This is a genomic window from Nocardiopsis sp. JB363 (assembly GCF_900143625.1).
GTDB lineage: Bacteria > Actinomycetota > Actinomycetes > Streptosporangiales > Streptosporangiaceae > Nocardiopsis.
On the sequence record NZ_FRFF01000009.1, the window covers coordinates 1 to 86,827 of the forward strand.

78 protein-coding genes are annotated in these 86,827 nt (G+C 68.8%); 37 read left to right on the top strand and 41 right to left on the bottom strand.

Annotated features, from left to right (window positions below):
• Window positions 1-219: 219 nt before the first annotated feature.
• The 5 genes from BQ8420_RS02415 (at window position 220) to BQ8420_RS32180 (ending at window position 3,048) form a co-directional block, all read left to right on the top strand.
• Window positions 220-618 (top strand): DUF3054 domain-containing protein, encoded by a 399-nt coding sequence (locus BQ8420_RS02415; RefSeq protein ID WP_087096147.1) that lies wholly within the window; start codon window positions 220-222, stop codon window positions 616-618.
• 66 nt (window positions 619-684) lie between these two features.
• Window positions 685-1,389, top strand: coding sequence for a TrmH family RNA methyltransferase (locus BQ8420_RS02420; RefSeq protein WP_087096148.1), 705 nt, complete (start codon window positions 685-687; stop codon window positions 1,387-1,389).
• A gap of 152 nt (window positions 1,390-1,541) precedes the next feature.
• Window positions 1,542-2,114: a hypothetical protein gene (locus tag BQ8420_RS32550; protein ID WP_235005880.1), complete on the top strand. Its 573-nt coding sequence runs from the start codon at window positions 1,542-1,544 to the stop codon at window positions 2,112-2,114.
• 27 nt (window positions 2,115-2,141) lie between these two features.
• Complete coding sequence (locus BQ8420_RS02430) at window positions 2,142-2,777, top strand: GNAT family N-acetyltransferase (RefSeq protein WP_087096149.1); 636 nt, start codon at window positions 2,142-2,144, stop codon at window positions 2,775-2,777.
• A gap of 70 nt (window positions 2,778-2,847) precedes the next feature.
• A complete protein-coding gene (locus tag BQ8420_RS32180) occupies window positions 2,848-3,048 on the top strand; it encodes an AAA family ATPase (RefSeq protein ID WP_087096150.1) in 201 nt (66 codons plus the stop codon).
• Window positions 3,049-3,106: 58 nt separating this feature from the next.
• On the opposite strand, the gene BQ8420_RS02440 is transcribed toward BQ8420_RS32180, so the two are convergent.
• The 3 genes from BQ8420_RS02440 to BQ8420_RS02450 are packed head-to-tail and all read right to left on the bottom strand — an operon-like array spanning window position 3,107 to window position 6,453.
• On the bottom strand, window positions 3,107-3,853 hold the full coding sequence (locus tag BQ8420_RS02440) for a succinate dehydrogenase/fumarate reductase iron-sulfur subunit (RefSeq protein WP_087096151.1): 747 nt from the start codon (window positions 3,851-3,853) through the stop codon (window positions 3,107-3,109).
• A complete protein-coding gene (locus tag BQ8420_RS02445; RefSeq protein WP_087096152.1) occupies window positions 3,850-5,796 on the bottom strand; it encodes a fumarate reductase/succinate dehydrogenase flavoprotein subunit in 1,947 nt (648 codons plus the stop codon). Before BQ8420_RS02445 ends, BQ8420_RS02440 begins: the two co-directional genes overlap by 4 nt.
• Window positions 5,797-6,453: a succinate dehydrogenase cytochrome b subunit gene (locus tag BQ8420_RS02450; protein ID WP_087096153.1), complete on the bottom strand. Its 657-nt coding sequence runs from the start codon at window positions 6,451-6,453 to the stop codon at window positions 5,797-5,799.
• 131 nt (window positions 6,454-6,584) lie between these two features.
• Between BQ8420_RS02450 and BQ8420_RS02455 the strand changes: the two genes are divergently transcribed.
• The 5 genes from BQ8420_RS02455 to BQ8420_RS02475 all read left to right on the top strand — a co-directional run bounded on the left by BQ8420_RS02455 (window position 6,585) and on the right by BQ8420_RS02475 (window position 12,964).
• Window positions 6,585-7,586: a LysR family transcriptional regulator gene (locus BQ8420_RS02455; protein ID WP_087096154.1), complete on the top strand. Its 1,002-nt coding sequence runs from the start codon at window positions 6,585-6,587 to the stop codon at window positions 7,584-7,586.
• Window positions 7,587-7,955: 369 nt separating this feature from the next.
• Window positions 7,956-8,765: a hypothetical protein gene (locus tag BQ8420_RS02460; RefSeq protein WP_200815763.1), complete on the top strand. Its 810-nt coding sequence runs from the start codon at window positions 7,956-7,958 to the stop codon at window positions 8,763-8,765.
• 21 nt (window positions 8,766-8,786) lie between these two features.
• On the top strand, window positions 8,787-10,787 hold the full coding sequence (locus BQ8420_RS02465; protein WP_235005881.1) for a fumarate reductase/succinate dehydrogenase flavoprotein subunit: 2,001 nt from the start codon (window positions 8,787-8,789) through the stop codon (window positions 10,785-10,787).
• Window positions 10,784-11,578 (top strand): succinate dehydrogenase/fumarate reductase iron-sulfur subunit, encoded by a 795-nt coding sequence (locus tag BQ8420_RS02470; protein ID WP_087096156.1) that lies wholly within the window; start codon window positions 10,784-10,786, stop codon window positions 11,576-11,578. The genes BQ8420_RS02465 and BQ8420_RS02470 overlap by 4 nt, the downstream gene beginning before the upstream one ends.
• Before the next feature lie 264 nt (window positions 11,579-11,842).
• A complete protein-coding gene (locus BQ8420_RS02475) occupies window positions 11,843-12,964 on the top strand; it encodes a DNA alkylation repair protein (RefSeq protein WP_087096157.1) in 1,122 nt (373 codons plus the stop codon).
• 155 nt (window positions 12,965-13,119) lie between these two features.
• On the opposite strand, the gene BQ8420_RS02480 is transcribed toward BQ8420_RS02475, so the two are convergent.
• From BQ8420_RS02480 to BQ8420_RS02495, 4 genes are all read right to left on the bottom strand, one after another.
• Window positions 13,120-13,755: an MBL fold metallo-hydrolase gene (locus BQ8420_RS02480; RefSeq protein ID WP_087096158.1), complete on the bottom strand. Its 636-nt coding sequence runs from the start codon at window positions 13,753-13,755 to the stop codon at window positions 13,120-13,122.
• A gap of 95 nt (window positions 13,756-13,850) precedes the next feature.
• Window positions 13,851-14,846: an adenylate/guanylate cyclase domain-containing protein gene (locus BQ8420_RS02485; protein ID WP_087096159.1), complete on the bottom strand. Its 996-nt coding sequence runs from the start codon at window positions 14,844-14,846 to the stop codon at window positions 13,851-13,853.
• 132 nt (window positions 14,847-14,978) lie between these two features.
• Window positions 14,979-15,500, bottom strand: a complete 522-nt coding sequence (locus BQ8420_RS02490) for a PH domain-containing protein (protein WP_087096160.1) — start codon at window positions 15,498-15,500, stop codon at window positions 14,979-14,981.
• A 72-nt stretch (window positions 15,501-15,572) separates the two neighbouring features.
• Entirely contained in the window at window positions 15,573-16,415 is an 843-nt protein-coding gene (locus BQ8420_RS02495) for a biotin--[acetyl-CoA-carboxylase] ligase (RefSeq protein WP_087096161.1), read from the bottom strand.
• A gap of 129 nt (window positions 16,416-16,544) precedes the next feature.
• Here BQ8420_RS02495 and BQ8420_RS02500 point away from each other — a divergent pair, with 129 nt between their 5' ends.
• The gene (locus BQ8420_RS02500) at window positions 16,545-17,159 is read left to right on the top strand and encodes a Uma2 family endonuclease (protein ID WP_087096162.1); all 615 of its coding nucleotides are present in this window, start codon (window positions 16,545-16,547) and stop codon (window positions 17,157-17,159) included.
• A 59-nt stretch (window positions 17,160-17,218) separates the two neighbouring features.
• Here BQ8420_RS02500 and BQ8420_RS02505 read toward each other — a convergent pair whose 3' ends face one another.
• Window positions 17,219-19,864 (bottom strand): phosphoenolpyruvate carboxylase, encoded by a 2,646-nt coding sequence (locus BQ8420_RS02505; RefSeq protein ID WP_255404788.1) that lies wholly within the window; start codon window positions 19,862-19,864, stop codon window positions 17,219-17,221.
• 274 nt (window positions 19,865-20,138) lie between these two features.
• Here BQ8420_RS02505 and BQ8420_RS02510 point away from each other — a divergent pair, with 274 nt between their 5' ends.
• From BQ8420_RS02510 to BQ8420_RS02520, 3 genes are all read left to right on the top strand, one after another.
• Window positions 20,139-21,749, top strand: a complete 1,611-nt coding sequence (locus BQ8420_RS02510) for an acyl-CoA carboxylase subunit beta (protein WP_087096163.1) — start codon at window positions 20,139-20,141, stop codon at window positions 21,747-21,749.
• Window positions 21,746-21,985 (top strand): acyl-CoA carboxylase subunit epsilon, encoded by a 240-nt coding sequence (locus tag BQ8420_RS02515; protein ID WP_087096164.1) that lies wholly within the window; start codon window positions 21,746-21,748, stop codon window positions 21,983-21,985. Before BQ8420_RS02510 ends, BQ8420_RS02515 begins: the two co-directional genes overlap by 4 nt.
• An 88-nt stretch (window positions 21,986-22,073) precedes the next feature.
• The gene (locus BQ8420_RS02520; protein ID WP_087096165.1) at window positions 22,074-23,831 is read left to right on the top strand and encodes a biotin carboxylase N-terminal domain-containing protein; all 1,758 of its coding nucleotides are present in this window, start codon (window positions 22,074-22,076) and stop codon (window positions 23,829-23,831) included.
• A gap of 82 nt (window positions 23,832-23,913) precedes the next feature.
• On the opposite strand, the gene BQ8420_RS02525 is transcribed toward BQ8420_RS02520, so the two are convergent.
• Entirely contained in the window at window positions 23,914-24,525 is a 612-nt protein-coding gene (locus BQ8420_RS02525) for a Uma2 family endonuclease (protein ID WP_087096212.1), read from the bottom strand.
• Between the two features lie 502 nt (window positions 24,526-25,027).
• Between BQ8420_RS02525 and BQ8420_RS02530 the strand changes: the two genes are divergently transcribed.
• Window positions 25,028-26,482, top strand: coding sequence for a dicarboxylate/amino acid:cation symporter (locus tag BQ8420_RS02530; RefSeq protein WP_087096166.1), 1,455 nt, complete (start codon window positions 25,028-25,030; stop codon window positions 26,480-26,482).
• A gap of 191 nt (window positions 26,483-26,673) precedes the next feature.
• Window positions 26,674-27,918, top strand: coding sequence for a chemotaxis protein CheA (locus BQ8420_RS02535; RefSeq protein ID WP_087096167.1), 1,245 nt, complete (start codon window positions 26,674-26,676; stop codon window positions 27,916-27,918).
• A gap of 70 nt (window positions 27,919-27,988) precedes the next feature.
• Here BQ8420_RS02535 and BQ8420_RS02540 read toward each other — a convergent pair whose 3' ends face one another.
• The 3 genes from BQ8420_RS02540 to BQ8420_RS02550 form a co-directional block, all read right to left on the bottom strand.
• Complete coding sequence (locus BQ8420_RS02540; protein WP_087096168.1) at window positions 27,989-28,633, bottom strand: AAA family ATPase; 645 nt, start codon at window positions 28,631-28,633, stop codon at window positions 27,989-27,991.
• A 19-nt stretch (window positions 28,634-28,652) separates the two neighbouring features.
• The gene (locus tag BQ8420_RS02545) at window positions 28,653-28,991 is read right to left on the bottom strand and encodes a zf-TFIIB domain-containing protein (RefSeq protein ID WP_087096169.1); all 339 of its coding nucleotides are present in this window, start codon (window positions 28,989-28,991) and stop codon (window positions 28,653-28,655) included.
• 99 nt (window positions 28,992-29,090) lie between these two features.
• Window positions 29,091-30,473, bottom strand: coding sequence for an NAD(P)H-quinone dehydrogenase (locus BQ8420_RS02550; RefSeq protein ID WP_087096170.1), 1,383 nt, complete (start codon window positions 30,471-30,473; stop codon window positions 29,091-29,093).
• A gap of 353 nt (window positions 30,474-30,826) precedes the next feature.
• Here BQ8420_RS02550 and BQ8420_RS02555 point away from each other — a divergent pair, with 353 nt between their 5' ends.
• On the top strand, window positions 30,827-31,645 hold the full coding sequence (locus BQ8420_RS02555) for a purine-nucleoside phosphorylase (RefSeq protein ID WP_087096171.1): 819 nt from the start codon (window positions 30,827-30,829) through the stop codon (window positions 31,643-31,645).
• A 470-nt stretch (window positions 31,646-32,115) separates the two neighbouring features.
• On the opposite strand, the gene BQ8420_RS02560 is transcribed toward BQ8420_RS02555, so the two are convergent.
• The 5 genes from BQ8420_RS02560 to BQ8420_RS02580 all read right to left on the bottom strand — a co-directional run bounded on the left by BQ8420_RS02560 (window position 32,116) and on the right by BQ8420_RS02580 (window position 37,659).
• Complete coding sequence (locus BQ8420_RS02560) at window positions 32,116-32,763, bottom strand: PH domain-containing protein (RefSeq protein ID WP_087096213.1); 648 nt, start codon at window positions 32,761-32,763, stop codon at window positions 32,116-32,118.
• Window positions 32,763-33,860 (bottom strand): adenosine deaminase, encoded by a 1,098-nt coding sequence (locus tag BQ8420_RS02565; protein WP_087096172.1) that lies wholly within the window; start codon window positions 33,858-33,860, stop codon window positions 32,763-32,765. The genes BQ8420_RS02560 and BQ8420_RS02565 overlap by 1 nt, the downstream gene beginning before the upstream one ends.
• Before the next feature lie 91 nt (window positions 33,861-33,951).
• A complete protein-coding gene (locus tag BQ8420_RS02570) occupies window positions 33,952-35,187 on the bottom strand; it encodes a M20 family metallopeptidase (protein WP_087096173.1) in 1,236 nt (411 codons plus the stop codon).
• A gap of 30 nt (window positions 35,188-35,217) precedes the next feature.
• The gene (locus tag BQ8420_RS02575; protein WP_087096174.1) at window positions 35,218-36,390 is read right to left on the bottom strand and encodes a glutamate--cysteine ligase; all 1,173 of its coding nucleotides are present in this window, start codon (window positions 36,388-36,390) and stop codon (window positions 35,218-35,220) included.
• A 135-nt stretch (window positions 36,391-36,525) separates the two neighbouring features.
• Window positions 36,526-37,659 carry a YihY/virulence factor BrkB family protein gene (locus BQ8420_RS02580; protein ID WP_087096175.1) on the bottom strand — a complete coding sequence of 378 codons (1,134 nt, stop codon included), beginning with the start codon at window positions 37,657-37,659 and terminating at the stop codon, window positions 36,526-36,528.
• Between the two features lie 153 nt (window positions 37,660-37,812).
• On the opposite strand from BQ8420_RS02580, the gene BQ8420_RS02585 reads away from it, so the two are divergent.
• Both BQ8420_RS02585 and BQ8420_RS02590 read left to right on the top strand, forming a co-directional pair.
• Complete coding sequence (locus BQ8420_RS02585; protein WP_087096176.1) at window positions 37,813-38,934, top strand: galactokinase family protein; 1,122 nt, start codon at window positions 37,813-37,815, stop codon at window positions 38,932-38,934.
• A 138-nt stretch (window positions 38,935-39,072) separates the two neighbouring features.
• Window positions 39,073-40,329, top strand: coding sequence for an LCP family protein (locus BQ8420_RS02590; RefSeq protein ID WP_087096177.1), 1,257 nt, complete (start codon window positions 39,073-39,075; stop codon window positions 40,327-40,329).
• 792 nt (window positions 40,330-41,121) lie between these two features.
• Here BQ8420_RS02590 and BQ8420_RS02595 read toward each other — a convergent pair.
• The gene (locus tag BQ8420_RS02595; RefSeq protein WP_087096178.1) at window positions 41,122-42,339 is read right to left on the bottom strand and encodes an NADP-dependent isocitrate dehydrogenase; all 1,218 of its coding nucleotides are present in this window, start codon (window positions 42,337-42,339) and stop codon (window positions 41,122-41,124) included.
• A 187-nt stretch (window positions 42,340-42,526) separates the two neighbouring features.
• Complete coding sequence (locus BQ8420_RS02600; RefSeq protein WP_087096179.1) at window positions 42,527-42,880, bottom strand: DUF3017 domain-containing protein; 354 nt, start codon at window positions 42,878-42,880, stop codon at window positions 42,527-42,529.
• A 524-nt stretch (window positions 42,881-43,404) separates the two neighbouring features.
• On the opposite strand from BQ8420_RS02600, the gene BQ8420_RS02605 reads away from it, so the two are divergent.
• Window positions 43,405-44,007, top strand: coding sequence for an FHA domain-containing protein (locus tag BQ8420_RS02605; RefSeq protein WP_087096180.1), 603 nt, complete (start codon window positions 43,405-43,407; stop codon window positions 44,005-44,007).
• A 57-nt stretch (window positions 44,008-44,064) separates the two neighbouring features.
• Here the strand turns inward: BQ8420_RS02605 and BQ8420_RS02610 are convergent, their stop codons facing one another.
• From BQ8420_RS02610 to purN, 3 genes are read right to left on the bottom strand one after another with little or no spacing between them, the layout of a single operon-like run.
• Window positions 44,065-44,925 carry a bifunctional methylenetetrahydrofolate dehydrogenase/methenyltetrahydrofolate cyclohydrolase gene (locus BQ8420_RS02610; protein ID WP_087096181.1) on the bottom strand — a complete coding sequence of 287 codons (861 nt, stop codon included), beginning with the start codon at window positions 44,923-44,925 and terminating at the stop codon, window positions 44,065-44,067.
• A 9-nt stretch (window positions 44,926-44,934) separates the two neighbouring features.
• Window positions 44,935-46,500: a bifunctional phosphoribosylaminoimidazolecarboxamide formyltransferase/IMP cyclohydrolase gene (gene purH / locus BQ8420_RS02615; protein ID WP_087096182.1), complete on the bottom strand. Its 1,566-nt coding sequence runs from the start codon at window positions 46,498-46,500 to the stop codon at window positions 44,935-44,937.
• On the bottom strand, window positions 46,497-47,108 hold the full coding sequence (gene purN / locus BQ8420_RS02620; RefSeq protein WP_087096183.1) for a phosphoribosylglycinamide formyltransferase: 612 nt from the start codon (window positions 47,106-47,108) through the stop codon (window positions 46,497-46,499). The genes purH and purN overlap by 4 nt, the downstream gene beginning before the upstream one ends.
• A gap of 297 nt (window positions 47,109-47,405) precedes the next feature.
• On the opposite strand from purN, the gene BQ8420_RS02625 reads away from it, so the two are divergent.
• From BQ8420_RS02625 to BQ8420_RS02665, 9 genes are all read left to right on the top strand, one after another.
• Window positions 47,406-47,798, top strand: a complete 393-nt coding sequence (locus BQ8420_RS02625) for a hypothetical protein (protein ID WP_087096184.1) — start codon at window positions 47,406-47,408, stop codon at window positions 47,796-47,798.
• Between the two features lie 248 nt (window positions 47,799-48,046).
• Entirely contained in the window at window positions 48,047-49,741 is a 1,695-nt protein-coding gene (locus BQ8420_RS02630; protein WP_087096185.1) for a Wzz/FepE/Etk N-terminal domain-containing protein, read from the top strand.
• A complete protein-coding gene (locus BQ8420_RS02635; protein ID WP_369825464.1) occupies window positions 49,738-51,144 on the top strand; it encodes an O-antigen ligase family protein in 1,407 nt (468 codons plus the stop codon). The genes BQ8420_RS02630 and BQ8420_RS02635 overlap by 4 nt, the downstream gene beginning before the upstream one ends.
• The gene (locus BQ8420_RS02640) at window positions 51,141-52,364 is read left to right on the top strand and encodes a phosphotransferase (protein WP_087096186.1); all 1,224 of its coding nucleotides are present in this window, start codon (window positions 51,141-51,143) and stop codon (window positions 52,362-52,364) included. Before BQ8420_RS02635 ends, BQ8420_RS02640 begins: the two co-directional genes overlap by 4 nt.
• 64 nt (window positions 52,365-52,428) lie before the next feature.
• Complete coding sequence (locus tag BQ8420_RS02645; protein ID WP_087096215.1) at window positions 52,429-53,304, top strand: sulfotransferase; 876 nt, start codon at window positions 52,429-52,431, stop codon at window positions 53,302-53,304.
• A complete protein-coding gene (locus BQ8420_RS02650; protein ID WP_087096187.1) occupies window positions 53,274-54,821 on the top strand; it encodes a lipopolysaccharide biosynthesis protein in 1,548 nt (515 codons plus the stop codon). Before BQ8420_RS02645 ends, BQ8420_RS02650 begins: the two co-directional genes overlap by 31 nt.
• Before the next feature lie 67 nt (window positions 54,822-54,888).
• Entirely contained in the window at window positions 54,889-55,347 is a 459-nt protein-coding gene (locus BQ8420_RS02655) for a UDP-N-acetylglucosamine--LPS N-acetylglucosamine transferase (RefSeq protein ID WP_087096188.1), read from the top strand.
• Window positions 55,344-56,846 carry a glycosyltransferase gene (locus BQ8420_RS02660; RefSeq protein WP_087096189.1) on the top strand — a complete coding sequence of 501 codons (1,503 nt, stop codon included), beginning with the start codon at window positions 55,344-55,346 and terminating at the stop codon, window positions 56,844-56,846. The genes BQ8420_RS02655 and BQ8420_RS02660 overlap by 4 nt, the downstream gene beginning before the upstream one ends.
• A 126-nt stretch (window positions 56,847-56,972) precedes the next feature.
• Window positions 56,973-57,557, top strand: a complete 585-nt coding sequence (locus BQ8420_RS02665) for a GNAT family N-acetyltransferase (protein ID WP_087096190.1) — start codon at window positions 56,973-56,975, stop codon at window positions 57,555-57,557.
• Here BQ8420_RS02665 and BQ8420_RS02670 read toward each other — a convergent pair whose 3' ends face one another.
• The 8 genes from BQ8420_RS02670 to BQ8420_RS02700 all read right to left on the bottom strand — a co-directional run bounded on the left by BQ8420_RS02670 (window position 57,558) and on the right by BQ8420_RS02700 (window position 67,664).
• A complete protein-coding gene (locus BQ8420_RS02670; RefSeq protein WP_200815764.1) occupies window positions 57,558-58,676 on the bottom strand; it encodes a glycoside hydrolase family 26 protein in 1,119 nt (372 codons plus the stop codon).
• 129 nt (window positions 58,677-58,805) lie between these two features.
• Complete coding sequence (locus tag BQ8420_RS02675) at window positions 58,806-59,699, bottom strand: sulfotransferase (protein WP_087096216.1); 894 nt, start codon at window positions 59,697-59,699, stop codon at window positions 58,806-58,808.
• 213 nt (window positions 59,700-59,912) lie between these two features.
• Window positions 59,913-61,073, bottom strand: coding sequence for a S8 family peptidase (locus BQ8420_RS02680; protein ID WP_087096192.1), 1,161 nt, complete (start codon window positions 61,071-61,073; stop codon window positions 59,913-59,915).
• 465 nt (window positions 61,074-61,538) lie between these two features.
• Window positions 61,539-62,807, bottom strand: coding sequence for a sulfate adenylyltransferase subunit CysN (cysN, locus tag BQ8420_RS02685; protein WP_087096193.1), 1,269 nt, complete (start codon window positions 62,805-62,807; stop codon window positions 61,539-61,541).
• Between the two features lie 46 nt (window positions 62,808-62,853).
• The gene (gene cysD, locus BQ8420_RS02690) at window positions 62,854-63,786 is read right to left on the bottom strand and encodes a sulfate adenylyltransferase subunit CysD (RefSeq protein WP_087096194.1); all 933 of its coding nucleotides are present in this window, start codon (window positions 63,784-63,786) and stop codon (window positions 62,854-62,856) included.
• A 59-nt stretch (window positions 63,787-63,845) separates the two neighbouring features.
• Complete coding sequence (locus BQ8420_RS32185; protein WP_200815765.1) at window positions 63,846-64,637, bottom strand: 3'(2'),5'-bisphosphate nucleotidase CysQ; 792 nt, start codon at window positions 64,635-64,637, stop codon at window positions 63,846-63,848.
• Between the two features lie 3 nt (window positions 64,638-64,640).
• Complete coding sequence (locus BQ8420_RS32190) at window positions 64,641-66,200, bottom strand: sugar transferase (RefSeq protein WP_200815766.1); 1,560 nt, start codon at window positions 66,198-66,200, stop codon at window positions 64,641-64,643.
• 489 nt (window positions 66,201-66,689) lie between these two features.
• A complete protein-coding gene (locus BQ8420_RS02700) occupies window positions 66,690-67,664 on the bottom strand; it encodes a DsbA family protein (protein ID WP_087096195.1) in 975 nt (324 codons plus the stop codon).
• Between the two features lie 59 nt (window positions 67,665-67,723).
• Between BQ8420_RS02700 and BQ8420_RS02705 the strand changes: the two genes are divergently transcribed.
• A complete protein-coding gene (locus BQ8420_RS02705; protein ID WP_235005884.1) occupies window positions 67,724-68,275 on the top strand; it encodes a TetR/AcrR family transcriptional regulator in 552 nt (183 codons plus the stop codon).
• A 37-nt stretch (window positions 68,276-68,312) separates the two neighbouring features.
• On the opposite strand, the gene BQ8420_RS02710 is transcribed toward BQ8420_RS02705, so the two are convergent.
• Window positions 68,313-69,332: a LacI family DNA-binding transcriptional regulator gene (locus BQ8420_RS02710; RefSeq protein ID WP_087096197.1), complete on the bottom strand. Its 1,020-nt coding sequence runs from the start codon at window positions 69,330-69,332 to the stop codon at window positions 68,313-68,315.
• Between the two features lie 174 nt (window positions 69,333-69,506).
• Here BQ8420_RS02710 and BQ8420_RS02715 point away from each other — a divergent pair, with 174 nt between their 5' ends.
• Window positions 69,507-70,640, top strand: coding sequence for an endo-1,4-beta-xylanase (locus tag BQ8420_RS02715; RefSeq protein WP_087096198.1), 1,134 nt, complete (start codon window positions 69,507-69,509; stop codon window positions 70,638-70,640).
• Window positions 70,641-70,717: 77 nt separating this feature from the next.
• Here BQ8420_RS02715 and pth read toward each other — a convergent pair whose 3' ends face one another.
• The 4 genes from pth to glmU all read right to left on the bottom strand — a co-directional run bounded on the left by pth (window position 70,718) and on the right by glmU (window position 74,914).
• Complete coding sequence (gene pth / locus BQ8420_RS02720) at window positions 70,718-71,353, bottom strand: aminoacyl-tRNA hydrolase (protein ID WP_087096199.1); 636 nt, start codon at window positions 71,351-71,353, stop codon at window positions 70,718-70,720.
• A 108-nt stretch (window positions 71,354-71,461) separates the two neighbouring features.
• The gene (locus BQ8420_RS02725; RefSeq protein ID WP_087096200.1) at window positions 71,462-72,055 is read right to left on the bottom strand and encodes a 50S ribosomal protein L25/general stress protein Ctc; all 594 of its coding nucleotides are present in this window, start codon (window positions 72,053-72,055) and stop codon (window positions 71,462-71,464) included.
• 406 nt (window positions 72,056-72,461) lie between these two features.
• Window positions 72,462-73,430 carry a ribose-phosphate diphosphokinase gene (locus BQ8420_RS02730; protein ID WP_087096217.1) on the bottom strand — a complete coding sequence of 323 codons (969 nt, stop codon included), beginning with the start codon at window positions 73,428-73,430 and terminating at the stop codon, window positions 72,462-72,464.
• Window positions 73,431-73,447: 17 nt separating this feature from the next.
• On the bottom strand, window positions 73,448-74,914 hold the full coding sequence (gene glmU, locus BQ8420_RS02735) for a bifunctional UDP-N-acetylglucosamine diphosphorylase/glucosamine-1-phosphate N-acetyltransferase GlmU (RefSeq protein WP_087096201.1): 1,467 nt from the start codon (window positions 74,912-74,914) through the stop codon (window positions 73,448-73,450).
• Between the two features lie 581 nt (window positions 74,915-75,495).
• Between glmU and BQ8420_RS02740 the strand changes: the two genes are divergently transcribed.
• The 4 genes from BQ8420_RS02740 to BQ8420_RS02755 all read left to right on the top strand — a co-directional run bounded on the left by BQ8420_RS02740 (window position 75,496) and on the right by BQ8420_RS02755 (window position 78,791).
• Window positions 75,496-76,476 carry an acyl-CoA desaturase gene (locus BQ8420_RS02740; protein ID WP_087096202.1) on the top strand — a complete coding sequence of 327 codons (981 nt, stop codon included), beginning with the start codon at window positions 75,496-75,498 and terminating at the stop codon, window positions 76,474-76,476.
• Window positions 76,477-76,490: 14 nt separating this feature from the next.
• On the top strand, window positions 76,491-77,147 hold the full coding sequence (locus BQ8420_RS02745) for a TetR/AcrR family transcriptional regulator (protein WP_200815767.1): 657 nt from the start codon (window positions 76,491-76,493) through the stop codon (window positions 77,145-77,147).
• Between the two features lie 77 nt (window positions 77,148-77,224).
• Complete coding sequence (locus BQ8420_RS02750) at window positions 77,225-77,734, top strand: MarR family winged helix-turn-helix transcriptional regulator (RefSeq protein ID WP_087096219.1); 510 nt, start codon at window positions 77,225-77,227, stop codon at window positions 77,732-77,734.
• A 73-nt stretch (window positions 77,735-77,807) separates the two neighbouring features.
• Entirely contained in the window at window positions 77,808-78,791 is a 984-nt protein-coding gene (locus BQ8420_RS02755) for a GDSL-type esterase/lipase family protein (RefSeq protein ID WP_200815768.1), read from the top strand.
• An 18-nt stretch (window positions 78,792-78,809) separates the two neighbouring features.
• Here BQ8420_RS02755 and BQ8420_RS02760 read toward each other — a convergent pair whose 3' ends face one another.
• Complete coding sequence (locus BQ8420_RS02760; RefSeq protein ID WP_087096204.1) at window positions 78,810-79,292, bottom strand: MarR family winged helix-turn-helix transcriptional regulator; 483 nt, start codon at window positions 79,290-79,292, stop codon at window positions 78,810-78,812.
• Between the two features lie 111 nt (window positions 79,293-79,403).
• Between BQ8420_RS02760 and BQ8420_RS02765 the strand changes: the two genes are divergently transcribed.
• On the top strand, window positions 79,404-80,345 hold the full coding sequence (locus BQ8420_RS02765; protein WP_087096205.1) for an aldo/keto reductase: 942 nt from the start codon (window positions 79,404-79,406) through the stop codon (window positions 80,343-80,345).
• On the opposite strand, the gene BQ8420_RS02770 is transcribed toward BQ8420_RS02765, so the two are convergent.
• From BQ8420_RS02770 to BQ8420_RS02790, 5 genes are all read right to left on the bottom strand, one after another.
• On the bottom strand, window positions 80,346-80,831 hold the full coding sequence (locus BQ8420_RS02770) for a glutathione peroxidase (protein ID WP_087096206.1): 486 nt from the start codon (window positions 80,829-80,831) through the stop codon (window positions 80,346-80,348).
• Window positions 80,832-80,845: 14 nt separating this feature from the next.
• Complete coding sequence (locus BQ8420_RS02775; protein WP_087096207.1) at window positions 80,846-82,633, bottom strand: ABC-F family ATP-binding cassette domain-containing protein; 1,788 nt, start codon at window positions 82,631-82,633, stop codon at window positions 80,846-80,848.
• A 122-nt stretch (window positions 82,634-82,755) separates the two neighbouring features.
• Window positions 82,756-83,655: a transketolase family protein gene (locus BQ8420_RS02780; protein WP_087096208.1), complete on the bottom strand. Its 900-nt coding sequence runs from the start codon at window positions 83,653-83,655 to the stop codon at window positions 82,756-82,758.
• Between the two features lie 17 nt (window positions 83,656-83,672).
• A complete protein-coding gene (locus tag BQ8420_RS02785) occupies window positions 83,673-84,377 on the bottom strand; it encodes a thiamine pyrophosphate-dependent enzyme (protein ID WP_087096209.1) in 705 nt (234 codons plus the stop codon).
• Between the two features lie 83 nt (window positions 84,378-84,460).
• A complete protein-coding gene (locus tag BQ8420_RS02790) occupies window positions 84,461-85,408 on the bottom strand; it encodes a 4-(cytidine 5'-diphospho)-2-C-methyl-D-erythritol kinase (RefSeq protein ID WP_087096210.1) in 948 nt (315 codons plus the stop codon).
• Window positions 85,409-85,670: 262 nt separating this feature from the next.
• On the opposite strand from BQ8420_RS02790, the gene BQ8420_RS02795 reads away from it, so the two are divergent.
• The coding region (locus tag BQ8420_RS02795) for a serine/threonine-protein kinase (RefSeq protein ID WP_235005886.1) at window positions 85,671-86,827 on the top strand (1,157 nt) is incomplete at its 3' end.

Below are 86,827 nucleotides of genomic sequence, written 5' to 3' on the forward strand. Positions count from 1 at the left end.
GCCGGGGGATCGAGTCATGGAAGTGTTCCGGGGGATCGAGGCGGGCGGACGGGGGCACGGAGGAGACGCTCCGGTGGCTCTGATGCCACGTTGTCACGGCGGGTTCGCCTCGGCACCGTCCGCTTCCGGCCACGCCTCGCGCGGCGACCCGGATCTTCGAAGCCGTCCCTGAACGACGGCCCGACGCGGAGGCGCCGAGGGCGGCACTAGCCTGGGAGTATGCGTTCGTACACCCCGCTTCTGGCCCTGGTGGCCGACCTGGTCTGCGTGCTCGTCTTCGTCGTGGTGGGCAAGACCGACCACGCGACCGGGCTGACCCCGGCCGCGATCGCCGGGACCGCGTGGCCGTTCGTGGCCGCGTTGGTCGCCGGCTGGATCGCCACCCTGGCGTGGCGCTCCCCCGCCCGGATCTGGCCGACCGGAGTGTTCGTGTGGGCGGTGACCGTGGTGGGCGCGATGCCGTTGCGTCTACTCACCGGGGAGGGCGCGCCCCTCTCCTTCGTGCTGGTGACGTCGCTGTTCCTGGCCGCGACCATGCTCGGCTGGCGGGTCGTGGCGCTGCTGGTCTCCCGGAGGAGGGGCCGGTCCTCGGACCGAACGGTGAGCCCGAAGGCGTGAGGCGGCCCCGGCCACGGGGACCTTCGCCGGGGCGACCCGGTACGGGCCGTTCGTAAGCTGGTGGTGATGAACGAACAACCGACCCCCGAGGCCGTCTCAGATACCACCCCCGTCACGGGCGGTGAGGACGAGGCGCGCGAGGTCGGGGTCGGGCCCTGGCCCGGTCCCTGGCCGGAGGGCGAGCACTACGACCCCGAGCTGCTCGCCAACGGCGACCGGCGCAACGTGGTCGACCACTACCGGTACTGGCGCCGCGAAGCGGTCGTGGCCGACCTGGACATGGTCCGCCACGACTTCCACGTGGCCGTGGAGAACTGGTCGCACGACTTCAACATCGGGTCGGTCGTGCGCACCGCCAACGCGTTCGGCTGCGCGGCCGTGCACATCGTGGGCAAGCGCCGATGGAACCGGCGGGGCGCCATGGTCACCGACCGATACCAGCACGTGCACCACCACCCCGACACCACTGCGCTGGTGGACTGGGCCGCCGAACACGACCTCGTGTTGATCGGTGTGGACAACCTGCCGGGCGCCGTGCCGTTGGAGACCTACCCGTTGCCGCGCAACGCCGTGCTGGTGTTCGGGCAGGAAGGGCCGGGGCTGTCCGAGGAGGTCCGGCAGGTGTGCGCGGCGGTGCTGTCCATCGCCCAGTTCGGTTCGACCCGGTCGATCAACGCGGGTGCGGCCGCGGCGATCGCCATGCACGCCTGGGTCCGGGCGCACGTGTTCGCTCAGCCCGTTTCCGACACCGCGAGCACATCCGCTCCGTGATTCGTCCGTGATCTAAGCTGAACGCATCATCGCCCCGAGTAGGAAGTAGCAAGGGTGAAGGGATCCCGGCCCTGTTGGACCGGGCTTTCAGTCCTTAGGGTTGAGAGCCGTCTTTACCAGCACCAGCCATCGCCTATGAGGAGGTGACCTCGATGGCTACGTTCCGCACAGGACAGAAGACCCACCAGGCCGTGCTTCCTCAGCGGCCTGCTCTGGAACCGGAGTCGGTGGACACGCCCCGGATCGGGCACGAAACGGGACTCCGACACCACCCCAGGGTGGTATCCGGTGCGGACCATGTGCGAGGGGAGACCACCCACATCCCACCTGATGTCGGTGGCGTCACCACCCAGCCTCTGGCTGGGGAGAGGCCGCGTGAGCGGCACCCATCCGTCTTCGTCCTGGACAAGAACCAGGTCCCCCTTCAGCCCTGTCACCCGGCCACCGATACACCGCTGAACCTGGCCCACGTCCATCCCCGCTCCCGTAGCGGGCTGGAACAACGACCGCCCACTCATGTCGGTTCGGGTCGTCGGACCAGGTGGAACCGGACCCGCGACCACCTACCGAAAACCCACACCCTGGACGCCCTGGCCGTGGGCAAGGTCGACACCACCACCCACGGCACCGTCCAAGGCATCGGACACAAGTACATGCGTCTGCTCCAAAGAGCGGACGGCTACGGCTACACCTGGAAGGGAGAGGGCGTTTCCTCCCGGCTCTGAAGCCGGGTAACCACGCCCAACAAACCGATGAGCCCGATCGTCACGTCCGTCGCTCGCGCCGCCACCCTGGACGACGTCCCCGACCTCGCCCGTGTCCTCAGCCGTTCGCTGCACGACGACCCGCTCTTCCGTTGGCTCTTTCCCGACGCCGAGTCCCGCATGGCCCAGGTGCGCCGCTTCTTCGCGCTGACCACCGGCTTCGGCTACGTCCCCGCCGGGGACACCCGTCTGACCGCCATCGCCGACGCCGAGGGCGCCGCCCCGACCACCCGAGGCGCGGCGCTGTGGGCACCGCCCACCACCAACCCCGAGGGGCCGCTGGCCTCTCCGCGCACCTGGCCGCACTGGGTATCCCTGCTCGGACGCGGCCGGGTGGCCGGCTTCGTCCGGGTCTTCGCCGAGTGGAAGATGGCGGCCCCGCAGGAACCCCACCTGTACCTGGCCGCCCTCGGGGTCGATCCGAGCGTGGCCGGCACCGGTGTCGGGGGCGGGCTGCTCGCCGCCGGGCTGGACGAGGCCGACTCCCAGGGGCTGCCGGTGTTCACCCAGACGCTCGACGACAAGAGCGTCGGTTTCTACGAACGGTTCGGGTTCCGGGTCGTCCACGAGATCCCGCACGAGGACGTCGGGACCGGCTACTTCCTGCTGCGCCAGCCGTCCTGACCGTTCCCGGCGGTGACGCCCCCGCCTTCGAGATCGAGGAGGACGGGTGCCGCGTGGAAGGGTGACGGCCATGTTGATCGTGTTCGCCGGGTCGCCCGGCTCCGGTAAGAGCACCCTCGCCCGCGCCCTCGGACGTGTCCTGCCCGCGCCGGCGTTGTCCGTGGACCCGGTCGAGGTCGCGCTGGAGCATCTGCGCACCGCCCGCGTGCGAACGATAGCGCGGAGGATCGCCGTGGAGGACGCCGAACTCTTGCGGCGCTTGGGCGAGTGAACGCGAAGGGGCCGTCTCCCGGTGGGAGACGGCCCCTTGCCACGACCGGGGATCGGAACTAGCCGATGCCCTTGCCGAGGGAACCCAGCAGGTCGCGGTTGAGCTGGGAAATGGTGTCCAGCGGGATGCCCTTCGGGCAGACCGCGGCGCACTCACCGATGTTGGTGCAGCCGCCGAAGTCCTCTTCGTCCTGCTGGTTGATCATGTTCACCACGCGGGAGGCCCGCTCGGGCTGTCCCTGCGGGAGCAGGCCCAGGTGCGTGACCTTCGCGGCGGTGAACAGCATGCTGGACGCGTTGGGGCAGGCCGCCACGCAAGCGCCACAACCGATGCAGGTCGCGGCGTCGAACGCGCGGTCGGCGTCCGGCTTCGGGATCGGGTTGGCGTGGGCGTCCGGGGCGGTACCGGTGGGCGCGCTGATGAAACCGCCGGACTGGATGATGCGGTCGAACGCACCACGGTCGACGACGAGGTCCTTCACGACCGGGAACGCCTTGGCTCGCCAAGGCTCGACCGTGATGGTGTCGCCGTCCTTGAAGCTGCGCATGTGCAGCTGGCAGGTGGTGGTCCGCTCGGGACCGTGCGCCTCTCCATCGATCACGACACCACAGGCACCGCAGATGCCCTCACGGCAGTCGTGGTCGAAGGCGACCGGGTCCTCGTCCTCAAGCGTGAGCTTCTCGTTGAGAACGTCGAGCATCTCCAGGAAGGACATGTCCTCCGAGACGTCCGTGAGCTTGTACGTGACCATCCGGCCTTCGTCGTCACGGCCCTTCTGGCGCCAAACGCGCAGGGTGATGTTCACTTGTAACTCCGCTGCTTCATCTCGACGTACTCGTACTCCAGGGCTTCCTTGTGGAGTACGGGCTTGCTGTCAACGCCGGCGAACTCCCAGGCGGCGACGTAGGCGAACTCGTCGTCGTGACGCAGCGCCTCACCGTCCTCGGTCTGGCTCTCCGCTCGGAAGTGACCACCGCAGGACTCGCGGCGGTGCAGGGCGTCGATGCACATGAGCTCACCGAGCTCCAGGAAGTCGGCCACGCGGTTGGCCTTCTCCAGAGCCTGGTTGAACTCCTCGTTGACACCGAGCACCTTGACGTCGCGCCAGAACTCGGCGCGCAGCTCACGGATGAGGTCGATGGCCTTGCGCAGACCCTCTTCGCTGCGCTCCATGCCGCAGTAGTCCCACATGATGTGGCCGAGCTCCTTGTGGAAGGAGTCGACGGTGCGGGAACCGTTGATGGAGAGGAGCTTGTCGATCCGGTTGCTGACGAGGTCCTTGGCCGCGACGGCCTCGGGGTGCTTCTCGTCGACCGCCTCGAACGGGCCGTCCGCCAGGTAGTCGTTGATGGTGTTCGGCAGGACGAAGTAACCGTCCGCCAGACCCTGCATCAGCGCGCTGGCGCCCAGGCGGTTGGCGCCGTGGTCGGAGAAGTTGGCCTCACCGGTCACGAACAGGCCCGGGATGCTGCTCTGCAGGTCGTAGTCGACCCACAGACCACCCATGGTGTAGTGCACCGCCGGGTAGATGCGCATCGGCAGCTCGTACGGGTTCTCGCCGGTGATGCGCTGGTACATGTCGAACAGGTTGCCGTACTTGGCCTCGACGGCATCCCGACCCATGCGCTCGATGGCGGCCGTGAAGTCCAGGTACACACCCAGACCGCCGGGACCGACGCCACGACCCTCGTCGCAGACGTTCTTCGCGGCGCGAGAGGCGATGTCACGCGGCACCAGGTTGCCGAAGGCCGGGTAGATGCGCTCCAGGTAGTAGTCGCGCTCGTCCTCGGGGATCTGACGCGGGTCGCGCTCGTCGCCGCCCTCCTTGGGCACCCAGATCCGACCGTCGTTACGGAGCGACTCGCTCATCAGGGTCAGCTTGGACTGGTAGTCGCCGCTGACCGGGATGCAGGTCGGGTGGATCTGCGTGTAGCAGGGGTTGGCGAAGTAGGCGCCCTTGCGGTGCGCGCGCCAGGCGGCGGTGACGTTCGAGCCCATCGCGTTGGTGGACAGGAAGAACACGTTGCCGTAACCACCGGTGGCCAGGACCACGGCGTCGGCGAAGTGGGTCTCGATCTCACCGGTGACCATGTCGCGGGCGATGATGCCGCGCGCCTTGCCGTCCACGATGACCAGTTCGAGCATCTCGTGCCTGGTGTGCATCTCGACGGTGCCGGCGGCGATCTGCCGCTCCTGGGCCTGGTAGGCGCCGATCAGCAGCTGCTGACCCGTCTGACCACGGGCGTAGAAGGTACGGGAGACCTGCACGCCACCGAAGGAACGGTTGTCGAGGAGACCGCCGTACTCGCGGGCGAAGGGCACGCCCTGGGCGACGCACTGGTCGATGATCTCGACACTGGCCTGCGCGAGGCGGTAGACGTTCGACTCGCGGGAGCGGAAGTCACCGCCCTTGACCGTGTCGTAGAACAGTCGGTGGATGCTGTCGCCGTCGTTGCGGTAGTTCTTCGCGGCGTTGATGCCACCCTGCGCGGCGATGGAGTGCGCGCGCCGGGGGCTGTCCTGGTAGCAGAACGAGGAGACGTTGTAGCCCGCCTCGCCCAGGGTCGCCGCCGCGGAGGCGCCGGCCAGGCCGGTACCGACGATGATGACGGAGAGCTTGCGCCGGTTCGCGGGGTTGACCAGCTTGGCCGAGAAACGGCGCTTGTCCCAGCGCTCGTTGATCGGCCCCTCGGGGGCCTTCTCGTCCCGGATCGAGGAGCCCTCTGTGTAAAGGTCCATGTCAGACAATTAACTCACCAGTCCAAAGGTGACCGCCAAGGGCGGAAGCACGAATCCGACGGTCACGACCAGAGCGATCACCGTGGCGATCGAGTTCAGCACGGGCTGCCGACGCGCCTGGTTGACGCCGAGCGTGGCCAGACCGCTCCAGATGCCGTGCCGCAGGTGGAAGCCCAAAGCGATGACGGCGGCGATGTAGAACAGGGTCACGTACCAGAACTCGGGCTGGAACCCGTTCACGAGCCGCTCGTAGGGGCTCTCGGACTTGCCACCCGGCGCGATGACGTTCACCGTCAAGTGCAGGATGTGGAAGATCACGAAGAGCGCGATGAGCACTCCGCCCCAGCGCATGGTGTAGGAGGCGTAGGTGCGGTGCACCCGCTTCTTCACCTGGTAGCGCTGGGAGGCCGGGCGAGCCCTGCGGGCACGGACCCACAGCGCCACGGCCGCGTAGATGTGGATCAGGACGCTCGCGAGGAGAACGATCCGGAAGACCCACAGGAATCCGCTCTCGGGCAGCAGCGGGTAGCCCAGCTCACGGAGACTGTGGGCATAACCGTCGAAGGCCTCTTGGCCCGAGAAAACTTTCAGGTTGCCGTACATGTGCGCGATCAAATACAGCACAAGGATCGCACCGGAGGTCGCCATTGCCGCTTTGAGCGCCACCGTGGATCCGTAGGCCGTAGACCGCTTCTTGGTCAAGGTACTGTTCGCCACAGCCTGTCACTTTAAGTTCGAGTTAAGTCCGACGTCCAAGTCATCGCGACCCTGGTGTCCATAGCCTTAGGCTATGAACCATGCAGTTCCAGCAGCTCGCCTACTTCGTGGCTGTGGCCCGCACACGCCATTTCACCCGTGCAGCCGAGCTTTCTCGCGTCGCCCAGCCGAGTTTGAGCAAACAGATCCGCAGCCTTGAGAAGGAGTTGGGCGCGCCGTTATTCAGTCGTGCCAGGGGAAACATCACACTCACCCCGGCGGGCGAGGCGCTGCTTCCGCTCGCCCAGCGCATCCTCACCGACCTGGAGACGGCCCGCCGTGAGGTGGCGGAACTGGCCGGCGTGCGGCGCGGCCGTGTGCGACTGGGAGCGACCCCGTCCCTGTGCGCGGGGCTGCTGGCCGACGTTCTCGCCGACTTCCATACCCGCTTCCCCGGAATCGAACTCCACGTGGAGGAGAGCGGTTCGCGCGACCTCGTCCGCAACCTGGGCCGCGGCGAACTGGACATGGCCCTGATCATCCTTCCGCTGCACAGCAGCGACCCGGACTTCTCGACCACCCCGATCCTGCGGGAGAACCTGGTGGTGGCCAGCCCCACTTCGGAACCCTCGCCGAACGGACGCGCCTCGATCCGCATCACGGAACTGCAAGGGCGCCCCCTGGTCATGTTCCGACGGGGCTACGACGTTCGCGAGGCGACGCTCCGTGCCTGCCGCGCCGCCGGTTTCGAGCCGCAGCTGGCCGTGGAGGGCGGTGAGATGGACGCGGTGCTGCGGTTCGTGGAGGCGGGCCTGGGTCTGGCGGTGGTGCCCAGCATGGTGCTGCGCAACCGGCCGGGCCTGCGCGGTACCCCGTTGTCCCGACCCCGCCTGCTGCGCACCATAGCCCTGGCCCGACGCAAGGACGTGGAACCCTCGCATTCCGCGGACGCGTTCCGCCGGCACCTGAACGCGTATCTACTGGCGATGAGCCCGGAGGATCTGGGGCCCGACCTGGAGGTCCTCATCTCCGCGGCGGACGCCGGAAGTTCCCTGAACCGTCACGGTGAGACGCCGGACGACGGACTCTCCTCCTCCGGGTGAAGCACCCCTCTTCCGTTCGGCGGAAGGGAACGGCGCGGGTCGCGACCACGATCGCCTGAGCCCCTGTATCAACACTGACCACTTGTGCACCAGTGGCATCAAAAAACGCATGTCGGACGAAAGCCCTGGTAGTTCGACATTCACCACAAATTGCGCCCCAAGAGTGGCGCACATCACACCCCTTTCTTGAGGTTTCCCCGGACTCGGAACGTGACCGTGATCACAGAGACCTAGCGTTGCGTAGCAGACCGGTTCCCTACTGCTTCCCCCGGCCGTCCAGAACCAGGGGCGGTCACGGCCACCGGAAGGGGCGCGGGCCCGCACCCGTCTCCCCCGCCGGGTCGCTCTCCACAGGAGGTGGAGTCCACGGTGACCTCGACACAAGACGCACACTCCGCAGGGCGGGCGCGCATCCCAGGGCGCACGCTCAGAACCGACCGATGGTGGCTGGGCCCGACACTGACGACGTTGGGCCTGGCCACCTTTCTCGTCTACGGGGCCGCGCGGGTGTTCCAGCAGGACCACTACTGGGTCCAGGAACACCACTACCTGACGCCCTTCTACTCCCCTTGCCTCGCCCAGCAGTGCGTCCCCGACGCCTCGCTCTTGGGCCGGGTCCCCTGGGAGTTCCCGCCCTTCCTCCCGTACGCCCTGCTCAGCCTGCCGATCCTGCTGCTGTTCCGGGTGACCTGCTACTACTACCGCAAGGCCTACTACCGCTCGGTCTGGCAGGCGCCGACCGCCTGCGCGGTCCGCGAACCGCACCGGAGCTACACCGGTGAGACCCGGCCGCTCATGCTCCCGCAGAACGGGCACCGCTACTTCTTCTACGCCGCGGGCGCCATCGTCCTGATCAACACCTGGGACATGCTCGTCCCCTTCTTCCACGGTGTGGACGGCGGTTTCGGCATCGGGGTCGGCAACCTGATCATGCTCGCGAACGTACTGCTGTTGTGGGCCTACACCTTCGGATGTCACTCGTGCCGGCACATCATGGGCGGCCGGCTGCGCAGCTTCGGCCGCAGTCCCGTTCGGTACTGGCTGTGGTCCCGGGTCTCCACGCTGAACAACCGGCACATGTTGTACGGCTGGCTCAGCATCGCCTCACTGATGATCACCGACGCCTACGTCGCACTGGTCTCCAGTGGAACCATCACCGACCTGCGCATCCTCAACTGAGCGGGAAGGAAGAAGCACCGCATGCCCCCCAATACAGAGGCCGGGGTCACCCGGTACAGCTACGACGTCGTGGTGATCGGCGCGGGCGGCGCGGGTCTACGCGCCGCGATCGCCGCCCGTGAACAGGGAAAACGCACCGCCATCATCTCCAAGTCGCTCTTCGGTAAGGCGCACACCGTGATGGCCGAGGGTGGAGCCGCGGCGGCCCTGGGCAACACCAACGCCGACGACACCTGGTCCGTGCACTTCCGCGACACCTTGCGCGGCGGCAAGTTCCTCAACGATCCGCGCATGGCCGAACTCCACGCGAAGGAGTCCCCCGACCGGATCCTGGAGTTGGAGTACTGGGGCGCCCTGTTCGACCGCACGGCCGACGGGCGCATCAGCCAACGCAACTTCGGCGGGCACGAGTACCCGCGTCTGGCGCACGTGGGCGACCGCACCGGGCTGGAACTGATCCGCACGCTCCAACAGCGGATCGTGGCGCTCCAACAGGCCGACGCCGCCGAGTACGGCGACCCCGACGCCCGGTTGCGGGTGTTCGCCGAGACAGCGGTCACCAACCTGCTCCGCGAACCCGGCGAGGACGGCCGGATGGTCGGCGCGTTCGGCTACCGGCGCGTGGACGGCGGCTTCGTGCTGTTCGAGGCGCCCACCGTGGTGCTGGCCACCGGCGGGATCGGCAAGGCCTTCCGCACCACCTCCAACTCCTGGGAGTACACCGGGGACGGGCACGCGCTGGCCCTGCGCGCCGGTGCGTCCCTGATCAACATGGAGTTCGTCCAGTTCCACCCCACCGGGATGGTCTGGCCGCCCTCGGTGAAGGGCATCCTCGTCACCGAGTCGGTTCGCGGCGACGGCGGGGTGCTGCGCAACTCCAAGGGCGAGCGGTTCATGTTCGACTACGTGCCCGACGTATTCCGCTCCCAGTACGCCGAGAGCGAGGCGGAGGCCGACGGCTGGTACGACGACCCGGCGAACAACCGCAGGCCACCGGAGCTGCTGCCTCGCGATGAGGTGGCTCGGGCCATCAACAACGAGGTGAAGGAGGGACGCGGGTCCCCGCACGGCGGCGTGTTCCTGGACGTGTCCACCCGGCTGCCCGCCGAGGAGATCCGGCGCCGGCTACCGTCCATGCACCACCAGTTCAAGGAGCTGGCGGACGTGGACATCACCGCCGAACCCATGGAGGTCGGTCCCACCTGCCACTACGTCATGGGCGGGGTGCGGGTGGACGCCGACACCGCCGCCTCCGACGTTCCCGGGCTGTTCGCCGCCGGTGAGGTGGCGGGCGGGATGCACGGCTCCAACCGGTTGGGCGGCAATTCGCTGTCGGACCTGCTGGTGTTCGGGCGCCGGGCCGGGATGGGGGCGGCCGCCTACATCGACTCTTCGGCGGAGACGGATGCCTCCCCCGGTGTAGTGGATCAGGCGGTGGCGGAGTCGATCCGGTCCTCGTTGGCCCCGCTCAAACAGGGTGCCGGCGAGAACCCCTACACGCTGCACTCCGAGCTCCAGGACACCATGAACGACCTGGTGGGCATCATCCGCAAGGGCTCGGAGATGGAGAAGGCCCTGGAACGACTGTCCGAGCTCACCGAGCGCGTGCAGGTGCTCAGCGCCCCGGGCGACCGCGTGTACAACCCGGGCTGGCACCTGGCGTTGGCGCTGCCGAACATGCTCCTGGTGTCGGAGGCCGTCACCAAGGCCGCCCTGGAACGCACCGAGTCGCGGGGCGGGCACACCCGCGACGACTTCCCCGACATGTCGGCCGAGTGGCGACGGGTGAACCTGGCCGCCCGCGCGGTCGACGGGCGGGTGGAACTGACCCGGCGTCCGCTCGCCGACGTCCCCGCCGAACTGTTGCGCCTGTTCGAGCGGGAGGAGTTGGCGAAGTACCTCACCGAGGACGAGCTGCCCGAGGCGGTGTCGCCCGAGAAGGGGCCGGTTGAGAAGGGTCCGCGCACCGATACGGACGAGGACGCGGAGAGGACGGACACGACCGAGGAGGGCACGTCATGACCGAGCGGACGTTCCGGGTGTGGCGAGGATCGGACGACGGCCAACTCACCGAGTACGAGGTCGAGGTGAACGAGGGCGAGGTGGTGCTGGACGTACTGCACCGCCTCCAGGCCACCCAGACACCCGACATGGCCGTGCGGTGGAACTGCAAGGCCGGTAAATGCGGTTCCTGTTCGGTCGAGATCAACGGGATGCCGCGGTTGTCCTGCATGACCCGGATGAGCGTTTTCGAGGAGGACGAGGTGGTGACGGTGACGCCCATGCGCACCTTCCCGATCGTCCGGGACCTGGTGTGCGACGTGTCGTACAACTACGAGAAGGCGCGCGAGATCCCGTCGTTCACCCCGGACCCGAACACCTCGCCGGGCGACTTCCGGATGCGGCAGGTGGACGTGGAACGGCCCCAGGAGTTCCGCAAGTGCATCGAGTGCTTCCTGTGCAACAACGTGTGCCACGTGATCCGTGACCACGAGGAGAACAAGGAGCACTTCTCCGGGCCGCGTTTCCTGATGCGGGTGGCCGAACTGGAGATGCACCCGGAGGACACCGCGGACCGTCGGAAGATCGCCCAGGACGAGTTCGGGATGGGCTATTGCAACATCACCAAGTGCTGTACGGAGGTGTGCCCCGAGGGGATCCGCATCACCGACAACGCACTGATCCCGCTCAAGGAACGAGTGGTGGACCGTAAGTACGACCCGCTGGTGTGGCTGGGTTCGAAGATCGGGATGCGCCCCAAGGACACACCGATCGTGCCGAACGTCCGTGGCGTCGAGCCTCGGGAGGAGTGAGGCGGGGTCGGGCCCGCTCGACCGGGGCGGCGGGGGATCACCCTCCGCCCCGGTGTCGTGTCGGTCGGATCGGAGGCCGAACGGGACACCGATCACCGCTGGGAAATACCGGTGAACGGCGGCCGTTGTCGAGCGGGGAATTCTGCCGGGACTTCCAGAAAAGCTACGGGAATCCCCTTTGTCATGGCTTCGGGGAATTCTCGACTTCGTCGTAGGAGCGGGATAGCTTTACCCTCCCCTGGTCGACGGCAGGAGTAAGCGGGCATGTCCGGTGAATACAGCCTCAAGAAGCACTTCGACGGCGCGGCGGCGCGAATGCTCGGTGAATCCATCCGTGCGGTGCGTCCCGAGTTCGACGTGGAATCCTACGCCGCGGAGGTCGATCGCAGGGTCGGCCCCCTGGAACTCAAGGACCGGGTGCTGGTGATGGCACAGGGGCTTCGGGACCGGCTGCCCGAGCACTACCCCGAGGCCGCCGCCGTACTGGTCGCCTCGCTCAAGGACCCCTTGGTCGAGGGCGACGGCATGTTCAACGAGGGGTTCCACCTGATGGCCGTGGCCCGGTTCGTGGAGGAGTACGGGCTGGACCACCCCGATTCCTCACTGCCCGCCCTGGTGGAGATCACCAAACGGCACACCGGAGAGTTCGCGGTCCGGCCGTTCGTGCAGAGGCACTACGAACCGACCATGGCGCTGATCCGCGCCTGCGCGGTCGACCCCGACCCCAACGTGCGCCGCTTCGCCAGTGAGGGCATCCGGCCCCGTCTGCCGTGGGCACGCCGGCTCCCCGAGTTCGTCGCCGACCCCCTACCGGTGCTGGAGGTGTTGGAGACGCTGCGCAGCGACCCCTCCAAGTACGTGCGCACCTCGGTGGCCAACAACCTCAACGACATCGCCCGCGAACACCCCGACCTGGTCCTGGACCTGGCCGAACGGTGGACACGGGAGAGCCCCACCCCCGAGACCGCGTGGACCGTTCGGCACGCCCTGCGCACCCTGGTCAAGGAGGGCGATCAGCGGGCCTTGGCATTGCTCGGCGCCACCGGCGGCGAACACGTCCTCGTCCACGGGCCCACCCTGTCCCCGGGCGTACTGGACCTGGGCGGGACCCTGAGGATCAGGGTCGAGCTGGAGAACACCGATACCCGCCCGCACACGGTGGTGATCGACTACGTGGTGCACCACGTGCGCGCCGACGGCTCCCGGGGGCGCAAGGTGTTCAAGTGGACCAGGGTGGAGTTGTGCTCCGGGGAACGTCGAGCCCTGGAGAAGAAGCACCCGGTGCGCCCGATCAGCACCCGCACCTACCACTCGGGGGAACACCTGGTGGAGGTACAGGTCAACGGACTGGTCAAGGCGTCCGCCGCCTTCGACCTCCACGTCTGAGCCGCGCCGAGACCAACGGACGCCCTCACCACCGATCGCATGCGCGACCGGCCCACTCGTGCGGCCGACCGTCCGGTTCAGGTCCCGGGCTCGCCCCGGAGCAGCGCCTCGGAGCGCCAGGCACCCATGGGGCCGGCGGGGCCGGTGACCTTCGGTCAGAAGCCGCGCTGGGCCCAACCCTCCAGGTGCGCGGCGGCCTCGGCGATCGTGGTGGACTCGCCATGGCCGGGGTGCACCACGGTGTCACCCGGCAGAACCGCCAACTGTTCACGGATGGCCGCGATGATGGTCGGGAAGTCCGACGCCGGTTGGCCGGTGGCGCCGGGACCGTCCGGGAAGAGCGTGTCCCCGCTGAAGACCACCCCGATCTCCGGGGCGTACAGGGACACCCCGCCGGGGGTGTGCCCCGGGGTGTGCAGGATCGTCAGTTCGATCCCGCCCACGGTCAGCACCTCACCGTGCAGCAACGGGGCGTCGGGTTCCCGGTAGGGATACACCTGCTGCCACAGCTCCGCGTCTTCGGGGTGCAGCAGGATCGGGGAGTCGGTGAGGTCGGCCAGGGCCACCGCTGCGTCGATGTGATCGTTGTGCCCATGGGTGCACACGATCGCCATGAGTTCGCGGTCGCCCAGACCTCGGGCGATGCGTTCGTGGTCGTGGGCGGCGTCGATCACCACCGCGGTGTCGTCGTCACCGACGATCCACACGTTGTTCTCGACATGGGACTCGGAACCTTCCAAACTGAAGATTCCCGAGGTACGTAGCCGCTGGACGGGCGACTGGGAACTCACAGGCTCACCACCTGAACGTCTCACGGGGCAGGAACTTCGAGCCTATCGGGCGCGGACGCCTCGCACACGCTGAACGCGTCGGCTTCGCCGGTGTGTCAAGGGTTCGGGGCGTCGAAATCGCGGCGCAGGGTGTAGGGCTGGATCAGGCCGAGGCCGTGCGCGTGCCGGGCCCGGACCTGGACCACCTGGAGCCCTTCCTCCCCTTCGAGGTTCTCGGCGAGCGCCTCGTCGATGAGGACGGTCCCTGGTCGGGCGAAGGAGGTGAGCCTGCTGGAACGATTGACCGTGGTGCCGAAGACGTCGCCGTGCAGGGTCAGCACCGGACCGTAGGCCACCCCCACCCGCACGTCGGGGACCTCTACGTGGGTCTTGACCCCCGAGGCCAGGCGCAGCGCGATGTCGGCGGCCTGGCTGGGCGAGTCGGCGACGAAGAGCACCTCGTCGCCGAGGGTCTTGACCACCCGGCCGCCCCCGGAGGCGACGAGGTCGGCGGCGGTCGCCTCGAAGCCCTCCACCACTCCGGCGAGTTCCATCTCGTCGAGCTCGCGGCTGAGCGTGGTGAAGGAGACCAAGTCGGCGAAGCCCACGATCAGCGGATAGTAGTTCGGGATGGTGTCGTTGCCGTTGGACATCACGGTGAGCGTGCGCGCGGTGGACGCGGCCAGCTGCCGACGCCAGATGTGCAGCAGCAGACGTTCGACGTCCGGCAGCAGCTCCTTGACCCGGTTCATCAGCGGGCTGTTGACCAGATCCTCGCCACCGTCCTTGAAGATGAGGGTGCTGAGGATGCTGGTCTGCCAGTCGGCCAGGCGGGCCATGGTCTGCCCCATCGCGCGGGCGAAGCGGACCACGCCCTCCTCATCGAGGACGCCCTCCTCCAACAGGGAATTGGCGATGCGCAGGGCCTCGACGTCACTCTCAGCGAAGATGATCGAGTCGTCGCCGAGGGTGGGGAAGCCCAGGGCACGCCAGACACGGCCGGCGAGTTCGGGATCGGCTCCGGAGAGCTCGATCGCCTGTTCCCTGGTGTAGACCGCTTCACCACCGAGCAGGGCGGACTCGATCGCTTTCGGGTCAGGACGCGACGGCATACGTTCTCTTTCACGGGACCTTCCCCGCCGGGCGGGGAGCAATCTCTATGGCACCGGCCCGGGGGGCACGGCCTTGGCTCCGGCTCCAGCCTACTCCCACACCCCATGGGGCCCGGGTGACGAAACCGCTGGTCAGCCCTGTGATCCGGCTGGGTAGTCCGGCCGCTGGGCCGAGTTGACCTGGCGGTAGATCTCCGACTGGAACCACTGGGGTTTGGGCACCCTCTGGAGGACCATGCCCTCCTGTTCGGACGCCGACTGAATGGACAACGTTCCGTACCGCATGATCCGTTCCCACAGGGAGATGTTGAACGAGACGTCGTTCACCCTGGTGAGCGGCATGTCGCGGCCCTGCTTGGAAATGATGCCATCGCGCATCATGAGCCGCCGGTTGGTGAGGATGTAGACGGTGGTCGACCACTTGAGCATGGGGACGAACCAGAAGGCCAGTGCCGCGACCACCCCGACCGCCGCCACGACACCCCCGGCGATGAGACTCCAGTCCTCGTTCCAAGGGATGAAGAACAGCGCGGTACCGACGACCGCGATGATGACGAACAGCATCACGAACTCACCCGCGAGGACGGTCCAGTGTTGTCGTGCGACGTAGACGAGTTCCTCGTCGTCGGAGAGATAACGGTCCGCGATAGCCATACCGGTGATAATGACACAAGCTTCTCCGCCGCGGGAGACGAGGAATCATCCCTGTGGACAACTCTCCGTGCACTAATCCCCGGGGCGCACGTGGACCACGTCGCCCACGTTCAGCGCCTTCTCCCCCGTCGGGCCGGCCACCACCAGCCTGGCCTGGTCGTCCACCCGGGCCGCGGCGCCCTCCAACAGGCGGTCTCCGGGCAGGTGGATCCGGACCCGGCGACCGAGGGTGACGCACACGCGGCGGTACTCGTCGGCCAGGCCACTGACCTCCGCGTTCCCCGAGGCGGCGACCCAGGCGGTGTAGCGCTCCTCGAACGCGGCCAGGACGGCCCGCAGTAGTTCGTCGCGCCCCACCCCACCCGCGCCCTCGGCCCGCAGCGAGGTGGCGGTCTCCACGGGCAGCTCGGCCCGCCCCTGGGAGACGTTGAGACCCATGCCCACCACCACCCCCACCCGGTCGGGGTCGGAGAAGTCGGCCTCGGCGAGGATCCCGGCGAGCTTGCCGTCCCGTTCCTCCCCCGGAACCAGGACGTCGTTGGGCCACTTCAGCGCGGCCGGCACCCCGGTCCACTCGCGTACGGCGGCCACGGCGGCCACCCCCATCAGCGGGGACACCCATCCCAGACGCTCCGAGGGAACGACCGGGCGGACCAGCAGGGAGAAGGTGAGGGCCACCCGCTCCGGGGTGGTGAACCCGCGCCCCAGCCGGCCCTTCCCGGCGGTCTGGTGCTCGGTCACCAGCACGGTCCCCTCGGGAGCCCCGTCCTTGGAGCGGATGGCCAGGTCGGTGTTGGTGGACCCGGCCTCGGGCACCACTTCCACACTCCGCCAGAGCCCCCCAGGACGCACAATGGCGTCGGTGAGAGCAGTCTGGTCCAGAACGGGGATCTCGTCGCTGTGTTCACCGGTCATAGCCCCATTACAGCAGCGCCGAAACCCTCTGTGGACAACCCCCTCCGATCCGGATTCCCCCGGTTAAGCTGAATCCAACACATCGGTGATCGTGCACCGCTACGTTCGGCTACTGGAGGTGTCGCGACGATGACCATCGCGGAAGCGGAATCGGAGAGCTCGGTCGACATGCCGTCTCACTGGGAAGTCGTGTTGCGCGCCTGGGAAGAGCTGGACCTGCCCGAGGGTTGGCGGGCCGAGATCATCGAAGGCGCGATCAGCATCATGACTCCCCCCAAGGACGAGCACGCACGCATCATCGCCTTGATCAACAAATGGATCATCAAGGAGACCCTTCGTGAGGGCGGTGCTCTCGGTGAAGCCGAGGTACACCAGAACATCGATGTCCGAGTACCGATGCGCAGTGGTCTCTACATTCCCGATCTGGTCGTACTCCCCGGTTCCATCATGATGCGGAGCTCCGAGCACTCGGCCGAGGACGCACTGCTACTGGTCGAGGTGACCTCCCAGAGCACGGCGAAGATGGATCGCAAGTCCAAGCTCTGGGGCTACGCGCATGCCGGGGTACCCCTGTACCTCCTGGTGGATCGCTGGGATCCGGACAGTGGTGGCGGCGAGGCCACGATCTTCTCCGATCCGGAGAACGGCCGCTACACGAGCATCACCAAAGTGCCCTTCGGCAAGGAACTCCTTCTTCCCGCCCCCTTCGATCTGGTGCTGGACACGGGCGAGTTCCCCCTCTGACACGGCCCGGGCCCCGCACCTTCGGACGGGTGCGGGGCCCGAGGGCGTTCAGGTGCCGGTCAGCCGGTGTTCTGGAGGCCGGCGGCCACACCGTTGACGGACAGCAGGAGCAGCCGCTCCAGGTGCTGGCCGTCCTGTTCGGACAGGGAGTCCGCCTCCTCACCGCGCAGCGCCTCCAGGGCCCGCAGCTGTAGGTGGCTGAGCGCGTCCACGTACGGGTTGCGCAGGTCCACGGCGCGGGACAGGATCGCGCGGTTCTCCAGTAGACGGCTGTGCCCGGTCACTCGCAGGACGAGGCTTCGGGTCAGGTCGTACTCGTTCAGCACCTTCTCGGTGAGCTCGGGACGGCCGCCCAGCGCCAGGTACCGCTCGGCGATGGTGCGGTCGGTCTTGGCCAGACTCATCTCCGCGTTGTCCAGCAACGACGCGAACATCGGCCACTCCCGGTAGGCGGCCTGGAGGGTGGGCAGGTCGTCGATGGCGGCCAGACCGGTGCCGAGCCCGTACCAACCGGGCAGGTTGACGCGGGTCTGGGTCCAGGCGAACACCCACGGGATGGCCCGCAGGTCGTCCAGGCCCTTGGCCGCCCCGCGCCGGGAGGGACGCGACCCCAGTCGCAGCTCTCCCAGCTCCTCCAACGGGCTCACCTGGGAGAACCACACCGCGAACTCCTCGGTGCCGATCAGCTCCAGATAGGCCTCTTGTGCGGCGGAGGCGATGCTGTCGGCGTGGGGACGAAAGCGCGTGGCGGCGGCGCGTTCGCGTTCCTGCACCTCGTCGGTGGAGGCCATCAGGACGGCGTGGCCGACCTGTTCGATGTGGCGGCGGGCGATGGCGGACTGCCCGTACCGGGCGAAGATGACCTCGCCCTGTTCGGTGACCTTGAACCGGCCGTCCACCGAACCCGGGGCCTGGGCGAGCAGGGCTCGGCTGGCCGGTCCGCCGCCACGGCCCAGGGAACCGCCCCGACCGTGGAAGAGGGTCAGGCGTACGTCCTGCTCGCGGGCCCACGTGGCCAGTCGGGCTTGGGTGTCGTACAGGCGCAGGGTCGCGCTGACCGGTCCGACGTCCTTGGCGGAGTCGCTGTAGCCGAGCATGACCTCCAGACGACGGTCGTTGTCGACCAGCCGCTGCCGTACCTGGGGCAGGTCGAGCATGCCGGCCAGGACGTCGGGCGAGGCCTCCAGGTCGGCGCCGGTCTCGAACAGCGGGATGACGTCCAGGACCGGCACCCGCTTGGGCGGCAGGGCGTAGGTCGCCAGCTTGTACACGGCCTCGATGTCCTCGGCCGTACGGGTGAAGCTGACGATGTAGCGACGGCAGGCCTCCACACCGAAGCGCTCCTGGATCCAGGAGACGGTGCGCAGGGTGGCCAGCACCTCCTCGGTGCGCTCGGACAGCGCGCCGCCCGCCTCCAGTTCGGCGAGCGCGGCCGCGTGCACCTCGCTGTGCTGACGGATCTCCAGTTCGGCCAGGTGGAAACCGAAGGTCTCGGCCTGCCACACCACGTGCTGGAGTTCGCCGTAGGCCTGCCGTGCGGCCCCGGCCGCGACCAGGGAGCCCTGCACCAGACGCAGGTCGGCGAGGAACGCGTCGGCGTCGGGGTAGGCGAGGTCGGCGTCGCGTTCGCGGGTGGCGCGCAGCCGTGCGGTGGCCAGGAGCAGCAACTGGCGGTGGGGTTCGTTGGGCGAACGCTTCTCGACCTCGGCCATCAGCGACGGGTAGGCGGCCTTGGCCTCGGCGAGGGTGTCGAGCAGACCCCGGTCGGCGGGGGTGAGGTTGGAGTAGACGGTGAGGGTGCGTCCCACCTGTTCGCAGGCCTTCTCCAGGGCACGGAGAACGTGTTCGGACTGGATGGTGATGGCTTCCCGGGTCACCTCGTGGGTGACGAACGGGTTGCCGTCACGGTCGCCGCCGATCCAGCTGCCGTAACGAACGAAAGGGGTGGCCCGGGGTGCGCGGGTACCGGTGCCCTCGGGGTCGATGGCGGCGTCCAGGGTCCGGTACACCTTCGGGATGGTCGAGAAGATCGTCTCGTCGAAGGCGGCCAGGGCGGTGCGTACTTCGTCCAGCGGGTCGAGCTTGGTGTAGCGAAGCTGCGAGGTGCGCCAGAGGAGGTCGATCTCCTCCAGCAGACGGCGGTGGGCCTCGCCCGCCGCGGTGCTGCCTTCGTGGGCACCGTGCCAGGCGTCCAGCTCGGAGCTGACCCGCAGGATGGAGGTGGACACGGCGCGGCGTCGCGCCTCGGTGGGGTGGGCGGTGAGGACCGGGTGGAACTCCATGCCCGCGACCAGCTCGGCGAGCCGTTCCTCGCCGCCGTCGCCCTCACGGATGGCACGCACCGCGGCGGCCAGGGACTCGTGGGGCGGGTTCGCGGCGTCGTCGCGCTCGCGCAGGGCGCGCATGCGTTGGTGTTCCTCGGCCAGGTTGGCGAGGTGGAAGTAGACCGTGAACGCGCGGGCGACCTGCTTGGCGCGTTCCAGCGGCCAGGCGCCGACGATCGCGGTGATCTCCTCGGTGGTGACGGAGCCATCGCGGGCCCCGATCACGGCGTGGCGGAGTTTCTCGACATCGGCGAGCAGTTCCTCACCGCCGCTTTCGGCGAGGACCGTTCCGAGCATCTCGCCGAGCAATTTGACGTCATTCCTGAGCTGCTCGGGTACTTCCTGCCGGGCACTGTCACGTTCTGCGCTAACCGCTGTCATGAGGCCGACGATACCGAGATCGCCGCTGCACACGTGTGCTCGGGGGTGTGTTCTCCCGCGCTTTGCCATCGCGTTAACAATTGTGTCGCAGGCGGGCCAATTCACAGCGACTCACGCATTTTCCGGTGCGTCGGCCGCCTTTCCCACCCCTCCCGGACCGGGGATGCCCGCCCCACGGCAGGATTCCCCGGAATCACCCGAAACCGCCCGAACCGACACGTAAGCGAGGGTCACCTTCGGGCCCACGAGACCCTCGGAGCTACCCTGAACAGTTATGGCCACCGAAGCCCCTGAACCGCTCTCCGCATCCGAGATCGACATACACACGACCGCGGGCAAGCTTGCCGACCTGCAACGACGCAGGTACGAAGCCGTGCACGCCGGGTCCAAGCGCGCTGTGGAAAAGCAGCACGCGAAGGGCATGATGACCGCGCGCGAGAGGATCGACGCACTGCTCGATCCCGGCTCGTTCGTGGAGTTCGACGCCCTGGCCCGCCACCGCTCGACCAGCTTCGGACTGGACGCCAACCGCCCCTACGGCGACGGCGTCGTGACCGGGCACGGAACCGTCGACGGGCGCCCCATCGCGGTGTTCAGCCAGGACGTCACCGTCTTCGGCGGATCACTGGGCGAAGTCTACGGTGAGAAGATCTGTAAGGCCCTCGATCACGCCCTCACCAACGGGTGCCCCGTGGTGGGCATCAACGAGGGCGGCGGCGCCCGTATCCAGGAGGGTGTGGTCGCGCTCGGTCTGTACGCCGAGATCTTCAAGCGCAACACCCACGCCTCCGGTGTGATCCCACAGATCTCCCTGATCATGGGCGCCACCGCCGGCGGGCACGTGTACTCACCGGCCCTGACGGACTTCGTGGTGATGGTCGACGAGACCTCCCAGATGTTCATCACGGGTCCCGACGTGATCAAGACCGTCACCGGCGAGGACGTGTCCATGGAGGAGCTGGGCGGCGCGGCCACCCACTCCGGCAAGTCGGGTGTGGCCCACTACATGGGCGCCGACGAGCAGGACGCCATCGACTACGTCAAGACGCTCCTGTCGCACCTGCCGGACAACAACCTCGAAGACCCGCCGACGTTGCCCCCCGAGGAGGACCTCGGCGACGAGGTCACCGACGGCGACCTGGCTCTGGACACCTTCATCCCGGACTCGGCCAACCAGCCCTACGAGATCAAGCGGGTCATCGAGGCCGTCCTGGACGACGGTGACTTCGTCGAGGTGCACGAGCGCTTCGCGACCAACATCGTGGTGGGCTATGGCCGGGTGGACGGGCGGTCCGTCGGCATCGTCGCCAACCAGCCGATGAGCTTCGCGGGTTGCCTGAACATCGACGCCTCCGAGAAGGCCGCCCGGTTCGTGCGCACCTGCGACGCCTTCAACATCCCGGTGCTGACCTTCGTGGACGTGCCCGGCTTCCTGCCCGGCGCCGACCAGGAATGGGACGGCATCATCCGTCGCGGTGCCAAGCTCCTGTACGCGTACGCCGAGGCCACGGTCCCGCTGATCACCGTGATCACCCGCAAGGCCTTCGGTGGCGCCTACGACGTGATGGGCTCCAAGCACCTGGGCGCGGACATCAACCTGGCCTGGCCCACCGCGCAGATCGCCGTCATGGGCGCCCAGGGCGCGGTGAACATCCTGCACCGACGCACCCTGGCCGCGGCCGAGGACGTCGAGGCCGAGCGGACCCGTCTGGTCGGTGAGTACGAGGACACCCTGCTGAACCCGTACGTGGCGGCCGAGCGCGGCTACGTCGACGGGGTCATCATGCCCTCCGAGACACGAACCCAGATCGCCAAGGCGCTCAAGGCGCTGCGCAACAAGCGCAAGCAGCTCCCGCCCAAGAAGCACGGGAACATTCCGCTGTGAGCGCGCCGCAGTCGTCATCGGACCGGTCACCGCACCTGGTCGTGGTGCGCGGCGAACCCTCTCCCGAGGAGTTGGCCGCGCTCACCGCCGTGCTCACCGCCCGCGCGGCGGCCGCCCGTGCCGCGGCGGAGAAGACCGAGCCCGCGCGGGCCACGTCCGGGTGGCGCGACCGTTCACGCGGTATGCGCACTCCCCCGCGTCCAGGACCCGGGGCCTGGCGCATGAGCACGAGGTGACCCCTGACGTGCTCTTTCGTTCCTTAGACTCTTCGTTGAGCGGTCGGCGCGTGATCCGCTCCGCGCCCCAGCTGGAGGTTTTCCCACCGTGCGTAAAGTTCTGATCGCCAACCGCGGCGAGATCGCCGTACGTATCGCCCGTGCCTGCCGTGACGCCGGTATCGAGAGCGTGGCCGTCTACGCCGAACCCGACTTGGACGCCCTGCACGTCAAGATCGCCGACCAGGCCCATGCGTTGGGCGGGTCCACCCCGGCCGACTCCTACCTGGACGTCGACAAGCTCCTGGCCATCGCCGCCGCCTCCGGCGCCGACGCCGTGCACCCCGGATACGGGTTCCTGGCCGAGAACGCCGACTTCGCCCAGGCCGTCATCGACGCGGGCCTGACCTGGATCGGTCCGCCCCCCGCGGCGATCACCGCACTGGGCGACAAGGTCCAGGCCCGCCACATCGCGCAGAAGGTCGGCGCCCCGCTGGTGGCCGGCACCCCCGACCCGGTCACCTCGGCCGAGGAAGTGGTGACCTTCGCCGAGCAGCATGGGCTGCCCATCGCGATCAAGGCCGCCTTCGGCGGTGGCGGTCGCGGACTGAAGGTGGCCTACACCCTGGAGGAGGTCCCCGACGCCTACGAGTCCGCCGTGCGCGAGGCGGTGACCGCCTTCGGGCGCGGTGAGTGCTTCGTGGAGCGCTACCTGGACAAGCCCCGACACGTGGAAACCCAGTGCCTGGCCGACTCCCACGGCAACGTCGTGGTGGTGTCCACCCGCGACTGCTCGCTCCAGCGCCGCCACCAGAAACTGGTGGAGGAGGCCCCGGCCCCGTTCCTGACCGATGACCAGGTCCAGCGCCTGTACGCCTCCTCCAAGGCCATCCTGGCCGAGGCCGGTTATGTGGGCGCGGGCACCTGTGAGTTCCTGGTCGGTGTCGATGGCACCATCTCCTTCCTGGAGGTCAACACCCGCCTTCAGGTCGAGCACCCCGTCACCGAAGAGGTGAGCGGTATCGACCTGGTACGGGAGATGTTCCGCATCGCCGACGGCGAAGAACTGGGCTACGACGACCCGGCCCTGCGTGGACACTCCTTCGAGTTCCGGATCAACGCCGAGGACGCCGGCCGGGGCTTCATGCCGGCGCCGGGCACCATCACCGAGCTGACGTTGCCCACCGGTCCGGGTGTGCGGGTGGACACCGGTTGCGAGGCCGGATTCACCGTCCCCCAGGCCTTCGACTCGATGGTCGCCAAGCTGATCGTGACGGGGCGCACCCGCGCCGAGGCCCTGCAACGCTCCCGGCGGGCGTTGGCCGAGTTCACGGTGGGCGGGATGCCCACGGTGATCCCCTTCCATCAGGCCGTGGTGACCGATGAGGCGTTCGCGCCCACCGACCCGACCCAGGAGTTCGGGGTCTACACCCGCTGGATCGAGACCGAGTTCGAGAACACGATCGCCCCGTGGGACGGCCAGGCAGGCGACTCCGAGGCGGCCGAGCGCGAAACCGTGACCGTGGAGGTCGGCGGTAAGCGCATCGACGTGGTCCTGCCCGCGTCCCTGGGCGTGGCGGCGGCCCCGGCCACCGGTGGCCGGAAGAAGCGTGCCTCCCGCAAGAGCGGCGGCGCCGCGGCGGTCGGTGGTGACGCGCTGGTCTCACCGATGCAGGGCACCGTGGTCAAGGTCGTGGCCGAAGAGGGTGCGCAGGTGGCCGAGGGCGACACGGTGGTCGTGATCGAGGCGATGAAGATGGAGCAGCCGCTGAGCGCGCACAAGTCCGGCGCGGTGACCGGGTTGAAGGTCGCCCCGGGAGAGACCGTGGGCAACGGCGCCATCATCTGCGACATCAAGGACGCCTGAGCATTCGTTCGTTCGAGGGGCATCGTCGGCGGGTCCGGCGTTGCCCCTTCGCCGTCCGGGGCCCTCTCTCCTTGAGGTGAGCTCAGTAGTACCGGCGGATCCGGGTCAGGTCGATGTCCAGCGCACAGGGCGCGGTCACCCCGAGGCGCCCTCGATGGCTGCGAAGGTTCGCGTACACCTTGTTGAGCGGGTCGAGTTCGTAGGTGTGGACGACCGGCTCCCCCTCGCTCTCCTCTTCGACCAGCCAGAAGTGGGGAATCCCCGCCTCGGCGTAGATCTGCGGTTTGCGCTCGATGTCCCGTACCTCGGATTCGGGTGAGACCACCTCGACCACGAGTTCGACCACGTGTGGCTCGACCCAGGTGTTGTGGAGGGCCTTGCGTTCCTCGGCCCGAACGAGCATGAGATCGGGTTCCGGACGTTGCCGCTCCCCGATTCTGACCGTCATCTCCCGGTAGGTACGAAGTTCTTGGGGGATCTGCGCGTCGAGTCGCTGTTCGAGGAGCTTGAGCACGAACATGTGGAAGCGCTGCTGAGGGCTCACCAGGACCAGACTTCCGTCGATGAGTTCGGTATGCGGCGGAAGATCCGGGATGCGGTCGAGATCCTCGGCCGTGAAACCTCCCTGCGGGGGCAGGGGGATCGATACCCGAGTGCCGAAGACCACGGGGTCGTCCGTGACGGGAACGGACATGTCGTCTCCGTTCGTCGGATCGTTCTCGTCGCCCACAGTAGCCAACCGCCTCGCCTCGTAACGGTGCTTTCGACGAATCCTCTCATCACCCCGGTCCGGGCTCGTGGAGCGTTCTCCCTCAGGCGGGTAGGGACGCTCGGACGGGGGCGCGGGGTGATCCTCGTCGCCCTTGAAAGTGGGAAGACCCAGCGCAGTAAGGCTTCTGGTCAGGGGTGACACAGAAAACGTCCGGGGGAGTATGGAAAAGGTAAGGGAACCGGACTATTGTTCCTGATCGTGACGAACATCTGGGGACTGACACGAAGGTGGCACATCGACCTGTGCCGCTTCGCCAGCCACGCGTGTAGCTAGGTCCACGCGCGCCCGTCCGGGCTGCGCGCCGCCACGCCTTCCCTTGTCGTCACCTCTCCGGTGACACCCACCCGTTTCCCCTAGCCGGAGTTCTCGTACGCCCACCACTGTGGCGTGCCCTCGCTCCGGTATCTCGCTTGGAGCCACTTCCGTGTCCACTCAGACCGCACAGGTCAAGCCGAAGCGACGTTTTCCGCTTCCGTCCTTCGGAATCCAGGTCCTCCTCGGACTCGTCCTCGGCCTCGCCCTCGGTGTGGTCGCCATCCAGATCGGCCCGGTGGGGGACGGTGAGCCGAACTGGCTCGCCACGACCCTGGAGACCATCGGCAGCACCTTCGTCACCCTGCTGCGCACGATCGTTCCGCCGCTGATCGTCCTCGCCGTCATCTCCTCCATCGCCAACCTGCGCAACGTCACCAACGCCGCGCGTCTGGCCTGGAAGACACTGCTGTGGTTCGCGGTCACCGCGCTGGTCTCGGTGGCCATCGCCATCACCCTGGGTCTGACGATCCGTCCCGGCCTCAACAGCGCGGTGGACGGCGGAAACGTCGCCGAACCCTCCAGCCAGGGTTCCTGGATCGCGTTCATCGAGAGCCTGGTCCCGGCCAACTTCCTGGGTCTGGCCGCCGACACCAACCCCGACGACCTGAGCACCTCCCTCAGCTTCAACGCCCTACAGCTGATCGTCATCGCGGTCGTGCTGGGCATCGCCGCCATCAAGGTCGGCAAGCCGGCCGAGCCCTTCATCAAGTTCACCGAGTCGACCCTTCAGGTCGTGCTCAAGGCGCTGTGGTGGGTCATCCGCCTGGCCCCGATCGGCACCGTGGGTCTGCTGGGCAACGCCGTCTACAGCTACGGCTGGACCACCATCGGCGCGCTCGGCAAGTACACGATCACCATCTACATCGGCCTGGCACTGGTGTTGTTCGCCGTCTACCCGGTCGTCGCCCTCATCAACGGGCTGTCCCCCGCCAAGTACTTCTCCGGTGTGTGGCCCGCGGTCCAGCTGGGCTTCGTGTCCCGCTCCTCGATGGGCACCATGCCGGTCACCCAGCGGGTCACCGAGCAGAACCTGGGTGTGCCCCGCTACTACTCGGCGTTCGCGGTGCCGTTCGGCGCGACCACCAAGATGGACGGCTGCGCCGCGATCTACCCGGCGATCTCGGCGATCTTCGTCGCCCAGTTCTTCGGGATCGACCTGGCGATCACCGACTACCTGCTGATCGCGTTCGTCTCGGTCATCGGTTCGGCCGCGACCGCGGGCACCACCGGCGCCACGGTCATGCTCACCCTGACCCTGTCCACGGTGGGCCTGCCCCTGGAGGGCGTGGGTCTGCTGCTGGCCGTCGACCCGATCCTGGACATGGGCCGCACCGCGGTGAACGTCGCCGGCCAGGCCCTGATCCCGGCCGTCGTCGCCAAGCGCGAGGGGCTCCTCGACCTGGTCCGCTACAACGCCCGCCGGGGATCCACCGGTTTCGTCCCGCTGGACGAGCCCGGCACCCTGTCCGCCGAGGAGCAGTCCGCCGAGGCCGCCACCGACGAGGCGGAGGAGCGCGACCCGGAAGCGGAACGCACCACCGCCGGCTCGGGCGCCAAGGGCTGACCCGACCATCTCGGGACCAGGGCCCGTCGGGGGGAATCCACTCCCCCGACGGGCCCTTTCCCTGTGGTCGGAGAGTCGTGCCACAAGTCCCGGGCACCGGGCCCGCGTGGGAACTGTGGGTTCTTCCCGTTCGTCCTCTGAACATGGGAGGCGAGAAAAACGACATGTTGCGCCGCTTGGTAACACCCACAGTGCTGACCGCCGGACTCGCGGCGGCGATGGTGACCGCGTCGGCGATACCCGCCGCGGCCGACGCCGAGATCGAGGCACCCACCACCGAGGAGATCGTCGAGGAACTGGAGGGCGACGGTGTCTTCATCGACCCGTCCATCGACCAGATCTCCACCGCCGACGAGGGCGCCCTGGAAGCCGCGTCCGAGGGCGCGGACTCCCCCGTCTACTACGTGATCCTGCCCTTCGAGGCCGCCACTTCCGAGGCGGGTGTCAACACCCTCATGGAACCCGTCATGGCCGAGGTCGGCGACGGCGCCTACGGGGTCCTCGGCGGAAGTGACCACTTCTACGTCACCTCCCCGAACCTGGACGGCACCGAGACGATCCGGGAGGCCGCACTCAACGAGGGCGACAACCCGATCGACGCGCTCGCCGCGGTTCCGCAGGCGGTGGAGACCGGTGAGGCCCCGTCCGACGCGCCCGCGGGCGGTGGCGGCTCCGGCCTGATGATGCTGGTCATCCTCGCGCTGATCGTCGCCGCCGGTGGCTGGTACGTGTACAACAGCCGCAAGAAGCGCGAGGCCGAGAAGGCCAAGCAGCTTCAGGAAATCAAGCAGATGGCCACCGAGGACGTCGTACGTCTCGGCGAGGACGTGGCCCGATTGGAGATCGACCTCTCCGCGGTGGACGATGCGACCAGAAACGACTACTCGCGCGCCATGGACTCCTATGACCAGGCCAAGTCGCTGCTGGACACCATCGAGGAGCCGGAGCAGATCAAGTCGGTCACCGGTGCTCTGGAGGACGGCCGGTACTACATGACGGCCACCCGGGCCCGGATGAACGGCGACCCGGTGCCGGAGCGGCGCGGACCCTGCTTCTTCAACCCGCAGCACGGCCCGTCCAGCGAGGACGTCACCTGGGCGCCGCCCGGTGGTTCTCCACGGTCGGTCACCGCGTGCCCCGTGTGCGCCCAGGCGGTGCGCACCGGCGGTCAGCCGGACGTGCGCATGGTGGAGGTCGACGGTGACCGTCGCCCCTACTACGAGGCCGGCCCGGCCTACGCCCCCTACGCGGGAGGCTACTTCGGCATGAACATGATGATGGGCATGTTCACCGGCATGATGATGGGCTCCATGATGGGGTCGATGATGGGCGCCGGGATGATGGGCGGCGGCATGGAGGACGCCGGCGGCGACCTCGGCGGAGGGGACTTCGACGGCGGAGGCGACTTCGGGGACTTCGGCGGCTTCGACTTCTAACCACCGGTTCCACGTCTTCCGACGACTCAGGCCCCGGGGATCATCCCCGGGGCCTTTCGTGTGCTTCGCGCTAGTCGGCGGAGACGAACAATCCCGCCCGTTCCAGTACCCATCGGCGCACGTCCTCGGCGGTCTCCTCCGGGGACGTACCGGTGGTGTCCAGCAGGGTCAGCGGCGCTTCGAGCCGGTCGGCCTCGGTCACCAACCACTCCTGGTACTCCAAGGTCTCGTCGACGCGTTCCTCGTCCCAGTCCCGCCAGGTCGGCCGGGCGAGCAGCCGGCGGCTGAGGACCTCCGGGTCACAGGTGAGCACCAGGTAGTGCACCCCGTCGAACAGGGTGCGCTCGGGCAGGTGCTCCAGCTCCGGTGGGGCCACCGTCCCGCACAGCACGACGGGCCGGCCGCTCTGCTGCACCATGGCGGCGGTGCGCAGCCAGGTAGAGCGGAACAGTCGATGGTCGTCGGCGGGGTCGCGCAGGCCGCCCACCCACAGGAGGTCCTGTTCCAGCACGACGAAACGGTCGCTCAACCCGGTCAGGAGGGCACGGGCCACGGTGGACTTTCCGGTCCCGCTGGGCCCGGCCACGCATAGCAACGGCAACCGCAGGAAGGGGCGGGTGCGTCCGCAGGAGACACAGCGGAGCAGGTGTGGTCCCGCGCTCGTGTCCGGCTCGGGGTCCCACTCGCCGCAGTGTCCACAGATCAAGGGGTGCATGGTCGACTCGCTGATCGGCTCAGTCGAAGAGCTGTTCCAGGAAGCTCTTGCGTCGACGGCGGTAGGGCCGGGGCGAGTCGCGGTAGCCGCCGCGGTAGCCACTCGGGGAGTCCGGCCGGTAGCCGCGCGGGGAGTCGGCGTAGCCGCCGCGGCCGCGACCGGGGCGGCCGTAGGGGTCGGGGGGCGGCGGCATGCTCGGGTCGGGCGGCACGACACCGTAGTGCCGCTGTTCGGCGGCGACGACGCGCTCCAGCTCACCCCGGTCGAGGAAGATGCCCTGGCAACCGTCACAGCGGTCGATGTGGACGCCCTGACGGTCGAAGGTACGCATCGGACTTTGGCATTTCGGGCAGATCACGCCGAAAGGCTAGGAGGGCCTCCGTCAAGACCGGTTAAGAACCTGACCGGAACCCGCCGTGTGTCCTGCGCAGATCCACACGGCGGGCGGGTTCCGGGACTACTCGGGCGAGGCCAGCATGAGGGAGCGGGCGGCCTCGGTGACGCTGCCGGACAACGACGGGTACACGGAGAAGGTGTGCGCGATGTCGTCCACGGTCAGACGCTGCTGGACCGCGATCGACACACCCAGGATGAGCTCGCTGGCGCGCGGGCCGACGATGACCCCGCCCAGGACGATGCCGGTGTGCTGGCGGCAGATGAGCTTGACGAAACCCTCCCCGACGTTGTTCATCTTGGCGCGCGGGTTGGTGTTGAGCGGCAGACTCACGATCCGACCGTCCACCCGACCGCTGCGGATGTCGTCCTCGCTGGTACCGACCGCGGCGAGCTCGGGGTGGGTGAACACGGTGGAGGCGACCGTGGACAACTGCAACGGGGCCACGGCCTCGCCCAAGGCGTGCCACATGGCGATACGACCCTGCATGGCGGCGACGGACGCCAACATGTTCACACCGGTGCAGTCACCGGCGGCGTAGACACCGGGGACGGTGGTGCGGGACACCCGGTCCACCTCGACGAAACCGGCGTCGCCCAGACCGACGCCGGCCTCCTCCAGGCCCAGTCCGTCGGTGTTGGGGATCATGCCGACGGTCATGAGGCAGTGGCTGCCGTCGACCGTGCGACCGTCGGAGAGGGTGACGCGGACTCCGTCCTCGGTGCGCACCACCGACTCGGCACGGGTCTGGCTGAGAACGGTCATGCCGCGGCGGGCGAAGACGCCCTGCAGCAACTCGGCGGCGTCGGAGTCCTGGGTGGGCATGACGAGCTCGCGGGAGGAGACCAGGGTGACGTCGGACCCCAGCGCCTGGTAGGCACTGGCGAACTCGGCACCGGTGACACCGGAACCGACCACGATGAGATCGGAGGGGAGTTCCTCCAGGTCGTAGAGGTGGCGCCAGGTGAGGATGCGCTCGCCGTCGGGTTCTGCGGTGGGCAGCTCACGAGGGTGGGCGCCCGTGGCCAGCAGGATGACGTCGGCCCGAATGCGCTGATCGTCGACGGCGACGATGTGCGGGTCGACCAGGCGGGCCTCGCCGACCATGACCTCGACCCCCTCCTTGATCAGGCGGGCACGGGTGTCGTCGGACTGCGCCTGGGCGAGGCGTTTGATCCGGCCGTTCACGTGCCGGATGTCGACCTCGACCGCGGGCTCGTCCGCCACGGCCTCGGGGATGTTGATGCCCAGGACCGATGACTCGCGCACGTAGGTGGTGCGGGTGGAGGTGGCGATGAGGCTCTTGGAGGGGACGCAGTCGGTGAGGACGCAGGAGCCGCCGATGCCGTCGCGTTCCACCACCGTCACGTCCGCGCCGAGCTGCGCTGCGACCAATGCCGCCTCGTAGCCCCCGGGACCGCCACCGATGATCACGACCTTCGTCACTGCTGCCTCATTCCCTCTGCCGGCGATGCGACATGCCCGTTCCCGGTCCGGGTCGACATTCGGGCATGGCGGGGCACCACCTGGATTTATCGCTTTCCTCCATTGTCGGCCATGCCGACCGTCGAAAACCGCAGGCACCCCGCACGAGACCACCCCACCCGCGGATGACCGCTCCCACACGCCCCCATGACCTGCCCTGATGCGAAGAACACCACGCACGGACACCCTGACAGCTCACCGAACGTGTCCACTTCGTTCGCCTCCGTGCCGGAATCGAGCGACCGCGGGTCCGACACCGCCACAGAGCGTTGCGCTCCGGAGTTATGGGATGACTCAGAGATAGCATCCGACTTGTGAGTGAATCAGAGCAGCGGACGACCGGTGATGCGAAGGCGCTGGCCACGGAAGCGGCCAAGGAGCTGCTGACCCGGACCGGCGCCGACAGTTTCGACGCCCTGGTGGTACTCGGCTCCGGCTGGGCCGGGGCCGCGGACACTCTGGGTTCGGCGGACATCGAGTTCGACGCGGTCGAACTACCCGGATTCGTGGAACCCACCGCCGCGGGACACAGCGGACGTATCCGCAGCATGTGGGTGGGCGACAAACGCGTCGTCGTGTTCCTGGGTCGCGTGCACACATACGAGGGACACGATCCGATGGTGGTCGCGCACGCCGTGCGCACCGGCATCGCCGCCGGCGCCCAGGTGGCGGTGCTGACCGGGTCGGCCGGTTCCCTGCGCACCGACTTCGCCCCCGGACAGCCGGTGGTCCTGCGCGACCACATCAACCTGACCGCGCGATCACCGCTGACGGGCCCCGACTTCGTGGACATGAGCGAGGCCTACAGCACGCGACTGCGCGAGATCACCCGCGAGGTGGACGCCTCGCTTCCCGAGGGCGTGTACGTGGCGACGTCGGGGCCGCAGTTGCAGACCCCGGCCGAGCTCAAGGTCCTGCGCCAGGCGGGTGCCGACGTGCTGGGGCGGTCGATCGCCTTGGAGTCCATCGCGGCCGTGGAGATGGGCACCGAGGTCCTCGGGTTGGCCATCGTCAGCAACGACGCGGTCGGAGCGGTGTTCGAGCCGTTCAAGGAGGAGAAGGCGCTGGAGATCGTCACGCGGCGTTCCCACCGCCTCGGGGAACTGCTCAACCGCATTCTGACCTCCTCCTGAACACGCGAAGGGCCCGGTCGTGACCGGGCCCTTCGTACGCGAGGAAGATCGAGGCACCTCCGACCGGAACCGACGTGGTCGGCACCGGCGTGGCGAGCGTACACCCCGAGGCCATGGGGTGGACGGTACCGACCTCGGCTCCGGTCGGAGGTGGTGCTTTCCTCGGTGCGCCGCCGCGCGGGATCCCCGCAGACCCCGTTGGACTCGCGACGGGCGACACCTCTTCTTCCCGTTATTCAGTTGAACCGCGCACGCCGTGGGAAGAAGGTCCGGGTGGGTGGCCATCCGCGCGAAGCCCGCCCACCCGGAACGCTCTCCCTTAGGCATGCCTAACCTAACCAGAACCCTCGGGTTCGCGTCAACCCCACATCCAATGAAGACGGAACCCGGCCGCCCGCGACGCGGGGACCGGGTTCGATCCGGGGAGAGACGAGCCCTCGGAAGCCCCGGGAAGGTCCGGGGAAAGGGGGTCAGGTCAGCAGCAGGACCGCCACGAACTGCACCAAGGCGGCCACCCCGACCACGATCACCTCCAAGGGGACCATCGTCTGCGGCCGGTCCTCGGCGCCCAGGGCGGCGGGCCCTTCTTCTTGGACCACCTTGATGGGACCGGTCAGCGGACGCGCCTTGTACCGCTCGGCGTCCTGGCGCAGCTCCCGCGCGACCAGTTCCACCGGGCGCATCTTGGTGGGATCCTCGTCCTCACCCGGGTCCAGGTAACCGGAGTCCCGGCGCAGGTTCTCCCGGACCTTGGCCCGCTTGGTCTCCCGCAGCGGCCAGGAACGGAACTCGCCCTCCGGGGTGTGCACCCGCAGCACGTCCACCACGTCCACCCACACGACGGCCGCCCAGGGCACGAACGTCTCGCGCACCGGGTTGACCATCCTGATCCCGCGCGGGGTGGAGACCACCCGAGGACGCAGCCAGGCCAGGTGGACGCCCGCGATGGTCAGCAGCAGGGCCGAACCGGCGATCCAGGCCATCCGGTCGCTGCCCCGCATCACCAGGTCCGCCAGCAGCAGGACCGCGATGACCATCCACGCGATCGCCATCACCCGAGAGCCGGTGGCGGCATGGGTGACGGTGGCGGCTTTGGCGCCGTCTCTGCCCGACGCCATCAGTGCGTCGCCCACTTCAACTGCGCGAACCCCGGCTTGATGATCCCGTTGATCAGCGACAGGCGCTCGTCGAACGGCAGGAACGCCGACTTCATGGCGTTGACCGTGAACCACTGGAGGTCGTCCCAGTCGTAGCCGAACGCCTCGCTGAGCTTGGCGAACTCCTCCGACAGGGTGACACCGCTCTGGAGACGGTTGTCGGTGTTGACGGTGACCCGGAAGCGCAGGTCGCGCAGTAGCCCGATCGGGTGGTCGGCGATGGACTCGGCGGCGCCCGTCTGGATGTTGGAGCTGGGGCACATCTCCAGCGGCACCCGCTTGTCGCGCACGTACTGGGCCAGTCGGCCCAGGCGCGGGGCGCCGCCCTCCTGGACGGTGATGTCGTCGATGATGCGCACGCCGTGACCGAGACGGTCGCAACCGCACCACTGGAGCGCCTCCCAGATGGAGGGCAGACCGAACGCCTCACCGGCGTGGATGGTGAAGTGGAAGTTCTCCCGGCGCAGGTACTCGAACGCGTCCAGGTGGCGGGTGGGAGGGTTGCCGGCCTCCGCGCCCGCGATGTCGAAACCGGAAACACCGGAGTCGCGGTAGCGGACCGCCAGCTCGGCGATCTCCGAGGACCGAGCCGCGTGCCGCATCGCGGTCACCAACTGCCCGGTGCGGATGCTGCGACCGGCGTCGGCCGCACGCTTCTCCCCCAGCTCCAGCCCCTCTTGGACGGCCTCGACGACCTCTTCGAGGCTGAGCCCGCCCTCCAGGTGCTGTTCGGGGGCGTAACGCTGCTCGGCGTAGACCACGCCGTCGGCGGCCAGGTCCTCGGCCGCCTCGGCGGCGACCCGCACCAGGGAGTCACGGGTCTGCATGACCGCCGTGGTGTGGGCGAAGGTCTCCAGGTACCGCTCCAGCGAACCGGAGTCGGAGGCGTCCCGGAACCAACGGCCCAGCTCCTCGGGGTCGTACGTGGGCAGTCCCTCATAGCCCGTCTCACGGGCCAGTTCCACCACCGTGGACGGACGTAGACCGCCGTCGAGGTGGTCGTGGAGGAGCACCTTGGGCGCCCTCCGGATCTGTTCGACAGTCAGTGGCTGATTCATCTCCTCAGGATGCCACTGGGACGTGAGCGCCCCCGACGGGGTGACACGAAGCTGCCGAGAATCCGGCAAAAGCCTCCTATTCGGACACTTTTCAGGCCAGTGCCTCGCGGTCCGCGTGCACACCCTCGCGGGTGATGTCCCACAGCGCGGTGAGCGCCGTGGTGACCATGAAACGGGTGCCCACGCCGATGGCGCGCTCGTCGACGTCGAAGGTGCCCCGATGCAGGTCGAGCATGGGTCCGTCCCAGTCCGGGGAGTGGGTGCCCAGTCGGGCCAGCGCTCCGGGGGTGTGCTCCAGGTACCAGGCGAAGTCCTCCCCGCCCAGGCTCTGCTCGGTGGGGGTGACCGCGTCGGCGCCCAGCGCCAGGGTGACGGCCTCGCGCATGATGTCGACGCTGGTGGCCTCGTTGATGGTGGGCGGCACCCCGCGACGGTAGGTGACCTCGGCGTCGGCCCCGTAGGCGGACGCCACCGACTCCACCAGCCCCTTGACGATGTCGGGTGCCTGGTGCCAGGCCTCATCGTCCAGGCAGCGCACGGTGCCCTCGGCCACGGCGTCATCAGGGATGACGTTGGGCGCCGAACCGGCGCTGATGCGGCCCCAGACCAGGCTGAACCCGGCGCGCGGGTCGATGCGTCGGGACAGCGCGGCGGGCAGCTCGGTGACGACCTTGCCGAGCGCGTAGACCAGGTCGGCGGTCAGGTGGGGGCGGGCGGTGTGTCCACCCGGACCGGACAGACGGACCAGGAGTTGGTCGCAGGCCGCGGTGATCCCGCCGGTGCGCAGCCCCACCTTGCCGACCATCAGACGGGGGTCGCAGTGCAGGGCGAAGACCCGCTGCACGTCCTCCATCCCGCCGGCCTTGACCACCTCCACCGCCCCGCCGGGAAGCTCCTCAGCGGGTTGGAAGAGGAGTCGGACCCGGCCGGGCAGCGCACCCGCACGGGCCTGCTGGGCGAGGAAGATCCCCGTGGCCAGCAGGACCGTGGTGTGCACGTCGTGTCCACAGGCGTGCGCGGCACCCGGGACGGTGGAGTGGTAGGGGACGTCCTTCTCGTCCGCCAGGGGGAGGGCGTCGATGTCGGCCCGCAGGGCGACGAGGGGTCCCGGCCCCTCACCGACGTCGCAGATCAGACCGGTGCCCTGGGGAAGTTCCTTGGGCCGCAACCCGACCGCGCGGAGGCGCTCGGCGAGTCGACCCGTCGTGCGGTGCTCGGCGAACGCGAGCTCCGGGTGCATGTGCAGGTCCCGGCGGAAGCCCGTGAGCTCCCGTTCATGCCGCGCCAGAAAAGCGGTCAACTGTTCCGGCAGGTCACGTCCCCGCATGGAGGGTCCCCTCTACTACTTCACACGTCGTTAGCGCACGCCGGCTCCGTCACCGGCGCCGACCGTGGCGCGGGTGGGGTCCGCGTCGAACTCGGTGGAGAGCAGGTCCACGACGTCCTGAAGCGAGCCTCCCTGGGAGACGACCGCCCGCTGGCGTTCGTAGGAGGCGCCCTTGTCCAGGATCTCGGAGATCAGGTCCAGGTCCTCGGCACAACCCAGGCGGGCGGCGATCGGGGTCAACTCGCGAACCAGCTCGTACAGGTCGTCACGGATCGGAACGGTGGTTCCGTACGAATCCGTGATGACACGAGCGTCGAGTCCGTAGCGGGTGGCCCGCCACTTGTTGTCGTTCACCACCCAGGACGGCGGGCTGGGCAAGCTGTACCCGCGGTCGAGTTGGTGATCGAAAAGCTCCACCAGGCTCTGGGAGAGAGCGGCGGCCATTCCCACCTCGCGCAGGGTGGGAATCCCATCGAACATCCGGATCTCGATGGTACCGAAATCCGGGTGCGGACGGATGTCCCACCACACTTCCTTGATAGAGGCGATGGTACCTGCATTGAGAAGGGTTTCGAGGTATTCCTCGAAAGCCGGCCAACCGGGGAGGTTCGGCGGCGGACCGGAGGTGGGAAGGGCCCCGAAGACAATGGACCGTGCAGAGGCGAGTCCCGTGTCGTATCCGCCCCAAAATGGGGACGAAGCACTCAAAGCAAGAAAATGGGGGATGTACTTCGCAAGCGCGTTCACGATCGGAATGGCCTTCTCCTGGTCACGCACTCCGACGTGTACGTGCACACCACAGGTGAGGATGCGCCGGGCCAGCCACTGCATCTGCTCCACCAGCTCGCCATAGCGCTTGCCGGGGCTGAGCGACTGGTCCTGCCAGTGGTCCATCGGGTGCGTACCCGAGCAGATCAGGGCGGCGCCACGGGGCTCCAGCACCTCCCGCATCCGACCGACGTTGCGGGCGAGGTCGCGCTTGGCCTCGTCCACCGTCTCGCAGATCCCCGTCACCACCTCGACCTGGGACTGCATGAGTTCATGGCGCAGCGGGGGGACCGCCGCGTCGGCACTGAGGTCCGGGAGTTCCGCGAGGAGTTGCTGCGCCTCCTGTCGCAGGTGGCGACTGTTCCGATCGACGATCTGGAGTTCCCACTCCACACCTAACGTCGCACGTTCTGACGATTTGAATGCGATTCCCATCTGCCCTCCGCAAGGTGTGTACGGCCGTTCGGCCGTCTCACCGCTCAGCCCGGCGCACCGATCGCCCGGGACACGGGAGGACTACCCACCGTAAGCGTCACGCATACGGACTTCAGGGCCAATAAACGGAGGAAATCACCGGACGGAATCCCTTTCCTCGACGTCTCCGTTCCGTCCGCGTCGAAGTACCGACGCCGCCCCGAGCGCGGCGGCGCCCGCCCCCACCAGCGACAACCCGAAGGCGAGCACTCGCTGGGCCCACCGACGCTTCGCCAGATCCTCCTTGCGCGGGCGCAGCACCGGAATCGGTCGTGTCCAGTCCACCCCGACCTCGTCCGGGCTCGGCAACGAACCCGTGTACGGCGGCGGTATCGGAAGCCACGTCGCCGTCCACGCCGCGCTGAACATCACCAGACGCATGACCAGGTTGATCCAGACCAACAGACCCACCAGGACCGCGAAGGACGCGTACACCGGGTTGGTGAGCGTTCCCGACAGCAGGGTCGCCGCCAGGGTCTTGAGCACCTCGAACCCGACCGCGCCCAACAGGGCGCCCCGCCACATCATCCGGGTCGGCCGCCCCGTCCCCGACAACAGCGTGAACACCAGCATGAACAGGCACATGTTCACGGCGATGGCGATCACCAACGCCAGGCCCCGCAAGACGAGATTGGCCGTCAACGACTCGTCCAGGTCCACGAGGGACAACAACCAGACCGTCGCGGTCTGCATGAAGCTGGTGAAGGCCACCGTGAACAGCAACGCGGCGCCGAGCCCGAGCATGACCAGAAGGTCGCCCGACTTGCGCAGCACCGGGTTGGGCCCCTGCTTGAGGTTGTTCAACCAGATCGAGTGCAGCGCCTCGCGCAGCGCCGCCACCGAGTTCAGCCCCGCGTACAGCAGGCCGAGCGCACCGATCACACTCGCGCCCACCCGGGCGTCCGCGATCTGGTCCATGGGCAACTGCCGGGACAGCCCCGGAAGCACCTCGTCGAGCGCCTCCTCCAGATAATGGGTGAGCTCCACCTGACGGGCCGCCAGGAAACCCACGACAGAGAAGGCCAACGCCAACAGCGGGAAGAAGGACAGGAACGCGAAGTAGGTGACCGCACCGGCCAACTGGTTTCCGTTGCGGTCCGCGTAACGCTCGTAGGCACGCACCAAGTGGTCGATGGACGGATACCGGTGCCGCAGCCCCCAGTACACGTCCATCGCCGAGTCCCGGTAGTGACCGACCGTCTCCTTGGCCCGGTCCAAGACGCCGGCCATCGTCCTCCCTGTCCTTTCGGGCGCCCCCGTGGCCCCCGGCGGACCCGCAACCCTAGCGTTGCCCGATCGGGGAGGGGAAACCCCACGCCCGGGCGGTACCGAACGCACGGCAGACTTGGACCCGGAATCGACCGAGACGACGGAGGTCCGGACGTGGGTGTCACCGGAGCACGGCTGCGGGCGGTGTGGGGCGCGGGTAACGGCGGCCCGGTCGGGACGTGGCCGAGTGCCGCGCCCGGGCCCGCCGCGCTGACCGCCGGGTTCGTGAAGTGGTTCGGCACCGAACCCTCGGGGCTGTGGCACGCGCCGGGGCGCCTGGCGTTGATGGGCGAGCACACCGCCGCCATCGGCGGGCCCGCCCTGTTCGCCGCCCTGCCCTGGGGGATCACCGCCGCGATCGGCATCTCCGACGACGGACGTACACGAACGGCGACGCCCAACGGCCCACTGAGCGAACGGCACCGGGCCTCCCGCGAGGTGGAGGCGGTCGCGGCCTCCGCTCGCGCCAGTGGCCACCTGAGCGACGGGCAGGGGCTTCGGGTGGTGTTCGGCGCGGATCTGCCCGCACACGCCTCCCTGGGACTCTCCGCGGCGCTGGGCGCCGCCGCCACCCTCGCCCTGGCCGACCTGTCCGGTTCCGAGCCGCCCGAGGACCTGCCGGTGGCGCGACGGGTGTGCCTGGACGCCAGGGCCGGCCAGGTCGTACGGGTGAACCAGGGCAGCGGCCGTACCGCCCTCTTCCCCTTCGACCTGGCCTCGGCCGACCTGCGCCTGGTCGTCGTCGACACCGGCGCTCTCCCCCGACGCGACCTCAGACCGATCCGCGCCGCCGAACTGTCCCGGGCACAGGAACTGTTGGGCCCGCTCCGGGCGATCCAGGACCTGCGGGCGACCCTGCGCCGGATCCAGAACCCCGTGCTGCGCGACCGGGTGGAGTTCGCCGTCACCGAGACCCACCGGCTCAACGCGGCGGTCGGACTGCTGCGGACCGACCGGTTCGGTGAGGTCGGACCGGTCCTGTCCTCCTCCCACCTGTCCCTGCGCAAGTTCGACCTGCCACTGCCCGCGGTGGAGGCGGCCGTGGAGGCCGCCGCCCTCTCGGGTGCCCGTGGCGCCCGGATGTCGGGCTGGGCGGGAACCTCCTTCGCCCTGGTCCCGTCCGAACGGGTGGACGACGTCACCTGCGGAGTGCGCGAGGTGTTCCATCGCCGGGGGCGCCCCGAACCCCGTGTGCGGGTGGCGGTGCCCGCGGAGGGTGCTCGCAGGGTGGCCTGAACGCGCCCACCGGGAGCGGACTTTTCCCCTTTCTTGACACTTAACCGGGATCGACGTGAACCGGACTACCCTGTCAGCGATCACAAGGGACATAGGACACGAAGTGCGACACACGGCGCGGAGCAGATAGGCGAATCCATGGCTGACCGACGACATCGGGGGGAAACCGGCTCGACCGGTGAACACAACAGGGGCGGTGTGTTCCGGCGTTCCGGCGATCCCGACAAGCCGGACGCCTTCGAGAAGCTCTACCGCTCCCGCGAGTCGGAGCAGCGTGTGGTGGGTGAGACCCGTCGTCTTCCCCCCGCCGACCAGGTGCCCCCGCACCGCCCCCGCAGGCGCCCCACCCACAGTGGCGGGCGCGAGTACGACGGCCGCGGCATCAAGCGTCGCGCGAAGGAAGAGCGCAAGAGGCGCCTCCGCAACACCATGATCGTCCTGTTGGCCCTCTTGCTGGTGTTGCCCACCGGCTTCTACCTGTGGGCGGACTCACGGCTGGAGCGGGTGGAGGCGTTGCAGGACTACGACGGACGCCCGGACCGCGCTCGCGGCACCACGTACATGATCGTGGGCTCCGACAGCCGCGAGGGGATGGACGAGGAACAGATGCAGGAGCTGGCCACCGGCAACGCCGAGGGCCGCCGCACCGACACCATCATGATCCTCTACGTGCCGCGCGGCGACGGTGAACCCACGATCGTGAGCGTGCCCCGAGACTCCTACGTTCCGATGCCCATCCCCGGTTACGCCGACAACAAGATCAACACGGCCTTCGCCGACTCGGTGTGCGGCGCCGACGAGGAGGGCGAGGAGGTCTGCGGTGGTCCCGCCCCGCTGGTCCAGGCCTTCGAACAGGCCTCGGACGTGCGGATCGACCACTACGTGGAGATCGGCATGGGCGGCTTCGTCGACCTGGTCGACGCCGTGGGCGGAGTGGAACTGTGCCCCGAGGAGCCGATGGCGGACCCGAAGGCGGGCCTGGACATCGAGGCGGGCTGCCAGGAGATGGACGGCGGCACCGCGCTGGGCTACGTCCGTACCCGCGCCACCCCCCGCGCCGACCTGGACCGCATCCAGCGTCAGCGCGAGTTCTTCTCCGCGCTGATCCAGGAGGCCAGCGCCCCCTCCACGATGTTCAACCCCTTCAAGTCGGTCCCCCTGGTGCTCGCGGGCACCGACACGTTCATGGTCGACGAGGGCGACAAGCTGCGTCACCTGGCGACGATGCTGCTGGCGATGCGCGGCGGAACCCAGACCACGGCCGTGCCGGTCGGTGAGACCCCCACCCTGGACGGCGTGGGTTCGGTCGTGATGTGGGACGAGGCCCAGTCGGAGCTGATGTTCGGCGCCATGCGCGAGGGCGAGCCGATCCCCGAGGAGGCCATGCAGGACTGATCCGGATCGGCGCGACCGCCGCGCCCTCCGCCCGGCCCCCGTCACCGCCGTTCGAGACCCCGACTCAACGGCCGGTACGGGGGCCGGCGTGTGTTCGGAGACGTTCGACGAAAAAGTCGGTTCGGGCGATTGCCGGGAAAGTCGAAGGGCCCGCCACCGGAGTGACGGGCCCTTCTTCGTGACGTTCCGTACTGTGCGCGCCTACCCCCCAGCGGGCGCACGGCCGGCACGTCGGCTCGTGGTGGCCGAGGGGCTTCAAACCCGCTCTGGCCTGCCGGTTCTCACCGGCGTGTCTCCACCATAAGTCAAAGTTCACCAAAGGTGCGAATCGTATGCACGTGTCATACGTCGCACTAGGGTCGGGAACTCCCTGTCGACACCATCATCTTCCCACCGTCGCCACTTCCATGGGGCCCGAACACGGGAAACACACCGGAGAAGTTCGTCGGTCACGTGAACTCGAAAGCCCCTGAAAACCGCATTCCGGTGTGTATCGACCCACACACCCAAGGCGGCCCCGGAGACGACGAAGCCCGGGCGTCCCCTCGTGGGGACACCCGGGCGTGAGCGGCGTCTCACCGTGGGCACCGGCTCAAGACACCCTCGATGAGAACGGTCCGCTCCTCACCAGGGCATGTTCCGCGAATACATACCCTGCTGCGCGTCGCCCCAGCGGCACCGGCACGGCGTTCTCATCAGTCGACAGCCAAACCCGGGCTGACTCCTTCTTCGGCCTTGTGCCGGCACCACTGGATGCGCCGCTCGCGACGGGCAGCATCCACGGAACACGCCCTAGCCGAGGCGCTTACTCAGGTTCTCGTCCAGCGCGGCGAGGAACTGCTCGGTGGTCAGCCACTCCTGCTCGGAGCCGACCAGCAGAGCCAGGTCCTTGGTCATCTGGCCGCCCTCGACGGTCTTGACGACGACGTCTTCGAGGGTGTTGGCGAACTCGATGACCTTGGGGGTGTTGTCCAGCTTGCCCCGGTGCTCCAGACCGCGGGTCCACGCGAAGATGGAGGCGATCGGGTTGGTCGAGGTGGGCTTGCCCTGCTGGTGCTGACGGTAGTGACGGGTCACGGTTCCGTGAGCGGCCTCGGCCTCGACGGTACGGCCGTCCGCGGTGCGCAGCACCGAGGTCATCAGGCCGAGCGAACCGTAGCCCTGGGCGACGGTGTCGGACTGGACGTCACCGTCGTAGTTCTTGGTGGCCCAGACGTAGCCGCCCTCCCACTTGAGCGCGGCGGCGACCATGTCGTCGATGAGACGGTGCTCGTAGGTCAGGCCCGCGGCGGCGAACTTGTCCTTGAACTCGTTCTCGAAGATCTCCTCGAACACGTCCTTGAACATGCCGTCGTAGGCCTTGAGGATCGTGTTCTTGGTGGACATGTAGACCGGGTAGTTGCGGTCCAGTCCGTAGTTGAGGCTGGCGCGGGCGAAGTCCTCGATGGACTTGCGGTAGTTGTACATGCCCATCGCGACGCCGCCGTCCTCGGGGAACTCGGCGACCTCGAACTCGACGGGCTGGCTGCCGTCGGCCGGGGTGTAGGTCATGGTGACCTTGCCGGCACCGGGGACCTTGAAGTCGGTGGCCTTGTACTGGTCGCCGTGGGCGTGACGGCCGATGATGACCGGCTTGGTCCAGCCCGGCACCAGCCGCGGCACGTTCTCGCAGATGATGGGCTCGCGGAAGACGACGCCGCCGAGGATGTTGCGGATGGTGCCGTTCGGCGACCGCCACATCTTCTTCAGGCCGAACTCCTCGACCCGGGCCTCGTCCGGCGTGATGGTGGCGCACTTGACGCCGACGCCGTGCTCCTTGATGGCGTTGGCCGCGTCGATGGTGATCTGGTCATCGGTGCGGTCACGCTCCTCGATGCCCAGGTCGTAGTACTTCAGGTCGATGTCCAGGTACGGCAGGATCAGACGGTCCTTGATGAAGGACCAGATGATCCGGGTCATCTCGTCGCCGTCGAGCTCGACTACGGGGTTCTCGACCTTGATCTTGGCCATGGCTGTGTGGCTGTCCCTTCAGTCTTCGCTACCGCCTCATGCCACGCGAGGCCGACAGCCGGTTTGTGACCGGCTCTTCGGCCATCGCGCGCACGGCGATCCCCTGATCCCGCCCGGTGTCCGTGCCACCCGGGGAGGCGGTGCTTATTCGGTGTCGAGGTATCTCGACATCAAGCTTATTAGACACTCATGAGGAGAGTTGCGGCGCCACCCAGGCCAACACGATCAACAGGACCGCGAGGGCCACGAGTGTGGCCAGGTCGACCCAACGGCGGCGTACCGCCAACAGGCCGATCCAGTCCTTGGGCAGGAACATTCGGAAGGTCGCCGCGAGCAACAGGGCACCGGCGATGATGGCCGGTCCACGTTTGAAGTAGGCCGCGGCGACGACCACGATCCCCGCCGCCAGGGCGGACAATACGAGGGCGTAGGGCACCTGGGAGAGCCAATACGGCACCTTCCCCCCTGGTGTGTCCTTACCGCCGTCGTCGGGCACGTCCCCGTCCGACTCCGCCACCTCAGCCTGCTCCGCGTCGTTCACCGCGTTCCGACCTGTTCGCTTTCCGAGTTTCGTGGCCGCCGCGCGGCTCATCCTCACGGTCTCCCCCGATGTCTGGCACGGACCGGCCACCAGGCAGCGGGAGCACTGTCCGAAACGGAAAGTAGCTCCCCCGTGGCTCATGTTCCAGGCGGTTCCGGCCGGCCCCCTGGAGATACGGGTTCCGGCAACGGGAGGGACCGCGCCCAGTGTAGTCTCCGGCCACGCCGACACCTCAGGGCTCACGGATACGGCCTCGACTCCCTCGGGGGCCATGCGGTCCGTTTCCCACTTCCGGTTGGGCCACAAGACCGTATTTCCGCGCCTTATCCCTCTAACTCCGGAGTAAGCGCGTAGAACACGTACCAGTCGGGTAACCCAGCCAGGGATGAGCGCACCGGTGAGCGAGGACCCCCATGAAGCCCACGCGACGTTTTGACAGCACCGTCACCCCCCGACAATCACCCATCCCCCACCGCCGCTCGTATCCGCATCGACCACGCACGGCCGGCACGGGAGGAGTCACCGTGGAGGGTCCCTACCTCCGGGTCGAGGAGAGCGGTGAGGTGTGCCCGCTCTCCGGTGAGGTCACCACGGTCGGCCGCGGCGAGGGCGCGGACATCCGCCTGGAAGACCGCAGCGTCTCCCAATTGCACGCCGAACTGATCCGCCGTGGACCCTACGTCTACGTGGTGGACCTCGGTCTGTCCCGCAACGGCACCCGGGTCAACGGCCGGCCCATCGCCCGCCGCGTCCTGGAGGAGGACGACGTGGTGAGCTTCGGCACCGCCCGCTGCCGGGTCGGTGGGTTGCCCAAGGAACAACTGAGCCCCGACAAGGTGCTGCGCCGCGGCGCGGCCCCCGAACTCACCCGCCGCGAACTGGACGTGCTCACCGCCCTGTGCCAACCGGCGCTGTCCGAGGAGGCGTTCGTGGCCCCGGCCACCGCACGCGACATCGCCGAGGCCCTGGTGGTCACCGAGGCTGCGGTCAAACAGCACCTGCTGCGGCTCTACCAGAAGTTCCGCATCCCGGAGGGACAGAACCGACGCACCCGCCTGGCCAACGAGGTGGTGGCCCTGGGCCTGGTCCGCCCGATGCCCGTCGGCCACGCCCGCCGCGCCGGCTGACCCGACAGGGAAAAGGGGCGGGCCCGGATGGGCTCGCCCCTGTCGTCGGTCATCGGGTCAGGCGGAGACGCCCGCCTGGCGTTCGGCGGCTTCGACCACGTTGACCAGCAGCATCGCGCGGGTCATCGGGCCCACTCCGCCCGGGTTCGGGGACAGGTGTCCGGCGACCTCGTCCACCCCCGCGGCCACGTCGCCGACCAGACCGGCGTCGGTGCGTGACACGCCCACGTCCAGCACGGCGGCGCCCGGCTTGACCATGTCCGGGGTGATGAGCCCGGGCACGCCCGCGCCGGCGACGATGACGTCCGCCTTGCGGGTGTGCTCGGCCAGGTCACGGGTGCCGGTGTGGCACAGGGTGACGGTGGCGTTCTCCGAGCGGCGGGTCAGCAGCAGACCGAGGGGCCGGCCCACGGTCACGCCACGACCCACCACGACGACCTCGGCGCCCTTGATCGGCACCTCGTAACGGCGCAGCAGCTCCACGATGCCGCGCGGGGTGCACGGCAGCGGGGCCTCCTCCATCAGGACCAGCCGACCCAGGTTGGTCGGCTGGAGACCGTCGGCGTCCTTGGTCGGGTCGATCAGGTCCAGCACCCGCCCCTCGTCCAGGCCCTTGGGCAGGGGCAGTTGCACGATGTAGCCGGTGCAGGACGGGTCCTGGTTGAGCTCGTGGACGACCCGCTCCACGTCCTCCTGGGTGGCGTCGGCGGGCAGGTCGCGGCGGATGCTGGCGATACCCACCTGTTCGCAGTCGCGGTGCTTGCCGCGCACGTAGGAGTGGCTGCCCGGGTCGTCGCCGACCAGGACGGTACCGAGGCCGGGGGTGACGCCTCGGGCGTGCAGCTCGGCCACCCGCTCGGCCAGGTCCTCCCGGATGGACTTCGCGACGGCCTTTCCGTCCAGAACGATCGCGCTCATGTGTTTCCCCTAGTGGAAGAAGTGGCGGGTACCGGTGAGGTACATGGTGACCCCGACGGCCTCGGCGGCGGCGACGACCTCGGCGTCGCGCACGGAACCACCCGGCTGAACGACGGCGCGCACCCCGGCCTCGGTGAGGATCTCCAGACCGTCCGCGAACGGGAAGAACGCGTCGCTGGCGGCGACCGAACCCTTGACCCGGTCGGCGGCGCGGGTGACCGCGAGGCGGGCGGAGTCGACCCGGTTGACCTGGCCCATGCCCACACCGACGGTCGCACCGTCGGCGGCGAGGAGGATCGCGTTGGACTTGACCGCGCGCACGGCCTTCCAGGCGAAGGCGAGGTCGGCGAGGGTCGCCTCGTCGGCGGGCGTTCCGGTGGCCAGGGTCCAGCCGGCGGGGTCGTCGCCCTCGGCGTCGATGACGTCGGTGTCCTGGACCAGCAGGCCGCCGCTGATCTGACGGGTCTCCCGGCGGGGACCCCGTGCCGGGTCGGCGACGACCAGCAGACGGATGTTCTTCTTCTTGGCGAGGGTGGTGACGGCCTCGTCGGTGAACGCGGGGGCGACCACGACCTCGGTGAAGATCTCGGCGATCTGCGCGGCCAGTTCGGCACCGACCTCACGGTTGGTGGCGATCACCCCGCCGAACGCGGACACCGGATCGGAGGCGTGCGCCTTGCGGTGGGCCTCGGTGTTGTCGGCGCCCACGGCGATCCCGCAGGGGTTGGCGTGCTTGATGATGGCCACGCACGGCTCGTCGAAGTCGTAGGCGGCGCGCAGGGCGGCATCGGAGTCGACGTAGTTGTTGTACGACATCGCCTTGCCGTGCAGCTGCTCGGCGCCCGCCAGTCCGCCGCCGGACCCGGCCTCGGAGTAGAGGGCGGCCTTCTGGTGCGGGTTCTCCCCGTAGCGCAGGGTGTCCTGGCGGGTGTACACCGAAGCGCGGAAGTCCGACCAGCCGGTCTCCTTCGCCTCGGTGTCGGGGGCGTAGGTGGAGGCGAACCAGTCGGCGACCGCGGCGTCGTAGGCGGCGGTGTGCTGGAAGGCCTTCCCTGCCAGGGCCTTGCGCTGGTCGAGGGTGAAGCCGCCGTCGCGCACGGCCGCCAGGACCGCGTCGTAGGCGGTCGGGTCGACCACGATCGCCACGCTGCCGTGGTTCTTGGCGGAGGCGCGGACCATGGCGGGGCCGCCGATGTCGATCTTCTCGATGCAGTCGGCCTCGGAGGCGCCGGAGGCGACGGTGTCGGAGAAGGGGTAGAGGTTCACCACGACCAGGTCGAACGGGGCGATGCCCAGCTCGTCGATCTTGGCGACGTGCTCGGGGTTGCCCTGGTCGGCGAGCAGCCCGGCGTGGACCGCGGGGTGCAGGGTCTTGACCCGCCCCTCCATGATCTCGGGGAAGCCCGTGACGTCCTCGACCGGGGTGACGGCCACGCCCGCCTCGGTGAGCCGGGCCGCGGTCGAGCCGGTGGAGACGATCTCCACCCCCGCCGCCGCCAGGCCGGCCCCCAGCTCCGCCAGGCCGGTCTTGTCGTACACACTGATCAACGCGCGCCTGATGGCCTGCTGCGTCACCGGTTCTCCTCTGTGTCGATGCGGCCGAACCGCACGTACCTGCCGTCGATGGTCCAGCCCTCACGGGCGAGCCGGCCGACCGTGTCGACCAGCATGCGGCGCTCCACGACCTTGATCCGTTCGTGGAGGCTGGACTCGTCGTCACCGTCCTCGACGGGCACCGCGACCTGGTCGATGATCGGGCCGGAGTCGACGCCCTCGTCGAGGAAGTGGATGGTGGTGCCGGTGATGCGGACACCGTGGGCGAGCGCGTCGCGTACCGCGTGCGCGCCGGGGAAGGAGGGAAGCATGGCCGGGTGGATGTTCACCGCCTGGTGGCGGCCGACCACGGCGGGACCGAGGATGCGCATGAATCCGGCGGAGACGACCAGGTCGGGCTCGTGCTCGGCGATCCGGTCGGACATGGCGGCGTCCCACTGGGAACGGTCGGCGTAGGCACGGAAGGGCACCGAGAACGTGGGGACACCGGCGGCTTCGGCCACCTCGATTCCACGGGTTCCCTCACGGTCGGTACCGACGGCGACGATCTCCGCCCCGTAGTCGGGGTTCTTCGCGGCTTCCATCAGGGCGGCCATGTTGCTGCCCGTCCCCGATATGAGAACCACCACTCGCGCGGACAAAGCGTGCTTCTCCCTCATGTGTAGAAGAACGGTGCGGGAACACGTGGTCCCCACTTCCGGGGGCGCCGGGGGACGGCGCAGCATCCGGAAAAATCGCGTACGCACGGCACAGACGCCGGGCATGGGCACAGTCGGCCCGTCCGCGCTCCCACCCTATCGGGCCGGGTAGCGTCTACCCCACGCGGACCTTGAGTTCCACCCGCACACGTTGAGCCCCCGTCTCCGCCCCGGCGGACGCGGTCCACGGCGCCCCACCTGCTCGGGCGCCACCGAAGGAGTGAACCTGTGACCGACAACAGCCCGGAGACCCAGGCCGACGACCGCTCCCCCAAGGTCGAGCGAGGCGGCCTGTGGGGCCTGTTCCTGGGCCTGGCGGGCCTGTTGTTCCCGCCCTACAGCGGCGTGCTGTCCGCCCTCGGGGTGGTGCAGGGCCTGCGGGCCCGTAGAGCCGCGCGGGCCCACAAGTCCGAAGCCCCGGGCGCCCTGTCGAGCATGGTCCTCGGTGTGGTCGGTGTGGTCATCTCCGCGGCGATGTTCTCCGTCCTGCTCGTCTACAGCGACCAGGTCACGGAGTACCGGGACTGTGCGGCGCGGGCGCACACGGTGTCCTCGCAGAAGGCGTGCGACGAGGCCTGGGAGTCCGACACCGGCCTGCCCACGGTCGTCGTCGGAGGATAAGGGGACCCGGGTCCGAACAATCACGTTCGGTGAGGGGCGGCGGGGAGGATCCCCACCGCCCCTTTTGCATCCCCATAGGCCGAATATCCGACTTCTCTACACAGATCGACCCTGGCCGGGCCGATTTCCGGACACCTTCGGGCAAGAAAAAGGGTTGTTTCTCAAACCACCAAGCAGACCCAAAGGGATTACACTTAGTATTCAAGCGTTCACTAAAAGTGCTGCCATGTCTGCGTGGAGAGGACCCGATGGACACCGACGTCCCCGGCTCGTCCGGACCGGAACTGAAGGAGTACACCGCGTTGTTGAGGCGCCGCCGGCGGCTCGTGTGCGCCGGCGTGCTCGGTGGCTTGGTCCTCGCCACCGCCGGGGCTCTCGCGGTGCCCTCCACCTATACCTCCGTCGCCTCGGTCCAGGTCCACCCCACCGAAATGGCGGAGTTCACCGGGGAGCGGTCCGGACGCCTGACCGGCGACGTCAACCTCGACAGCGAGGCCCAGATCGTGGTCTCCGACCGGGTGACCGGAACCGCCGCCGAGGAGCTCCCCGGGTCGGCCACCTCCGAGGACGTGCGCGAAAACGTCGACGTGACCGTCCCGCCCAACAGCAACATCCTGGAACTGCGCTACTCCGCGCGCACCCCGGAACTGGCCCGCGCGGGCGCCGGTTCCCTCGCGGAGGCCTACCTGGAACAGCGGGAGGTCCAGGTCCACGCCCTCATCGAGGGGCGGTTGGAGGCCCTGCGCGCCGAACAACAGGACCGTTACGACGACCTGGCCGAACTGACCGGAGAAAACCAGATGGTCGCCGGGACGGACGCCCGCGCCGAGGCCCTGCGCCAGGAGATCACCGACCTCGGCAACGGCATCACCCCGCTGAGCGCCCTGCGCGAGACGGTCTCCCCCGGCCAGGTCATCACCCCCGCGTCCCTGCCGGAATCACCCTCCTCGCCGCTCCTGGCGCTGTGGATCGTGGCGGGCACCGCGCTGGGCCTGTTGGCCGGGCTCCTGGCGGCCGTGGTCCGCGACCGGATGGACCCGCGTCTGCGGGACACCGAGGAGACCGAACGGATCGGCTCCCTGCCCGTCCTGCTCGACCTGTCCGTCCCCGGGGATCGCTCCGGCCGTTCCCCCGGCCTGCTCGACGACACCACCCCCACCGGGCAGCGGGCCAACGAGTTCGCGCACCTGGTCCGCGCCCGACTGGCCGAGACCGACGACGGCGAGGACCGCTCCGCCGCCCTCGCCGCGACGGAGGGCGGCGAACCCGCGCCGGGCCGGGTCATCGTGGTCACCGGCACCACCCCGGGACGCGCCGGTACCGCCGCCGCGGTGAACCTGGCCGCCGCGCTGGCCCGTGGTGGCTCCGACACCCTGTTGGTCTGCGCGGACCCGCGCACCGAAACCGTCCACGAGCTCCTCGGGCTTTCCGAGGGCCCCGGCCTGGCCGACGTCCTCATCGACGGGGAGGACCCCGCCGAACTGGCGGTGCACCCCGCTCACACGCCCCGCCTGCGGGTACTGCGCCATGGGACCGCCGGTACCGTGGCGCCCCTCCAGGGCGGCGCCGCCGAACTCGTGGAGCTGCTGCGTTCTCGCGCGGAATTCGTGGTCGTGGCCACGGCCTCCGCCGGCGAGCGCGCCGACGTCCACGCCCTGGCCGCCTCCGCCGACCTGCTGCTGCCGGTGGTGGAGCTGGGTCTGAGCCCGCGCTCGGACCTGACCGGGTTGGTCACCGCGGGAACCCGCTTCGGGGTGACCGTCCCGGGCGCGATCACGGTTCCGCGTCAGCCCGGCCCCGGGCCCGTTCCGATGCCGCGTGTGCCGGTGCCACCCGCACCGCGCCGGCCCAGCGAGACGAGGGCCGCCCATGCCGACGACCTGTCGCGTGGGTCGGCGCTGCCCACCTCCGGTGGGGCCGCGTCGGTCGGATCCCGACGTTGACGGCCGTGGGCGCGGCCACCCGGGGGGCGCGTTCGACGGCCGTGACCTGGCAGGTCACCGCACGGCGCGGGTCCACCCCGGTCACCGGGTGGCCCGTGGTCTGGTTGCTGGCCGGGTACCCGCTGTGGTGGGCGCTCGGCATGGGGCAGTTCGCGTACTGGCTGTTCGCGGTGCCGATGCTCGCCGAACTGGTACGCCGCCACCGCACGGTGGGGCTGCGGGTGCCGCCGTGGTTCTGGCTGTGGGCGCTGTTCCTGGTGTGGACGGTGCTCGGGTTGGCGCTGGTCACGGTGGAGATGCCCGGGACCGTGCCGGGGAGCGGCGGTTACCCGGGTGCGGTACTGCGCGTGATCAACTATCTGGTGCTCACCGTGGTGATGCTCTACGTCGGCAACCTCACCGAGCGTGAGCTGCCCGTCCGTCTGGTCGCCTGGTCCTTGGCGGTGCTGTGCCTGGTCACCATCGCCGGTGGCTACCTGGGGATGCTCGCGCCGACGTTCGAATTCACCGCCCCGCTGGAGTACCTGATGCCGGGCGCCCTGGTGTCCGATCCCTACATGCAGACGCTGATCCACCCCGCGTCGGCGCAGATCATGGACATCTTCGGATACGAGTCCGCCCGTCCCAAGGCCCCGTGGGAGTACACCAACATCTGGGGTTACATGATCTCCCTGCTGCTGGTGTGGCTGATGGTGGCCTGGGTGATCCAGGGAACCGGCCTGGCGCGGTGGGGCGCCCTGGTGGCCGCGGGGGTGTCGGTGGCCCCGATCGTGTACTCGCTCAACCGCGCCCTGTGGGCCGGTCTGATGCTGTCGCTGGCCTTCGGCGCCGCCCAAGCGCTGCGCCGAGGCCGGGTGGTGCTGGTGGGCGCCGGGGCGGTCGCCATGGTCGCTCTATCGCTCACCCTGGCGTTGTCCCCGTTGGCGGACGTGGTGCGCGAGCGCGCCGACAACCCGCACAGCGACGACGGGCGCGCGGCCACCAACGCCGCGTCGGTCGAGGCCGCCGACCTGTCGCCGGTGGTGGGCTGGGGCACCACCCGTGAGGGGCAGGGCAGCTCCGACTCGATCGCCATCGGCCCGTCCGCCGAGTGCCCGGGCTGTGGTCAGCACGTGATCGGCAACGCCGGCCAGTTGTGGATGACCCTCATCGCGTCCGGGTGGGTGGGCACGGCCCTGTTCGTGGCGTTCTTCGCCGTGGTGGCCTGGCGGTACCGCGCCGCGGTGACCGTGGTCGGGCAGGGCGCCCTGCTGACCGTGCTGCTTCTGTTCTGGTACATGTTCTTCTACGTCGCGCTCATGTCCCCGCTCGCCGTCACCATGATCGCCGTCGCCCTGCTGTGGCGCGTCGAGGAACCCCTGGTGGCCGGGCGTCGGGCGACGCGTGCTGGGGGTGTCTGGTGAGGACCGAGACCACTTACCTGACCGATCTGGCCGCGGTGCTGTGGCCATGCGGCGGGCTGCTCGGGCCGGGGGACGGCAGTGTGCTGCGGATGGCGCCCCGCAACCGGGGCAATCAGTACCTTCCGGTGCCCAACGCGCACAATCCTCGGGTGATCCTGCCCGCGGGCAACCGCTCGGTGGCGGCCCGGGGCATCGCCTCGTTCGCGCAGGGCCACTCCTTCAAGGAACGGCTGCGCACCATGTTGCTGACGGGCGCGTTCGCCACCGGGGTGGCCCCGCTGCTGCTGCGCGACCGCCTGTACGTGGGCGCGGGCCCGGGCATCGAACACGCGCTCACCACCGCACTCGACCGCGAGCTCGCCATCGCCATCCACGTGGGGCCGCCCCGAGCCAACCGCAAACCGGTCCTGCTGCTACTCACCCCGGGCGGGCGGACGATCGGGTACGCCAAGGTCGCCATCAACGAGCTCACCGGTCGACTGGTGCGGGCCGAGACCCGTGCGCTACGCCACCTGGCGGAGAGACCGATGCGGGACGTGACCGTCCCTCGCCTGCTCTACGACGGTGAGTGGAACGGTCAACCCCTGTTGGTCCAGGAGGCCCTGCCCGTCGGTGATCAGACCGATCGGCCCACCCGCCGCCAGTTGCTGCGCTGCGTCACGCAGATCGTCTGCCTGGCCCCGGTCCGGGAGCGCCGTCTGTCGGTGAGCCCCTACCGGCGCACCCTGGACGAACGCATCGCCAAACTGGGCTCCCGCCCGGAGGTCGCGCCCCTGCGGACCGCGCTGCACCGGCTTCCGGACGTGCGGCTGCCCTTCGGGGCCTGGCACGGCGATCTGACCCGGTGGAACATCGCCGGCACGGCGCGGCGCGCGTTCGTGTGGGACTGGGAACGTCTGGCCATGGACGCGCCCGCCGGGTTCGACGCGCTGCACTACGACCTCAACGAGTGTGTCCAGGCGGGGGTCCACCCGGGGGTGCACCGTTGGTTGGACAGCGGTTCACGGCTGCTGCGCGACCCCCTGATGGCCGGACTCGGGCTTCGTCCGCACACGGTGTCCACGGTGATGGCGCTGTACCTGATCGACCTGGCCACCCGTTACCTGCACGACCGGCAGGCGGAGAGCGGTGGCCACCTCGCCGCGGTGGACGACTGGCTGCTTCCCGCTTTGGAGGGCCTTCAGGAGAGAGCCGCGCATGAAGCCGACCACACCGGCTGAGCCGGCACGACCCACCCCCGATCACACCCTCCTCGCCGTCCACCTCTCATCCAAGGAACTCGTGATGCCCCGGGCCACCTCCCCGTTGACCCGCCTGGCCGTTCCGGCCAGGCGTGCCCTTCTGCCCATCGCCGACGGGCTCGGCGGGATGACCCGCCATGCCAGGGCCCTGCCGGACTTCCTCCTCTGCGGTGCCCAACGTTCGGGCACGACCTCCCTGTTCAAGGCGTTGAACCTGCATCCCGCGGTCACCGGCCCGGTCCTGCGCAAGGGTGTCCATTACTTCGACACCGGACACCACAACGGCCTGGACTGGTACCGGTCGCACTTCCCCCTGCGCAACGGTCTGCGCGCCCGCTGGGGTCGGTCCCGGATCCGGGTATTCGAGTCCAGCCCGTACTACCTGTTCCATCCCCTGGCCGCGGAGCGCATCGCCCGGGAGCTGCCGGAGACGAAGGTCGTGGTGATCCTGCGCGACCCGGTGGAGCGGGCGTACTCGGCGCACGCCCACGAGAGCGCGCGCGGCTTCGAGACCGAACCGTTCACCCGCGCGATCGAGCTGGAGGAGCGGCGGCTGGCCGGAGCCGAGGAACGGCTGAGCGCCGACCCGACCCACTACTCGCGCTCGCACCAACACCACGGATACGTGGCGCGGGGGAACTACGTGGACCAGTTGATCCGGATGGAACACCATCTCGGCCGCGATCGGATGCACGTGGTGGACTACGCCGACCTGTTCGACGGCACCTCCCGGACGCTTGAGGGGATCGTCCGTTTCCTGGAACTGCCACCGACCCCGATGGCGCCCCCGGGCCGGCACAACACCCGCAAGCGGGCGATGATGCCCGAGTCGTTGCGCGCGGAACTGACCTCCCGGTTCGCCGAGAACGACGCTCGGCTGGCCGTCTGGTGGGGGCGCACCCCCTCGTGGTACCGGTGAGGACGTCCGAGCACCGCTCCGACGGTGGGCTGCGGCGCGTCCTGCGCGGCGGGGTGGTGAACATGGCGGGCGCGGCGGTGGGCGCCGCGCTCAACCTCGCGCTGATCGTGGCGATCACCCGGGCGTTCTCACAGGAGACCGCCGGGTTGCTGTTCTCCGCCACCTCGGTGTTCCTCATCATGGCGGCGGTGTCCAACCTCGGCGCCCCAGACGGGCTGGTGTACTTCATCGCCCGCATGCGGGTGTTCGGACGGGCCGGAGGCGCTCCGGCGCTCCTGCGGATGGCCATGGGACCGGTCGTGGTGATGTCGCTGGTGGTGGCGCTGCTCCTGTTCGTGTTCGCCCGACCATTGGCCGACGCCTTGGGACCGGAGGACGCGGCCGCGTACCTGCGGCTGCTCGCCGTGTTCCTACCGTTCGCCGTCCTCACCGACTCCGCGCTGGCCGCCACCCGCGCCCACCACGACATGGTGACGACCGCGCTGGTGGACAAGGTCGGGCGACCCTCGGCCCAGCTCGCGCTGGTGGGGCTGATCGTATTGAGCGGTTCGGCGGGGTTGCTCGCGCTCGCGTGGGCCGGCCCGTACCTTCCGGCGGCGGTGCTGGCCTGGTTCTGGCTGGGGCGGATCGTCCACCGGGCGGCCCCGGAGCAGGCGGTCCCCGAGACGACCGACGCGTCGGAGCGGGAGGAGGAGCCGGCGGGACGGGTCACCCCGGCGGCGTTCTGGTCCTTCTCCCTGCCCCGGGCCCTGGGCGGCGTGGCCCAGATGGGCGTGCAGCGCGGCGGCGTGGTGATGGTGGCGCTGCTGAGCGGGGTGAGCGGTGCCGCGGTCTTCACCGCCGCCACACGGATCATGGTGGTGGGACAGTTCGGCACGCAGGCGGTGCTGAACGCCGCCCAACCCCGCTTCGCCGAACTGTTGGCCTCCCGCGACCACACCGGGGTCCGATCGCTCTACCAGGCGGGAACGTCCTGGCAGGTGTGCCTGACCTGGCCGCTCTACCTGTCGGCCCTGGTGTTCGCGCCCGAGGTGATGCGGCTGTTCGGCGCCGAGTACGGCACCGGAGCCACGGTGCTGGTGATCGTCTGCGCCGGACAGCTGGCCGCCTCCGTCCTGGGGATGGGCGATCTGGTCCTCACCATGACCGGACGCACCGGCCTGAACCTGCTGAACAACCTCCTGTCCCTGCTGGTCAACGTGGGCGGGTGCGTGCTGCTCGTGCCCTCCCACGGAGCTCCGGGTGCCGCCGTGGCCCTGGTCTCGGCCGTCCTGGTGCGCAAGACCCTGCCGCTGTGGCAGCTGCGGACGGTGGTGGCGCTGCACCCGGTGAGCAGGCCCGTGTCGGTGGCCGTCGGCGGATCCCTGGTGTGGTTCGGCGCGCTGCCGCTCCTGGCCGAGGCGTGTCTGGGCGGCGGTCTTCCCACCCTGGTCCTCGCCGTGGGCGTGGGCGTGTTCGGCCACCTGGCTTCGGTCTGGTGGCTGCGCGACCACCTGGAACTCCACCTGCGGAGGTGATCCGGACCCACCATGAGCTCCCCCACCCCCCTTCGTTCATCACCCACAGTCATGAATGGAGTACGCATTGTCCGCACGCCCGGTTCTCCTGGTGGCCTCCAGCGGCGGCCACCTCACCCAGCTGTGTTCGCTACGTCCCTGGTGGCGGGGGAAGGAGCGGGTGTGGGTCACCTTCCGCACCCCCGACGCCGAGTCCGCGCTCGGCGACGAGTCCGTGCGCTGGGCCCACCACCCCACGACCCGCGACATCGGCAACCTGCTGCGCAACACCGGACTCGCCCTGCGGACGATGCGCGAACAGCGCCCGTCGGTGGTGGTCAGCACCGGGGCGGGGGTGGCCCTGCCGTTCTTCGTCCTGGCCTGGCTGCTGCGGATTCCGACCGTCTACATCGAGGTCTACGACCGCATCGACACCCCCACGCTCACCGCACGGCTCTGCAAACCGTTCACCCGTCTGTTCCTCGCCCAGTGGGAGGAACAGCGCTCGTTCATGCCGACCGCCATCACCGTAGGACCACTCCTGTGACCGAACAGACCACATCCCACGACCCGCCCCACGGGGACGACAGCGACCACCCCGACGTGGTCGTCAGTGTCGGAACCGACCACCACGCGTTCGACCGACTCGTGCGCTGGGTCGACGACTACGCCCGCCGCCACCCCGACCTGCGCGTGCTCGTCCAGCACGGACACAGCGCGGCCCCGTCCCGGGCCACGGGCTCACCGTTCCTGCCCGGGAACGAGCTTTCCGAGGCCATGGGGCACGCCGGGGCGGTGGTATGCCACGGCGGCCCCGGCACCGTCATCCAGGCCCGGTCCGCGGGGCGTCTGCCCATCGTGGTGGCGCGCGACCCGGAGCTGGACGAACACGTCGACGACCATCAACTCCTGTTCGTCGACCGGTTGGAGGAGGCAGGGCGGGCCCGCGCCTGCTCGACCGCCCAGCAGTTGCACGCCCTCATCGACAAGGCGTTGTCCTCCCCGGAGGACTTCCGGGTGGACCCGGCCACCGACAGCGGCCCGGACGACGCGGCCCTGCGCGCCGGGACGCTCATCGACCTGGTCAGCGAACAAGAGACGCCCGAGCCGCGAACCCGACCGATGGCCACCGGAGAGGAATGGCCACAGGTGACCGTGGTGGTGCCCACACGTGATCGCCCCGAACTGCTGCGCCACACGCTCCGAGCGGTGGCCGAACAGGACTACCCGGGGCGGATCACGGCCATCGTGGTCTTCGACAACAGCCGGCCCGACCCCTCGTTGGCCCTGGCCGAGGGCGAACGCCCCGTCCAGGTGGTGACCAACTCGCTCACGCCGGGGCTGGCCGGGGCCCGCAACACCGGGGTGCTGGCCGCCGACACCGAACTCGTGGCGTTCTGCGACGACGACGACACCTGGATGCCCGACAAGCTGCGCGCCCAGGTGGAGATCCTGCGGGCCGAACCGGAAACCGAAATGGTGTGCTGCGGTATCCGTGTGGTCTACGACGAGGTCGAGTCCGAACGGGTCCTGGATCGCACCCACGTCACCTATCGGGACCTGTTGGGGTCGCGCCTGACCGAGCTGCACCCCTCCTCGTTCCTCATCCGTCGATCGGCCATGGTGGACGGCTGCGGCACGGTGAGCGAGGAGATCCCGGGCAGCTACGCCGAGGACTACGAGCTGCTGCTGCGGCTGGCCCGGCGGGCGCCGATCCGCAACATCCCCGAGGCGGGGGTGCGGGTGCTGTGGCACCGCAAGTCGTTCTTCTCCGAGCGCTGGCAGACCATCTCCACGGCGTTGCGCTGGCTACTGGAGAAGTACCCCGAGTTCCGGGTGGTGCCGCGCGGCTACGCCCGGATCGCCGGGCAGATCGCCTTCGCGGAGGCCTCGGCCGGACAGCGTCGGGTGGCGCTGAGGTGGATCGGCACCACCCTGCGCACCCGCCCGTTCGAGGGCCGTGCCCTCTTGGCGTTCCTGGTGGTCTGCGGGGTACCGCCGGGGTGGATCCTGCGCACCCTGCACCTGCGCGGCAAGGGGGTCTGAGCACGGGTTCCGGGGTCGCCCCGGCGGCGGCACCACGTTCGAAAAGACGTGGTGCCGCCGGTGGTGGAGGGGTAGCCTCCGCTCCGGGGACCCGGCACACAGCCGGGCGAGAGCGAGGGGGCGCACATGATCAGAGAGGCCACCGACGAGGACGTGGCAGCAGCGGCGGACACATTGGCCGCGGCGTTCGCGGACTACCCCTTCACCAGGCACACCATCTCCGCCGACGACCATCTCACCCGACTGCGCGAGTTCCAACGGATCTTCCTCGCCGAGGTCGGTCTGCCGCACGGACGCGTGTGGGTCAGCGAGGACCTGGCCGCGGTCGCCGTGTGGTCCACCCCGGACTCCGGTGGGGCCGACGTGGTCATGGAGCGGCTGCTGCCGACCCTGGTCGATCTGGCTGGGGACCGCGCCGAGGCCTACGCGTCGGCGGAGGGGGCCATGGAACTCCACCGTCCCGCCGGAACGGCGTGGTTCCTGGGAAGCGTCGGCGTGCGCCCCGAGGCCCGAGGCCGCGGACTGGGCCGTCGCGTCATCGAGGTCGGACTGCGCGAGGCGGACAGCGCGGGTGTCCCCGCCTTCCTGGAGACCTCGACCGACACCAACGTCCGACTGTACGAGTCGCTCGGTTTCACGGTGTCCGCCGAGTACGACCTGCCCGACGACGGCCCCCGCACCTGGGCCATGTCCCGCCCCGTCGGCGGCTGACTAGTCCTTGTCCTGATCGCGGGAATCGGCGTATTCGGCGAGGCGGCGGACACGATCGGGCAGGTTCACGTAGGGGTCCTGCCCGGCCTTCTCGAAGCCGCGGCGGGCGTGCTCGTTGGCCTTGATCCGGAAGTCGCAGCCGTCGGAGACCTTGTTGTCCCACAACTTGACGGCGCGGACGCGCTCGTAGCGTTGGAGGACCTCCGGGATGTCCGTGTACCAGTCGAGGGTCTCCCTGGGGCCGATGTCGGTGGTGCCCATCTCGCCGACCATCACCGGCTTGTCCGGGTCGATCCCGTGCTTGGGTCCTTCTTCCTGAACCCATTCGTAGGCGGGGGCCAAGGCCTCCTCGAAGGAGTGCGGCTCGGTCCAGTTCGGCTGGACGTCGCAGCCGGACATGTTGTAGGCCTCCCAGCTGAGCCAGTCGACGTAGTCGTTGCCGGGCCACAGGCCGGGGAGCCGATCGAGGTTGTCGACCCAACCCGTCACGTTCCACACCCAGATGACGTTGTCGGCGCCCTCCTCCCGGTACAGGTCGACGATGTGCTTCCAGGAGCTCACGAACTCCTCGGGGGTACCGCGACTGTTGTAACGCTTGTCGGCGTCGGCCTCGTGGTCGAAGGTGACGAAGTAGGGGACCTCGGTGTCGGCGATGGCGCGGGCCTGGGAGCGCAGGGACGAGTCGAAGTCACCGTCGAGGATGTCCCGGTAGTCGATGTCGGGGTGTCCCTCTTCGGTGAAGCGCCGCGCTTCGATGTTGGTGTGGACGTGCCGCCCCTCGGCGATCATGTCGAGTTCCCTCTGCCCCGGCACGTGCGGCTGGTCGATGCCCCGCCAGGTGTAGACGATGTCCATCTTCCGGTCGACCGCCTCCTCCAGCGGGTGGATGTCGTCCTGGTAGGGGCTGGCGCCCCACCAGACCCCGCAGGAGGGTTCGAGGATGTCGGAGAGGGTGCAGTCGGCTTCCTCGGCGGTGGGAGGTGCCCCCGGCAGGCTCGCCGCGTTGGACGCGGGCTTCTCCGCCGACAGCGGTTCCGCTCCCGGCGCTGCCGTGATCGTCGGCCCGTCAGCCGTTCCGGCCAGTCCCAGGACGAAGACCAGCGCCCCCGTCGCCGCCATGCCTCGCACCGGTCCGCTGCCCACAGCGCATCGCCCCCCGACTCCCCCGACAACAACCCAGAGTGTTCTCTCAGTGACGATACGTTATTTTTCGTACATACGACACCCCGTGCGTTCGCACAGCGGACATCAGTACCCGTAACACCCACGGAGGGGGGCGGTGACCGCCGCGACCAAACGGCGACGCGAGGCGGGCAGGTCCTCCCGCCAGCGGTGATCGGCCCGCACCCCGACGGGCCCACCCTTGAACCGCATCGGGTTGCCCGAGATCGCGTGCCCCACGGACAGTTCCACTCCCCCCTCCCCCAGGGCGAGCGATGGCCCGTCGTGACCCGCGAACTCCGCGATCCGCCCGAACTGACGCTCCGGGTCGGCCACGAAGTCCTCGTAACGGACCCTCAAGGTGGGGACCCCCAGCCGCGACAGGGCGTCCATCGAGGCGTTCTGCGTCATCCACTGCACCGCAGCCCTCCCGGCCGTGTACCGCGCCATCTCCTGCTCACCGCTGGCGGCGTTGGCCTCGGGGCGGGCCACCTTCTTGCTCCAGGAATGGGCCACCGCGCGGGGGTCGCGCACCACGTGCAGCAACCGCATCCGAGCGCCGTACCGGCGGCGCAGACAGGCCGCCAAAGAGGCGTGCTTGCTGGCGTCCACGATCACCCGCGCCCCGGACACCTCGGCGACCGCGGCGTAGAGCCGGTGGTAGAGGTCGGTGTAGCGCATGCCCCTCGCGGCGACGGCGCTCTCGTCGGCGGCCTCACTGAGCAGGAGCGGCAGGAACCTGGTGCGGTCCACACTGTCCTTCAGGCTCAGGACCCGGGGCAGGTCCAGTCGCCCCCAGCCGCCGAAGGCGCACTTGCCGACCTCCACCCAGAATCCGCAGTCGGCGAAGGCAGAGCCGCAGCCACAGAGCTCGTTCTCCAGCAGGCCCCGGCGCCACAGATGCACGACCTCACCGACGGAACAGAACCCGGGCAGCTCCCCGAGGAGACGCTCGATCAGGGTCGAGCCGGAACGGCCCATCCCACCGACGAAGACCAGTCGATATCCATCCACTACTCCAGGGTATTACTTTCGGTCATCGCACAAGAGCGAAAGGTCACGATTTCCTCGACTCGTGGTGGACACGACGCGGCCCCGGACCGAAGGGTGGAACCCTTCCGGCCCGGGGCCGTCCCGTCGGCTGTCGATCAGACCGTGTTGTGGACGCGCGGGGTCTCCACAACCCGGCGGGTCCTACAGACCCTGAACGTTCAGCAGAAGGTTGACGGTGTCGCTGGGCACGCCGCTCAGCTTGTCGTCGCCACCGTTGGTGGTCATCCAGTCCAGGATGGTGTCCTGGTCGTCGTCACCCTGTCCGCTCTTGTACAGAGCGGCGGCGCCGGCGACGTGCGGGCTGGCCATCGAGGTGCCGCTGTAGGTGTCGGTCCCACCACCGGGGATGGTCGACTCCACGTCCACGCCCGGGGCGTAGATGTCAACGGCGGGGCCGTAGTTGGAGAAGGAGGCGGCGGCGTCGCTCTCGTCGGAGGCGCCGACGGAGACGACGCCCTCGGCGCCGCCCGGGGAGACGTTGTCGGTGTCCTGGCTCTCGTTGCCCGCGGCCACGGCCACGAAGACACCGGAGGACGCCAGGCTGTTGACGGCGTCGTCGACGGCCTGGGAGGCGGGGCCGCCCAGCGACATGTTGGCGACCGCGCCGGCTTCGGCGTTGTCGGCCACCCAGTCGATACCGGCGATGATGTCGTCGTAGGAACCGGAGCCGTCGTCGCCCAGGACCTTGACACCGATCAGGTTGGCGCCGGGCGCCACACCGTAGGTGTCGGCACCGACGGTGCCCGCGACGTGGGTGCCGTGGCCCTGCCCGTCCATGCCGTCGCCACCGGAGACGTCGAAGCCGACCTCGGCGCGGTCACCGAACTCGGGGTGCTCCGGGTCGATGCCGGTGTCGAGGATGTAGACCGAGCTACCGGAGCCGTCGGCCTCGGTGGTGTAGGAGTCGTCCAGGGGCAGGTCCTCCTGGTCGATCCGGTCGAGACCCCAGGTGAGGTTGATCTCGGCCTCGCCGACCTGCTCGATGTAGGCGACACCGTCCTGGGCCCGCAGGTCCTGGACCTCGGAACCGTTCAGCGTGGCCGAGTAGCCGTTGATGACCTCTTCGTAGGTGTGGTTCACCTGGTCGGAGGAGATCCCCAGGGACGAAGGGGAGACCGAGGAAGTGGTGATGGAGTCCTCCAGGACGACGAACCAGTCGTTGCCCGAGGTGGAGGAGCTGCTGTAGACCGGCGCGAGGTCATCGGCGCCGGCGGCAGTGGCCCCGGTGAGGGCCATGGGGATGGTGAGCGCGCCGACCGCGACGGCGCCGATGGCAACCCTGCGGGTGGGGTGCTTCTTCACGCGGCTTCCTCCTTGTGAGGGGGGTGGGGATTCCAACTCACAGACTGTTCTCACCGTGCGTATTCGCTCGATTGCGAACTTGCCTGTGATTTGGACACTTTAGGCAGACTTGAACCTCGATTGCCAGACTTGTGGAGATTTTTTTCTTTGCACTTCATTCATCCCATGTCTGACAAAGCGCCCCCAAACAGCCCCAAAAACCTGACAAAACGCATGGCTGCGACCGCCACACCGCGCCCTAACGCCCGGTAACTTCGACCTCTCTGGTGGACACTATTCACACAGAACCATTCGGTTCCGGGAGCCGAAAACTGTGTCTTAAACATTGACGTTCGGAAATCCGGACGCAACATCTCACCTTTGTTCGACCCCGTACGATGATCCCTCCCACCCGGAACACGAGAACGGGACCGTCCGAAGACGATCCCGTTCGTGACGTGCTCGCGAGCGGCCCGGAGCCGACCGCTACTCGGCCTTGACGACCATCCCGGCACCCACCGTGACGTTGGTGGCCTCGTCGATGAGGATGAACCCGCCGGTCTGCCGGTTCTTCGCGTACTCGTCCACGAACAACGGCTGGGTGGAGCGCAGCCGGACCCGACCGATCTCGTTGAGCGCCAGGTGGTCGGCCTGCTCGTCGCGGTGCAACGAGTTGACGTCCAACCGGTAGCGCAGATCCTTGACCATCACCTTCGCGGTGCGGGTCGTGTGCTTGACGATGAGCTTGGTCCGCGGGGTGAGCTTGCGGGTGTCCGTCATCCAGCACACCATCGCCTCGATGTCCTGGGAGACGGCCGGGGTGTTGTTGGGTCGGCAGATCATGTCGCCCCGGGAGATGTCGATCTCGTCCTCCAGCAGAAGGGTGACCGACATCGGGGAGAAGGCCTGGGGGACCTCGCCGTCTGCGGTGAGGATCCGTGAGACCCGTGTGGACAGCCCCGAGGGCAGGTGGGTGACCTCGTCACCGGGCTTGAGCACACCACCGGCGAGCTGACCCGCGTAGCCGCGGTAGTCGTGCAGTTCGGGGTCGTCCGACTTGTGCGGTCGGATGACGTACTGCACCGGGAAGCGCGCGTCGATGAGATTGCGGTCCGAGGCGATGTGCACGTTCTCCAGATGGTGCAACAGCGAGGAACCCGTGTACCAGGGCATGTTCTCGGACCTGCTCACCACGTTGTCGCCGTGCAGCGCCGAGATCGGCACGAACGTCAGGTCGGGCGCGTCCAGCTTGGCGGCGAACTCGGAGAACTCGGCCTTGATCTCCTCGAAGCGGTCCTGGGAGTAGTCGACCAGGTCCATCTTGTTCACCGCCAGCACCAGGTGCGGGACCTGGAGCAGGGTGGTGAGGAAGGCGTGACGACGGCTCTGCTCCTGCAGACCCTTGCGGGCGTCCACCAGGATGATCGCCAGGTCGGCGGTGGAGGCGCCGGTGACCATGTTCCGGGTGTACTGGAGGTGACCGGGGGTGTCGGCGATGATGAACGTGCGCTGGGGCGTGGCGAAGTAGCGGTAGGCCACGTCGATGGTGATGCCCTGCTCGCGTTCGGCGCGCAGGCCATCGGTGAGCAGCGCCAGGTTGGTCTGCTCCTCACCGCGGGCGACGCTGGTGCGCTCCACGGCGTCGAGCTGGTCCTCGAAGATCGACTTGGAGTCGTACAGTAGCCGGCCGATGAGGGTGCTCTTGCCGTCGTCGACGGAGCCCGCCGTGGCGAACCGCAGGATGTCGTTGGTCATGTGCCTGATCCAATGTGCGAAGAGTGGGACGGTCGGGCGAACACGGCTAGAAGTAGCCCTCGCGTTTGCGGTCCTCCATGGCGGCTTCACTGGCGCGGTCGTCCGCCCGTGTCTGGCCACGCTCGGTGATCCGGGTCGCCGCGATCTCCGCGATGATGTCCTCCAGCTCCACTGCCGTGGACTTGACCGCGCCCGTGCAGGTCAGATCGCCGACGGTGCGGTAGCGGACGGTCTCGGTGAAGGGGACCTCGGTCTCGTCGCGCTGGATGAGCGGGGAGTCGGCGAGGAGGATGCCGTCGCGCTCGAACACACTGCGCTCGTGCGCGTAGTAGATGGAGGGCAGTTCCAACCGTTCGCGCTTGATGTACTCCCACACGTCCAACTCGGTCCAGTTGGAGATGGGGAAGACCCGGATGTGCTCGTCGCGGTCGATCCGGGTGTTGTACACGTTCCACAGCTCGGGACGCTGGTTCTTGGGGTCCCACTGGCCGAACTCGTCCCGGAAGGAGAAGACCCGTTCCTTGGCCCGTGCCTTCTCCTCGTCACGGCGGGCACCACCGAAGGCCGCGTCGAAACCGTTCTCCTCGATGGCCTCCAGCAGGGCGGAGGTCTGAAGCCGGTTGCGGCTGGCCCAACGCCCGGTGGACTCGACCACCTTGCCCGCGTCGATCTGCTCCTGCACGGAGGCGATGACCAGACGCACCCCCGCCTCGGCCACGCGGCGATCGCGGAAGTCGATGACCTCCTCGAAGTTGTGGCCGGTGTCCACGTGCATGACGGGGAACGGGATCGCCCCCGGCCAGAACGCCTTCTCCGCCAGGCGCAGCATCACGAGGGAGTCCTTGCCACCGGAGAAGAGCAGCACGGGCCGCTCGAACTCCGCGGCCACCTCTCGCATGATGAAGATGGACTCTGCCTCAAGCACGTCCAGCTGGGAGAGCTGGTAGCGCCCGAGGGCCTGCTGACTGGCCTGACCCATGGAATCCGCCTTAGAAGTACCGACACACACGGCCGGTCCCACTGCGGAGGGTCCTTCGGTCAGCCCCCCGCGTGTGGGCCGGCGCTGTCAAGGTCCGCGCCGTCGCGGATGCTAGCCAACAACATACCCGACAATTCCGATCGACATACAAGGATATCGGGGAGTAGTGGGTCGGCTACGTTATAGCGCAGTTCGGATCCGTCGATCCGGGAGGCGTGCAGCCCGGCGGCGCGCGCTACCGCGACCGGGGCGGCACTGTCCCACTCGTACTGGCCGCCCGCGTGCACGTAGATGTCGGCCATGCCCAGCAGCACGGCGCAGATCTTCGCCCCGGCCGACCCCATCGGGATGACCTCGGCGCCGAGTTGGGTGGCCATCCGCTGCACGAAGGCCGGCGGCCGGGTGCGGCTGGCGGTGATGCGCAGCCGCTGTCCCTCCGGGCGTTCCTCCGGCAGCCACGGTGGATCCACCGTGGACAGGCAACTGCCCTGTGAGGGGAGGGCGACCGCCCCGGCGACCAGGTCGCCGTTCTCCCACAGCGCCACGTGCACGGCCCAGTCGGTGCGCCCGGGCTCGGAGAACTCCCGGGTGCCGTCGAGGGGATCGATGATCCACACCCGACGCGCGCTCAGCCTCGCCGCGTCGTCGGCGCCCTCCTCCGAGAGCACCGCGTCGCTGGGTCGTAGTCGACCGAGCGCGGAGAAGAGGAACTCGTGCGAGGACCGGTCCCCCAGTGTGCGCAGGACCTCGGGCTCGTCGAAACCATGGCGGGCGCGCAGGCGCAGCAACAGCTGCCCGGCCTCGCTCGCCAGGTCTCGGGCCACCTCATGATCGTTTCGGATGCTCTTCACCGGCTAGTATGCTCCCGCCCCACGGATCACCGCTGACCATGTCTTCCACAGGATCTGGATGTCCAATGTCAGCGACCAGTTTTCCACGTACCGCAGATCCAGACGGACCGATTCCTCCCAAGAGAGGTCGGAACGACCGCTGACCTGCCACAGGCCCGTCAACCCCGGTTTGACCACCAGTCGACGTCGAACGTCGTGCCCGTACCGGGCGACCTCGTCCGGCAGAGGTGGCCTGGGACCGACGAGCGACATCTCTCCGCGCACCACGTTGACGAGCTGGGGAAGCTCGTCGAGTGAGTAGCGGCGCAGCCACGTCCCCACGGACGTGACCCTGGGGTCTCGACGCATCTTGAAGAGCACACCGTCGTGCTCGTTACGGGACTCCAGCACCGACTTCAGTGCCTCCGCCCCGACCACCATCGTACGGAACTTGTAAACGGTGAACTCTGCTCCACCCCGTCCTACGCGTGTCTGGCGAAACAGGACGGGCCCACCGTCCTCGGCACGGATCAGGATGAACAGCACGACGCACAGGGGCGAGAGCAGGATGAGGGCGAGAGCGGCCGCGCATCGGTCGAAGGCCCCCTTGAGCAACCGCCGGACGCCGACGAGCTCGGGGTGCTCCACGTGCAGCAGCGGCAGACCCGCGACCGGGCGGATGGTGGTGCGGGGGCCGGCGACCTCCATGAGGGCGGAGGCGACGGTGAGTTCCGTCCCGGTCTTCTCCAACCGCCAGGCGAGCCGGCGCAGTTCCACCCCGTCCATCTCCGGGCAGGCGAGGACGGCGACGATGTCCGCCCTGACCAGGGCCGAGGCGTCGGCGGCGTCGGCGAAGGTGCCCAGGACCGGACACCCCTCCACCTCCGTGACGCCGGCCTCGTGTTCGGGCAGGCACACGCCCACGACGACCATGCCGTGGTAGATCTCATCGCGGAAGCGGGTGATGAGCTCGCCCGCGGCGCTGCGATGGCCGACGACCACCACACCACTGACGCACCGCCCGAAGCGGCGACTGCGGTGCAGGGCCTTGCGGCGCGCGTAGCGCAGGCCGAGGCCGAGCAGGACGATGAGCGGCAGGGTGATGAGCACGTAGCCGCGAGCGAGGTCGAACTTGACGGCATAGGCACCGATGGCGACGGTCGCGGCGAGGACCGCTCCGGCCATGGCGACCCGCCGGTACTCCTCTGTGCCGATCCCGAGGAAGCGTCGTTCGTATCCGCCGCCGAGGAGCACGAAGAGGACCCAGACCGGAGGGAACACGAGCGTCAGGAACAGGTAGGGCGCGGTGGTGTCGGTGCCCAGGGAGCCGTGGAACCGTACGGCGACCCCCGCGAGACAGGCCATGAACGCCGCGAGGAGGTCGAGCCCGATCAGGTCGATGACGTAGCGGCGCAGCCAGGCGTCGGCGCGGGGCACGGGTCGCCCGGCGACCCGGACGCGGCGCGGGCTCGGACCGGTGCCCCATACCGGTGGTCGCTCGGGCTCTACGGTCGAGCGGACGCCCGCGGACGGACCCGACTCGAACGTGGGCTCTTTGTGGATGGTCCCACTACCTGTGATCACGCACTCTCCCAAGACCACGTAAGGTTTCTATTGCTCACCATGGGTAATCGCCCCTGGCGCCTTGGGACTCACGCGGAGGATATGAGCGGGGCGTGCCGTCGGGCGCAGAGCGCGTACTGCCAACCCGAACAGTAACTAAAAGTAGTGGAAAAGTCGCTTGGAGTTGCCGCATGCGGTGGAAGAAGTCCCGTTCCCGGCGAAAATGTATCTGTCCTGAGACCGGATCCACCCCCACCGAAGGGGACATCTCGGGGACGGCACCCAACAGGACCGAAACCCGTCGCACAGCGTGACGCCCCGCCCGGCATCGCCGGACGGGGCGTCGTTGGGACAGTGTTTTTTTGGGCCTCCGCTAGCGCTTCGGCCCGTGTTCGGGGGCCTTTGCAGAGGGATTCTTCATCGTCGTCTACGCCTACCGCTCGTTCCTCGCTCACGGCTTGACTCCTCTTGCAGAACCCTCTCCGGACCCGAACGGGCACCGCTGGGACCTCAGGCCAGGTCCGGGTCCATCACCGCGGCCAGCCGCAGGTGCGGTTCGGCCAGTTCCCTCTCGCCCTGTCGCCGGAGCGTGCGCCCCAACAGCAGGTGGGCGTAGGCGTCGTCGGCCCCGTCGGAGACGAGTTCCTCCAGGGCACGCCGGGCCCGGCCCAGCTGGGCCGACTGGAAGTAGGCGCGCGCCGCCAGCAGGCGCACCGCCCGATCCGAACCGTGCTCGTCCAGGAGTGGGACGAGCAGTTCGAGCGCCCCCAACGGGTCCCGCAGGGCGAGCAGGGCCTCGGCCCGCCGCATGCGCTCCACCTCCTCGGGCAGTTCCCGAGGCCGCCGGTCGGCGGCCTCGGTCAGGAAGTCCACGATCAGCGCCGGATCCTGGGCGCCGGTCAGGGACATGCCGTTGACCACGAAGGTCGGGGAGGTACTCACCCCCTCGGCCTTGCCGGTGAGCAGGAGTTCACGCACTCGGCGATCTCCGCCTCCGGCCGATAGTTCCCCGCCCCGGCCGGAACCGGCGTCGGCGGCGATCGCGGTCAGCACTTCGTGGTCGGCGATGTCACGGCCCTCCACGAAGTGGGCCCGCAGCAGACGTTCCGCGACCGCGTCCTGGAGGGCGGGGCCGCCCTCCTCCTCGGCCAGGACCAGCAGACGGTGGGCGTCGTGGGTGTTCGCACGCCAGACGGCGCCCCACTCACCCTCGATGCCCTCGGCCGCGGCCAGTTCGGACACCTGGAACAGCTCGCCGTCGGCTCCGGACTCCGGCCCGCAGGACTGGAGGGCCTCCTCGACGAAGGGATCACGCATGACCTCGTCGATCGGCTCGGACACGGCGGGAGCGGTGGGGTCGATTCGGTAGGGACGCCACACGACCTCGGCCGACTCTCCGGTCCAGCCCTTGAGCGCCCTCTCCAGACGGCGCTTGCCGATGTACGCCCAGGGGCAGACCAGGTCCGCCCAGATCTCGATTCTCATGTCGTCAAGATAAACGACACTCGTTGCTAAAGCAACACCTGTTGTCTATGCTGTGGGTCATGAACCCTGACGATCCCCGGGTGCGCCGGACCCGACAACGCCTGCGCGCCGCCCTGCTGTCCCTGGCCGCGGAACAGGAACTCGCCTCCGTCACCATGGCCGCCGTCGCACGCCGAGCCGAGGTCAACCGGGCCACCGCCTACCAGCACTACGCCGATCTGGACGGACTGGTCGCGGACGCCATGGAGGACGCTGTCGCGCACGTGGCCCGCTGCGCCGCGCTGTGTCCGCTGGAGACCCCAAACGACCGGACCCCCGAACCCCTGATCGATCTGTTCGCCCACGTGGCCGAGAACGCGGTGCTCTACCGGCGGATGTTCGCCGAACGGGGCAGCGCCCGCTTCGCGGAACTACTGCGCGAACGTGTGGCCGGCGCGCTGGTGGTGGGTTTCACCGAGGGCCGTCGCCCCACCGCACAGTCGAAGGTCCCCCCGGAGCTGCACGCCTCGTTCGTGGCCGGCGCGCTGGTGGGCGTGGTCGCCGCCTCGGCCGACGGCGGCCGGTCCCCCGCCGTCGACGCCCGCGACACCTGGCTCCTGCTCACCCGCTGACCGACACCGGCACGCGGTCGCGGGGCGGGACTTCGGATCAGCGGTTCGGGGGCGTGGTGCTGTCGCGAACCACGAGTTGCGTGGCCAGCTCGATGCGCGAGCTCTCGATGTTCTCGTCCCGAACGATCCGCTGGATGGTGCGCACCGCCATCCGACCCATGTCCGCCAAGGGCTGGCGGACCGTGGTCAGGGGCGGGGAAGACCAGCGCGCCTCGGGCAGGTCGTCGAACCCGACCACGCTGACGTCGTCGGGCACTCGGAGCCCCCGCTGCCGCAGCGCCTCGTACACGCCGAGGGCCATCTGGTCGCTGGAGACGAACACCGCGGTGGGCGGGTCCTCCCCCGCGAACAGACTTCGACCGGCCTGGAAACCCGATTCGTAGGTGTACTCCCCCGAGGCGATGAGGTCGGCCTCCACGGTGAGTCCGGCCATCTCCAGGGCGGCCCGGTAACCGTCCATCCGGGCCCTACTGCACCACAGCTCGGGCCGACCCTCGACGAAGCCGATGCGTCGGTGCCCCAGCTCGATGAGGTACTCGGTGGCGCTCAAACCGCCCGACCAGTTGGTGGCGCCGATGGTGGGGGTGGCCAGGTCGGGAACGCCCACGGCGTCGATGACCACGGCCGGAACCTTCAGGTCTCGCAGCTCTTCCTTCAGCGAGGGGTCCAGGTCGGTCGTGACCAGGATGATGCCGTCGCTGACACGGGTACGGACGTTGTCCAGCCACTGGCGGGCCGAGGTCGCACGGCGGTGTATCGCCGAGACGACCACCCCGGCGCCCGACTGGTGGGCCACATCCTCCACCCCGCGGATGATCTCGACCGCCCACGGACTGTCCAGGTCGTTGAAGACCAGGTCGATCAGACCGACACGGTCCCTCGACCGATGCCCGCGACGTCGGTAGCCGTGCGTACGCAACAGCTTCTCGATCCGCTCCCGGGTGGCGGGAGCCACGTCCCCGCGCCCGTTGAGGACACGGGAGACCGTGGGGGCCGAGACGCCCGCCTCCGCCGCGATGGCGGAGATGGTGATGTCTCGGGATGGGGTGCCGGCCACTGATCCTCCTTGGTACCCACCCAGACTACGAGCCCCGCGGGCCCGCCGATCCCCGAATCGCCCCCGCATAGGGGTCTTGACGCTCGGCCGGCCCCGATCTACTGTCCCTTTTCAGTAACGTTTCGAAATATTGCCGAAAAGTTTCGGAACCCGAGCCTCTGGAGTACCCCCGCCATGAGACGAGTACGAACGTCGACGCTCCTGGTCGGAGCCGCCGTCGCCGCCCTGGCTCTGCCCCTCGCCCTCTCCCCCGCCCTTTCGAACTCCGGCGCCCAACAGGCCGAAACGATCGGCGACGCCCAACAGGTGTCCCTGGGCGAAGCCGCCCCCGACGGCCTGGTCATCGGCAGCGCCGTCGCCGGTGGCGGACACCACTACGACGAGGACTACCCCGATCCCTTCACCGGCGACGCCCCCTACCGGGAACTGCTCGCCGCCGAATTCACCTCGCTGTCCGCCGAGAACCAGATGAAGTGGGACCACCTCCGCCCGGACCAGGACACCTACGCCTTCGACGACGCCGACGCCATCGCCGAGTTCGCCCAGGCCAACGGCCAGGTCGTGCGCGGCCACACCCTCCTGTGGCACAGTCAGAACCCCGACTGGCTGGAGAACGGCGACTTCACCGCCGATGAGCTCCGCGACATCCTGCGGGACCACGTCGAGACCGTCGTCGGACGCTACGCCGGACAGATCCAGCAGTGGGACGTGGCCAACGAGATCTTCGACGACAACGGGAACCTGCGGACCCAGGACAACATCTGGATCCGCGAACTCGGACCGGAGATCATCGCCGACGCGTTCCGTTGGGCTCACGAAGCCGACCCCGAGGCCGAGCTGTACCTGAACGACTACAGCGTGGAGAGCGTCAACGCCAAGAGCGACGCCTACTACGAGCTCAGCCGGGAACTGCTCGCCGACGAGGTGCCGCTGCACGGATTCTCCGCCCAGGGCCACCTGAGCCTGCAGTACGGCTTCCCCTCCGACCTGGAGGACAACCTCCGCCGCTTCGAGGAGCTCGGGCTGGGCACCGCACTGACCGAGGTGGACGTGCGCATGCCCCTCGCCGAGGGCGCCGAACCCACCGAGGAACAGCTCCGGCAGCAGGCCGACTACTACGTGCGAACCCTGGAGGCCTGCCTCAACCTGACCAGTTGCGGCTCGTACACGGTCTGGGGCCTGCCGGACCGGTACTCCTGGGTCCCCGTGACCTTCGAGGGTGAGGGCGCCGCCACCATCTACTGGGACGACCTGACGCCCAAGCCCGCCTACGACGCGCTCCTGGAGACCCTGCTCGACGTCTCCTGAAACCACGGCCGCGTGCGGCCTTCCCACACCCGGGCGGGGCGGTGCCCCGGATCCCGTCCCCGCCCGGGGCGAAGCGATCAGGCGGCGGTGTGGAAGATGTTCTGTGCCCTGCCCAGCCCGTCGGTCAGGACCGTGCGGACCGCGTCGGCCGCCCGGTCCACGTTCAGGTCCAGCTCACCGCGCTCGGTGGAGGAGAAGTCGCGCAGGACGTACGCGGCCGGGTCCATCCGGCCGGGGGGACGGCCCACTCCGAAACGCACCCGCAGGTAGTCGGGGCCGCTGAGCGAGGCCGTGGTCGACTTCAGCCCGTTGTGGCCGCCGGAGCCCCCACCCTGCTTCAGCTTCAGGGCCCCGTATTCGATGTCCATCTCGTCGTGCACGACGACGATGCGTTCCATGGGCACCTTGTAGAACTTCGCGAGCCCGGCGACCGGGCCCCCGGACAGGTTCATGAAGGTACGGGGCTTGGCCAGGACCACGGCGGCACCGTCGATCCGGGTCTCGACGACCTCGGCGTGCGCCTTGTGGACCTTCCAGCGCTCACCCTTGTCGGCGGCCAGCGCGTCCACCACCATGAATCCGGCGTTGTGCCGGTTCCCCGCGTACTTGGGGCCGGGGTTGCCCAACCCCACGACCAACCACCGCTCGGTCTCGGCCATGTCCTCGTCGTCTCTGTTCTTCCTGACACCAAGCCTGCTCAAAAAGCCCCACATGAAGAACGAGCCTATCGAGGCCCACCCGGTCCCGAAACGCCGAACGCGCGGATCCGTGACGGATCCGCGCGTTCGGCGTACAGCATGTGGTGCGAAGGTACCGTCGAATTACTCGACGTCCCCCGCGGCCTCAGCGGCGACCGAGCTGGTCTCCGGCTCATCGTCCACGCGCGGCGCGGAGACCGTCAAGACGGTGGTCTCGGGGTCATCGATCAGGGAAGCCCCCTGGGGAAGCTTGACCTCTCCGGCGGTGGGAACGGCACCGATCTCCAAGCCCTGGATGTCGAACTCGACCTGGTCGGGGATGTTGTGGGCCTCGACCTCGACGCGCACGGTCACCAGTTCCTGGTTGAGAACGCCCGGGGCCTTGACCTCGCCGGTCAGGACCAGCGGCACCTCGACCTCGACCTTCTCGCCCTTGGTCACGACGATCAGGTCGACGTGCTCCAGGAAGCCCTTGATGGCGTCACGCTGGACGCTCTTGGGCAGAGCGAGGTTGTCCTTGTCCAGACCCTCGAGACGGATCAGGACGTTCGAGGTCTTCAGGGCGAGCATGAGCTCGTGGCCCGGCAGATTCAGGTGGCGGGGATCGGTGCCGTGGCCGTAGAGGACGGCCGGCACCTTACCCGCGCGGCGGGCGCGACGAGCGGCGCCCTTGCCGAATTCCGTGCGGGGCTCGGCAGCGATACGTACCTCGGACACGACAAAACTCCTCGGGTTCAACCCCGCAGCACGGGGAACACGGCTCCAGTAGTACGAACGATTCCCGCCCTCGGCGGGGAACACGGCGGGGTCACCCATCTGGTGGGGACTCGACCACCCAGGTTCCAGGCGTGCCCGGCGAGCCGTCACCGGACCCGCCCGGCCCGGGAACGCTCGTCGCGCACCCCTGCCCGTGTGGGTTCCAGATGGGAAACACACGCGGGAAGCGTGCGCATCCATCCAGGCACGGGGACACTCGGTCAAGTCTACTGCTTCTGGTGACGACTCCGTACATCCCCCCACCGGGGGCCCTCCGGCGGACCGGTGGCCCCGGTGGGGCTGATGACGGATCACTCCCGCCACGGGGCGTTTCCGCCCTGTCCCTCGACGCCCGAAATCGACGCCGTCAGTCGAAAAGACTGGTCACGGAGCCGTCGGTGAACACCTCGTTGACCGCGCGGGCGACCAACGGGGCGATCGACAGCGTGGTCAGCTTGTCGAAGCAACGCTCCTGGGGAATGGGAAGCGTGTTGGTGACGACCACCTCGGAGATGCGCGAGTTCTGCAGACGCTCGGCCGCCGGCCCCGAGAGCACACCGTGGGTGGCCGCGACCAGGACCTTCTTGGCACCCTGCTCGAAGAGGGCCTCGGAGGCCTTCACGATGGTGCCGCCGGTGTCGATCATGTCGTCGACCAGGACGCAGACGCGACCCTTGACCTCACCGACGACCTCGTGCACCTTCACCTCGTTGGCGACGTCCGGGTCACGACGCTTGTGGATGATGGCCAGCGGCGCGCCAAGACGGTCGGCCCAGCGGTCGGCGGTGCGCACGCGGCCGGCGTCGGGGGAGACCACGGTGATCTCGGAGTGATCGACCTGGGCACCGATGTGGTCGGCCAGGATCGGCAGTGCGAACAGGTGGTCCACCGGCCCGTCGAAGAAGCCCTGGATCTGGTCGGTGTGCAGGTCGACGGCCATCATCCGGTCCGCGCCCGCGGTACGGAACAGGTCCGTCATGAGGCGGGCGGAGATGGGCTCGCGGCCGCGGTGCTTCTTGTCCTGGCGCGCGTAGCCGAAGAACGGCGTCATCACCGTGATCCGCTTGGCGGAGGCGCGCTTGAGCGCGTCCACCATGATCAACTGCTCCATGATCGACTCGTTGATCGGGTCCGCGTGACACTGGATCACGAAAGCGTCGGACCCTCGCACGGACTCCAGGTAGCGAACGAAGATCTCGCCGTTGGCGAAGGTGTCGAACCGGGTGGGGACGACATCGATCCCCAACTCCTTGGCCACCTCCTCGGCCAGCGCGGGGTGCGTGCGCCCCGAGAAAAGCATGAGTTGTTTCTGCCCGGTGGCCTTCATGCCGGTCACGTGATTCTCCCCCACAGTCACTGCTCCTCGGCGTCGGCGACTCCGCGCCGTTCCGCCTGCTCCGCCGCCTCGGCGGAGGCTGTTCCCGGACGCTTGCGAAGCGTCCAGCCCTCGACGTTACGCTGCCGGTTCCCCTCGGAGACGGCCAGGGCCCCCGGCGGAACGTCGTCGCGAACCACGGCCCCGGCCCCGGAGTAGGCGCCGTCGCCCACGGTCACGGGCGCGACGATGGTGTTGTCGCTGCCGATGCGCACGTGGTCGCCGATGGTGCTCCGGGACTTGTTGACCCCGTCGTAGTTGACGAACACCGAGGAGCAGCCGATGTTGCTGCCCTCACCGATGTCGGCGTCGCCCACGTAGGTCAGGTGCGGGATCTTCGATCCGGTGCCCACGTTCGAGTTCTTGACCTCGACGAAGGAACCGGCCTTGGCCCGCTCGGCCAGGCGGGTGCCCGGCCGAAGGTAGGTGTAGGGGCCGACGTTGGTCTCGGCCCCGATCTCGGCGCCGTCGGCGGTGGTCTGACGCACCACCGCGCCATCACCCACGACGGTGTCGCGCAGGTCGGCACCGGGCCCGACCTCGGCGTCCTCACCGATCCAGGTGGTTCCGTACAGCCGGGTGTCGGGGTACACCACGGTGTCGCGACCGATACCGACCTGAGCGTCCACCCAGGTCGTCGCGGGGTCGACGATGGTGACACCGGAGAGCATGAGGTCGTGCAGGAAACGGTCGTTGAGCAGTCGGCGGGCCTCGGCGAGCTGGACCCGGTTGTTGACGCCCTGGACCTCGTGCCAGTCGTCGGCGACCCATGCGCCGACCCGGTGACCGTCACCGCGGAGCAGGCCGACGACGTCGGTGATGTATTCCTCACCCTTGGCGTTGTCGCTGGACAGACGTTGGACGACCTCGGTGAGCAGAGCCGCGTCGAAGGCGTACATGCCGGAGTTGATCTCGTCGATGGCGAGCTGCTCGGGCGTCGCCTCGGCCTGCTCGACGATCTCGGTGAAGTCGCCGGCGGGGTCGCGCACGATACGGCCGTAGCCGTGCGGGTCGGGCACACGGGCCGACATGGCGGTGACGGCGTTGCCCTCACGCTCGTGTTCGGCGACCAGACCGACCAGGGTCTCACCGCGCAGGAGCGGGGTGTCACCACAGGTGAGAACGACGGTCCCGGAGAGCTTGAGCCCTTGACGGGCCAGGTCCTCCAGGGCCATGCGCACCGCGTGACCGGTGCCGTTCTGTTCCTCCTGGATGGCGGTGGACGCCTCGGGAGCGACCCGAGCGAGGTGCTCGGTGAAGTGTTCGCGCTTGTGACCGAGCACCACCACCGTGTGTTCGGGGTCGGTCGCCCGCGCCGCTTCGAGAACGTGGCCGAGCATGCTGCGGCCGCCGATCTCGTGAAGCATCTTGGGGAGTTTGGACTTCATCCGGGTGCCCTCTCCTGCGGAGAGGACGATGACGGCAGCCGGGCGATTCACGCTCACTGAAGGAGACCCCTCGTGATAGCTGACACTTGAACAGTCGGCTCACCCTTCGGCGGCGCGTCCCGCGTGCCGCGCGGGCGGCCGTCGGATGACCGGCGGCCGACATGGGAAGGATACATGCGCGTCACGAGCGCTCTTCTGCCGTGGCGAGCGTGGAGGGAACCGTCCGAAGGTGCGCCACCGGGTGGGCTCACGGTGTTCGGCGGGAAAGGCCACCCGAGTGGCTCCGCGATGCGTGTGATCCACGCGACCGTGTGGTCACCGTCTCAGGCCGGGCGCGCGCCATCCGACGCGGCACTTGATGGGACCTGCGGCGAACCGCTCCCGGACCAGGGCTCGAACCTGGACGATGGGGACCAAAACCCCACATGCTGCCGATTACATCATCCGGGAACGCGACGGGCGGTCCGCCCGTGCGTCCGCCACCAACATAGCGCCTTTGGCGGAGGACTTGCCAAACCTACGGGGTCGTAGGTTACGGTTACGTAAGAATAGGTTGGGCCGTCCCGCTGGGTGCACCAAGCCCCTGTGACGCCGTCCTGACCAGCGACGACGTTTCCTGCGACGAGGTGTGCAAGACCATGACCACTGCCCCCGAAGTTCCCGCCGAAGGTGCCGAGAGTGCCGCGACACGCGCCCCCAAACGTGAACCGATTCCCGAGTACGAGCCCGAGCTGAGAGGCAAGGCCGAGCGCTACACCGTCTTCGCGTTCGTGTTCGTGCCGCTGCTCGCGCTGCTCGCCTCGGTGCCCTTCTTCTGGGGCTGGGGCCTGACGATCACCGACATCGTCATCGCGACGGTCTTCTACGTGATCAGCGGACTGGGCATCACCGTCGGCTACCACCGCCACTTCACCCACGGCTCCTTCAAGGCCAATCGCCCGCTGCGCATCGCGCTGGCGATCGCCGGAAGCATGGCCATCGAGGGCAGTGTCATCAAGTGGGTGGCCGACCACCGCCGCCACCACAAATACGCGGACGCCGAGGGCGACCCGCACTCCCCGTGGCGCTTCGGCGACGACTGGAAGTCCGTGGCCAAGGGCGTGTACTACGCGCACATGGCGTGGATGTACCTGGACGAGAAGAAGACCTCCCCGCGCCGTTTCACCCCCGACCTGCTCAAGGACAAGGACGTCGTCCTCGTCGACAAGCTGTTCATGCCGATCGTGCTGTTCTCCCTGTTCGCCCCGGCCGCCATCGGTGGCCTGGTCACCATGTCCTGGTGGGGCGCGGTCACCGCGTTCTTCTGGGCCAGCCTGGTCCGTGTCGCGCTGCTGCACCACGTCACCTGGTCGATCAACTCCATCTGCCACACCATGGGCGAAGAGAACTTCGAGGTGCGCGACCGCTCCCGCAACGTGTGGTGGCTGGCCATCCCGTCCTTCGGTGAGTCCTGGCACAACCTGCACCACGCCGACCCGACCTGTGCCCGCCACGGTGTGCTCAAGGGTCAGATCGACATCTCCGCCCGGGTCATCTGGATGTTCGAGAAGTTCGGTTGGGCCACCAAGGTCCGCTGGCCCAACAACGAACGACTCGCCGCCAAGCGGGTGAAGGTCTAGGATCGGTAATCATCATGGGAGCAGCCGACAGCGAACAGGGAACCCGAGTGCGCCGCAAGCGCATGACGGGCAAAGAGCGCCGGCAACAACTGCTGGAGATCGGTCGCGGGCTGTTCGCCGAGCGAGGGTTCGACGCGACCTCCGTTGAGGAGATCGCCGCGCGGGCCGGTGTGTCCAAGCCCGTGGTGTACGAACACTTCGGTGGCAAAGAGGGCATCTACGCCGTCGTCGTGGACCGGGAGATGCGCACGCTCCTGGACATGATGGGCGAGGCCCTCACCGCCGACCACGCGCGGAACAAGATCGAGAAGGCGGCTCTGGCCCTGCTGCGCTACGTCGAGGAGGACAGCGTCGGTTTCCGGGTGCTCACCCGGGACTCGCACGTGGCCTCCGGGACGGGCAGTTTCGCCAGCCTGATCAACGACATCGCCAGCCAGGTCGAACACATCATGGCCGACGAGTTCGACGAACGCGGTTACGACCCGACACTCGCTCCCATGTACGCGCAGGCGCTGGTGGGCATGTGGGCGCTGACCGGTCAGTGGTGGCTGGAAGTGCGCAAACCCAAGCGCGAGGTGGTCGCCGCCCACCTGGTCAACCTCGCCTGGAACGGGCTCTCCGCGTTGGAGGCCAAGCCGAAGCTGGACACGCGCCGCAAGCGTTCGGCCTGAAGGACGTCCAAGAGTGGGGCGGGTGCGTTTCGCATACCCGCCCCACTATCTTGATGTCAAGAGATATGCTGTGTCCCATGCGCGATGAGGTGGATGGGCTCTTGGAGGCGTGGCGCTCCCAGCGGCCGGACGTGGACGTGTCACCGCTAGAGGTGTTCAGTCGGGTGTCCCGGCTCGCCCGTCACCTGGACCGTGCCCGGCGCACCGTGTTCACCGAGCACGCCCTGGAACCCTGGGAGTTCGACGTCCTCGCCGAACTGCGCCGCTCCGGTCCACCCTACGAACTCAGCCCCGGCCGGCTGCTGCGCGCCACTCTGGTCACCTCCGGCACCATGACCAATCGGGTGGATCGTCTGGCCGCCGCGGACCTGGTGCGCCGCCGCCCCGACCCCGCCGACAAGCGCGGCGTCCTGGTGCGGCTCACCGACAAGGGCGCCGAACGCATCGACGCCGCGCTGGCGTCCCTGCTCAGCTACGAGGAGACGCTGCTCGCGCCCATGCCGGCCGCCGAGCGGGAACAGCTGGCATCGTTACTGAGATGCCTCTTGGCCCCCCTCGACAGGACGCCCTCGGGTCAGCAAGGCTAGTTACTCGGCGGTAGCCGCCTGCTCGATTACCAGTACAGGGACTTGGTTGGAGAGCATTGTGAGAATCCGTTGGATGGCCGTGGTCGCCGCGGTCCTGGTGGTCGCGGGATGTTCCGGAGAGGGTGGCGAGGAGGAGACCAGCACCTCCACGCAGAACCATTACCTCTCCTTGGGAGACTCGTTGACCGTCGGCGTACAGCCCGACGAGTCCGGTACCCAGCAGGAGACCCCGGAGGGGTACACCGACGTCCTGTACCGCACGCTGAAGGACGCCGACTCCACGCTCCAGCACGAGCGCATGGGCTGTGGTGGTGAGGACACCACCACGTTCATCGAGGGCGGGCTCCCCGGCTGCGACACCCGCTACGAGCAAGGTTCCCAGTTGGACGAGGCCGTGGACTTCCTTGAGGAGCACGAGGACCGGGTCGGCCTGGTCACCCTCACCATCGGCGCCAACAACTTCACCGACTGTGTGGAGGGCCTCGCCCCCGAGACCGGGAGCAGGACCGAGCTCGACATCGACGATGTCGGCCTGGACCGGGACTGTGTCGACGACGGCCTCGAACGGCTGGAGACGGAGGTCCCGGTGATCGCCGAACGGCTCACCGAGGCGACCGGACCGCAGACCCGGATCATCGGGATGACCTACTACAACCCCTTCCTCGCCCTCTCCCTGCTGGAGGAGAACGAGGAGAGCGGCGGAGACGACGAGGATTCCGAGGACGTCTCCGAGGACCTCCCGGAGGAGAACGCGGACCAGGTCGCCGAGGACGCCGAGTCCGGCGTGGCGGACGGCACCGTCGAGATCATGGAGGACGTCAACGACTCCCTCACGGCCTCCTACCAGGCGGCCGGGATCGACGTCGCCGACGTCGACGAGGTGTTCCAAGGCTCCGACACCAGCGTGCCCGACGAGAGCGACACCGGGATGCCGGTCAACCTGCAGAACGTCTGCGACCTGACCTGGATGTGCAACACCGTCCGGGGCCCGGACATCCACACCAACCTCGCCGGAGCCCAGGAGATCGCCGAGGTCTTCCGGGAGCAGGTCCGCTAGTACTTTCCGGTGGTGCCGTCAGGGTCCTACCGTGCCCGACGGCACCACCGCTTCGGCGACCAGGGCCGCGGCCTCCCCGAGCGCCCGCGCCTGCTCGTCCGAGAGGTTGTCGAACACACATGCCCGCACGGCGTCGACGTGCCCGGGGGCGACCGCGGCGACCTTCTCCCAACCGGCGTCCGTCAGGCGCCCCAGCGTGTATCGACCGTCCTCCGGGTCCGGGGAACGGGTCACCCAGCCCGCCTTCTCCAGGCGTGAGGTCACCCGGGACAGGTGCGAGAGCGTCATGTTGGCCCCGGCTGCGAGATCGCTGAGCCGCATCGACCGGTCGGGCGCCTCCGAGATCTGCGACAGGGCGTTGTATTCGGCCAGGCCCAGACCGGCGTCGGCGCGGAGCTGAGCGTCCAGCCGCACGGGCAGCCACGTCATCAGCGTCCATACCGAACGCCAGGTCCGATCCTCTTCCGGGTCCAGCCAGCGGGCGGGGGTGGTCTTCGTCATGCCTCCAGTCTATCCGGTGACTTGACGCGGCAAGTGATGCGCGACTAGATTACTTTCCGCAGCAAGTAATAGTTCGAGGTCCCGTACAGGGGCCTCCTGAAAGGGATTTCCATGAACCGCATCCCGCGTACCGACATCGACGTCTTCCCGCTGCACCTGGGCGGCAACACCTTCGGCTGGACCTCCGACCGCGAGGCCTCGTTCGCGGTGCTCGACGCGTTCGTCGCCGCCGGCGGCAACTTCATCGACACCGCCGACCTCTACTCGATCTGGGCCGAGGGTAACGAGGGCGGCGTGTCCGAGAGGATCATCGGTGAGTGGACGGCCGCGCGCGGCAACCGCGACCAGGTCGTCATCGCCACCAAGGTCGGCGGCCTGCCCACCCGCCCGGGGCTGTCGGCCGAGAACGTCGACGCCGCGCTGAACGAATCGCTCGAACGTCTTCGGACCGACCACGTCGACCTCTACTACGCGCACTACGACGACGAGAACGTCTCCATCGAGGACCAGGCCCGCGTCTTCCACGACCTGGTGAAGTCCGGGCGCGTCCGCCACTTCGCCCTGTCGAACCACTCCCCCGAGCGCACGCGCGAGTGGTTCGAGGTAGCGACCCGAGAAGGGCTGACCCTGCCGGTGGCGATCCAGCCGCAGTACAACCTGATCCACCGCAAGGACTACGAGCAGGGCTACGCCCCGATCGCCCGCGAGTACGACGTCGCGGTGCTCCCCTACTTCGCGCTGGCGTCCGGGATGCTGACCGGCAAGTACCGTACGGCCGCCGACCTGGAGGGCAAGGCGCGCAAGGGCATGGCCGAGGGGTTGCTGACCGACGACGCCCTCAAGGTCGTGGACACCCTGGTGGAGATCGCGAAGACCCACTCCACCGAGCCCGCGACCGTCGCCCTCGCCTGGTTGCTGGCCAAGGGCGTCACCGCCCCGATCGCCTCCGCCAGCAGGGTCGAGCAGCTGCCCGCCTTGATCGCCGCGCCCTCGCTGGAACTCACCGAGGCCGAGGTCGCCTCCCTCGACGCGGCGTCCACTCCGTTCGCCTGATCAGCGAGGCAGCGCGCCCTCGATGAGGTCGACGACCTCGGGGGCGTCGGGGACGGTCGTGGGTCGGAAGCGGTGCACGGTGTCGTCGGGCAGGACCAGGAACTTCTCGAAGTTCCACTTGACGCGCCCGGCGTCACCGTTCGCGTCGGGGACCTCGGTGAGCTCGGCGTAGAGAGGATGCCGGCCCCGGCCGTTGACCTTCACCTTGCTCATCATGGGGAACGTCACACCCCAGGTCATCGAGCAGTACTCGGCGATCTTCTCGTCACCGCCGAACTCCTGGAGGAACTGGTTGCTGGGAAAACCCAGGACCGTGAAGCCGCGGTCGGCGTAGCGCTTCTGGAGCTCCTCCAACGCGCCGTACTGCGGGGTGAGGCCGCAACGGGAGGCGACGTTCACCACCAGGCGCACCTTCCCGGACCACTCGCCGAAAGTGGTCTCACGTCCGTCGATCAGGGTCACCGGGATGTCGTCCAGGTCCGCCATGTCACTCCCTCGCGTCAGTCGCCGACGAGTTCGGCCTGTTCCAACCAGACCATCTCCAGCTCGTCCTTCTCCGCCGCCAGGGTCTTGGCCTCGGCGTCGAGCTCGGCGAGCCTGGTGTAGTCCTCGGCGGCGGACGCCATCTGCTCGTGCAGCCGAGCCTCCTGCTTGACGATCTTGTCCATCCGCCGTTCGACGCGCTGCATCTCCTTCTGCGCGGCGCGACGCTCGTTCGCGGAGACGGCCGGTACGACGTCCTCGACCTGTTTCTCGGCCGCGGCCGTCTCGGAGGCGCTCAGCGGCACGGTGGCCTCACCGGCGCCGGCGGCCCGTCGGTCCAGGTACTCGTCGACCCCTCCGGGCAGGAACGCCAAGGAGCCGTCGCCCATCAGGGCGAGCACGCGGTCGGTGATGCGCTCAAGGAAGTATCGGTCGTGGCTGACCAGCACGAGGGAACCCGGCCAACCGTCGAGCAGGTCCTCCAGCTCGGTGAGCGTCTCGATGTCCAGGTCGTTGGTGGGCTCGTCCAGCAGCAGCACGTTGGGCTCGTCCATGAGCAGGCACAGCAGTTGCAGACGGCGGCGCTCGCCACCGGACAGTTCACCGATCGGGGTCCACTGGCGTTCGCCGCGGAAACCGAACTTCTCCAGCATCTGACTCGCGGTGTAGTCCCGCTTGCCGATGGTGATGTGTTCGCGCACGTCCGTGACGGCCTGGAGGGGCCGGGCGGTGGGATCGAGTTCGGTGACGGTCTGGGACAGGTGCGCGAGCTTCACGGTGCGGCCGGTCCGCACGGTCCCGGAGTCGGGTTCGCGCTCCTCGGCGAGGATCTTGAGCAGCGTGGACTTGCCCGCGCCGTTCACGCCCACCAGGCCGACCCGGTCGCCGGGACCCAGCTGCCAGGTGAGCTGGTCCAGCAGGGTGCGGCCGGGGACCGAGAACGACACCTTCTTGAGGTCGATGACGGTCTTGCCCAACCGGGAACTGGCGAAGCGCACCAGCTCGACACTGTCGCGGGCCGGCGGTTCGTCCGCGATGAGCTGGTTGGCCGCCTCGATGCGGAACTTGGGCTTGGAGGTGCGCGCGGGGGCGCCGCGACGCAGCCAGGCGAGTTCCTTGCGCATCAGGTTCTGCCGACGGTCCTCCGTGGCGGCGGCCTGACGGTCCCGTTCGGCCTTGGCCAGCACGTAGGCGGCGTACCCGCCCTCGTAGCGCTCCACGGAGCCGCGGCCGACCTCCCAGGTGCGGGTGGTGACGGCGTCGAGGAACCAGCGGTCGTGTGTGACGACCACGAGCGCCTCGGAGCGGCCGCGCAGGTGCGCGGCGAGCCAGGCGATGCCCTCGATGTCGAGGTGGTTGGTGGGCTCGTCCAGGACGATGAGGTCGTGGTCGTCGACCAGCAGGCGCGCCAGACCGGAGCGGCGGCGCTCACCACCGGAGAGGCCCGACATCGGCAGGTTCAGGTCCCAGCCGCCGAGCAGCCCCTTCAAGAGGTCGCGGATGCGCGCGTTGCCCGCCCACTCGTGTTCGGCGAGCCCGCCGAGGACGAAGTCGCCGACCGTGGTGTCGGGGAAGTCGTCCCGCTGGTGCAGGAAACCGACCCGCAGCCCTCGGTTGTGCACGACGCGACCGTCGTCCGGCTCGGTGATCCCGGACAACACGGAGATCATCGTGGACTTTCCGCCGCCGTTGCGACCGACCACGCCGATGCGTTCGCCCTCGTCGACACCGAGGGAGACCTTGTCGAGGAGTACGAGCGGCCCGTAGGCCAGGGACACGTCCTGAAGATTGACCAGATTCGACATCACCCTCCATTGTGCTGCCCCCGCGGTGGTGCGCGGACCGTGCGGGGGCGAAGCGGGTGGAAAGGGGAACGCCCGGGACCGCACCACGCAAGGTCCCGGGCGGGTTCACGGGGAGAGGACCCCTACACCAAGAAGAACTCCCGGGCGGACTTGGCGATTCCCTCCGTGTCCAGACCGTGGGCCCGGGCGTGCTCGGCCGGGGTTCCGTAGGCGCGCAGTTCGGCGTCGCGCGGCACGCCCAGGGACAACTGGCGATGGCGGCGGTCGGCGAGCGCCTCGGACACCTCGTGCGCGGAGGTTCCGCGCAGGTAGGGCTCCACCAGGAGCACGTCGGCGTTGCCGGCGGCGGCGGTCAGCGCGCTGAGGCCCTCACGGTCGAAGGGGCGCACCGTGGCGGTGTAGGCGACGGTGACGTCGAGGTCGGCGGTGGCCTCCAGGACCCGGTCGAGCATGGGCCCGACGGCGAGCACCACCCCGGCCGAACGTGGTGAGCCGGTGCGCACCACGTGCAGTCGGGGCCCGACCGGCAGGGCGGCGCGGTTGGAGGTGTCGGACAGCCTCAGGTAGACGCGGTGGTCCCCGGGGATGTCCTGTTCGAGGGCGTCGCGGACCTCGTCGGGGTGGCCGGGCACCCGCACGGTCCAGCCGGGCAGGGTGTCCAGCAGGGCGACGTCCTCCGGAGCCTGGTGGGTACGGCCCTCCGCGGCGGCGTCGTAGGAGCCGCCGATGCTCACCAGGATCGCACCCACGTCCTGGTGTCCGAGACCGATCTTGAGCTGTTCGAAGGGGCGCTCAACAAGGAAGGGCGCGTAGCTGTGCGCGATCGGGCGCATGCCGGTGAGCGCGAGCCCACCGGCCACGTCGATCATGGCCTGTTCCCGGATGCCCAGGTTGATGACCCGGGCCGGGTGCTTGAGCGCTGAGCGGCGGAACATCGCGGCGGAGATGTCGGCGAGGACGACCGCTGTCCGTGGGTCCTCGTCCATGGCCTGATTGACGGTGGCAGCGAAGGTCTCGCGCATGTCTGGGCTCCTCGGCTTCAGTTGCGGACGCGTGCGACGACGGCCAGGGGACGGCCGGTTCGGGAAGTGGTGAAGGCGTCGTGGAGGGCGGTGTGGTCGCGCCCGTTCACCTCACGGGCCTCCCAGCCCTCGACCTCGAAGCGACGACCGATCCCCCCGGGCCAGCCGTGGCTGGCGGAGCCGTTGTCGATGGCCACGACGGTGAGGTTGTCCACACCCAGTCGACCCGCGGCGGCGATGGTCTCGTGGTTGCTGCCCTCGTCGAGTTCACCGTCGCCGACCAGCACCACCACGCGGGGTTCGGTGCCGTCGGCCCGGCGGATCCCCTGGGCCCGCAGGCCGAGGGCCGTCCCCAGACCCAGCGGCATGCCGTGCCCGAGGGAACCGCTGCCGATCTCGACCCCGGGCACCAGGACACGGTCGGGGTGGTGGCCCAGCGGGGAGTCGAAGGTGGTCCAGCCCCGCAGCGTGGGCACGTCGAGGAAACCCTTGGCGGCGAGCACCGCGTAGTAGGCGGCGGGACCGTGGCCCTTGGAGAGCAGGAAGCGGTCGCGGTCGGGAGCCTCGGCGGTGCCGGGTGTGATGTCGAGGATCCGGTCGTAGAGCACCCACAGGACGTCGAGGGTGGACGCGGAGGCACCGTGGTGCTTCTCGTCCCCCTCCATCAGTCCGATGAGCGCCGGAAGGTCGGCGTACCTGGAGAAGGTGGCTGCGGTCGTCATGCGGCCCAGTGTTCGGGCTCAACAAAGGTTGAGGTCAAGCCGAACGAAAGGCCCGACCTCCGAAAAAACTCACATGATCTGCGTCACACGATGGTGGCGCCGGGGACGTCCCCGTCCGCCGACACGACCTGTTCGCACAGCCCGGTGCCCCGCAACGCCGCCACCACCGCCGCCTCACGCTCGGAGACCACGGCCGGGTCCTCGTCTCCGCCCACCAGGAACGCGCAGGTCGGGCCGGAACCGGACACCGAAGCGCCCAGCGCCCCGGCGCCACGCCCGGCCGCGAGCGTCCGTTCCAACTCGGGCAGCAGCGACAGCGCGGCCGGTGCCAGATCGTTACTCAGGGACCGTCCGAGGGCCACGGCGTCCCCCGCGGCCAGGGCCTTCTCCAGCTCCGGGTCCGCTCGGGGAGCGGGCGCGTCCGGCCGCAACCGGTCGTACTCGCCGAACACGTCCGCGGTGGACAGACCACGCTTGGACAGGGCGAACACCCAGCGGTAGCGGCCCGGGCTCGACATCGGTTCCAGGATCTCGCCACGGCCGGTACCCACGGCGGTGGCTCCGACCAGCCCGAACGCGACGTCGCTGCCCAGCCGCGCGGCCAGTTCCAGCAGATGCTCACGGGGCAGCTCACAACCCCACAGGCGGTCGCAGGCGATCAACGCCGCCGCGGCGTCCGCGCTCCCCCCGGCCATGCCGCCGGCCACGGGGATGTTCTTCTCCAGGTGGATGTCGACCGGCCCGCCTCGGCCGGTCTCCTCCGCCACCAGAAGGGCGGCGCGGGCCGCCAGGTTGCTCTCGTCCAGCGGCACCCGGGCCAGATGCGAACCCATCTCGCCACCTGCGGTGAGAGCGACGAGGGGCCTCTGCTGACGCGGGTGCGCGTCCTTGACGGTAACCTCGTCGAACAGCGAGACGGCGTGGAACACGTTGACGAGGTCGTGGAATCCGTCCTCGCGTCCGGGCCCCACCGCCAACTGGAGGTTCACCTTCGCGGGGACCCGCACGGTTACGGTGGTATTAACGGTCACGAGTCCCCAATCGTAAAGGAACCCCCACCTTGCGTGAACACACACCCCGGCAGGGGGCCTACGGTGTTCACGAGCTTCGATCAGTGCGAAGATCCGCGCCTCGGAGTCCCACCACAATCCACGACCACGGACTCGCTACCACTGTCATGTCAGTCTCAGCCCGCCCTCGAAACGGCCCAATCCGGCCTGCGAGTGGGAATCCGGGCACAAACACCGCTACCTTGGGGCAAGGCGGAGTTTGGACACCGTCGGGGAGGGTCGCTTGCCGTCGGATGAGCTCCCGAAGAACCTGGAACCGTTGGCCGCCGGAGATCCGGCCACCATCGGTCCCTACGTGCTGTCCGGAAAACTGGGCAGTGGCGGCATGGGTACCGTCTACCTGGGCAACGCGCCCGAAAAGAACAACCATGTAGCGATCAAGGTGATCCGCCCGGAGCTCGCATTCGACGAGCAGACACGGGCGCGCTTCCGTGACGAGATGGAGAACGCCCGCAAGGTCGCCTCCTTCTGTACCGCCAAGGTGCTCGACCACGGAACGTTCGAGAACCGTCCCTACATGGTCACCGAATACATCGCGGGCACCGCCCTGGCCGAGCACATATCGGAGAACGGTCCCCTGGACTCCTCCACGCTGCACGGCTTCGCCTTGGGCGTGGCCGCGGCGTTGGCGGCCATCCACCGCACCGGGCTGGTCCACCGCGACCTCAAGCCCGCCAACGTGCTGCTGTCGATCTCCGGTCCCCGGGTGATCGACTTCGGTATCGCGCGGGCGATGAACACCGCCACCAACCACACCCAGACCGGCATCGTCATGGGCAGCCCCGGCTGGATGGCTCCCGAGCAGTTGCTGGAGGAGAAGGTCACCACCTCGGCGGACATCTTCGCCTGGGGTTGCCTGGTGGCGTTCGCCGGCAACGGCACGCACCCCTTCGGCAACGGTGACGCCATGACGCTGGGCAAGCGGGTGCTGTTCGCGGAACCGCAGATCAGCAACCTGGACCCACCGCTCGACCGTCTCGTCGCCCGCGCCCTGGCCAAGGAACCCGGCCGCAGGCCCACCGCGCAGGACCTCCTGTTGGAGCTCGCCGGGGGCGAGGAGGCCGGCAACCCCAACGACATGGTGTCGCACGCCCTGCACCAGTCATGGCGGCCCAACCTGCCGCCGATGCCGCCCGGCCCACCCGGGCCTCCCGGTATGCCGCACCCCGCGCACCAGACCGCGACGGGCATGCGCCACCCGGCCCCCGGCCAGTACCAGGCGGCGCCCCCCGTCGCGCCGCCCGCGCACCAGACCGGCAACTTCACCCACCCGCCGCAGTCGGCGCCCCGGCCGCCGCACGGAGCGCACCCGGCGACCGGTCACCCGGTGGCCGGGCCGCCGCGCCCGGCCCAGCAGGGGCCCCCGCCCGCGCCGCACCC

Coding starts and splice junctions, on each gene's coding strand:
- BQ8420_RS02455 (WP_087096154.1), top strand. CDS start 6,585: ATGCAGTTCCAGCAGCTCGCCTACTTCGTGGCTGTGGCCCGCACACGC.
- BQ8420_RS02580 (WP_087096175.1), bottom strand. CDS start 37,659: ATGGCCGGCGTCTTGGACCGGGCCAAGGAGACGGTCGGTCACTACCGG.
- BQ8420_RS02595 (WP_087096178.1), bottom strand. CDS start 42,339: ATGGCCAAGATCAAGGTCGAGAACCCCGTAGTCGAGCTCGACGGCGAC.
- BQ8420_RS02765 (WP_087096205.1), top strand. CDS start 79,404: ATGAACCGCATCCCGCGTACCGACATCGACGTCTTCCCGCTGCACCTG.
- BQ8420_RS02430 (WP_087096149.1), top strand. CDS start 2,142: ATGAGCCCGATCGTCACGTCCGTCGCTCGCGCCGCCACCCTGGACGAC.
- BQ8420_RS02715 (WP_087096198.1), top strand. CDS start 69,507: ATGAGACGAGTACGAACGTCGACGCTCCTGGTCGGAGCCGCCGTCGCC.
- BQ8420_RS32180 (WP_087096150.1), top strand. CDS start 2,848: ATGTTGATCGTGTTCGCCGGGTCGCCCGGCTCCGGTAAGAGCACCCTC.
- BQ8420_RS02505 (WP_255404788.1), bottom strand. CDS start 19,864: ATGACAGCGGTTAGCGCAGAACGTGACAGTGCCCGGCAGGAAGTACCC.
- BQ8420_RS02540 (WP_087096168.1), bottom strand. CDS start 28,633: ATGCACCCCTTGATCTGTGGACACTGCGGCGAGTGGGACCCCGAGCCG.
- BQ8420_RS02490 (WP_087096160.1), bottom strand. CDS start 15,500: ATGGCTATCGCGGACCGTTATCTCTCCGACGACGAGGAACTCGTCTAC.
- BQ8420_RS02495 (WP_087096161.1), bottom strand. CDS start 16,415: ATGACCGGTGAACACAGCGACGAGATCCCCGTTCTGGACCAGACTGCT.
- BQ8420_RS02785 (WP_087096209.1), bottom strand. CDS start 84,377: ATGACGACCGCAGCCACCTTCTCCAGGTACGCCGACCTTCCGGCGCTC.
- BQ8420_RS02525 (WP_087096212.1), bottom strand. CDS start 24,525: ATGTCCGTTCCCGTCACGGACGACCCCGTGGTCTTCGGCACTCGGGTA.
- BQ8420_RS02645 (WP_087096215.1), top strand. CDS start 52,429: ATGCCCCGGGCCACCTCCCCGTTGACCCGCCTGGCCGTTCCGGCCAGG.
- BQ8420_RS02745 (WP_200815767.1), top strand. CDS start 76,491: ATGGGAGCAGCCGACAGCGAACAGGGAACCCGAGTGCGCCGCAAGCGC.
- BQ8420_RS02675 (WP_087096216.1), bottom strand. CDS start 59,699: ATGGGCCGTTCCGGCTCGACCCTGATCGAGCGTCTCCTCGGGGAGCTG.
- BQ8420_RS32550 (WP_235005880.1), top strand. CDS start 1,542: ATGGCTACGTTCCGCACAGGACAGAAGACCCACCAGGCCGTGCTTCCT.
- BQ8420_RS02705 (WP_235005884.1), top strand. CDS start 67,724: ATGAACCCTGACGATCCCCGGGTGCGCCGGACCCGACAACGCCTGCGC.
- BQ8420_RS02750 (WP_087096219.1), top strand. CDS start 77,225: ATGCGCGATGAGGTGGATGGGCTCTTGGAGGCGTGGCGCTCCCAGCGG.
- BQ8420_RS02770 (WP_087096206.1), bottom strand. CDS start 80,831: ATGGCGGACCTGGACGACATCCCGGTGACCCTGATCGACGGACGTGAG.
- BQ8420_RS02570 (WP_087096173.1), bottom strand. CDS start 35,187: ATGCGGGGACGTGACCTGCCGGAACAGTTGACCGCTTTTCTGGCGCGG.
- BQ8420_RS02610 (WP_087096181.1), bottom strand. CDS start 44,925: ATGAGCGCGATCGTTCTGGACGGAAAGGCCGTCGCGAAGTCCATCCGG.
- BQ8420_RS02760 (WP_087096204.1), bottom strand. CDS start 79,292: ATGACGAAGACCACCCCCGCCCGCTGGCTGGACCCGGAAGAGGATCGG.
- BQ8420_RS02560 (WP_087096213.1), bottom strand. CDS start 32,763: ATGGCGTCGGGCAGAGACGGCGCCAAAGCCGCCACCGTCACCCATGCC.
- BQ8420_RS02775 (WP_087096207.1), bottom strand. CDS start 82,633: ATGTCGAATCTGGTCAATCTTCAGGACGTGTCCCTGGCCTACGGGCCG.
- BQ8420_RS02575 (WP_087096174.1), bottom strand. CDS start 36,390: ATGGGAATCGCATTCAAATCGTCAGAACGTGCGACGTTAGGTGTGGAG.
- BQ8420_RS02465 (WP_235005881.1), top strand. CDS start 8,787: ATGCCCCCCAATACAGAGGCCGGGGTCACCCGGTACAGCTACGACGTC.
- BQ8420_RS02420 (WP_087096148.1), top strand. CDS start 685: ATGAACGAACAACCGACCCCCGAGGCCGTCTCAGATACCACCCCCGTC.
- BQ8420_RS02665 (WP_087096190.1), top strand. CDS start 56,973: ATGATCAGAGAGGCCACCGACGAGGACGTGGCAGCAGCGGCGGACACA.
- BQ8420_RS02700 (WP_087096195.1), bottom strand. CDS start 67,664: ATGAGAATCGAGATCTGGGCGGACCTGGTCTGCCCCTGGGCGTACATC.
- cysN (WP_087096193.1), bottom strand. CDS start 62,807: ATGACCAACGACATCCTGCGGTTCGCCACGGCGGGCTCCGTCGACGAC.
- BQ8420_RS02740 (WP_087096202.1), top strand. CDS start 75,496: ATGACCACTGCCCCCGAAGTTCCCGCCGAAGGTGCCGAGAGTGCCGCG.
- BQ8420_RS02755 (WP_200815768.1), top strand. CDS start 77,808: ATGGCCGTGGTCGCCGCGGTCCTGGTGGTCGCGGGATGTTCCGGAGAG.
- cysD (WP_087096194.1), bottom strand. CDS start 63,786: ATGGGTCAGGCCAGTCAGCAGGCCCTCGGGCGCTACCAGCTCTCCCAG.
- BQ8420_RS02670 (WP_200815764.1), bottom strand. CDS start 58,676: ATGGCGGCGACGGGGGCGCTGGTCTTCGTCCTGGGACTGGCCGGAACG.
- BQ8420_RS02475 (WP_087096157.1), top strand. CDS start 11,843: ATGTCCGGTGAATACAGCCTCAAGAAGCACTTCGACGGCGCGGCGGCG.
- pth (WP_087096199.1), bottom strand. CDS start 71,353: ATGTGGGGCTTTTTGAGCAGGCTTGGTGTCAGGAAGAACAGAGACGAC.
- BQ8420_RS02510 (WP_087096163.1), top strand. CDS start 20,139: ATGGCCACCGAAGCCCCTGAACCGCTCTCCGCATCCGAGATCGACATA.
- BQ8420_RS02485 (WP_087096159.1), bottom strand. CDS start 14,846: ATGCCGTCGCGTCCTGACCCGAAAGCGATCGAGTCCGCCCTGCTCGGT.
- BQ8420_RS02590 (WP_087096177.1), top strand. CDS start 39,073: ATGGCTGACCGACGACATCGGGGGGAAACCGGCTCGACCGGTGAACAC.
- BQ8420_RS02415 (WP_087096147.1), top strand. CDS start 220: ATGCGTTCGTACACCCCGCTTCTGGCCCTGGTGGCCGACCTGGTCTGC.
- BQ8420_RS02500 (WP_087096162.1), top strand. CDS start 16,545: ATGACCATCGCGGAAGCGGAATCGGAGAGCTCGGTCGACATGCCGTCT.
- BQ8420_RS02565 (WP_087096172.1), bottom strand. CDS start 33,860: ATGAATCAGCCACTGACTGTCGAACAGATCCGGAGGGCGCCCAAGGTG.
- BQ8420_RS02630 (WP_087096185.1), top strand. CDS start 48,047: ATGGACACCGACGTCCCCGGCTCGTCCGGACCGGAACTGAAGGAGTAC.
- BQ8420_RS02470 (WP_087096156.1), top strand. CDS start 10,784: ATGACCGAGCGGACGTTCCGGGTGTGGCGAGGATCGGACGACGGCCAA.
- BQ8420_RS02780 (WP_087096208.1), bottom strand. CDS start 83,655: ATGCGCGAGACCTTCGCTGCCACCGTCAATCAGGCCATGGACGAGGAC.